109 protein-coding genes, 1 tRNA gene and 1 riboswitch (1 of these 111 running past the window's edge) are annotated in these 115,343 nt (G+C 31.8%); of the genes, 36 read left to right on the forward strand and 74 right to left on the reverse strand.

Going from position 1 to position 115,343, the window contains the following annotated elements; all coding sequences use genetic code 11:
* Positions 1-155: 155 nt before the first annotated feature.
* The 6 genes from nqrF to Q0820_RS14625 all read right to left on the reverse strand — a co-directional run bounded on the left by nqrF (position 156) and on the right by Q0820_RS14625 (position 6,220).
* Positions 156-1,463 (reverse strand): NADH:ubiquinone reductase (Na(+)-transporting) subunit F, encoded by a 1,308-nt coding sequence (gene nqrF / locus Q0820_RS14600; RefSeq protein ID WP_298488646.1) that lies wholly within the window; start codon positions 1,461-1,463, stop codon positions 156-158.
* A 1-nt stretch (position 1,464) separates the two neighbouring features.
* Positions 1,465-2,181: an NADH:ubiquinone reductase (Na(+)-transporting) subunit E gene (nqrE, locus tag Q0820_RS14605; RefSeq protein ID WP_298488648.1), complete on the reverse strand. Its 717-nt coding sequence runs from the start codon at positions 2,179-2,181 to the stop codon at positions 1,465-1,467.
* Between the two features lie 63 nt (positions 2,182-2,244).
* Entirely contained in the window at positions 2,245-2,889 is a 645-nt protein-coding gene (locus tag Q0820_RS14610) for an NADH:ubiquinone reductase (Na(+)-transporting) subunit D (RefSeq protein ID WP_121069025.1), read from the reverse strand.
* 6 nt (positions 2,890-2,895) lie between these two features.
* Positions 2,896-3,639, reverse strand: coding sequence for a Na(+)-translocating NADH-quinone reductase subunit C (locus Q0820_RS14615; RefSeq protein ID WP_298488650.1), 744 nt, complete (start codon positions 3,637-3,639; stop codon positions 2,896-2,898).
* Positions 3,640-3,641: 2 nt separating this feature from the next.
* Positions 3,642-4,868: an NADH:ubiquinone reductase (Na(+)-transporting) subunit B gene (locus tag Q0820_RS14620; protein WP_298488652.1), complete on the reverse strand. Its 1,227-nt coding sequence runs from the start codon at positions 4,866-4,868 to the stop codon at positions 3,642-3,644.
* Entirely contained in the window at positions 4,868-6,220 is a 1,353-nt protein-coding gene (locus tag Q0820_RS14625; protein ID WP_298488654.1) for a Na(+)-translocating NADH-quinone reductase subunit A, read from the reverse strand. Before Q0820_RS14625 ends, Q0820_RS14620 begins: the two co-directional genes overlap by 1 nt.
* A gap of 154 nt (positions 6,221-6,374) precedes the next feature.
* Between Q0820_RS14625 and Q0820_RS14630 the strand changes: the two genes are divergently transcribed.
* The 5 genes from Q0820_RS14630 (at position 6,375) to Q0820_RS14650 (ending at position 12,063) form a co-directional block, all read left to right on the forward strand.
* Positions 6,375-7,619, forward strand: coding sequence for a DUF5103 domain-containing protein (locus Q0820_RS14630; RefSeq protein ID WP_298488656.1), 1,245 nt, complete (start codon positions 6,375-6,377; stop codon positions 7,617-7,619).
* A 371-nt stretch (positions 7,620-7,990) separates the two neighbouring features.
* Positions 7,991-8,377: a Co2+/Mg2+ efflux protein ApaG gene (apaG, locus tag Q0820_RS14635; protein ID WP_121069020.1), complete on the forward strand. Its 387-nt coding sequence runs from the start codon at positions 7,991-7,993 to the stop codon at positions 8,375-8,377.
* 247 nt (positions 8,378-8,624) lie between these two features.
* Positions 8,625-10,253 (forward strand): L-glutamate gamma-semialdehyde dehydrogenase, encoded by a 1,629-nt coding sequence (pruA, locus tag Q0820_RS14640; protein WP_298488659.1) that lies wholly within the window; start codon positions 8,625-8,627, stop codon positions 10,251-10,253.
* A 194-nt stretch (positions 10,254-10,447) separates the two neighbouring features.
* On the forward strand, positions 10,448-11,419 hold the full coding sequence (locus Q0820_RS14645) for a DKNYY domain-containing protein (RefSeq protein ID WP_298488661.1): 972 nt from the start codon (positions 10,448-10,450) through the stop codon (positions 11,417-11,419).
* A 125-nt stretch (positions 11,420-11,544) separates the two neighbouring features.
* The gene (locus Q0820_RS14650) at positions 11,545-12,063 is read left to right on the forward strand and encodes a DinB family protein (protein WP_298488662.1); all 519 of its coding nucleotides are present in this window, start codon (positions 11,545-11,547) and stop codon (positions 12,061-12,063) included.
* 56 nt (positions 12,064-12,119) lie between these two features.
* On the opposite strand, the gene rsmG is transcribed toward Q0820_RS14650, so the two are convergent.
* Positions 12,120-12,755, reverse strand: a complete 636-nt coding sequence (gene rsmG / locus Q0820_RS14655) for a 16S rRNA (guanine(527)-N(7))-methyltransferase RsmG (protein ID WP_298488664.1) — start codon at positions 12,753-12,755, stop codon at positions 12,120-12,122.
* 115 nt (positions 12,756-12,870) lie between these two features.
* Here rsmG and Q0820_RS14660 point away from each other — a divergent pair, with 115 nt between their 5' ends.
* Positions 12,871-13,971, forward strand: coding sequence for an acyl-CoA desaturase (locus Q0820_RS14660; RefSeq protein ID WP_298488666.1), 1,101 nt, complete (start codon positions 12,871-12,873; stop codon positions 13,969-13,971).
* A 15-nt stretch (positions 13,972-13,986) separates the two neighbouring features.
* On the forward strand, positions 13,987-15,177 hold the full coding sequence (locus Q0820_RS14665) for a pyridoxal phosphate-dependent aminotransferase (protein WP_298488668.1): 1,191 nt from the start codon (positions 13,987-13,989) through the stop codon (positions 15,175-15,177).
* A 56-nt stretch (positions 15,178-15,233) separates the two neighbouring features.
* Here Q0820_RS14665 and Q0820_RS14670 read toward each other — a convergent pair whose 3' ends face one another.
* Together Q0820_RS14670 and trkA are read right to left on the reverse strand one after the other, a co-directional pair.
* Positions 15,234-16,724: a potassium transporter TrkG gene (locus Q0820_RS14670; RefSeq protein WP_298488670.1), complete on the reverse strand. Its 1,491-nt coding sequence runs from the start codon at positions 16,722-16,724 to the stop codon at positions 15,234-15,236.
* A 1-nt stretch (position 16,725) separates the two neighbouring features.
* The gene (gene trkA / locus Q0820_RS14675; RefSeq protein WP_121069013.1) at positions 16,726-18,075 is read right to left on the reverse strand and encodes a Trk system potassium transporter TrkA; all 1,350 of its coding nucleotides are present in this window, start codon (positions 18,073-18,075) and stop codon (positions 16,726-16,728) included.
* A gap of 257 nt (positions 18,076-18,332) precedes the next feature.
* On the opposite strand from trkA, the gene ubiE reads away from it, so the two are divergent.
* Positions 18,333-19,061, forward strand: a complete 729-nt coding sequence (gene ubiE, locus Q0820_RS14680) for a bifunctional demethylmenaquinone methyltransferase/2-methoxy-6-polyprenyl-1,4-benzoquinol methylase UbiE (protein ID WP_298488673.1) — start codon at positions 18,333-18,335, stop codon at positions 19,059-19,061.
* A gap of 20 nt (positions 19,062-19,081) precedes the next feature.
* Positions 19,082-19,837: a porin family protein gene (locus tag Q0820_RS14685; RefSeq protein ID WP_298488675.1), complete on the forward strand. Its 756-nt coding sequence runs from the start codon at positions 19,082-19,084 to the stop codon at positions 19,835-19,837.
* A gap of 6 nt (positions 19,838-19,843) precedes the next feature.
* On the opposite strand, the gene Q0820_RS14690 is transcribed toward Q0820_RS14685, so the two are convergent.
* The gene (locus tag Q0820_RS14690) at positions 19,844-20,503 is read right to left on the reverse strand and encodes an RNA methyltransferase (protein WP_366941663.1); all 660 of its coding nucleotides are present in this window, start codon (positions 20,501-20,503) and stop codon (positions 19,844-19,846) included.
* Positions 20,504-20,596: 93 nt separating this feature from the next.
* Here Q0820_RS14690 and Q0820_RS14695 point away from each other — a divergent pair, with 93 nt between their 5' ends.
* The 15 genes from Q0820_RS14695 (at position 20,597) to Q0820_RS14765 (ending at position 37,444) form a co-directional block, all read left to right on the forward strand.
* Positions 20,597-23,176: a BamA/TamA family outer membrane protein gene (locus Q0820_RS14695; RefSeq protein WP_298488911.1), complete on the forward strand. Its 2,580-nt coding sequence runs from the start codon at positions 20,597-20,599 to the stop codon at positions 23,174-23,176.
* A 151-nt stretch (positions 23,177-23,327) separates the two neighbouring features.
* Entirely contained in the window at positions 23,328-24,395 is a 1,068-nt protein-coding gene (gene fbaA / locus Q0820_RS14700) for a class II fructose-bisphosphate aldolase (RefSeq protein WP_298488679.1), read from the forward strand.
* A 36-nt stretch (positions 24,396-24,431) separates the two neighbouring features.
* Positions 24,432-25,295 carry an acetyl-CoA carboxylase, carboxyltransferase subunit beta gene (gene accD / locus Q0820_RS14705; RefSeq protein WP_298488681.1) on the forward strand — a complete coding sequence of 288 codons (864 nt, stop codon included), beginning with the start codon at positions 24,432-24,434 and terminating at the stop codon, positions 25,293-25,295.
* A 154-nt stretch (positions 25,296-25,449) separates the two neighbouring features.
* Positions 25,450-25,719 (forward strand): 30S ribosomal protein S15, encoded by a 270-nt coding sequence (gene rpsO, locus Q0820_RS14710; RefSeq protein WP_298488683.1) that lies wholly within the window; start codon positions 25,450-25,452, stop codon positions 25,717-25,719.
* Positions 25,720-25,928: 209 nt separating this feature from the next.
* Complete coding sequence (locus tag Q0820_RS14715) at positions 25,929-28,175, forward strand: polyribonucleotide nucleotidyltransferase (RefSeq protein ID WP_298488684.1); 2,247 nt, start codon at positions 25,929-25,931, stop codon at positions 28,173-28,175.
* Positions 28,176-28,455: 280 nt separating this feature from the next.
* Positions 28,456-29,826 carry a glycosyltransferase family 2 protein gene (locus Q0820_RS14720; protein WP_298488686.1) on the forward strand — a complete coding sequence of 457 codons (1,371 nt, stop codon included), beginning with the start codon at positions 28,456-28,458 and terminating at the stop codon, positions 29,824-29,826.
* A 311-nt stretch (positions 29,827-30,137) separates the two neighbouring features.
* The gene (locus tag Q0820_RS14725) at positions 30,138-31,001 is read left to right on the forward strand and encodes a sigma-70 family RNA polymerase sigma factor (protein WP_026811703.1); all 864 of its coding nucleotides are present in this window, start codon (positions 30,138-30,140) and stop codon (positions 30,999-31,001) included.
* Between the two features lie 164 nt (positions 31,002-31,165).
* Entirely contained in the window at positions 31,166-31,384 is a 219-nt protein-coding gene (locus tag Q0820_RS14730; RefSeq protein ID WP_298488689.1) for a VF530 family protein, read from the forward strand.
* Positions 31,385-31,386: 2 nt separating this feature from the next.
* Complete coding sequence (locus tag Q0820_RS14735; RefSeq protein ID WP_298488691.1) at positions 31,387-31,839, forward strand: tRNA (cytidine(34)-2'-O)-methyltransferase; 453 nt, start codon at positions 31,387-31,389, stop codon at positions 31,837-31,839.
* Between the two features lie 76 nt (positions 31,840-31,915).
* Positions 31,916-32,575, forward strand: coding sequence for a ribulose-phosphate 3-epimerase (rpe, locus tag Q0820_RS14740; RefSeq protein WP_298488693.1), 660 nt, complete (start codon positions 31,916-31,918; stop codon positions 32,573-32,575).
* Positions 32,575-33,534: a YpdA family putative bacillithiol disulfide reductase gene (locus tag Q0820_RS14745; protein ID WP_298488695.1), complete on the forward strand. Its 960-nt coding sequence runs from the start codon at positions 32,575-32,577 to the stop codon at positions 33,532-33,534. The genes rpe and Q0820_RS14745 overlap by 1 nt, the downstream gene beginning before the upstream one ends.
* A gap of 141 nt (positions 33,535-33,675) precedes the next feature.
* The gene (locus Q0820_RS14750) at positions 33,676-35,643 is read left to right on the forward strand and encodes an ATP-binding protein (RefSeq protein ID WP_298488698.1); all 1,968 of its coding nucleotides are present in this window, start codon (positions 33,676-33,678) and stop codon (positions 35,641-35,643) included.
* Positions 35,630-36,277, forward strand: coding sequence for a response regulator transcription factor (locus Q0820_RS14755; protein ID WP_298488700.1), 648 nt, complete (start codon positions 35,630-35,632; stop codon positions 36,275-36,277). The genes Q0820_RS14750 and Q0820_RS14755 overlap by 14 nt, the downstream gene beginning before the upstream one ends.
* 116 nt (positions 36,278-36,393) lie before the next feature.
* The gene (locus Q0820_RS14760) at positions 36,394-36,780 is read left to right on the forward strand and encodes a hypothetical protein (protein ID WP_298488702.1); all 387 of its coding nucleotides are present in this window, start codon (positions 36,394-36,396) and stop codon (positions 36,778-36,780) included.
* Between the two features lie 58 nt (positions 36,781-36,838).
* Positions 36,839-37,444 (forward strand): hypothetical protein, encoded by a 606-nt coding sequence (locus Q0820_RS14765; protein ID WP_298488704.1) that lies wholly within the window; start codon positions 36,839-36,841, stop codon positions 37,442-37,444.
* 7 nt (positions 37,445-37,451) lie between these two features.
* Here the strand turns inward: Q0820_RS14765 and corA are convergent, their stop codons facing one another.
* From corA to Q0820_RS14845, 16 genes are all read right to left on the reverse strand, one after another.
* Complete coding sequence (gene corA / locus Q0820_RS14770) at positions 37,452-38,507, reverse strand: magnesium/cobalt transporter CorA (protein WP_298488706.1); 1,056 nt, start codon at positions 38,505-38,507, stop codon at positions 37,452-37,454.
* 126 nt (positions 38,508-38,633) lie between these two features.
* Positions 38,634-38,710, reverse strand: a tRNA-Arg gene (locus tag Q0820_RS14775).
* Between the two features lie 10 nt (positions 38,711-38,720).
* On the reverse strand, positions 38,721-39,170 hold the full coding sequence (locus Q0820_RS14780; RefSeq protein WP_298488708.1) for a GatB/YqeY domain-containing protein: 450 nt from the start codon (positions 39,168-39,170) through the stop codon (positions 38,721-38,723).
* An 89-nt stretch (positions 39,171-39,259) separates the two neighbouring features.
* Entirely contained in the window at positions 39,260-41,158 is a 1,899-nt protein-coding gene (ftsZ, locus tag Q0820_RS14785; RefSeq protein ID WP_298488710.1) for a cell division protein FtsZ, read from the reverse strand.
* A 45-nt stretch (positions 41,159-41,203) separates the two neighbouring features.
* The gene (gene ftsA, locus Q0820_RS14790) at positions 41,204-42,556 is read right to left on the reverse strand and encodes a cell division protein FtsA (protein ID WP_298488712.1); all 1,353 of its coding nucleotides are present in this window, start codon (positions 42,554-42,556) and stop codon (positions 41,204-41,206) included.
* A 5-nt stretch (positions 42,557-42,561) separates the two neighbouring features.
* Positions 42,562-43,281 carry a cell division protein FtsQ/DivIB gene (locus tag Q0820_RS14795; protein ID WP_298488714.1) on the reverse strand — a complete coding sequence of 240 codons (720 nt, stop codon included), beginning with the start codon at positions 43,279-43,281 and terminating at the stop codon, positions 42,562-42,564.
* Entirely contained in the window at positions 43,271-44,623 is a 1,353-nt protein-coding gene (gene murC, locus Q0820_RS14800; RefSeq protein ID WP_298488716.1) for a UDP-N-acetylmuramate--L-alanine ligase, read from the reverse strand. The genes Q0820_RS14795 and murC overlap by 11 nt, the downstream gene beginning before the upstream one ends.
* A 1-nt stretch (position 44,624) precedes the next feature.
* Complete coding sequence (gene murG, locus Q0820_RS14805) at positions 44,625-45,716, reverse strand: undecaprenyldiphospho-muramoylpentapeptide beta-N-acetylglucosaminyltransferase (protein ID WP_298488718.1); 1,092 nt, start codon at positions 45,714-45,716, stop codon at positions 44,625-44,627.
* Positions 45,703-46,905 carry an FtsW/RodA/SpoVE family cell cycle protein gene (locus tag Q0820_RS14810; protein ID WP_298488720.1) on the reverse strand — a complete coding sequence of 401 codons (1,203 nt, stop codon included), beginning with the start codon at positions 46,903-46,905 and terminating at the stop codon, positions 45,703-45,705. The genes murG and Q0820_RS14810 overlap by 14 nt, the downstream gene beginning before the upstream one ends.
* A gap of 2 nt (positions 46,906-46,907) precedes the next feature.
* A complete protein-coding gene (gene murD / locus Q0820_RS14815; RefSeq protein ID WP_298488722.1) occupies positions 46,908-48,242 on the reverse strand; it encodes a UDP-N-acetylmuramoyl-L-alanine--D-glutamate ligase in 1,335 nt (444 codons plus the stop codon).
* A gap of 2 nt (positions 48,243-48,244) precedes the next feature.
* A complete protein-coding gene (gene mraY / locus Q0820_RS14820; protein ID WP_298488724.1) occupies positions 48,245-49,465 on the reverse strand; it encodes a phospho-N-acetylmuramoyl-pentapeptide-transferase in 1,221 nt (406 codons plus the stop codon).
* 15 nt (positions 49,466-49,480) lie between these two features.
* A complete protein-coding gene (locus tag Q0820_RS14825; protein ID WP_298488726.1) occupies positions 49,481-50,944 on the reverse strand; it encodes a UDP-N-acetylmuramoyl-L-alanyl-D-glutamate--2,6-diaminopimelate ligase in 1,464 nt (487 codons plus the stop codon).
* The gene (locus Q0820_RS14830; protein WP_298488728.1) at positions 50,941-52,950 is read right to left on the reverse strand and encodes a penicillin-binding protein; all 2,010 of its coding nucleotides are present in this window, start codon (positions 52,948-52,950) and stop codon (positions 50,941-50,943) included. The genes Q0820_RS14825 and Q0820_RS14830 overlap by 4 nt, the downstream gene beginning before the upstream one ends.
* On the reverse strand, positions 52,950-53,285 hold the full coding sequence (locus Q0820_RS14835) for an FtsL-like putative cell division protein (protein WP_298488730.1): 336 nt from the start codon (positions 53,283-53,285) through the stop codon (positions 52,950-52,952). The genes Q0820_RS14830 and Q0820_RS14835 overlap by 1 nt, the downstream gene beginning before the upstream one ends.
* Positions 53,282-54,178, reverse strand: a complete 897-nt coding sequence (rsmH, locus tag Q0820_RS14840) for a 16S rRNA (cytosine(1402)-N(4))-methyltransferase RsmH (protein ID WP_298488732.1) — start codon at positions 54,176-54,178, stop codon at positions 53,282-53,284. Before rsmH ends, Q0820_RS14835 begins: the two co-directional genes overlap by 4 nt.
* The gene (locus Q0820_RS14845) at positions 54,165-54,638 is read right to left on the reverse strand and encodes a division/cell wall cluster transcriptional repressor MraZ (RefSeq protein ID WP_121068981.1); all 474 of its coding nucleotides are present in this window, start codon (positions 54,636-54,638) and stop codon (positions 54,165-54,167) included. The genes rsmH and Q0820_RS14845 overlap by 14 nt, the downstream gene beginning before the upstream one ends.
* A 261-nt stretch (positions 54,639-54,899) precedes the next feature.
* Between Q0820_RS14845 and Q0820_RS14850 the strand changes: the two genes are divergently transcribed.
* Positions 54,900-55,664 (forward strand): alpha/beta hydrolase, encoded by a 765-nt coding sequence (locus Q0820_RS14850; RefSeq protein ID WP_298488734.1) that lies wholly within the window; start codon positions 54,900-54,902, stop codon positions 55,662-55,664.
* A gap of 11 nt (positions 55,665-55,675) precedes the next feature.
* On the forward strand, positions 55,676-56,299 hold the full coding sequence (gene yihA / locus Q0820_RS14855) for a ribosome biogenesis GTP-binding protein YihA/YsxC (protein WP_298488736.1): 624 nt from the start codon (positions 55,676-55,678) through the stop codon (positions 56,297-56,299).
* Here the strand turns inward: yihA and Q0820_RS14860 are convergent.
* The 3 genes from Q0820_RS14860 to gldB form a co-directional block, all read right to left on the reverse strand.
* Positions 56,292-56,648, reverse strand: a complete 357-nt coding sequence (locus tag Q0820_RS14860) for a GTPase (protein WP_298488738.1) — start codon at positions 56,646-56,648, stop codon at positions 56,292-56,294. The two genes, yihA and Q0820_RS14860, sit on opposite strands and share 8 nt — an antisense overlap.
* A gap of 108 nt (positions 56,649-56,756) precedes the next feature.
* On the reverse strand, positions 56,757-57,092 hold the full coding sequence (gldC, locus tag Q0820_RS14865; RefSeq protein WP_298488740.1) for a gliding motility protein GldC: 336 nt from the start codon (positions 57,090-57,092) through the stop codon (positions 56,757-56,759).
* Entirely contained in the window at positions 57,092-58,048 is a 957-nt protein-coding gene (gene gldB, locus Q0820_RS14870) for a gliding motility lipoprotein GldB (protein WP_298488741.1), read from the reverse strand. Before gldB ends, gldC begins: the two co-directional genes overlap by 1 nt.
* 93 nt (positions 58,049-58,141) lie before the next feature.
* Here gldB and nadE point away from each other — a divergent pair, with 93 nt between their 5' ends.
* Together nadE and Q0820_RS14880 are read left to right on the forward strand one after the other, a co-directional pair.
* Positions 58,142-58,930, forward strand: a complete 789-nt coding sequence (gene nadE / locus Q0820_RS14875) for an NAD(+) synthase (protein WP_298488743.1) — start codon at positions 58,142-58,144, stop codon at positions 58,928-58,930.
* 173 nt (positions 58,931-59,103) lie between these two features.
* Complete coding sequence (locus Q0820_RS14880; RefSeq protein WP_298488745.1) at positions 59,104-59,733, forward strand: response regulator transcription factor; 630 nt, start codon at positions 59,104-59,106, stop codon at positions 59,731-59,733.
* 60 nt (positions 59,734-59,793) lie between these two features.
* On the opposite strand, the gene dnaG is transcribed toward Q0820_RS14880, so the two are convergent.
* Positions 59,794-61,773, reverse strand: a complete 1,980-nt coding sequence (dnaG, locus tag Q0820_RS14885) for a DNA primase (protein ID WP_298488747.1) — start codon at positions 61,771-61,773, stop codon at positions 59,794-59,796.
* Positions 61,774-61,943: 170 nt separating this feature from the next.
* Here dnaG and Q0820_RS14890 point away from each other — a divergent pair, with 170 nt between their 5' ends.
* Positions 61,944-62,369 (forward strand): hypothetical protein, encoded by a 426-nt coding sequence (locus tag Q0820_RS14890; RefSeq protein ID WP_298488749.1) that lies wholly within the window; start codon positions 61,944-61,946, stop codon positions 62,367-62,369.
* A 20-nt stretch (positions 62,370-62,389) separates the two neighbouring features.
* Entirely contained in the window at positions 62,390-62,995 is a 606-nt protein-coding gene (locus tag Q0820_RS14895) for an SIMPL domain-containing protein (protein WP_298488751.1), read from the forward strand.
* A 123-nt stretch (positions 62,996-63,118) separates the two neighbouring features.
* Here the strand turns inward: Q0820_RS14895 and Q0820_RS14900 are convergent, their stop codons facing one another.
* From Q0820_RS14900 to Q0820_RS14945, 10 genes are all read right to left on the reverse strand, one after another.
* Positions 63,119-64,096, reverse strand: a complete 978-nt coding sequence (locus tag Q0820_RS14900; RefSeq protein ID WP_298488753.1) for a polyprenyl synthetase family protein — start codon at positions 64,094-64,096, stop codon at positions 63,119-63,121.
* A gap of 136 nt (positions 64,097-64,232) precedes the next feature.
* On the reverse strand, positions 64,233-65,270 hold the full coding sequence (gene rlmN, locus Q0820_RS14905; protein ID WP_298488755.1) for a 23S rRNA (adenine(2503)-C(2))-methyltransferase RlmN: 1,038 nt from the start codon (positions 65,268-65,270) through the stop codon (positions 64,233-64,235).
* Positions 65,271-65,352: 82 nt separating this feature from the next.
* Positions 65,353-66,402 (reverse strand): tRNA preQ1(34) S-adenosylmethionine ribosyltransferase-isomerase QueA, encoded by a 1,050-nt coding sequence (gene queA / locus Q0820_RS14910; protein WP_298488757.1) that lies wholly within the window; start codon positions 66,400-66,402, stop codon positions 65,353-65,355.
* 89 nt (positions 66,403-66,491) lie between these two features.
* A complete protein-coding gene (locus tag Q0820_RS14915) occupies positions 66,492-67,721 on the reverse strand; it encodes a 3-phosphoshikimate 1-carboxyvinyltransferase (protein WP_298488758.1) in 1,230 nt (409 codons plus the stop codon).
* A 37-nt stretch (positions 67,722-67,758) separates the two neighbouring features.
* Positions 67,759-68,085 (reverse strand): nucleotide pyrophosphohydrolase, encoded by a 327-nt coding sequence (locus Q0820_RS14920; protein ID WP_298488759.1) that lies wholly within the window; start codon positions 68,083-68,085, stop codon positions 67,759-67,761.
* A 5-nt stretch (positions 68,086-68,090) separates the two neighbouring features.
* Positions 68,091-70,103 (reverse strand): DUF3857 domain-containing protein, encoded by a 2,013-nt coding sequence (locus Q0820_RS14925; RefSeq protein WP_298488761.1) that lies wholly within the window; start codon positions 70,101-70,103, stop codon positions 68,091-68,093.
* Positions 70,104-70,120: 17 nt separating this feature from the next.
* Positions 70,121-72,016, reverse strand: coding sequence for a DUF3857 domain-containing protein (locus Q0820_RS14930; RefSeq protein WP_298488763.1), 1,896 nt, complete (start codon positions 72,014-72,016; stop codon positions 70,121-70,123).
* 102 nt (positions 72,017-72,118) lie between these two features.
* Positions 72,119-72,571, reverse strand: coding sequence for a D-aminoacyl-tRNA deacylase (gene dtd / locus Q0820_RS14935; RefSeq protein ID WP_298488765.1), 453 nt, complete (start codon positions 72,569-72,571; stop codon positions 72,119-72,121).
* Entirely contained in the window at positions 72,568-73,521 is a 954-nt protein-coding gene (gene rsgA, locus Q0820_RS14940; RefSeq protein ID WP_298488767.1) for a ribosome small subunit-dependent GTPase A, read from the reverse strand. Before rsgA ends, dtd begins: the two co-directional genes overlap by 4 nt.
* Positions 73,522-73,704: 183 nt before the next feature.
* Positions 73,705-74,049 (reverse strand): hypothetical protein, encoded by a 345-nt coding sequence (locus Q0820_RS14945; RefSeq protein ID WP_298488769.1) that lies wholly within the window; start codon positions 74,047-74,049, stop codon positions 73,705-73,707.
* Between the two features lie 229 nt (positions 74,050-74,278).
* On the opposite strand from Q0820_RS14945, the gene Q0820_RS14950 reads away from it, so the two are divergent.
* Positions 74,279-74,719: a hypothetical protein gene (locus tag Q0820_RS14950; protein WP_298488771.1), complete on the forward strand. Its 441-nt coding sequence runs from the start codon at positions 74,279-74,281 to the stop codon at positions 74,717-74,719.
* 37 nt (positions 74,720-74,756) lie between these two features.
* Here Q0820_RS14950 and Q0820_RS14955 read toward each other — a convergent pair whose 3' ends face one another.
* The 19 genes from Q0820_RS14955 to Q0820_RS15045 form a co-directional block, all read right to left on the reverse strand.
* Positions 74,757-75,839, reverse strand: a complete 1,083-nt coding sequence (locus Q0820_RS14955) for a bifunctional 3-deoxy-7-phosphoheptulonate synthase/chorismate mutase type II (protein WP_298488773.1) — start codon at positions 75,837-75,839, stop codon at positions 74,757-74,759.
* A gap of 5 nt (positions 75,840-75,844) precedes the next feature.
* The gene (locus Q0820_RS14960; RefSeq protein ID WP_298488774.1) at positions 75,845-76,711 is read right to left on the reverse strand and encodes a prephenate dehydrogenase; all 867 of its coding nucleotides are present in this window, start codon (positions 76,709-76,711) and stop codon (positions 75,845-75,847) included.
* A 4-nt stretch (positions 76,712-76,715) separates the two neighbouring features.
* A complete protein-coding gene (locus Q0820_RS14965; protein WP_298488775.1) occupies positions 76,716-77,861 on the reverse strand; it encodes an aminotransferase class I/II-fold pyridoxal phosphate-dependent enzyme in 1,146 nt (381 codons plus the stop codon).
* Entirely contained in the window at positions 77,858-78,685 is an 828-nt protein-coding gene (locus Q0820_RS14970; RefSeq protein WP_298488777.1) for a prephenate dehydratase, read from the reverse strand. The genes Q0820_RS14965 and Q0820_RS14970 overlap by 4 nt, the downstream gene beginning before the upstream one ends.
* A 370-nt stretch (positions 78,686-79,055) precedes the next feature.
* On the reverse strand, positions 79,056-80,174 hold the full coding sequence (locus Q0820_RS14975; RefSeq protein WP_298488779.1) for a hypothetical protein: 1,119 nt from the start codon (positions 80,172-80,174) through the stop codon (positions 79,056-79,058).
* A 91-nt stretch (positions 80,175-80,265) separates the two neighbouring features.
* Positions 80,266-81,339 carry a serine hydrolase gene (locus Q0820_RS14980; RefSeq protein ID WP_298488781.1) on the reverse strand — a complete coding sequence of 358 codons (1,074 nt, stop codon included), beginning with the start codon at positions 81,337-81,339 and terminating at the stop codon, positions 80,266-80,268.
* Between the two features lie 6 nt (positions 81,340-81,345).
* Entirely contained in the window at positions 81,346-82,104 is a 759-nt protein-coding gene (locus Q0820_RS14985; protein WP_298488783.1) for a head GIN domain-containing protein, read from the reverse strand.
* Between the two features lie 9 nt (positions 82,105-82,113).
* The gene (locus Q0820_RS14990) at positions 82,114-83,214 is read right to left on the reverse strand and encodes an acyloxyacyl hydrolase (protein WP_298488785.1); all 1,101 of its coding nucleotides are present in this window, start codon (positions 83,212-83,214) and stop codon (positions 82,114-82,116) included.
* A gap of 65 nt (positions 83,215-83,279) precedes the next feature.
* On the reverse strand, positions 83,280-84,233 hold the full coding sequence (gene metF / locus Q0820_RS14995; RefSeq protein WP_298488787.1) for a methylenetetrahydrofolate reductase [NAD(P)H]: 954 nt from the start codon (positions 84,231-84,233) through the stop codon (positions 83,280-83,282).
* A 20-nt stretch (positions 84,234-84,253) separates the two neighbouring features.
* Positions 84,254-84,730 carry a DinB family protein gene (locus Q0820_RS15000; RefSeq protein WP_298488789.1) on the reverse strand — a complete coding sequence of 159 codons (477 nt, stop codon included), beginning with the start codon at positions 84,728-84,730 and terminating at the stop codon, positions 84,254-84,256.
* 20 nt (positions 84,731-84,750) lie between these two features.
* Positions 84,751-84,990 (reverse strand): hypothetical protein, encoded by a 240-nt coding sequence (locus Q0820_RS15005; RefSeq protein WP_298488791.1) that lies wholly within the window; start codon positions 84,988-84,990, stop codon positions 84,751-84,753.
* A gap of 1 nt (position 84,991) precedes the next feature.
* Entirely contained in the window at positions 84,992-87,703 is a 2,712-nt protein-coding gene (metH, locus tag Q0820_RS15010) for a methionine synthase (RefSeq protein ID WP_298488793.1), read from the reverse strand.
* The gene (locus Q0820_RS15015) at positions 87,700-87,975 is read right to left on the reverse strand and encodes a four helix bundle protein (RefSeq protein WP_298488794.1); all 276 of its coding nucleotides are present in this window, start codon (positions 87,973-87,975) and stop codon (positions 87,700-87,702) included. The genes metH and Q0820_RS15015 overlap by 4 nt, the downstream gene beginning before the upstream one ends.
* A 17-nt stretch (positions 87,976-87,992) precedes the next feature.
* Positions 87,993-88,997, reverse strand: a complete 1,005-nt coding sequence (locus tag Q0820_RS15020) for a homocysteine S-methyltransferase family protein (protein ID WP_298488795.1) — start codon at positions 88,995-88,997, stop codon at positions 87,993-87,995.
* A gap of 132 nt (positions 88,998-89,129) precedes the next feature.
* Positions 89,130-90,503, reverse strand: coding sequence for a DUF58 domain-containing protein (locus tag Q0820_RS15025; RefSeq protein ID WP_298488797.1), 1,374 nt, complete (start codon positions 90,501-90,503; stop codon positions 89,130-89,132).
* Positions 90,504-90,512: 9 nt separating this feature from the next.
* Positions 90,513-91,496: a MoxR family ATPase gene (locus Q0820_RS15030; RefSeq protein ID WP_298488799.1), complete on the reverse strand. Its 984-nt coding sequence runs from the start codon at positions 91,494-91,496 to the stop codon at positions 90,513-90,515.
* A gap of 27 nt (positions 91,497-91,523) precedes the next feature.
* Positions 91,524-92,705: a hypothetical protein gene (locus tag Q0820_RS15035; protein WP_298488801.1), complete on the reverse strand. Its 1,182-nt coding sequence runs from the start codon at positions 92,703-92,705 to the stop codon at positions 91,524-91,526.
* Positions 92,698-93,384: a hypothetical protein gene (locus tag Q0820_RS15040; protein ID WP_298488803.1), complete on the reverse strand. Its 687-nt coding sequence runs from the start codon at positions 93,382-93,384 to the stop codon at positions 92,698-92,700. The genes Q0820_RS15035 and Q0820_RS15040 overlap by 8 nt, the downstream gene beginning before the upstream one ends.
* A 25-nt stretch (positions 93,385-93,409) precedes the next feature.
* Positions 93,410-94,387 (reverse strand): stage II sporulation protein M, encoded by a 978-nt coding sequence (locus Q0820_RS15045; protein WP_298488805.1) that lies wholly within the window; start codon positions 94,385-94,387, stop codon positions 93,410-93,412.
* A gap of 22 nt (positions 94,388-94,409) precedes the next feature.
* Here Q0820_RS15045 and Q0820_RS15050 point away from each other — a divergent pair, with 22 nt between their 5' ends.
* On the forward strand, positions 94,410-95,168 hold the full coding sequence (locus tag Q0820_RS15050; protein ID WP_298488807.1) for an RDD family protein: 759 nt from the start codon (positions 94,410-94,412) through the stop codon (positions 95,166-95,168).
* Between the two features lie 11 nt (positions 95,169-95,179).
* On the opposite strand, the gene Q0820_RS15055 is transcribed toward Q0820_RS15050, so the two are convergent.
* The 10 genes from Q0820_RS15055 to Q0820_RS15100 all read right to left on the reverse strand — a co-directional run bounded on the left by Q0820_RS15055 (position 95,180) and on the right by Q0820_RS15100 (position 104,019).
* Positions 95,180-95,578 (reverse strand): DUF805 domain-containing protein, encoded by a 399-nt coding sequence (locus tag Q0820_RS15055; protein ID WP_298488808.1) that lies wholly within the window; start codon positions 95,576-95,578, stop codon positions 95,180-95,182.
* Positions 95,579-95,657: 79 nt separating this feature from the next.
* A complete protein-coding gene (locus tag Q0820_RS15060) occupies positions 95,658-96,026 on the reverse strand; it encodes a DUF805 domain-containing protein (RefSeq protein ID WP_298488810.1) in 369 nt (122 codons plus the stop codon).
* 149 nt (positions 96,027-96,175) lie between these two features.
* Complete coding sequence (locus Q0820_RS15065; protein ID WP_298488812.1) at positions 96,176-97,237, reverse strand: NAD(P)/FAD-dependent oxidoreductase; 1,062 nt, start codon at positions 97,235-97,237, stop codon at positions 96,176-96,178.
* Positions 97,238-97,243: 6 nt separating this feature from the next.
* Positions 97,244-98,026 (reverse strand): uroporphyrinogen-III C-methyltransferase, encoded by a 783-nt coding sequence (gene cobA / locus Q0820_RS15070; RefSeq protein WP_298488814.1) that lies wholly within the window; start codon positions 98,024-98,026, stop codon positions 97,244-97,246.
* A 4-nt stretch (positions 98,027-98,030) separates the two neighbouring features.
* Positions 98,031-100,121, reverse strand: a complete 2,091-nt coding sequence (locus tag Q0820_RS15075) for a nitrite reductase (protein WP_298488817.1) — start codon at positions 100,119-100,121, stop codon at positions 98,031-98,033.
* Between the two features lie 52 nt (positions 100,122-100,173).
* Positions 100,174-101,421 (reverse strand): GTP-binding protein, encoded by a 1,248-nt coding sequence (locus tag Q0820_RS15080; RefSeq protein ID WP_298488818.1) that lies wholly within the window; start codon positions 101,419-101,421, stop codon positions 100,174-100,176.
* A 114-nt stretch (positions 101,422-101,535) separates the two neighbouring features.
* Positions 101,536-102,441, reverse strand: coding sequence for a sulfate adenylyltransferase subunit CysD (gene cysD / locus Q0820_RS15085; protein WP_298488820.1), 906 nt, complete (start codon positions 102,439-102,441; stop codon positions 101,536-101,538).
* A gap of 47 nt (positions 102,442-102,488) precedes the next feature.
* Positions 102,489-103,112, reverse strand: a complete 624-nt coding sequence (locus Q0820_RS15090) for a phosphoadenosine phosphosulfate reductase family protein (protein WP_298488822.1) — start codon at positions 103,110-103,112, stop codon at positions 102,489-102,491.
* Between the two features lie 11 nt (positions 103,113-103,123).
* The gene (locus Q0820_RS15095) at positions 103,124-103,387 is read right to left on the reverse strand and encodes a DUF2061 domain-containing protein (protein ID WP_298488823.1); all 264 of its coding nucleotides are present in this window, start codon (positions 103,385-103,387) and stop codon (positions 103,124-103,126) included.
* 221 nt (positions 103,388-103,608) lie between these two features.
* On the reverse strand, positions 103,609-104,019 hold the full coding sequence (locus tag Q0820_RS15100) for an Rrf2 family transcriptional regulator (RefSeq protein ID WP_121068934.1): 411 nt from the start codon (positions 104,017-104,019) through the stop codon (positions 103,609-103,611).
* A 98-nt stretch (positions 104,020-104,117) separates the two neighbouring features.
* Between Q0820_RS15100 and Q0820_RS15105 the strand changes: the two genes are divergently transcribed.
* Both Q0820_RS15105 and Q0820_RS15110 read left to right on the forward strand, forming a co-directional pair.
* Positions 104,118-104,660 carry a hypothetical protein gene (locus Q0820_RS15105; protein ID WP_298488826.1) on the forward strand — a complete coding sequence of 181 codons (543 nt, stop codon included), beginning with the start codon at positions 104,118-104,120 and terminating at the stop codon, positions 104,658-104,660.
* Between the two features lie 150 nt (positions 104,661-104,810).
* On the forward strand, positions 104,811-104,942 hold the full coding sequence (locus tag Q0820_RS15110) for a hypothetical protein (RefSeq protein ID WP_298488828.1): 132 nt from the start codon (positions 104,811-104,813) through the stop codon (positions 104,940-104,942).
* Between the two features lie 261 nt (positions 104,943-105,203).
* Here Q0820_RS15110 and Q0820_RS15115 read toward each other — a convergent pair whose 3' ends face one another.
* From Q0820_RS15115 to metK, 4 genes are all read right to left on the reverse strand, one after another.
* Positions 105,204-106,364 carry an aminotransferase class I/II-fold pyridoxal phosphate-dependent enzyme gene (locus tag Q0820_RS15115; protein WP_298488830.1) on the reverse strand — a complete coding sequence of 387 codons (1,161 nt, stop codon included), beginning with the start codon at positions 106,362-106,364 and terminating at the stop codon, positions 105,204-105,206.
* An 86-nt stretch (positions 106,365-106,450) separates the two neighbouring features.
* Entirely contained in the window at positions 106,451-109,837 is a 3,387-nt protein-coding gene (gene thrA, locus Q0820_RS15120; protein ID WP_298488832.1) for a bifunctional aspartate kinase/homoserine dehydrogenase I, read from the reverse strand.
* Positions 109,838-109,868: 31 nt separating this feature from the next.
* Positions 109,869-111,140, reverse strand: coding sequence for an O-acetylhomoserine aminocarboxypropyltransferase/cysteine synthase family protein (locus tag Q0820_RS15125; RefSeq protein WP_298488834.1), 1,272 nt, complete (start codon positions 111,138-111,140; stop codon positions 109,869-109,871).
* A 124-nt stretch (positions 111,141-111,264) separates the two neighbouring features.
* Positions 111,265-111,382, reverse strand: a riboswitch (SAM riboswitch).
* A 150-nt stretch (positions 111,383-111,532) separates the two neighbouring features.
* Positions 111,533-112,789, reverse strand: a complete 1,257-nt coding sequence (gene metK / locus Q0820_RS15130) for a methionine adenosyltransferase (protein ID WP_298488836.1) — start codon at positions 112,787-112,789, stop codon at positions 111,533-111,535.
* Positions 112,790-113,120: 331 nt separating this feature from the next.
* Between metK and Q0820_RS15135 the strand changes: the two genes are divergently transcribed.
* Together Q0820_RS15135 and pepE are read left to right on the forward strand one after the other, a co-directional pair.
* The gene (locus Q0820_RS15135) at positions 113,121-113,735 is read left to right on the forward strand and encodes a deoxynucleoside kinase (RefSeq protein ID WP_121068926.1); all 615 of its coding nucleotides are present in this window, start codon (positions 113,121-113,123) and stop codon (positions 113,733-113,735) included.
* On the forward strand, positions 113,736-114,446 hold the full coding sequence (gene pepE, locus Q0820_RS15140) for a dipeptidase PepE (protein ID WP_298488839.1): 711 nt from the start codon (positions 113,736-113,738) through the stop codon (positions 114,444-114,446).
* A gap of 6 nt (positions 114,447-114,452) precedes the next feature.
* Here the strand turns inward: pepE and Q0820_RS15145 are convergent, their stop codons facing one another.
* Positions 114,453-115,343 carry the 3' portion of an App1 family protein gene (locus tag Q0820_RS15145; protein WP_298488841.1) on the reverse strand. 108 nt of this gene lie beyond the right edge of the window, so 891 of the gene's 999 nt are visible here — the last part of the coding sequence; its start codon lies off the right edge, out of view — the gene reads right to left on this strand; the stop codon is at positions 114,453-114,455.

Consider the following 115,343-nt stretch of genomic DNA (forward strand, 5'->3'; position numbering starts at 1 on the left):
TTTTACATAACCAATCTTTACGGGTGTTTTCATTACACTAAAATTTTAGTGTATCGCTATTTCAGGACGGGACATTTTCTTGTAAAAAAAAGCCGATATAAAATATATCGGCTTTTAAAATTTATTTAGAATTTACATTTCTATAGATACTAAAATTATCCACCAAAATCATCAAATCTAATATTCTCATCCGCAAGACCAAAATCTTCGCCCATTTTCTGAACTGCTTTGTTCATTAATGGTGGTCCACAGAAATATAATTCTATATCTTCAGGAGACTCGTGTTTACTTAAATAATTGTCTATAACACAATTATGAATAAAACCAACAAAACCGTCTCCAGGAGCATCAATATCTTCTTTTACCTTCCAATTATCTTCTTCCATTGGTTCAGAAAGAGCTAAATAGAATTTAAAGTTTGGAAATTCTTTTTCTAAGGCATAAAAATGTTCTAAATAAAATAATTCTCTTTTAGAACGCCCACCATACCAATACGTAACTTTTCTATCTGTTTTTAATGTTTTGAATAGATGGTATAAATGTGATCGCATTGGAGCCATACCTGCACCACCACCAACATAAAGCATTTCTGCGTCAGATTCATTTATAAAGAATTCTCCATAAGGGCCAGATATAACAACATCATCTCCTTTTTTCAAATTAAAAATATACGAAGAAGCAACACCAGGATTAACATCCATCCATCCATTTTTAGAACGATCCCATGGCGGCGTAGCAATCCTAACATTAAGCATAATTTCTCTACCTTCCGCTGGGAAAGAAGCCATTGAATAAGCTCTTTCTACAGTCTCTGGGTTCTTCATAACCAAAGGCCAAAGGTTAAATTTATCCCACTCTGCTTTAAATTTATCTGGCGTTTCGTGTTCTTCAGGGTGTGCAGTAATATCTATATCAGCATATTTTACTTCACATTGAGGAATCTCAATTTGAATATACCCACCAGCTTTATAACCCATATCCTCAGGAATTTCTACAACAAATTCCTTTATAAAAGATGCTACATTGTAGTTACGAACTACTTTTGCATTCCACTTTTTAATTCCAAATACCTCTTCAGGAATCGTAATTTCCATGTCTTGCTTAACTTTAACTTGGCAAGCTAAACGAGCACCATGACTTAATTCTTTTCTAGAAAAATGAGGTGTTTCGGTTGGTAAAGCTTCCCCACCACCAGTTAGTACGTGACATTCACATTGAATACATGTTCCACCACCACCACATGCAGATGGTAAAAATACTTTATTACTTCCTAGTGTTGATAGTAAGCTTCCTCCTGAAGCAACTTCAATCTCCTTTTCACCATTGATTGTAATTTTTACTGGACCAGATGGTGATAATTTTTGTTTTACAAATAATAGTAAAGCAACTAACAAAAGCGTAATAATTAAAAAAGCTGTTACTGTTGCTATTATTGTTCCTAATGTACCTGCGGCTAAAATCATTTTACTTATTTGCTTTTATGTTGTTAGCTAACACTTCTTTATTATCTTCCGTAGTATTTTTAATGGTAACTGTTTTTTCTTCCTTAGGAGCTTCTTCATCTCCACCAGTAAGCATACCACCAAAACTCATAAATCCTATTGCCATTAACCCAGTAATTATAAAAGTTATTCCTAACCCTCTTAATGCTGGTGGCACATTAGAATATCTAATTTTTTCACGTATAGCAGCAATTGCTAAAATTGCCAAGAACCATCCAATACCAGAACCAATACCATAAGTGGTAGCTAAACCTAAAGAAGCAATTTCTCTAGATTGCATAAATAACGACCCTCCTAAAATGGCACAGTTTACAGCAATAAGTGGCAAAAATATACCCAATGAATTGTATAAAGAAGGAGAAAATTTCTCTACAACTATTTCTACTAACTGTACCATGGTTGCAATAGTTGCAATAAACATGATAAAGGACAAGAAACTTAAGTCATACTCTGCATACTCAGCACCTAGCCAAGATAGAGCTCCTGGTTGCAAAAGGTATTGATCTAACAACCAGTTTAAAGGTACTGTTATTGCCAATACAAATATTACTGCTGCTCCAAGACCTACAGCTGTTGATACTTTTTTAGATACCGCTAGATAAGAACACATTCCCAAGAAAACCGAGAATACCATATTATCTATGAATATTGATTTAAAAAATAATTCTATATGCTCCATATTTTATTATATTAAATATTGATTTTTAGTGGATAGTTTATAGCCTCTAACGCTTCAATATTTTTAATCTTCTATTAATGCTTTGTTTTTAGTACGTTGTATCCAAATAATTATACCCACAACAATTAAGGCCATTGGTGGCATAATCATAAATCCGTTATTTTCATAACCTATAGCATACAAACCTGTCTTTGCAATTGGATCCCCTAAAACAGGTATTCCAAATAACGTTCCTGAACCAAATAATTCTCTAAAAAAACCAACAATTATTAAAATAACACCATAACCCACAGCATTACCAATACCGTCTAAAAAGGATTTCCATGGCCCATTTCCTAAAGCAAAAGCTTCAAAACGCCCCATAATTATACAGTTAGTAATAATTAATCCCACAAAAACAGAAAGTGTTTTACTTAACTCATAAGCAAAAGCTTTAAGCACTAAATCTACTATAATTACCAGAGCAGCAACTACTATTAATTGTACAATAATTCTAATTTTTGACGGTATTATATTTCGCATTAAAGAAATAACTACGTTACCCAATCCTAATACAAAAAGTACTGAAATTGCCATTACTAGAGATGCTTTTAACTCTGCTGTAATTGCTAATGCAGAACATATACCTAATACTTGTATTGTTATTGGGTTATTATCTGCTAATGGGTCTGTAATTAACTGTGCGTCTTTTTTTGATAAAAGTCCCATAAATTATTAATTTTTTAAAGTTTCAAAATATGGTACATATAATTTCAACTCGCTTTTAAGCATTGCCGAAACACCATTTCCTGTTATAGTAGCACCTGCAATAGCATCTACTTCATTGTCTGATTTATCTTTATTTAATGGATCGGCATTTCCTTTAGCTACATCAATACCTTTAAAAGTTCCATTGTTCTTTAAATCTTCACCAATAAAATCATCCATAAAGAAACGCTTATTAATGTTTGCACCTAAACCAGCAGTTTCTCCTTTGTGGTCAAAGAAAACACCTTGCACTACCATGTTTTTATCCATTGCAACATATGCCCAAATAGCATCCCAAAGACCTTTACCTCTAATTGGTGCTATATAAAATGTTTTATCATCCTTTTTACCAACAAATAAAGGTAGTTTTCTTTCTTTACCTGCTTTAGCATTTGTTTGTTCTTTTTTAACATCTATTAAGTATGCTTCTTTATCTTCAACAACATCTGCTCCTTGAATAACTAATTGTTTTTCTATATACTTCTTAAACAATTCTGGAGCGTCAGCGGTAGAAACAAAATTTGCATTACTCTCATCATTTTCATTAACCCCCATTGCATACAAAATGTTTTGTTGCTTTTCTAGGCGTTTATTCTCATCTATATTTGGTTTTAAAAATGATGCTGCAAATGCTAGTAAAGCACCTACTACAAGCACCATACCTATAGCAAATAGAATTGTATATGAATTTTTATCTGTTCTATTCTCCATCGTTAGGCTGTTTTTGCTTTTAGACGTTTCATTCTTTGTTTTACATTTCCTTGAACCACATAGTGATCAATTGTTGGTGCAAATACATTCATTAATAAAATGGCAAGCATAACACCTTCTGGATAAGCTGGGTTAAATACACGTATTAGTATAGAAATAAACCCTATTAAAAAACCGTATATCCATTTACCCTTATTTGTTTGTGAAGCAGTTACTGGATCCGTTGCCATAAATACAGTACCAAAAGCAAAACCACCAATTAATAAGTGATGCCAAAATTCTGTACTCATAAGTCCATAAAATTTACTGCTTTCAGTAATCCAACCAGAACTTACTACTCCATTAAAAATTAGCCCCATTACCAATGCTCCTATTACAGAGGATAACATAATTCTCCAACTTCCAATTTTAGTGAAAATTAAAAATAAACCTCCTAGTAAAATTAACAAGGTAGATGTTTCGCCTACAGATCCTGGAATAAAACCAAAAAACATATCCATAACATCATAACCAGCTTCTTTATTTTGTGCTAAACTACCTAGTATAGTTTCTCCAGAAATAGCATCTAAATTTTCACCTGCTGCAATAAGCTGATCTTGCTTAACAGCTCCTTCTACCCAAACTTTATCTCCAGACATCCATGTTGGGTATGCAAAGAATAAAAAAGCTCTTATAGTTAAAGCAGGGTTTAGAATATTCATTCCTGTACCTCCAAAAACCTCTTTTCCTATTACAACACCAAATGCTACCGCTACTGCTAACATCCAAAGTGGAATATCTACAGGAACAATAAGCGGTACTAACATACCTGTTACCAAGTACCCTTCTTCTACTTCGTGCTTTTTAATTACCGCGAAAATAAATTCTATTAACAAACCAACCCCATAAGAAACTACTAGTATTGGTAAAATTTTCCAAGCACCAATTAATAAGTTATCCAAAGACCAGAATTCTGCACTAAATAATCCTCCTGAAATAACAGAACCTGTTCCAAAAGCTACATTATGCTGGTAACCTGCATTGAACATACCAAAAATTAAACATGGAACCATTGCCATAATTACGGTATTCATGGTACGCTTTAAATCATCGGCTGCTTTTATATGAGTACCATTATGCGTAGTCTCATTTGGCAAGTATAAAAAAGTATGGATTGCATTAAATGCAGGAGCCATTTTTGTTCCTTTATACTTTTCTTTTAAATTATGTAAATTACTCTTTAAACCCATTATCCTATCTCTTTAAGCATTAAGTCTAAACCTTCTCTTATAATTTTCTGGTGCGGTTGCTTAGACACACAAATAAATTCTGTCAATGCAAAATCTTCTGGTGCAACTTCATACATTCCTAAAGCTTCCATCTCATCTAAATCTTTATACATACAAGCTTTTAGAATTTGCATAGGAAAAATATCTAAAGGAAAAACCTCTTCATAATTTCCTGTTGTTACAAATGCACGATGTTCTCCGTTTGTATTGGTATTTAAATCGAACTTCTTGTTTGGTGTTAACCAAGAAAAAGTCATTGCTCTTGATGTAGAAACCTTATTAAAAACAGGCTTATTCCATCCAAAAAGTTCGTAATCATCTCCTTCAGGAATAACAGAAACTGTATTATTATAATACCCTAAGTTACCGTCTGGGCTACTTTTAACGCCAGTTAAAACATCCCCATTAATAACTCTAAAATTTTCTGAATTTACACCACTAGCATATAAGAAAGTAGAAACCTCTGCCCCTATTGTAGTATTGTAATATTTTGGTGCTTTAACAGAAGAACCTACTAGCGCAACTGTTCTTTCTGGATTAAACTTTCCTGTAAGTAACAAATCTCCTATTACAACTAGATCTTGAGCACTTACTGTCCAAACAACCTCCCCTTTATTAACAGGATCTATTTTATTTATCTGAGTACCTACTAAACCTGCAGGATGAGGGCCCGATACTTTATGCAACTCTATATTATCTAATCCAGATAATGGAGAATTCCCAGAAGCCCCTACAGAAACATGAACTTTTCCTAATGTTAACTTAGATAATGCTGTTAAAGCAGCTTGCAATTGTGCTTCTTTACCTTTTAAAGCATAATCCAAATCTACTGCTAATGGAGCCGTTGCGTATCCCGAAACAAAAATAGCTTTTGGCTTAGTTTCTGGATTTGCAATAACATCATAAGGCCTTTGCTTTACAAATGGCCAACAACCTCCTTTTAACAAATAACCTTTAATTTCTTCTTCGGTAGCAGATGCTAAATTTAAAGAAGAATGTTCAAGTACAGCTTGTTCTTTATCTGCCTGAATCTTTAAAGTTAGAATTCTTCTTCTTGCTCCTCTTACAATTTCCACTAACTCACCACTAACAGGAGACACAAATAACATATCTTCTATACTCTTGTTATAAAACAATGGTTCTCCTGCTTTTACATGAGCCCCTTGCTTTACCAACATTTTAGGTATTATTCCGTGAAAATCATCTAGTTGGATTGCATAAATATTACTTAATACCGCCTTAGAAGTTGTTTCTTCTGCAGCACCTACAAGTTTAATATTTAAGCCTTTTTTAATTCGAATGTCTTTAGACATATTGATGTAGACCTTTGGTTAACAAAATTTGGTGCAAAAGTAATGTTAAATAAAAATAATTCATAATTATTAGACAGAAATTTAAGTCATACATCGATGTTAATTTTTTAGGTATGCTTTTTGCTTACCTTTACCACAAAATAATTTCTTTTTAATGCGATATATAATTACAACAATTACATTATTTTTTTTTAGCACTTTCCTTACTAGTCAAGCCTTAGAAGAAGTAAGCGAACCTTACCATATTAAATCCATTATTTTTAAAGGACCAACGGAAGACCAATTTCCTATAATACAACTAGGAGATCCAATGTATCTTGAGTTTGATGACATTCTAGCAAATGAACAAGATTATTATTACAAAATAATACACTGCAACTATAATTGGGAAAAATCTGATTTATTAAAGTCTCAATATTTAAAAGGTGTAGACAACCAACGTATTACCAATTACGAGAATAGCTACTCTACCCTACAACCTTATTCTAATTATCAATTAACCATTCCTAACGAAAATGTTAAACTAAAAGTAAGCGGAAACTATATTTTAGAAATATACAACAATAGCTATGAACTTCAATTTTCAAGAAGATTTATAGTTTATCAAGATCTTGTTAAGATTGGAGCTACCGTTAAAAGATCTAGAGATTTTAATTTTCTAAATGAGAAACAAGTAGTTCAATTTACTATTAATGCAAGTAACTACCCCTTAGTAAATCCAAAAAAAGAAGTTAAAGTAGCTATACTACAAAATTACCATTGGCCAACAGCCATTAACAACGTCCCTCCTCAATTTACTTTAGGCTCAGAATTAGTATATAAATATGACAAGGAAACTAGTTTTTTTGGCGGCAATGAATTTTTTAATTTTGACACTAAAGACCTAAGAGCTCCTACATCTGCAATAGCCAAAATAGGGCTTACAGACCTATATAATCATTATTTATTTTCTAATATTTATAGGAACGAAAGACCATACACCTATTATCCAGACATTAATGGAGACTTTGTTATTAGAACCCTACAAGGAACAAATTCTTCTAGAGAAGCAGAATACACCAAAGTTCACTTTAGCCTACCTTATAAAGAAGAACTAGCACTTGACGATGTATACATTTATGGAAAACACAATAACTATGCTTTAAATGAAGATAATTTAATGACATATAATGAGGAAAATGGAATGATGGAAGCCACAATCCCACTTAAACAAGGGTTTTACAATTACAAATATGTAATTAAAAGAAAGGATGATACTATTGACCTAAACACTGTATGTGGAAATTTCCATAACACTGAAAACAACTACACAATTATTGTTTATTATCGAGTTTTTGGTGATTTATACGATAGCATCATAGGAATAGGATCCGCTAACTCAAGAAATATTAGTAATTAAAAAAACTTGTAGATCTATAGGTCTTCAAAAATCAAAAAAAACAACTTTCGTTGTTTAAAAACACACTTTAAAAAACCATTCACCGATAATAAAAGAGCTACATCAGAAAAACAAATACTTATAACGATCATACTCTTTTACTTTTTTTTTATACATTAATGTTACTTATCTTGCTCTCCCTTAATCAATTAAAATGATTAATTATTAAAAAAACAACCATAGTATTTTTTTTGTTGAAGTCATAGTATTAACTAAACCTCAACGCTTAAGTACTTAAACAAATATTTATATCTAAATTCTATTTTTTATATTTTAGCATCAAATATGCTTTTTAGACAAATTATAGAAGGTATTTTACACATTGCATGCATATGACAACACAAGTAACTAACGGCATTAAAGTTTCAGTTAACACAAATTTTGAAGGTACTTTTTTTAAAAATTACAAAATGCATTTTGCTTTTGGGTATACCATTACCATTGAAAATCAAAGTAAAGATTCTGTGCAATTAAATTCTAGACATTGGAAAATTTATGATGCATTAAATGACCTTGAATTACTAGATGGCGAAGGTGTAATAGGCAAAAAACCAGTGATTCTTCCAGGAGAATCTCACACCTATAATTCTGGATGCCTATTAGCCTCTCCTATTGGAGCTATGAAAGGACATTACAATATGATTAATTTTGGAACTTCTGAAAAAATAAGAGTATACATTCCCACTTTTAAGTTTAGCGCACCTTTTGCTCTAAACTAACCAAACTAAATATTTTACCAAAAAAAAATCCTAATCTATATAGTTATATAGATTAGGATTTTTTTATTTAATTACACAAAGTATCCTATTAATTACTAGGAATAGTATTATATATTATGTTATTCTGATTAAAATAACATAAAAATTACCATATTCTTAAATCAAATAAATATAGTTTCGAATATCCTAATTAAGTTCTCAATTTAATACCTTTGTTTAATAATTTTTAATTAAAAAAAACGAAAGTATGGGTAAAGGTTTTTTTCAAGTACCTAAAGCTATTAATGAACCTATTAAAAGCTATGCTCCAGGTTCTCCTGAAAGAGCAGAAGTACTGCAACAATATAGTACTTATTTTAACAGTACAGTAGACATTCCAATGTACATTGGTAGCAAAGAAGTAAAAACCAATAATACAAAACCATTATCTCCTCCACACGATCACAAACATATTGTTGGTCAATACCATGTTGCTGAAAAAAAACATATAGATAATGCCATAGCAAATGCTTTGGATTCTAGACAGGAATGGGCTAATTTAAGTTGGGAACAACGTGCAGCCATTTTCCTAAAAGCTGCAGATTTAATTGCTGGGCCATACAGAGCAAAAATAAATGCTGCAACAATGATTGCGCAGTCTAAAACTATACATCAAGCAGAAATTGATGCCGCTTGTGAGTTTATAGATTTTTTACGATTTAACGTAGAGTTTATGTCTCAAATATACACAGAGCAACCAGAATCTGCTGAAGGCATTTGGAATAGAGTAGAATATAGACCATTAGAAGGTTTCATATATGCAGTAACTCCGTTTAATTTTACTGCCATTGCTGGTAATTTACCTGCAAGTGCCGCTATGATGGGTAATGTTGTAGTATGGAAACCAAGTGATAGCCAAATTTTCTCTGCTAAAGTAATTGTAGATATTTTTAAAGAAGCTGGCTTACCAGATGGCGTAATTAATGTAGTATACGGAGACCCCATAATGATCACTAATACCGTATTATCTAGTCCAGACTTTGCTGGACTTCACTTTACAGGTTCTACTTTTATATTTAAGGAATTATGGAAACAAATAGGAAACAACATACACTCCTATAAAACATACCCTAAAATAGTAGGAGAAACTGGCGGTAAAGACTTTATTGTTGCACACCCTTCTGCAAAACCTGCACAAGTAGCAACAGCTATAGTAAGAGGTGCTTTTGAATTTCAAGGGCAAAAATGTAGTGCGGCTTCTAGAGTTTACCTGCCAAAATCTACTTCTAAAGAAATTTTAGATCTAGTAAAAAAGGATGTTGCTTCTTTTAACAAACCTGGTTCTCCTGAAGACATGAGTAATTTTATTACTGCTGTAATCCATGAAGGGTCTTTTGATAAGTTAGCTAAATATATAGATCAAGCTAAAGAAGATAAAGACGCTACTATCTTTACTGGCGGAAACTACGACAAATCTAAAGGATACTTTATAGAACCCACCGTTATTGTTACTACAGACCCAAAATATACCACTATGGAGACCGAATTATTTGGCCCTGTAGTTACTATATACATATACGAAGACAAAGATTGGAGTAAAACTCTAAAATTAGTTGACAATACTTCTGAATATGCACTTACTGGAGCGGTTATTTCTACAGACAGGTACGCTATTGAAGAAGCTACAAAAGCACTAGAAAATTGTGCTGGAAACTTTTATATTAATGATAAACCAACTGGTGCCGTTGTAGGACAACAACCTTTTGGTGGTGCAAGAGCTTCTGGAACTAATGATAAAGCTGGATCTCCACAAAATTTATTACGTTGGGTATCTCCTAGATTAATAAAAGAAACTTTTGTAACTCCAGAGAATTATAGATATCCCTTTTTAGGATAAAATAATTTTAATTTAAAATTTAAAACTCCCATTTTTCTATTACTGAAAAATGGGAGTTTTTATTTAATTACCAACATAGCAAATAACAATCTATCCAGTTAATCTATGTTAGTAAATAACCTCGGAGCATTTAAACGTCAATTATCGAGCAAAATTTGAAACTAACAAACTAAATACCAATGTATCTACCAAAAATGAAAACTATATGTAAAATACTTATAGCACCATTTATATGGCTACTAAATTCATGCAGTCCACTTGGAGAACCTGTAGATGCAAAAAAATCTGACAACCATTATTATAACAAATCTAAATCGGACATTCAATACAGCCCAATGGGAAATTGGTTCGAAATACAGAATACAGCTATGAATGCCGATGTTGAAAGTTTTGAAGTGCTAAGTCGCCATTTAAGCAGAGATAAAAATCATTTTTATTTTGAAGCATACCCTATTACCAACCCTAGTTTTGATATTGGTTCTGTTTACCTAAAAGAAGGGGATTATATGTCCAATACAGCATTCGATAAAAACAATGTCTACACCTTTAATAAAGACTATATTAATAATGACACTATTGGATATATTGGCATAGTTACAATAATTGAAAAAGCAAATCCTTTAAAATTTGAAAGAATAGACTCGGAATGGGCAAAAGACGGTACTTATCATTTTTATTATGACAATTACATAGAAGCAGAATATTCTAGTTTTGAAAAATTAAACTGGAATTTTGCAAAAGATAGCTCTCAAACTTTTGTTAGAATAAACGACAAATTCATTTCTTTCAAAGGGGATTCTAAAACTCTTAAAACTATAGAAGACAGCCACTACACAATAGACCAAGAAAATGTTTATTGGATATCCTATGATGACAATAATAAATCAAAACTCCACACAATTCCATTCACAGAAAAAAACAAAATACTTTACCTAAATAATTTAATGGTGATAGTTGAAAATACTGTTTATTACAATGGAACTATAATAGCAGATGCTGATGCAAAATCTTTTGAAGCTATAGGGCTACATTATAGCAAAGACGCTAAAAATGTATACTATAAAAACAACATTATAAAGAATGCCGACACTAACTCTTTTAAAAAGATAAAAGGGAGCTATGAAGACAAAAACGGAAAATATAAAAACGGAAAATTAGCAAACTAATAGCTCTTTAAATAGATAATAACATTTATAATAAATAAGCACCGTGTTTAATCAGGTGCTTATTTTATTTTACTATTTTTGATAAATACTATTAACGCATTTTTCTAACTTAAATATAACGCAAAATGAAAACATTATTTTTACTAGTGTCTATTTTTACACTAACATTTTTTAGCGCAAATGCGCAAGACAATCTAACACAAACTACCATTCAGGCAGTATTAACAGGTAACCAAGGGCAAGTTATTCAATTAGCAAATGCTTTTTCTGAAGAACAATATGATTGGAGACCTACTGAAGGTGTAGTTTCTGTAGGTGAAGCACTATTACATGTTGCAGGAGGAAACTACTACCTAGCCTCTAAAATGGGATTTGCTCCACCAGAAGATGTAGATATAATGAAGTTAAACAAAATTACTGGTAAAGAAAATATTATAGCTGCTCTAGAAAAATCTAATGCATTTGTTCTTGAAAAAATAACCATGGTTACAACAGCTTCTCTTAATGAAGAAGTTGATTTTGGATTTACAAAAATGAATAAACTTGGAGGGCTTTTAGCTATCATGGAACATAACGGAGAACACAAAGGGCAATTAATTGCCTATGCTCGTTCTAACGGTGTTGTTCCGCCTTGGAGTAAATAATATTATGTTATATAAATAAAAAAATGCACCTAATTAAGGTGCATTTTTTTATGAAACTAGCCCTTATATTTCTGAGGCAAATACACCACTTTTTTTGTTTCAAAAAAGTCTTCCTTAAACAAGGGTTCTAAATCAAAAATCTCTGTATTTCTATAGTCCTTCAACTCTTCAGACAAATCTCCTCCTTTTAGATACAGAATTCCATTCTTCCTTTCATGTAAAGATTCTTTTTTAATTTTACCTTTAACCCAATGCACAAAAGTTGGCATAGCTGCAACTGCCCTACTAACAATAAAATCAAATTTTACATCTAAATCTTCAACTCTAGTATGTATTGCTTTTACATTAGTTATACCTAAACCATCTACAACTTCCTGAACAACTTTAATTTTTTTACCTATTGCATCCACCAAAGTAAATTGCGTTTCAGGAAATAAAATTGCTAAAGGAACCCCAGGAAAACCACCCCCAGTACCAACATCCAAAACAGAACTATTGGGAAGAAATTCTTGTATTTTAGCAATCCCTAAAGAATGTAACACATGCCTAATATATAGCTCATCTATATCTTTTCTTGAAACTACATTAATTTTTTGATTCCAATCTTTGTACAAAAATTCTAGCTCAGAAAATTGTTTTTTTTGTTCTTCCGTTAAATTTGGAAAATAACTATATATTACATTTACATCCATTTATATGGCTTTTTCTGCAAAAATAAGGATTTTAACACCAATTAATTTTCTGATTTAGCAAAGTATTATAACTTCCCAACTCATAATTAAGTTACCTTTGTAAAAAAAATATATTATGGAAAAAACAACAATACGGTTTTCCAGAAAAGATTCTACTGATTTTTTTAAAACTCTTAACAAAAGAGTAAATACATACTTTAAAGAAAATAAAATAAAGAAAACAGGAAACTGGAAATTGCATTTAAAAACTGCAATTATGTTTGCTATTTTCTTAGCTCCATATTTTGCAATTTTAACCTTAGGATTACCCAATTGGGCAAATCTAATTTTAGCAGCTATAATGGGAGTTGGTATGGCTGGTGTTGGCATGAATGTTATGCATGATGGTAACCATGGTTCTTATTCTAACAAAAAATGGGTAAACAAACTTATGGGAGGAAGCATTTATATACTTGCCGGAAATGTTTATAATTGGCAAGTACAACACAATGTATTACACCACACTTATACGAATATCCAAGGCCATGATGAAGATTTAGACGCTGGAAGAATTTTACGTTTCTCTAAGCATGCAGAATGGAGAAAGTACCATAAATTTCAACACTATTATTCTATTTTCCTTTATGGTTTATTAACTTTTAACTGGGCTATTACAACAGATTTTCAGCAAATGTATAGGTATACAAAAAGAAAATTGTCTTACGGAGAATTCCCAAATCCTGTGGCAAATTGGAGCAAGCTAGTTATTTTTAAATTAATATACTTAACACTTTGGATTGTTATTCCTTTTATAATCCTAGATATTTCTTGGTGGAAATTATTACTTGGTTTCTTTGTAATGCATTATGTAGCAGGAGTAATTTTAAGTGTTGTTTTTCAATTAGCACATGTTATAGACGATGCAGAAACTCCTTTACCAGACGACAAAGGAAACATAAAAAATACTTGGGCAATACACCAGTTACTTACAACAGTTAATTTTGGTAATAAAAGTAAAATTATAAATTGGTTTACAGGCGGACTAAACCACCAAGTAGAACACCATATTTTCCCAAATATTAGTCACATACATTACACAAAAATTGGAGAAATTGTTAAACAAACCGCAAAGGAATTTAATTTACCTTATAACGAATATAAAACAACAAGAAAAGCTATAATTTCGCATTTTAAACATTTAAAAGAGTTAGGAAAAAAACCTGCTCTACAGTACTAGAAAATTTTTTATTTTATGAGTAATAATTTATCCGACAGAATTAACAGCTTAGCTCCTTCTGCAACCTTAGAAATGGCTGCAAAAGCTCGTGAATTAAGAGCAGCTGGAAAAGATATTATTGGCCTTAGTTTAGGTGAACCAGATTTTAACACCCCAGATTACATTAAAGAAGCAGCAATTAAAGCTGTTAATGATGATTATAACTCCTACACTCCCGTAGATGGTTATGTGGAGTTAAAAGATGCTATTATTACTAAATTTAAAAGAGACAATAATATTGCTTATGATTATTCTCAGATAGTTGTATCTACAGGAGCAAAACAAGCATTGTATAACGTTGCTCAAGTTTGTCTTAATAAAGGTGATGAAGTTCTTTTACCATGCCCTTACTGGGTAAGTTATAGTGATATTGTAAAGCTAGCGGATGGTGTTCCCGTAGAAATAGAAACTTCTATTGAGAATGATTTTAAAATGACGCCTGCACAATTAGAGGCTGCTATTACACCTAAAACTAAAATGCTTTGGTATAGCTCTCCTTGTAATCCAAGTGGTTCTATTTACAGTAAAGAAGAATTAAGAGCTCTTGCGGATGTTCTTAAAAAACACCCTCAAATTATTGTGGTAAGTGATGAAATTTACGAACACATTAATTACGGAGTTACTGCACATGCTTCTATGGCAGAATTTGAGGATATGTATGACCGTACAGTTACCGTAAATGGTGTAGCAAAAGCATTTGCTATGACAGGATGGAGAATTGGGTATATTGGTGCTCCTACCTATATTGCTAGAGCATGCAACAAACTACAAGGACAAGTTACAAGTGGTGCAAATTGTATAGCTCAAAGAGCTGTTATTACTGCTCTAGAAGAGCCTGTAAGCAGAATACAATACATGGTAGATAAATTTAAAGAGCGTAGAACTTTAATTTTAGGCTTACTAAATGATATAGAAGGTTTTACATGCAATGAGCCAGAAGGCGCATTTTACGTTTATCCAGATGTAACTTTCTTTTTTGGAAAAACTTTAAATGGAACAAAAATTAATAACGCATCGGACTTTTCTATGTACTTATTAGAAAATGCTAATGTTGCTACCGTTACTGGAGATGCTTTTGGCAATGGAAATTCTATAAGAATATCTTATGCCGCTAGTGAAGAACAAATCATAGAAGCTATAAAGAGAATTAAAGCTGCTATTCAGTAATCTTAAAACTCCAATCATAAAAAAAAGTCCTACTCATTGAGGAGGACTTTTTTTTATTACGTTTTTTTCCAGAAATAAGGTGTAAATAATATTAAAACCGTAAAAAGCTCTAACCTACCCACTAGCATTAAAAAACCACACCACCATTTTCCTAAAGCTGGTAGTCCATTAAAATTACTTAAAGGGCTTAAATCTCCTAGTCCAGGCCCCACATTACCTAATGATGTTGCCGCGCCACCTACTGCAGAAACAAAATCTAACCCCATTGCCCCTAACACTAATGCTCCAATAATAAAAAGCAACATATACAAAACAAAAAAGGCAATTATATTATATACAAAATGCTCTTTAATTGTTTTATCATTATAGCGAACAGGTATTATTGCATTTATATGTAGTGTTCTTTTAAACTCTAACAATCCGTTTTTTATAATTAACAAATGTCGCATTACTTTTATTCCTCCTGCCGTAGAACCTGCAGAACCACCTAAAAACATTAATCCAAAAAAGAACACTGTTAAAAAAGGTGTCCAATTAGTAAAATCTGCAGAAACAAATCCTGTAGTGGTTATAACCGCAATAACTTGGAATAAAGAGTGCCTAAAAGAACTTTCTGCTACACCTAAAACTTTTGGATGGTATTCTGAAATTGGAACATTTGCTTGGTAATAAATTACAAGCGCTGCTATGATAGAAAACACCAATATGAAAATAGAATAGAATTTAAATTCTTCATCTTTAAGAACTCGTTGAATTTTCCCTTTAAAAGCAAAATAGCTTAAAACAAAATTACTCCCTGCCAAAAACATAAAGAGAATAACTATATACTGTATTAAAGGAGAATCATTCCAGTATGCCAAACTTGCATTTTTAGTAGAAAAACCTCCTGTAGACAATGTTGATAAAGAATGATTAACAGCATCAAAGAAAGACATTCCTGCCAATTGTAACAATATAGTTTCTGCAACCGTATAACCAACATAAATATACCATAACCTTTTTGCAGTGTCTGTTATTCTAGGGTGTAATTTATCTGCATTAGGCCCAGGAGCTTCTGCAGAAAATAACTGCATACCTCCAATTCCTAATAGAGGTAGTATTGCTATTGCAAGTACTATAATCCCCATACCTCCAATCCAATGGGTTATGCTACGCCAAATTAAAATACCTTCTGGCATTGCTTCAATATCATCCAATATAGAGGCTCCTGTTGTAGTATACCCAGATATTGTTTCAAAAAAAGCATTAGTAACATCTGGAATAGCTCCAGAAAACAAATATGGTAACATACCAGAAATAGACATTACAACCCAACCAAAAGTAACTATAATGTACCCTTCTTTTCTTTTTACTTCTTTTTTATGATCTCTAGTATAGAACATAAAAAAAGTACCAATAAACATACTTGTTATAGATGCCAATGTAATACCCAAGGTGGCTCCATCTTTATATATTCCACTTACTACAGCTGCAACAAGCATAAACAAACCATTGAACAACAATAGCAAACCCATTAAATGGAATATAATTTTTGAGTTTAATTTCATGCTACAAAAACAATCTTTCTATTCTTCCTATTACTTTTGGCAAACAACATACTACTACCCTATCTCCTGCTTTAATTTCAAAACCTCCTAAAGCAATAATACCCTTGCCGTCTCTAACAACACCACCTATGGTGGCCGATTTAGGAAAATCTAATTCTCTTATTATAGTTCCTGTAACTTTAGAATCTGGCTTTACAACAAATTCCAAAATTTCTGCATTTAAATTGTTTAAACGCATCGTAGCAATTACTTCTCCTTTTCTAATATGACGGAAAATATTATTCGCCGCCAATAATTTTTTATTAATAAGTGTATCTATACCTATAGAATGTGACAATTGGAAGTAATCCATATTTTCTACAAGCGCTATAGTCTTTTTTATCTTTTTAGATTTTGCTACTAAACAAGACATTATATTGGTTTCAGAATTACCTGTAACCGCTATAAAAGCATCCATAGATTCTAAACTTTCTTCCTGCAAAACTTCTACATTTCTACCATCGCCATTAATTATAAGAGCGTTTGGTAAATCGTCCGCTAAATCAAAAGCCTTTTCTTTATTTTTCTCTACCAGTTTTACATTAAACCTACTTGCGCATAAATCTCTGGCTGTCTTAAATCCTACTTTACTACCACCAAGAATCATTACATTCTTGATTTCTTCTTTTTTCTTTCCAGTCAACTTATACAATTCATCTACACCCTCACTAGTAGTAATAAAATAAACTTGATCGCCTTCTTTAAAAACCGTATCTCCTCTTGGTATTACAGTAAATTGTGTTCCTAACCTTTTTAAAGCTATTGGCATAAAATGCAGTTCTGGAAATATCTTTGCCGCCTCTTTAACCATTTTACCAACAAATGGCGCAGTTTTTAATAGGGAAACCCCTATCATTATTAGCTTCCCATCTTCAAACTCATAGGTATCATTAAAGGCAGATTTATTAAGAAGTAATTGTATTTCCTCTGCAGCTAAAGCTTCTGGAGAAATAAGTTCATCAATCCCTAATTCAGAAAACTTTAAAATGTCTTTATTTTTAATAAACTCAGTGTTAGAGATTCTCGCAATAGTTCTTTTACAACCTAATTGCTTTGCTAATACACACAAAGTTATGTTTGTTGTTTCTGAAGAGGTTACTCCAATTACTAAATCGGAGTCCTGCACCTGTGCATCTTGCAAAAGAGAAATAGAGGTTGCATCGCCTTTAATTACACGAATATCTAAATGACTATCCGCATACGCTAAGCTATCCTTTCGGGTATCTATTAATGTAATATCTTGGGATTCGTAGGAGAATAATTTTGCCAAATGAAACCCCACTTCACCAGCTCCCGCAATTATTATTTTCATTTAGTACTTATGTAGTTTAGCATAATAAGAACATTTGTCTTTTCTAAACAATTAGAGAACAATACCTTAAATAGTATTTTTATTTCAAGAAGGTTCATTTTACTACAATTTTGCAAAAATGCATTGCAAAATTACATAATTTTATTGGTTGCTATACACTTTAACTCTTTAAAGAACATAAGATTACTTGCTTTTATTGTATAAATAAAGATGTACTTGCTTATTCCTAAATTGTATATTTGCCAAAAATTGAAAAAATGACCAAAAGGGTTACACCATACAAAGATTCAGACCTAGGAAAAAAAGAACAGGTTACTCAAATGTTTAATAACATCTCTAAAAACTATGATGGTTTAAACCGTGTAATTTCTTTTGGAATTGACATAAAATGGAGAAATAGAGTTGTTGCTATTTTAACCAAAAACAAACCAAATTCTATTTTAGATATTGCAACTGGAACCGGTGATTTAGCAATAAACATGGTAAAGACTGGCGCTTCTAAGATAGTTGGATTAGATATTTCCCCTGGAATGTTAGAAGTTGGAAAAGATAAAATTAAAGACAAAAAACTAGCTAACACTATAGAAATGGTGGTTGGTGATAGCGAAAATCTACCTTTTAAGGACAACTCTTTTGATGCTGTTACTGTTGCTTTTGGAGTTCGTAATTTTGAAACTCTAGAAAAAGGGTTAGCTGAAATTTTTAGAGTATTAAAACCTAATGGTTCTTTTGTTGTATTAGAGACTTCAGTTCCCACAAAAACCCCATACAAACAAGGCTACAGTTTTTACACAAAAAGAATATTACCACTTATTGGAAGAATCTTTTCTAAAGACCGTTCTGCTTACGCTTATTTAAGTGAATCTGCCTCTGTTTTTCCTCATGGAGAAAACTTCAACAATATTTTACGCAAAATTGGGTTTATAGATGTAGTTAATAAACCTCAAACTTTTGGTGTTGCAACAATATATGTTGCCACCAAATAGCCAAAAAGGGCAGTAAAATTATGGCAGTAAAAGTATTTTATACTACATTAAAAAATAAATTCTCCTTAAATACAAAAAGAAAGACGTTGTTCTTTTCTTTGCTTTTGGGGTTGCTTTTTATTTCTAATAATTTATCGGCTCAATTTAATGAGAAACCTGTTCTTAATTTAGAAACAGAAGATGAACCATTATTAAATTGGGGCTATTATTTAGGTCTTAATCAATATGATTTTAAGTTTAGCTATATAAACAATGCCCCAGATATTCTTGTAGAAAAAAGCATTGGCTTTAATGTTGGATTAATTGGAGAGCTACGCCTAAACAACCATTTAGACCTTAGATTTGAACCTGGGCTATCCTACACCTCTAGAAACCTTGGATTTACTGGTTTTACTGAAGAAAGAGATGCAATAAGAGAAGTAAAATCTACCTATATTAATTTTCCATTGTTACTAAAAGCTAGTACCAAAAGACTTGGAAACTGGAAACCATATTTGGTTGGTGGTGTTTCTACTTCCATGAATTTAGGAAGTAACGAAACTAGTTTAGACGATAACTCTGCCGGTACCTTTAGAATGAAAAAATCGGTATACAACTATGAAATTGGTTTTGGTATAGATTTTTATTTAGAATATTTTAAATTCTCCCCATCTATACGCGGTGTTTTTGCTTTAACAGATGAACTAGTTAAAGATATAGACCCTAATAGTCCTTGGACTGGGAATATTGACATGATGCAAACTAGAGGGCTTTTTATAAACTTTACTTTTGAATAGTTTCTTTTAAAAACTATTTCTTCGTATTTCATTTAATAAAATAGAGGTTGCAGTTGCTACATTTAAACTTTCGGTGGTAGATGTACCAAACTGCGGAATTGCAATTTTATTAGTACAAAGATTCTCTATATTTTTAGATATGCCGTTAGCTTCATTACCCATTACCAAAACACCTTTCTTAGGCAAAGCTTGGGTGTAAACCACCTCTCCACTCATAAAAGTTCCATAAATAGGCATATTACACTCTCTCAAAAAAGAAGCAATATCCATATAGGTAATATTCACTCTTGTAATAGACCCCATTGTAGCTTGCAAAACTTTAGGATTATAACAATCTACCGTAGTAGCAGAACAAATTAAGTTTTTTATCCCAAACCAATCGCATAACCTAATTATTGTACCCAAATTTCCTGGATCACGAACATCATCTAAAACAACTACCCAATCTTCCTCCTCAATTTTTAAAGATTCTGGAATGTAAAAAACTCCTAAAACAGAACTAGGGTTTTTTAAAGAGCTCATTTGACGTAACTCTTTAACACTTATTAAATCGCATATTTCCCCAATTTCTTTTTTATAACTTTCATCTACACTAAACACTTTATAAGCCCCTATTTTAGAAGCCAATAACTCGTTCACCGTTTTTTTTCCTTCTACAACAAACATTTTATGCTCAATTCGGCATTTTTTTTGCTGTAGACTTCTTATAAGTTTTATTTGGCTTTTAACAACCATACAAATAATGTATTTTTGATTTCTATGAGGATTTTGTGGCGCTTTAAAAAAAACATTGCTAAAATAAGCTTATTATTTTTTGCTATAGCAATTACTTCCTGCAATGCATTAAAAAGAGTTGGAGACAATGATTTGCTGCTTACAAAAAACAATGTTTACGCAAATAATCAAAAAATAAATGATGAAGATGTAGAAAGTCTTATTGTTCAAAAAAAGAACAGCACCATATTGGGCTACCCTCTACGTCTAAACCTATACAATCTGGCAAAAAAAAACCCAGATTCCTCTTTTCAAAGTTGGTTATATAAAAAAGAAAAAAGAGAACAAAGACTGGTTAAACTATTATCCCAAAAACAAGTTAACAGACTTGGAGAATCCTTTATAGTAAAAGGAATGAGTGTTTGGTTAAAAAATATTGGAGAAGCACCTTCTATAATTGACACTTCTAAAACAACAAAAACATTAGAAAGACTAAGCGCTTACTATGACACCAAAGGCTATTTTAACAACAACACTACTTTTGAAATAGATTCTAGCAAAAGAAAAAAAAGAGCTGCTATTAATTATAAAGTAGCTTTAGGAAAGCCTTTCAAATTAGATTCCGTTTCCAAAAAAATTTCTTCTACAGTAATAGATTCTATTTACTTAGCACATAAATCAAATTCTTTTGTCAAATCTGGTCAACAGTTTAATTTAAATAACTTTAATAACGAAAGGGAAAGACTAACCTATATTTTTAGAAATAATGGTATTTACAATTTTCAAGAAAGTTCTATTAGTTATGATATAGCCACCGATACTACCAAAACTGCTAATGACCAATTAATGAATGTAAAATTAGTTATTGCTGGTCTTAAAGTAAGAGGAGACAGTGCCATAACTACATCTAATTATAAAATTTCAAAATTTAAAAAAGTTAATATTTATACAGATTATTTATATGATGGTGAAGAAAACAACCAACAATCTATAGAATATAACAATTATACTATCTATTATAAAGACAAATTAAGATACAAACCCAAAACCCTTGTTAATGCTATTTTCTTTAAAAAAGATAGTATTTATAGAGACATAGACAAAATACGAACGTACAGACAAATTACTAGTTTAAATGTTTTTAAGTACCCAAGTATAAATTTTGACCAAGAAAATAACACCCTAGATGCTAATATATACTTAGCTAGTAGGTCTAAGTACGCTTTAGAAACAAACTTAGAAATAACAAGGTCTAATATAAGAAGATTAGGTGTTGGGTTTGGAAGCTCCTTATTAATGCGTAATATCTTTAATGGGGCAGAAACACTTAGCCTATCTGCTAAAGGAACCTTTGGGTTATTAAGTAACTCTACTCTTTTAGATAATTTTTTCTCTGAAATAGGCGGCGATATTAATCTTAATTTCCCTAGAATTTGGCTTCCGTTTATTAATACGGATAAAATAATCCCCAATTACTTTTTACCACAAACAAGAGCAACAATAGGAACAAGTTTTCAAAAAAATATAGGTTTAGACAAACAAACATTTAATACCATTCTAGGGTACAATTGGACTCCGTCAGATTTTAAACAAAATACTGTGGAACTTCTAAACATACAATATGTAAACAACAAGAATACAAATCGCTTTTTTGAAGTTTACCAAAGCTCCTATGACAACCTTGATAATATAGCTGACAATTACGAAACACTACCTGAACTAAGTAATTTTTTTAGAACTGAAGAAGGAAGCACTAATGCTACGCTAACAATACCTGAAGGTACTAATGGTTTCATAAATGCGGTCCTAAATAATGAAATTGCCACTACTACCGAAGATAAAGACGATGTTAGAAGTATTAAAGAAAGACAAGAAAGGTTAACTGAAAATAATTTAATATTTGCGAGTAATTATACATTCTCTAAAAACAATAAAAAAGGAATTACAGATAATAATTATTATCAATTTAGATTTAAACTAGAAAGTGCTGGTAATTTTTTATCTGGACTATCCTATCTTACCCCATTTAAAGAAAATGATAATAAACAACTTCTTGTTTTTAACGTACCCTACTCTCAATATATTAAAACCGAATTAGATTATATTAAGTATTGGGATCTAAACCAATCTAACGTATTAGCTTTTAGAAGCTTTACAGGAATTGCAATACCCTACGGAAACTCAGACAACATCCCTTTTGTACGCAGTTATTTTGCTGGTGGTTCCAATGACAATAGAGCTTGGTTCCCATACTCCTTGGGCCCAGGAAAAACAGATGCAATTAATGATTTTAACGAGGCTAACTTTAAAATTGCTTTAAATCTTGAATACAGATTCCCTGTATTAGGAAATTTTAACGGAGCAATTTTTGCCGACGCTGGAAACATTTGGAATGTTTTTGATAATGTAGAAGACCCCAATGCCACGTTTAATGGTATAGAATCTTTAAAAGATATTGCTTTAGGAACTGGTTTTGGAGTACGGTATGACGCTACTTATTTTATTTTTAGAGTAGACCTAGGGTTTAAAACCTATAACCCAGCCGAAATATCTTCAAAAAGATGGTTCAGAGACTATAATTTTGGCAATTCTGTACTTCAAATTGGTATTAATTACCCATTTTAAACTCTTATTTGTTTTATTATTAACAAACGCAAACGTTATAGACTATCTATATACAGTAAACTCCTTGTTTACAATCAAAAAGACAACTACCAATGAATAATTTTTAATACTTTTGTCACTCAATTTTTTTTAAACTTTTAACAAATAAAAAATGGCTCACAACATAAAACCAGGAGTTGCTACTGGAGATCAAGTTCAAGAAATTTTTAATTACGCAAAAGAAAAAGGATTTGCTTTACCAGCAGTAAACGTTATTGGATCAGACACTATTAACGGTGTATTAGAAACTGCAGCAAGTTTAAATGCTCCAGTAATTATTCAATTCTCCAATGGAGGAGCTCAATTTAATGCCGGTAAAGGTCTTTCTAACGAAGGTCAAAACGCTGCTATACAAGGAGCTATTGCAGGAGCAAAACATGTTCACCAGTTAGCTGAAGCTTATGGAGCAACAGTTATTTTACATACAGATCACTGTGCTAAAAAATTATTACCATGGATAGATGGTCTTTTAGAAGCTAGTGAAAAGCATTATGCAGAAACTGGAAAATCTCTTTTTAGTTCTCATATGATAGATCTTTCTGAAGAACCTTTAGAAGAAAATATAGAAATATGTAAAGGATATCTTGAGCGCATGAGCAAAATGGATATGACTTTAGAAATAGAATTAGGAATTACAGGTGGCGAAGAAGATGGTGTAGACAATTCTGATGTAGATGATTCTAAATTATATACACAACCAGAAGAAGTTGCTTATGCTTATGAGGAACTTTCTAAAGTAAGCCCTAGATTTACAATTGCTGCTGCATTTGGTAATGTTCATGGTGTTTATAAGCCTGGAAATGTAAAATTAACTCCAAAAATTCTTTTAAACTCTCAAGAATATATTTCTAAAAAATACAATGTAGAGCATAATCACATAGATTTTGTTTTCCATGGTGGATCAGGATCAACTGTTGAAGAAATTCGTGAAGGTATTAGCTACGGAGTAATAAAAATGAATATAGATACCGATTTACAATATGCTTTCTTAGCAGGCGTAAGAGACTATATACAAGACAATAAAGACTACCTACAAGGGCAAATTGGAAACCCAAAAGGATCCGATGAACCTAACAAAAAATTCTATGACCCAAGAGTTTGGTTACGTGAAGGAGAAAAATCTTTTGTAGAAAGATTGAAAAAAGCCTTTGAAGATTTAAACAATGTTAATACATTGTAGCCCCAAAGTAAATCTAACAACACCTAATTTGAAAATATGACGGCTTGGTTTAAAAGAACAGAAAAAGGAATACAGACCTCTACAGAAGAAAAGAAAGACACCCCTAAAGGATTGTGGTATAAATCCCCAACAGGTAAAATTGTAGAGTCTGATGAGTTAGCCAAAAACTTTTACGTGAGTCCAGAAGATGACTACCACGTAAGAATTGGCAGCAAAGAGTACTTTGAAATTCTTTTTGATGAAAACGTATTTGAAGAACTTGATAGTAAGCTTACCTCTAAAGACCCTTTAAAGTTTGAGGACACCAAAAAATATGTGGATCGCTTAAAAGATGCTCAAAAGAAAACCGGATTAAAAGATGCTGTCCGTACAGCCGTAGGTCTTTCTTCTGGTAAAAAACTTGTAATCTGCTGCATGGATTTTGGTTTTATTGGCGGCTCTATGGGTAGTGTTGTAGGAGAAAAAATAGCAAGAGGTATAGATTATTCTATAAAAAATAATATACCATTTTTAATGATATCAAAATCTGGAGGTGCTCGTATGATGGAAGCTGCTCTTTCTTTAATGCAATTAGCAAAAACATCTGCTAAACTAGCACAATTGGCAGAAGCAGGCATACCGTACATTTCTTTATGTACAGATCCAACTACTGGTGGTACCACAGCTTCTTATGCAATGCTTGGAGATATTAATATTTCTGAACCTGGTGCATTAATTGGCTTTGCAGGTCCTAGAATTGTAAAAGATTTTACAGGAAAAGACCTTCCAGAAGGTTTTCAAACCTCAGAATTTTTATTGGAACATGGCTTTTTAGATTTTATTTCGCATAGAAAAGATTTAAAAAAGAACATAAACCTATATATAGATTTAATTCAGAATAATAAAGTAAGACTTAATTAGATCAACTAAGCATTACAAGTAAAAGTGCTACACAAGTTTACACTTGTGTAGCACTTTTTTTATACTTAGTGTAATTTTAATTTAAAAAAAGTTATATTTGCGCCCAGATTGAAAATCAATCTTGTACATAAAAATCATTTAAAATAATATTGGAATGTATTTAACAAAAGAAATAAAAGCCGAAATTTTTGCAAAACACGGCGGAAAAGCAGAGAACACAGGTTCTACTGAAGGTCAAATAGCGTTGTTCACACACCGTATAAACCACCTAACAGGACACCTTAAAAAAAATCATAAAGATTTTAACACAGAGCGTTCTCTTGTAAAATTAGTTGGTAAAAGAAGAAGTCTTTTAGATTATTTAAAGAAAAAAGATATTGTAAAATATCGTGAACTAATTGTAGAATTAGGTATTAGAAAATAATTTTAAAAGGGGAAGCATTGCTTCCCCTTTTTAATATACTCTACTGTTCAAGAGGTAAAACCTAAAATATCATAGGAAGAACAAACACAAAAAGCTACGTATAGTTTTTCATTGGTCCACACAACAACACAACACACAATTTGTCTAACAAGACAAAAGACCATTGTTTAACACTCATGTAAAAAATAAACATGGGTAAAATCGAATTTATGATTCCAAAAGTATTTAAAGAGGTCATAGACCTTGGGGACGGTAGAGAAATTTCTATCGAAACCGGAAAATTGGCAAAACAGGCACACGGTTCTGTTGTTGTTCAATCTGGAAAATGTATGTTATTATGTACAGTTGTTTCCAACTACAAACAAGCAGATGTTGACTTTTTACCATTAACGGTAGATTACAGAGAAAAATTTGCTGCTGCTGGTCGTTACCCTGGCGGTTTCTTCAAAAGAGAAGCAAGACCTAGTGACGGTGAAGTATTAACAATGCGTTTAGTGGATCGTGTATTACGTCCATTATTCCCAAAAGATTACCATTCTGAAACTCAGGTAATGATACAGTTAATGTCTCATGACCCAGATGTTATGCCAGATGCTATGGCAGGTTTAGCTGCTTCTGCTGCTATTCAATTATCAGATTTCCCGTTTGAATGTGCTATCTCTGAAGCTAGAGTTGGTCGTGTAAATGGAGAATTCATTATTAACCCAACTAGAGCACAATTAGAAGAGTCTGACATTGATATGATGATCGGAGCATCTGCAGATTCTGTAATGATGGTGGAAGGTGAGATGGATGAAATTTCTGAAGAAGAAATGACAGAAGCTATTAAGTTTGCGCACGAAGCTATTAAAGTACAGTGTGCTGCCCAAGAAGCTTTAGCAAAAGCATTTGGCAAAAAAGAAACTCGTGAATATGAGCCAGAACGTGAAGATGCCGATTTAGCAAAGAAAATTCATGACATGGCATACGATAAAGTATATGCTGTTGCTCAAGCAGGTTCCGCAAAACATGAGCGTAGCGCTGCGTTTGGTGAAATTAAAGAAGAAATAATCGCTTCTTTTTCCGAAGAAGAAAGAGAAGATTTTGGCGGACTTATTTCTAAATATTACAGTAAAGCTGAAAAAGCTGCTGTACGTGATTTAACTTTAAATGAAGGCTTACGTTTAGATGGTCGTAAGACTGACGAGATTAGACCAATTTGGTGTGAGGTAGATTACTTACCATCTACGCATGGTTCATCCATATTTACACGTGGAGAAACACAAGCGTTAGCTACAGTTACTTTAGGAACATCTAGAGAAGCTAACCAAATAGATATGCCATCTTATGAAGGTGAAGAAACCTTCTATTTACACTATAACTTCCCTCCTTTTTCTACTGGAGAAGCAAGACCAATTCGCGGTACTTCACGTAGAGAAGTAGGTCATGGTAACTTAGCACAAAGAGCATTAAAAGGAATGGTTCCTGCAGATTGCCCTTATACAGTACGTGTAGTTTCTGAGATATTAGAATCTAACGGTTCTTCTTCTATGGCTACAGTATGTGCAGGTACAATGGCAATGATGGATGCTGGTGTTCAATTAAAGAAACCTGTTTCCGGTATTGCAATGGGACTTATTTCTGATGCAGATTCTGGAAAATATGCTGTATTATCTGATATTTTAGGAGATGAAGATCACTTAGGAGATATGGATTTTAAAGTAACAGGTACTGCTGATGGTATTACAGCTTGCCAAATGGATATTAAAGTAAAAGGACTTTCTTATGAAATTCTTGTAAATGCTTTAAAACAAGCTCGTGATGGACGTTTACATATCTTAGGAAAAATTACAGATACTATTTCTTCTCCTAATTCAGATGTTAAGGAGCATGCTCCTACCATGATTACAAGACGTATTCCTAATGAATTTATTGGAGCATTAATTGGTCCTGGTGGAAAAGTAATTCAAGAATTACAAAAAGAAACAGGATGTACAATTGTTATAAATGAAGACCCTGTTACAGAAGAAGGTATTGTTGAAATATTAGGAACTGGTTCTGAAGGTATTTCTGCTGTAGAAGCTAAAATAGATTCTCTACTATTTAAGCCAGAAAAAGGTAGCGTTTACGAAGTTAAAGTAATTAAAATGTTAGACTTTGGTGCTGTTGTAGAGTATACAGATGCTCCTGGAAATGAAGTTTTATTACACGTATCTGAACTAGCTTGGGAACGTACAGAAAATGTAACCGATGTGGTAAACATGGGAGATGTTTTTGATGTTAAGTACTTTGGAGTAGACCCAAGAACTCGTAAAGAAAAAGTTTCTCGTAAAGCTCTTTTACCAAAACCAGAAGGGTATGTAGAAAGACCTCCAAGAGATAACAACAGAGGCAGAGACAATCGTGGACGCGATAATCGTGGACGTGACAATCGTAGAGACGATAGAAAACCAAGAGAAAGTAAAAAAGAAGATTAATTCTTAATTTTCTTAAATTATAAAAGCTCAGTTAGTAAACTAACTGGGCTTTCTTTTTTTAAAAAAAATTCAACAAAAAAACCATCTAGTTCTTAATCCAAAAAATATCAAGAAAACTCCCCAATTATTCAATATTGAATTCTCTCTTTTTTAACAACTTTTTAGATTATAAAACTCAAATGTTAGAATATTCATAAAGTATTCATAAAACGAAAAATTAAAAAATCTAAAAGACCAAAGTCTTCGTAAAAGTAGTAGAACAAAATATATAAAAATATTTATGAAAACTAAAAACACTTTACCATTACAATCCAAAAACACTACCGATCCTTGGGGAATTACAGTATTGGCTAGTACATTCTTATTAATGCTAGGTGCTATTTATCTAGTTTATGTATTTCAAAGTGATTTTGACCAATTTAATAAGGAAAGATCAAGCTCCATCATAGGGTTAACGTTTATGACAATAGCTGGTGTATTGTTTGTACTAAAAGCTGTTTATTTTGCATATATTTTATTTAGATATTTTAAATACAAACCTGTTGCCTCTGTAACTAATGAAGAATTACCAACTTGTACAGTAATAGTACCTGCCTATAATGAAGGTAAACAAGTATATGACACTTTAATTAGTTTAGATAATAGTGATTTTCCTGACCAAAAATTACAAATTATCTCTATAGATGATGGCAGCGCAGATGACACATGGGAATGGATGAAAAAAGCCAAAAACATCTTAGGAGACCGTTTAGAAATATACCAACAACCAGAAAACAAAGGAAAACGCCATGCATTATACCGTGGATTTAACCTTGGAACTGGAGAAGTTTTTGTTACCGTAGATAGTGATTCTATTGTAGACCCAGAAACTCTTAGAAATTTAGTTAGCCCATTTGTAAATAATAAAAAATGTGGAGCCGTTGCAGGTAACATTAGAGTGTTAAACAAAGCAAAAGCATTATTACCAAAAATGTTAGATGTAAGTTTTGTTTTAAGTTTTGAATTTGTTCGTTCTGCAGAAAGTAGTCTAAATTCTGTATTATGTACTCCTGGTGCTTTAGCTGCTTATCGTAGTTCTGCAGTTTTTGCTTGTTTACCAGAATGGATTAACCAAACTTTTATGGGGCAACCATCCGATATTGGAGAAGATAGAGCAATGACAAATATGATATTAAAACAAGGGTTTCATGTTTTATTTCAAAAAAATGCAGTTGCTTATACTAATGTTCCAGAAGAATATACTGGCCTATATAAAATGTTTATTAGATGGGGAAGAAGTAATGTTCGTGAAAACATTCAAATGTCTAAATATGTATTTAAAAATTTTAGAGAAGAAACTAAAATTGGAACTAGAATATTATTTATAAATCAATCTTTAAAAATAATAATGAGTTACCCATTTTTAATTTTCATGTTATTCTTTATACTATCACACCCATTACTATATATAAGCTCTACCTTATTAAGTATACTTATACTATCTTCTTTTCCTGTTATATTCTATGCAAATAAATATGACTTTAAAGAATCTTTCTGGGCATATTCTTATAGTATTTTATATGCTTTTGGATTATTCTGGATTACACCTTATGCTATTGCAACTGCGAGTAGAAGAGGTTGGTTAACAAGAGGGTTGCCAGAAAAAAAATAATATTTTTTCAACAAAAATTGCTGGTTTTTTTATCTCTATGAGGTATTAAAGGCTAGCAATTTTACTTTATAATAAATATTTTAATGCTTCAAGCCTATTTACTTTTTAAAGTAAAATCTCATTAATTATTCCTTTTTTGAAAGCAAAATACACTTTTGCCGACTAATATTTACAGGAAGCAAAACAAAGAAAAAACCTCTTTTTCTTACCGTTTAACTAAAAAAAGCATTTTTTTTAATGCTTTTGTAACATTCGTAGCTTTTTTACGTATAAGTATATGCAGTCTATGCAAATGAACTTAATTTTATTAAATGAGACAGCTTAAGATTACAAAACAGGTTACCAATAGGGAAACCGCATCTTTGGATAAGTACTTACAAGAAATTGGAAAAGTAGACCTTATTACTGCAGATGAAGAAGTAGAATTGGCACAACGCATCAAGGCAGGCGACCAGATCGCTCTTGAAAAACTTACAAAAGCCAATCTAAGATTCGTAGTATCGGTTGCTAAACAGTACCAAAACCAGGGCCTTACTCTGCCAGACTTAATCAATGAAGGAAACTTAGGATTGATAAAAGCGGCACAACGTTTTGATGAAACTCGTGGATTCAAATTTATCTCTTATGCAGTTTGGTGGATTCGTCAATCTATCTTACAAGCATTAGCAGAACAATCTCGTATTGTTCGTTTACCATTGAACAAAATTGGTTCAATAAATAAAATAAATAAAACTTTTGCATTTTTAGAGCAAGCGCATGAGCGCCAGCCTTCACCAGAAGAAATTGCAAAAGAATTAGACATGACAGTTGATGATGTAAAGCAGTCTCTTAAAAATTCTGGTCGTCATGTATCTATGGATGCTCCATTAATTGATGGAGAAGATTCTAACCTTTACGATGTACTTCGTAGTGGAGAATCTCCAAATCCAGATAAAGAATTGTTGCATGAGTCATTACGTACGGAAATAGAACGTGCTTTGGAAACATTAACTCCAAGAGAAGCAGATGTTATCCGTTTATATTTTGGTTTAGCAGGGCAACATTCTATGACCCTAGAAGAAATTGGTGAAACTTTTGACCTTACAAGAGAAAGAGTTCGTCAAATTAAAGAAAAAGCTATTCGTAGATTAAAACATACATCTAGAAGCAAAATATTAAAAACATATCTTGGTTAAACAAGACACTTATTAAAATTATATTGCAAAATTTTAACATATTGGAAATTTGGCATATTAATTGTAATTTGTGAAACGTAACAACAGTTTATCATGACTGTTCGTTTTTTGATTGATGAATAAACTCCGGCTGATTACCGGAGTTTTTTAATTTTAGAATCTATATGGAAACACAACCCAATAATCCACTTCATGGTGTTAAACTCGCAACCATTCTAGAAGAACTAACAAACAAATACAGTTGGGAAGAATTAGCAAACCAAATAAATATAAACTGCTTTAAGAGCAATCCATCCATAAAATCTAGCCTAAAATTTTTAAGAAGAACCCCATGGGCTAGAGAGAAAGTAGAAAAATTATACCTTCATAGTCTTAAAAAATAAATATGGCATTTAATATTGTGCTTATAGAACCAGAGATACCAAACAATACGGGTAATATTGGTAGGTTAAGTTTAGGAACAGGATCTACATTACACCTTGTAAAACCATTTGGCTTTGAACTCAGTGATAAAAGAGTTAAGCGCGCAGGTTTAGATTATTGGCAACACTTAAATGTAATTATTTACGAAAGTGTAGAAGACTTTTTTTTGCAACATAAAGGTAAAGAAATGGCTTTTTTATCTAGCCATGGTGAAAAAAAACACTGGAATATTCCTTTTAAAAAAAATATGTTTCTTGTTTTTGGAAAGGAATCTGTAGGGTTATCAAAACAAATTTTAGAAAACAACAAAGAACACCTTTACAAGATACCATTATATAGTGAACATATACGAAGTTTAAATATTGCCAATGCAGTTAGTATTGTGGTTTATGAAGGTTTACGGCATTTACAGTAAATACTATTCTTAAACACACTACTAAAAAGTATACATTTCCGTATTTTTGTTATTAAACTTACAAAGGTATATTCTAATGAGCAAAACAAAAATTGCCCCTTCCCTATTGGCTGCCGATTTTGGCAACTTACAACAAGATGTTGAAATGGTTAATAACAGTAATGCAGATTGGCACCATATAGATGTTATGGATGGTGTTTTTGTTCCTAACATCTCTTATGGTATGCCTGTTTTAAAAGCTATTCAAAAACACGCTACAAAACCATTAGATGTTCATTTAATGATAGTAGACCCAGATAGATATATTAAAACTTTTGCTGAATTAGGTGCTGCAGTATTAACCGTACATTACGAAGCTTGCACACATTTACACCGTTCTTTGCAAGCAATTAAAGCAGAAGGTATGTTAGCCGGTGTGGCATTAAACCCACATACAAATGTTTCGCTTTTAGAAAATGTTATACAAGATATTGATGTAGTTTGTTTAATGAGTGTTAATCCTGGTTTTGGCGGACAATCTTTTATAGAAAACACATACAATAAAGTAAGAGCACTAAAAGAGCTAATCACCAAAAAAAATGCAAAAACTTTAATAGAGATTGATGGTGGAGTTACATCAAAAAATGCGGCTGCTCTTACAAATGCTGGTGCCGATGTATTAGTTGCTGGTAGTTTTGTTTTTAAAAGCGAAAATCCTACGCAAACAATTGAAGAACTAAAAAATATAGCCGGGTAATGCATTTTGATGTTATCATAATTGGTGGTGGCCCTATAGGGATAGCTTGCGGATTAGAAGCCCAAAAAAAAGGACTCACCTATCTTATTCTAGAAAAAGGACCCGTAGTTAATTCTATTTTTAATTACCCAACCAAAATGCAATTTTTTTCTTCATCTGAAAGATTAGAAATTGATAACATTCCTTTCATATCTACAGAAGTAAAACCAAAAAGGAACGAGGCATTAGAATATTATAGAAGAATAGTTACAAGTAATTCTCTTAACATACATTTATTTGAAGAAGTACTTAACATAGAAAAAAAAGAAAATTTCTCTATTAAAACTACTAAAAACAACTATACTTCTAGTAACATTGTAATTGCCACAGGTTTTTATGACGTTCCTAATTTATTACATATTCCTGGAGAAAACTTACCAAAAGTAACACACTATTATAAAGAACCTCATTATTATTCTAGACAAAAAGTTGCCGTTATTGGTGCTAGTAATTCTTCTGTAGATGCTGCTTTAGAATGTTGGCGTAGTGGTGCAGAGGTTACTTTAATTATTAGAGGAAGTGAAATTGGTTCTAGGGTTAAATATTGGGTACGCCCAGATATACTTAACCGTATTGAAGAAGGCAGTATTAAAGCCTATTATAATACCAATATTACTAAAATAACGGAAAACGATATAGAAATTAATACTAATGGAAAAATACAATATCTAAAGAATGATTTTGTAATTGCATTAACAGGATACAGACCCAACTTTAAGTTATTAGAGCTTTTAGGAGTAAACTTATCTAATGACGAAAAGAAAATACCACAATATAACCCAGATACCATGGAAACTAATATAAAAGGAGCCTATCTTGCTGGTGTAGTTTGTGGTGGTATGGAAACACATAAATGGTTTATAGAAAACTCTAGAATACACGCCAAACAAATAATAAGCAATATATTACAAAATAAATAGTAAATATACCTCCCTAAAAACAGGGGTATATTTTTAACTACTTAAAGCCTATTTTTTAAATAAATAATATCTCAATTTTGTAATTACCAAAAACCTTATTGTTTTAGAAAATAAAACTTAAAAAGGTCTATAGAATAAAAAATGAGGAATATAAAACTTAAAATAGGAAAACGTATATATATAAAAAGACTGCTTTTTATATGTGTATACCTATGTTTTATTACTTTAAGTGGCCAAGATAATACTACTAATAAAAACCAAATGGTTAATTTTTCTTGGTCAAAAAGAGGGCCTGAAAAATCTTTACAACCTTTTTATGAATTACTAAAAAATATAGAATATGGCGCACAACGCTTTTCTGTAATAGAACAATTAATAGAGCATCATACAAAAAAGAGTAACACAGATTCTATTTTACATTATGGAAACTTATATATAAAAGAAATTGGAAATTGGAATGAAACAGAGCATATAAAATTAAGACACTACGCTAAAGCGCATTACTACTTAGGTACTGGAAGCCTTATGAACGGTCTTATAGACAACGCTATAAAATGGCACATTCAAGGCTTACAAGAATCTGAAGAATCTAATTTTAAAGAATATAATTACAAAAATAAATTGGGCTTATCTAAAAGTTACATAAACCAATTAAAACTAGATAAAGCTATAAAAATACTTCACAAATCTTTAAAAGAATTTTCTCCAGAATTTCCTTCATTAAAAATTAGAAATTCTCTTTTACTAGGAAAAGCCTTTAGATTAAAAAAAGAATATGATAAAGCAGAATCTTATTATAAAGAAGGTTTAGAGACTGCTAATTCTTTAAACGATTTAGAAATGCAACTAACTATTAAGTTAGACATAGCTAAACTTTTAGAAGCAAAAGGCGATTTTGAAAAAGCTTTTAATGCCTATGAAAACACTAGAAATAAAGCTAAGGCGAATAATCTAGACGCTATTTATTATGAAGGTTCTTTATTACTGGCAAAATATTATTATAAACATGAGCATTATGATGCTGCTCTTATAGGTTTATCTACGGCTTATATAAATGCAATAGATAGCGAAAACCTAGAGTTTCAAAAAGACTTATTACAAATACAAGCAAGAATCTTTTCCAAACAAAAAGACTATAGTAATGCTTACGCAGTTATGACACAGTTATTTGGAGTAACTAGAAAAATAAACTCCAAACAACAACGTGAAATAATAAAAGAACTTGAAATACAGTACGAAACTTTAGAAAAAGAAAAAGAGATATCTAAACTAGAAGAAAGTCAAATTAAAAGAGAAGCTGAATTAGAAAGACAAAAAACTATTAAATATGCTTTTTTAATAGGGTTCCTAATTATATTAATTCCCGTAATTGCACTACTCTATACCTATTACCAAAAAATACAAACCCAAAGTCTTCTATCAAAAAAACAAGAAGAAATAAACCAACAAAAAGTAACAACCCTAAAGCAAGAACAAGAACTAAATCTCATTAAAGCTACCATGGAAGGACAAGATGAGGAACGTAAACGTATTGCGCAAGAATTACATGACAGTATTGGGGGTAATTTAGCAGGTATAAAACTACAGCTTTCTAGTATAGATAATAAACCCAAAGAATTAAACACCATTACAAATCAATTAGATGAAACATATCAGTTAGTAAGAGACATATCGCACACATTAATTCCAAAGAAGTTTAGACAAAATGTATTCACATCTTTAATTGAAGAATATGCTAAAACTATAACTAACACAGGAAAAATACAGGTAGAATTTTATCCGCATCCAGAAGAATTAATAAACGCAATTCCTGATGAAATTCAATCCGAATTATTTAAAATAATACAAGAGTTAATGACGAATACTTTAAAACATGCAAAAGCAGATAAAGTAGATATTCATTTAAATTATATTGAAGATAAATTATCCTTACTTTTTGAAGATAACGGACAAGGGTTTAACATAACAAAATCTTCAGAAGGAATTGGTTTTAAAAATATAAAAAATAGAATAACAGAGCTTTCGGGTAGTTTACATATAGATTCTACACCAAAAAGAGGCACCATAATAGCAATAGAAATACCTAACACTAACAATGATGAACTATAATCTTATAATTGCAGATGACCATAAAATGTTTATTGATGGTCTTTTAAGTATTCTTAAAGATGCACCAGAATTTAATGTAACTCTTACTGCAAAAAATGGAGCACAAGTTGCTAAATATTTAGATATTAATGGTGTAGACGATTTAGATTTATTAATAACAGATTTAACAATGCCAGAAATGGATGGTATTGCTCTTAACCAATTAGTGAAAGAAAAATATCCAAAACTAAAAACCCTAATTGTTAGTATGCATATTGATGGCGTAATGATTGATAAATTAATACGTAATAATGCAGATGGTTATGTTCCAAAAAATGCAGAAAAAGAAGAATTACTTACTGCAATAAAATCTATTGTTAAAGGAGAAAAATATTTCTCTCCCGAAATTAAAAGGGCATATACAGATGCCATGTTTAAAAATGAAAAAGCGAAAGAAATTAAACTTACAACAAGAGAAAAAGAAGTTTTAAAATTAATTGCGGAAGAAAATACCACTCAAGAAATTGCTGATATTTTATTTCTAAGTAAACATACTATAGAAAGTTACAGAAAAAATTTAATATCAAAATTAAATGTAAAAAACTTGGCTGGCCTAACCAAAAATGCCATTAAAATGGGGCTTTTAGATGAATAAATCTATAAACTGCATATTGCAACACCCTGAAAACAGGGAGGTATTTTTAGCCTTTTAAGGTGTGTTTTACAGCGCTTTATAGCTTGATCTTTGTAGTGTTCTAAAACATTACAATTATGAAATATCAAATATTATTTATTACCATTACCTCATTATTTATTTCTTGTAGCAATGATAAAAAAGCTACCGAAACTACCAAGCAATTTTCTAGCTTAAAATCTAATATTCTTCTAGAAAATAGTATGAATAAACCTTTTAATGCAAAGCTTCATAAGGAACACCATACGCTATTTATTTCTGGGAAAAATATTTTGGAAGGAACCGCTACTTTAAAAGTAACAAATACAAAAGGAGAAGAATTATCTTGTGCATCTTTCCCTGCAAAAAAGTTAATACATCAAGAATATAAAATGGCAAATTCTACCTTACAAGAACAACATCTAAGAGATGTTGTTAAAACCTTCTTTACCAAGGACGAAAACGACTCTATAGCAAACCTTTAAAATTGCACTAATACTACTTTTTATTCGTTAATACTATAACCATTAATATATAACCACCATGATAATATTCGGAAGCAGATCAGCATACATTGGTTCAAAAATGTCTACAAATGCAATTTGCAGTAATTGCCAAACCCAAGGAAAAATTCGTTACAGCGTTTTTAGTAGCCACGCCCATGTTTTTTGGATACCTGTATTCCCAATGGGAAAAACAGGAGTTTCTGAGTGTCAACATTGTAAAAAAACACTTAGAGTAAGAGAAATGCCTGCACAAATGCAAAAGGAATGTAATGCCGTAAAAAAAGAAATGAAAGCTCCTATTTGGCAATTTTCTGGCTTGTTTATAATTGGCGCACTAATAGTTCTTGCCGGTTTTGCAAGTAAAAACGACAAGAAAAATGAAGCCGAATATTTAATAAAGCCTTTAGTAGGAGATATTTATGATTACAAAACAAATACAGATCAATACTCTACTATGAAAGTAGCTAAAGTAACTACTGACTCCGTTTTTGTTCAATTAAATGATTATGAAATAAGCCGAAGCAGTAAAATTTATAAAATAGATAAAGAGAAAAATTATGCAGATGCTATATATGGGTATTCTATTGATGAAATAAAGAGCATGTATGATGAAAGAATAATTATAGATATTGATAGAGATTAAATATACTTTAAAGCCACTTTTTTCTTTTAAAATATAGTAGCATCCCTATAAAAATAACTACCATTACAGTTAGCAGTACAAAATATCCATTTTGATACTTAAGTTCTGGAATATTTACAAAATTCATCCCATAAATACCCGCCAAGAATGTAAGCGGAATAAATATTACAGAAATTAGTGTTAGTAGTTGCATTACTTGGTTCATTTTAAGGCTCATCTCTGAAATAAATAAATCATGAAGGCCATTTAGTATCTCTCTAGTAGCATCTACGGTATCCATTACTTGAATAGTATGCTCATACAAATCTCTAACATACAATTGACTAGAATGTTCTATAAAAGCATTGTCTGTTTTAGAAAACTTACTTATAGCCTCTCTTAATGGAGAAACAGATTTTCTCATAGACATTAGCTCTTTTTTAAGCTGATGAATTTTATTCTTATCTTGAACTTGTTGGTTCTCTATAATCCTTTTTTCTAAACCTTCTATTACTTCTTCTATTTCATCTAGAGCTATGTAATAGTTATCTACTATACTATCTATTAAAGCATAGGCAAGATAATCTGCTCCTCGTTGCCTAATTTTACCTTTACCTGTATTTATTCTTTTTCTAACATACGCAAATAAATCACTATCTGTTTCTTGCACAGTCAACATAAAGCCATTATTAAAATATACGGCTACATGTTCTTTTTTTATTTCTAAAAGCGTACTGTTAAAGCTAATAGAAGAAAGGGTAATAAAAATCCCATTTTCATATTCTTCAAACTTTGGTCTTTGATGAATATCTACTATTGCTTCCTGTATTAGTGGATGTATTTCAAATATTTGTCCTACTTGTGTAATTAAATCCGTATCATGCATTCCGCGAATGTCATACCAATCTATTTTTTCATTAGAAGGTTTTTTTAGTATTGTTTTAGAATGGCTTTCTATTATTTGATCATTACAATAAGTTTCATTATAAGCCAGGTAATGCGTATGCACATTATCTACTTTTTTATTTCCTGTAAATACTACAGAACCAGGAGGTAACCCAATTTTCTTATTGTGTTTTCGCATATATAAATATATAACTCTATTACTAGATTACATATACTATTTTAAAAAGCAATGATTTTTAAAAAGATTTATCTTTTTAGATAAAAAGTATACTAAAAAAGGCAAGCAATTACATACTTGCCTTACTGGTGACCGCGAAGGGATTCAAACCCCCAACCCTCAGAGCCGAAATCTGATGCGCTATTCAGTTGCGCCACGCGGCCTCATTTATTTTTAAGAAAGTAATTTTTTTACAATAGTAGAGATAGTTTTTCCGTCTGCTTGTCCAGATAATTCTTTAGACACCATACCCATAACTTTGCCCATATCTTTCATTCCAGAAGCTCCAGTAGCCTCAATAGTTTGCACCACAACTTTTTCTACTTCTTCCTCGGTTAATTGTTCTGGTAAAAATTGTTCTATTACAGCAACTTCTGCTAATTCTGGTTCTGCTAAATCTGCTCTACCCTGTTCTGTAAAAATAGCGGCACTATCTTTCCTTTGCTTAACAAGTTTTTGCACTAGCTTCACTTCTTCCTCTTCAGATAATACTGTTTTAGAACCACTTTCTGTTTGCGCTAATAATAATGCAGATTTTATTGCTCTTAATGATTGTAATGCAACAGAATCTTTTGCTTTCATAGCAGCTTTCATCTGCTCCATAACCCTAGATTGTAAGCTCATAACTATACATTTTTAGAAGTGCGAAGATAAAAAAATAAACCCGAAAATAGTTTCTATTTTCGGGTTTAATAAACTTGGTACTACATTCCTTAATCTACATTATCATGTAAAAAAGAATTATTAGATCGTAACTGAATTTCATCATTACTATCGGAACCTAAAGTGGTTCTAGAAATTTTTTTTTCAGCGCCACTGTTATTTAAATCAATACCCTTTCTTTTATATGCAGGTTCTTTTTCTATTTCATCTATGCTAGAGCTTCCCTGAAACTTATAATTATAATCTTTTAATTTTCTTCTGCGTTCGTCTGCTCTTTCTTTTAAAAGCTCCTCTATTGGTTTTTCTAATGGGTCTACCTCTTCTTGTATAGCTTCAGGAGAAGGGCTTACTGTTCTTTTTTGAAACACCAACTCATCTTCTACAATCTTTGGCTCAAATTCTTCTGCTTTAGATTTTGCTCCCGTGAGTTTATTCTCCAGCTCCATATAGTCATCTAAACTATATCTTTTTTCTCCATCTTTATTGTACTCTAAAACAGGAATCACTTCTATGTGCTCGTTTACATCTACATCTTTAATATCATCATCTAAACTAAACGTAATTACATTCTCTTGTTCTTCTTTAGTTTCTTTTAATGGCATATCAAAACTCATAGAAAACATATCGTCTTCTTGTTTTGGCTTAACCTCTTGATGATCTATAACGTTCATATTCTTTATAGCATCAGAAGAATCTATTATTACAAAATCATCTTCGCTAACATTTTCTGCTACTACTTCATCATAAAACACATTAAAGTTTTTAATGTAGTTGGTTGTAGGAATTAAATCTAAATCACTATCATCTTCTAAAGTATGTGCTATAGTATTAATAACTTTATCTTCAGAATCATCTATTAATTGATGTACTATATTGTTTTGCATTAAATCTTTTTCGGCTTTTTGACCATCTTCAAGTGTGTGAATAATTTTTTTAGATTCTGTATTCACAATATCATCTTGCTGGTCTACATTAAAACCCGTAGCAATAACCGTTACAGCAATTGCTTCTCCTAAATCTTCATCTTCACCAACACCCATTATTATGTTTGCTCCATAACCAGCCTCTACTTGTATATGGTCATTAATTTCTCCTATCTCGTCAATAGTAATTTCTTGAGAACCAGATACTATAAGTAGTAATACATTTTTAGCACCATTAATTTTATTATCATTTAATAATGGAGAGTCTAATGCTTTCATTATTGCTTCATTAGCTCTTGAAGATCCAGATGCAATTGCAGAACCCATAATTGCTGTTCCACTATTAGAAAGTACTGTTTTAGCATCTCTAAGGTCAATATTCTGAGTGTAGTGATGTGTAATTACTTCTGCAATACCGCGAGCAGCAGTTGCCAACACTTCATCTGCTTTAGAGAAACCAGCTTTAAAACCTAAGTTACCGTATACTTCTCTTAATTTATTATTATTTATTACAATTAAAGAATCTACATTAGCACGTAATTTTTCAATTCCTAATTGTGATTGTTGTCCTCGCATTTTACCTTCAAACTGAAAAGGCATAGTAACAATCCCTACGGTAAGAACATCCATTTCTTTTGCGATTTTGGCTATAATTGGAGCAGCACCAGTTCCTGTTCCACCACCCATACCCGCAGTAATAAAAATCATTTTTGTAGTAGTACCCAACATAGCTTTTATGTCTTCCATACTTTCAATGGCAGCTTGTTCTCCTACTTCTGGGTTAGCACCAGCCCCCAATCCTTCTGTAAGAGAAACACCTAATTGAATTTTATTTGGTACAGGGCTATTATCTAAAGCTTGCGAATCTGTGTTACAAATAATAAAATCTACACCGTTAATTCCGGCTTGGAACATGTGATTAATGGCATTACTACCGCCCCCACCGACTCCAACTACCTTAATAACGTTACTTTGATTCTTAGGTAAATCAAAAGAAATATTTTCAAATTCCGTGTTGTTACTCATGCTATTTAAATTACTGGTTAATATGTGTTCTTTATTCTAATTGTTCTACTCTGCGTTATCTAAAAAGTCTTTCAGCTTATCAGACCATTTATCTAAAACAGATTTTCTAGGGGCTTTACTTTGTTCTTGCGGTGCTTCTAAATTCCCATTTTCTACTAAAACAGGTTCTTCTTCAGTTACCGTAGTATTCTCTTCTTGCTCTAAATTATTTAACTCTTCTATTCTTTTAATTTTAGCGTCGTTCTCTATAGCATTCATTAACAAACCAACACTGGTTGCATATAATGGGCTTACTACTTCTTTATCTGAATCTCCTGCTAAATGCTCATTAGGATACCCTATTCTAGTATCCATTCCTGTAATATATTCTACTAATTGCTTTAAATGTTTTAATTGGCTGCCGCCTCCTGTTAAAACTATACCTGCAATTAATTTTTTCTTTTGCTCTTCATGACCGTAGTTTTTTATCTCTACATATACCTGCTCAATAATTTCTACAACTCTTGCATGAATAATTTTAGAAAGATTTTTAAGTGATATTTCTTTTGGCTCTCTGCCTCTTAAACCAGGTATAGATACTATTTCATTATCCTTATTTTCTCCTGGCCATGCAGAACCAAATTTTATTTTAAGAAGCTCCGCTTGTTTTTCTATAATAGAACAACCTTCTTTTATATCTTCTGTAATTACACCACCTCCAAAAGGGATAACAGCAGTATGTCTTATAATACCATCTTTAAAAATGGCTAAATCTGTAGTACCACCTCCTATATCTATTAATGCTACACCAGCTTCTTTTTCTTCTTGACTTAATACTGCATTAGACGATGCTAATGGCTCTAAAGTTATATTTCCTAGATCTAAACCTGCACTTTTAATGCATCTACCAATATTTTTTATAGAAGTTACTTGACCAACTACTACGTGAAAATTAGCCTCTAACCTACCACCATACATTCCAATAGGCTCTTTAATTTCTGCCTGCCCATCTACTTTATACTCTTGTGGTAATACATGAATAATTTCTTCTCCAGGTAGCATTATTAATTTATATACTTGGTTACAAAGCGTATCCAAATCATTATCATTAATAACCTTTTCAGAATCTTCTCTAGAAATATAATCACTGTGCTGTAAGCTACGTATGTGTTGCCCTGCTATACCAACAACAACAGAACCTATTCGTAAACCAGAATTAGCTTCTGCTTCCTCTACAGCTTGTTGTATAGATTTTATAGTTTGCGTAATATTATTTACGACACCTCTATGTACTCCCAAACTCTTAGATTTACCAATGCCAAGAATTTCGATTTTACCATATTCATTCTCCTTACCAATAATTGCTACAATTTTGGTAGTACCTATGTCTAAACCTACTGAATAATTAGCTTGTTCCATTGTTTCTATATTTTGGTGCACACTACTTGATTATTAAACTCTAGGCTAACCATTGTAAAGTTCTCCAAAGTTTTATCTTTATTAGCCTTGGTATAAAAGGCCTTAAAATTGTTAAATTTTTCTTCCAAATTATCTACTCCACCCAGACTAACAACAAATTGTTCCATTCTAAATTTTAGTTGATAGTTATTTACATCTTCAATATGAATTCCTATTACATTTTTTCTTAGGAACTCATCTTCATTTATGTATTTTAAAATTTCATACACATCTTCTAAACTATCTCCCGATATTTTACCCGTAATAATTGGTACCCTAGCCGAGTGATTTCTGGATAACGGCATGCGTTTTCCTTCATCATCTAGATAACAATTTGTATTCCCCGTAATTCTTGCGATTGGCTTTCGTTGAACAATTCTAGACGTAAGCTCCCCATCTACAGTAAGATACACTTGGGCTTTTTTCACCATGTCATTAGCTTCAATAGCCTTCTCCACAGTATTCAAAGCTAATTTTTCTTTTGAGACGTTTTCAAGGTTCCCGTAATTTTGTATTAACAATTTATTAACCATGCCTTGCGTAAGGTATAAATTGTCATTTCCAACAAATTCTATATTTACTTTTTTTATATTTTTTTCTCCATTTCTATGATTAGAAAACGCGTACAAACCTAATAAAACAAGGCTTAAACCAAAAATCTTAATATAATTCCAATTAATTTTCATAGTATAATTCTTTTTTTATTTTTTCTACCTCTAAACCAATATCTCCTGCTCCCATTGTAATTATTATTTCAGGGTTTTGTTGTTTAATTTCTGAAATAATATTTGCTTTATTAATTAATTTTTTATTAGGGTTTTTTATTTTATCCAACAGCCATTTTGAAGTAACTCCTTCTATAGGTTTTTCTCTTGCCGGATATATATCTAACAACAAAATACTATCAAACTTTGACAGACTTTCTGCAAATTCTTCAATAAAATCTTTAGTCCTTGAAAATAAATGTGGCTGAAAAATAGCTAACACTTTTTTTTCTGGATGCATTTCATAAATTGCATCGCAAACTGCATTAATTTCTGTAGGATGATGCGCATAATCATCTACATAAACTAAATTATTGGTTTTAATTTGATAAGAAAACCTACGTTGCACGCCCTTAAATGTAGCAAGCGCATTAGCAAGGCGATTGGCAGGGGAACCAGCCTGTATCGCCATTGCAAAAGCAACTAAACCATTTAACAAATTATGTCTCCCTGGTTTATTAAAAGTAACTCCCTTTACAACTTCACTAGGAGTTCCCAAATCAAAAATGTAGGCACCATGTTCTATTTTTAAATTTCGAATACAAAAATCCGAATCATCTTCTATTCCATAAGTAATACCATCTATAGGTAAACCTTTACGTACAAACAGCTTCCCATTTGGTTTTATACGTTTTGTAAATTCTTTAAATGAATTTTTTAATTCTTCTTCTGTTCCATAAATATCTAAATGATCTGCATCCATAGAGGTTATGCATGCCATACTCGGAGATAATTGTAAAAAAGAACGATCAAACTCATCGGCCTCTACAACAGAATACTCTGTTCCTTCTAAAAGAAAATTACTATTAAAATCTTCTGATATACCCCCTAAAAAAGCAGTAATGGGTGTTCCCGTTTCTTTTAACAAATGAGCCAAAATACTCGATGTTGTAGTTTTTCCATGGGTACCAGCAACTGCAAAACAAAAAGTATCCTTAGTAATAATTCCCAATACCTCTGAACGTTTTTTTATTGTAAAACCATTATTTAAAAAGTATTGATACTCCCCATGTGTAGTTGGTACAGCAGGAGTATAAACTATAAGTGTTTTTTCTACATCTAGGTATTCTGCAGCAATAGTATTTATAGCATCTTCATAATGTATTGCTATTCCAATTCCCCGAAGCTCTTGTGTTAATGGGGTCTCTGTTTTATCATACCCTGCCACATTTTTATTTATGAATTTAAAATAACGTGCTAGAGCAGACATTCCTATGCCACCTATGCCTATAAAGTAAACGTTATGTATTTGTTTTAAATTCATTTTATTTTTGCAATAATATTTCTATTTGATCCACTATATCTTTGGTAGCATTTGGCAATGCCATATTCTTTATGTTTTTAGCAATTTCTTCTTGCTTTTCTTTTGATGTAATTAACCCTGAAAAAGTAGTATCAAAATCAGCCTCTAAATCTTTTTCCTTTACTAGTACAGCAGCATTTTTATTCACCAAAGCCATTGCATTTTTTGTTTGATGGTCTTCTGCCACATTTGGCGACGGTATAAAAACCACAGGTTTACCAACAATACTTAACTCGGATACAGAACCTGCACCTGCTCTTGAGATAATAACATCTGCACTAGCATAAGCATAATCCATTTTATTTATAAAAGCCATTACTTTTATAGTGTCTGAATTGTATTTTTTAAACTCCTCATAATATAACTTACCACACTGCCATATAATTTGCAAACCTGCTTCTTTAAAAAAATCTAGTTTTTTCTCTATTAATTGGTTTATTCTACGAGCTCCTAAACTACCTCCTAAAACAACTAATGTTTGCTTACTTTCCTTTAACTCAAAAAAACTTAAAGCCTCTTTCTTATCCGTAGCAAGGGTAATTAAATCTTCACGAACAGGGTTTCCTGTTTTTACAATTTTATGTGCTGGAAAAAATTTATCCATACCATCATAAGCAACACAAATCTTAGCTACAGCATCTTTTAAAAGTTTATTTGTAACCCCTGCATAAGAATTTTGCTCCTGCAATAAACAAGGCACTTTTCTCCCTGATGCAATTTTAAGTAACGGTCCACTAGCAAAGCCCCCAGTACCAATTACGGCGTTAGGTTTAAACTGCGATACTATTTTTCTTGCTCTTAACAAACTGCTTATTAGTTTAAAAGGAAACATTAAATTCTTTATAGTCAACTTTCGTTGTAATCCTGTAATCCACAAGCCTTCAATTTTATATCCTGCTTGTGGCACTTTCTCCATCTCCATCCTATCTTTTGCCCCAACAAAAAGAAACTCTGCATTTGGGTATCTTTTCTTTAACTCATTTGCTATGGCAATAGCCGGATAAATATGCCCACCTGTACCTCCTCCAGAAAGAATAAATTTATAATTGTCCACTTAATATCTCTAAAGGGTTAGCTTCATCTATATCTGTACTTATATTCTCTTCTATTTCGGTTTCTTTATTACTAACACTTAATATTATTCCTATGGCCAAACAAATCATCCAACTAGAGGTTCCTCCCATACTAACTAATGGTAAATTTTGCCCAGTGACAGGGAATAATTCTACCGCAACAGCCATGTTAATTAATGCCTGAAAAACAATTGGCAAACCCACTCCTAAAACCAGTAATTTCCCAAATATTGTTGTGCTCCCATTTGCTACTACTATTATTCTAAAAAGCAGTAATAAATAAAAAAACATCAACACAAAACCTCCTATTAAACCATATTCTTCTACTATAATAGCAAAAATGAAATCGGAAGAACTTTGCGGTAAGAAATTTTTCTGTACGCTCTTTCCTGCTCCTTTACCAACTATACCTCCTGTTGCTATAGCTATTTTTGCTCTTTCTATTTGGTAATCTGCATCTGTATCTGCCGGATTTGCAAAGTTATCTACCCTACTCATCCAAGTATCTACTCTATTTGGAAACAAATCTGGAGCTGCCTTCGCTGTAAGAATAAAAATTGCTAAAAAGGCTATTCCTGTACCTATAATTCCTAACAAATATTTAATAGGATACCCTCCTAAAAAACAAAGCATTAAGACCATAGAAAAAATAATAGCTGCAGTAGAAAAGTTTGCCGGTAAAATTAACACAACCGTTAAAAAAACTGGAACCCATAAAGGGAGTATACTCTCTGTAAAAGTGACTACTTTATCTTTTATTTTAGTAAGGTAACGAGCTACATAAATCATTAAAACCACAGCCGCCAAATTGGATGGCTGAAACCCTAAACCTACTAACGGTAAACGAATCCATCTGCTAGCATTTGTTCCTCCACTTGTTGTTCCTTGTGCCAGTGTAAATACCAATAAAATTAAAACTACAGGCATTGCTATTAAGGACAGCCCTTTAAAAAAATGCGTTGGAATTTTATGCACTCCATAAATAATTCCGAAACCTAAAAATAAAAGCAAAGCGTGTTTTACTAAATGCCCCATAGTAGTACCATTACCAACAACATAAACCAAGTTACTACTAGAGCTATATACTGGTAAAAATGAGAATAGAGCCAAAAGAGCAACAACTGCCCAAATAGCTTTATCTCCACCAATATTTTTAAATAATTTAAGCACTTTTATAAATTTTTAATTGCTGCTTTAAATTGATTTCCTCTGTCTTCGTAATTCTTAAACAAATCGAAGCTTGCACATGCAGGAGACAATAACACTGTTTCTCCACGACCAGCTATTTTATATGCCACTTTCACCGCTTCTTCCATAGCATATGTTTCCACCAACAAATCCACAACATTACCAAAGGCATCTATAATTTTAGAATTATCCTCTCCTAAACAAATAATTGCCTTTACTTTTTCTCTTACTAAAGGCATTAGTTCTTTATAATTGTTTCCTTTATCTACACCGCCAACTATCCAAACCGTAGCCGTTTTCATACTATCCAAAGCATAGTAAGTTGCATTTACATTGGTAGCCTTAGAATCATTTATATACTGTACATGATTAATTTTTAACACCTTCTCTAAACGATGTTCTGCACCCTGAAAAGCAGCAATACTATTACGTATAGTCTCTTTTCTTATGCTTACCAATTTTGCAGCAGTAGATGCTGCCATTGTATTTTTAAGATTGTGTTTTCCTTCTAAGGCCAAGGTCTCTGTCGTCATTTCTATAGTGTTATTTTGTGTCTTTATTATTATTTTTTCGTCCTGAATAAATGCTCCTTCTTCTAATTGTTCTTTTATAGAAAAAGGAATTAATTGAGATTTAACTGGGTTATTCTGCAACCATTGTACTATTACTTCATCATCTGCATCATAAATTAAATAGTCTTCTGGTTCTTGATTTTTTGCAATACTAAATTTAGAAGCTATATAGTTTTCAAACTTATAATCATACCTATCTAAATGGTCTGGTGTTATATTCGTTAAAATAGCTATGTGTGGTTTAAAATCCACAATACCATCTAACTGAAAACTACTAATCTCTAAAACATAGTAATCATAGGAATTTTCAGAAACCATTTTGGCGTAACTATCACCAATATTACCTGCCATGCCAACATGTAAACCTGCCTCTTTAAAAATATAGTTTGTAAGCATTGTAGTTGTAGTTTTTCCATTACTACCCGTAATACCAATTATGGTTGCATTGGTATATTTTGATGCAAACTCTATTTCCGAAATAACAGGGATACCACTTGCATGTAGTTTTTGTATTAAAGCAACTTTGTCTGGTATACCAGGGCTTTTCATTACTACATTAGCATTTAATATTTTAGATTCTGTATGGACCTCTTCTTCCCAATTAATCTCAAAATGTTTAAGAACGTTTTTATATTCCTCTTTTATTTTTCCTCTATCGGATACAAAAACTTCATATCCTTCTTTTTTTCCTAGAATTGCAGTTCCAACACCACTTTCTCCTCCTCCTAGTATTACTAACCTTTGCATTATTATCTTACTTTAAGCGTAACTATAGTTATAATAGCTAGCAAGATTCCTATAATCCAAAAGCGAGTTACTATCTTACTCTCGTGATAGCCTTTCTTTTGGTAATGATGATGTAAAGGAGCCATTAAAAAAATACGTTTACCCTCTCCTGTTTTCTTCTTTGTATATTTAAAATATCCTACTTGTAATATGACTGATATATTCTCTGCAAAGAAAATTCCACATAACACTGGTATTAATAATTCTTTACGTATTACAATAGCTATTACCGCAATTACACCTCCTATAGTTAAACTCCCAGTGTCTCCCATAAATACTTGAGCAGGAAATGTATTATACCATAAAAATCCTATTAAAGCCCCCATAAAAGCGGTTACAAAAACCAATAGTTCGCCTGCTCTTGGGATAAACATTATGTCTAGGTATTCTGAAAAAATATAATTACCAGAAACCCATGTAAAAACACCTAACGCAAACACTATTATAGCAGAAGTTCCTGCCGCTAAACCATCTATACCATCCGTAAGGTTAGCACCATTAGAAACTGCTGTAACAATTAAGATTACAATAGGAATGAACAATAACCACGCATATTCTTTAGCCCCGTCTCCCATCCAAGAAATAAAACTACTATAGTCCATTTCATTATTCTTAAAAAAAGGTACTGTTGTCATGGTAGATTTTATGTCTTGCCCACGAATTTCCTCTACTGTAAAATTTTCAGTAATCATCGTTTTATTATGCTCACGCATAGTCACTTCTGGATGAAAATAAAGAGTTGCACCTACTATTAAACCCAAACCAACTTGTCCTAAAATTTTAAAACGTCCTTTTAAACCTTCTTTATCCTTTTTAAAAATCTTTATATAATCATCTATAAAACCAATAATACCCATCCAAACTGTGGTTACTAGCAATAAAATAATATAGATGTTATTTAATTTTGCAAATAACAATACAGGAATAAGAGTTGCCATAATTATTATAAGCCCTCCCATGGTTGGTGTTCCTGCTTTTTGCTTTTGCCCGTCTAAACCTAAATCTCTAACCGTTTCTCCTATTTGCTGTTTTTGCAAAAACACTATTACGCGTTTTCCGTAAACGGTAGCAATAATTAAAGAAAAAAGAATAGCCATTGCAGCACGAAACGTAGTAAACTGGAACAAACTTGCTCCAGGAAATTGGTATTGTTTCTCTAAATATTCAAATAAATAATACAGCATTGCTCTCTTTTTATCTTATTTGTTTAGGTCTGCTAAAAGCTCTTTCACTATTTTAAAATCATCAAAATCTACCCTTTTTCCATTGGTTTCCTGATATGTTTCGTGCCCCTTGCCTGCCACCAAAATAATATCATTAGCTTGTGCAAACTGGCAAGCTGTTTTTATAGCTTGTTTACGATTTTCTATAGAAAGGATTTTTCTGAAATTTTGAGGTTCCACACCTGCTTCCATTTCTTCAATTATAATACTAGCTACTTCTGTTCTAGGATTATCGGATGTAAAAATGGCTTTATTACTCATCTCGGAAGCAATATTACCCATTACCGGACGCTTAGACTTGTCTCTATCGCCACCACACCCCACAACGGTGATGACGTTTTCATTTCCAGTCCTCAATGTATTGATTGTCTCAAGTACATTTTTCAAGGCGTCCGGCGTATGGGCATAATCAACTATTGCCGTAATTTTTTCTTTAGATATATAATATTGAAACCTACCATCTACATTATCTAACTCACTCAATAAGCGTAAGGTCTCCAGATTCTCTAATCCCAACAATTCCGCCGCAGCAAATATTGCAAGCATATTATAGGCATTAAAATGACCTATTAATTTAGTCCACAACTCCTGATCATTTACCTTAAGTAACTGGCCATCAAATCTATTTTCTAATATTTGTGCCCTATAATCTGCATAAGATTTTAAGGCATACGTATATTTTTTTGCTTTGGTATTCTGGAGCATCACCTCCCCATTCTTATCATCTAGATTGGTAAGTGCAAATGCCTTTTTACTTAAGTTATCAAACAATACTTTTTTAGTATCTCTGTACTCTGCAAAAGTTTTATGATAATCTAAGTGATCATGTGAAAGATTGGTAAAAATTGCACCCTCAAAAACAAGCCCTTCTGTTCTTTTTTGATGAATACCGTGCGAACTTACTTCCATAAAACAATACTCCACCCCAGCAATATTCATTAATTTTAGATACTTATTTATAGTTAAAGCATCTGGCGTAGTATGCGTAGCAGGAAACTCTTTATTATCTACAACTATTTTTATAGTAGATATTAAACCCACCTTAAACCCTGCTTTTGTAAATAATTGATATAATAAACTACTAATAGTAGTTTTACCATTTGTTCCTGTAATACCTACTAATTTTAAGTTTTTTGATGGCGTATCATAAAAATTAGAAGCCATAATTGCCAAAGCACTATTTCCGTTACCTACTTCTACATAGGTTACTCCATTTACCAAAACTTCTGGCAATGTTTCACAAACTATAGCTTTAGCACCAGAATTAATAGCAGTTTCTATATACTTATGACCATCTGTAATGGTTCCTTTAATAGCCACAAATACATCATCTAAACTTACATTTCTAGAATCAAAACATACAGCATTAACCAAACAATTAGTGTCTCCACTAACTGCCGATAGGCTTACCCCAAATAATATGTCTTTAAGTAATTTCATGAAAGTACTAGTACTATTTTATTTTTTACTTTACTTATTTCTGTTCCTTTAGATACCGACTGCTTTTTTACTTTTCCGTTTCCTTTTACCTCTACATTAAGTCCTAGGTTTTCAAGTATAGCAATAGCATCCATACCACACATACCTTTTACATTTGGCACTGTTGTTTGTTTTTTTTGCACTTGCGCATAATATTTTTGATAAGAAGAATCTAAATTTTTATTCTTAACATCTTTCATATTAATCTCATCTACCAAAGGAGATGTAGCGTAAACTTTTTGTGCTACAGACTTAAATACTGGCCCAGAAACATCTGCACCATAATAACCTACACTTTTATCTGGTTCATGAATAACTACTATACAAGAATACTTAGGATTATCCGCAGGAAAGTAACCTGCAAAAGTGGATATATACTTTAATTTATCTGGGTCTTTAGAAACATAGTCTTTTTGACAAGTTCCTGTTTTTCCTGCCATAGAAAAATTAGGAGAATACAACCCGTGCCCTGTTCCATGCTTCTTTTCTACTGTATTTTTTAATAACTGCTTAACTTTAGATATAGTCTCTTTAGAACATATTGACGGATTAAGAACTTCTTTATCAAAAACCTCTACAGTTCTATTCCATTCTTTTACTTCTTTTATTAATCTTGGCTTCACCATTTCACCATCATTAGCAATAGCATTATAAAACGCCAAAGTTTGCATTGGTGTTACCGCAACTTCATAACCATAAGCCATTTGCGCCAAAGAAAGACCTGACCAACCTTTATCTCCTGGATAACGTATAACTGGTTTACCCTCTCCTTTTATAGGCATCCCTAATGTTTTATGTAAACCCATATTCATTAACCTATTTACATAGCGTTCTGGATTTTCTTTATAACCGTTATGAATCATTTTAGCAAATGCCGTGTTAGAAGAAACTTCAAAAGCTTTAGACATAGTAATTTTACCATAACCACCATGCTTAGAATCTCTTACTCTATGCTTATAAATTTTCCAATATCCTTTTTCTGTATCTTTTACAGTACTGGTATCTATGATACCGTCTTCTAAAGCAGCAACAATATTCATTAACTTAAAAGTAGAACCAGGTTCATGAGATTCTCCTATTGCATAATTAAGACGCTCGTAATATTTACCCTCTTTGGTTCTTCCTAAATTAGATATTGCTTTTACCTCGCCTGTTTTAGTTTCCATTACAATTACACAACCGTGATCCGCTTTATAATAATCTAGTTGTTTTAATAAAGCATGATGCGCTATATCTTGTATGTTTACATCTATAGTAGAAATAACATCGTACCCATCTTGTGGCTCTACAATATTATCTGTACCAATAGGCTTCCATTGTCCTTTTGCTATTTTTTGTTTTAAACGCTTACCTTCTACTCCTCCTAAATACTGACCAAAAGCTCCTTCTAAACCTACTCTTGTGTAATATCCATTTTCATCTACGCGTTCATAACCTACACTACGCTCTGCTATTTTACCTAAAGGATGCTCTCTAACTGTTTTTTGCTCCACAATTAACCCCCCTTTATATGGACCCATTTTTAATAAAGGAAATTCCTTTATTGCCATATAATCTGAATAATCTAGATTTCTTGCCAATAAAGTGTATCTATTTTTGTTTGCCTTAGCCTTACGGAGTAACTGTTGATAATGTGATGACGTATTTCCTAAAAGTTTTGCCAATGCATTAGATAAAGGTTTTACATTTTCATTAAATGTTTTATCCTTTACAGTAACCGCATCAAAACGAATAGTATATCTAGAAACTGATGTAGCCAATAAACTACCATCATCAGAATACAAATTACCACGATTAGGCGCTATAGTAAACATTTTAGAAGTACGCTTGTCTGCCAAGTCCTTATACTTATCTCCATGCACCATTTGTATACTCACCAGTTTAAACATAACAGCGACAGCAAAAAGGAAAAGCCCTCCTGCTACAAAGTATAATCTTGTTAATATACTTTTATCTGTTACTGGCATTATTGTATTTCTGCATTTAAAGATTTAACCATTATTTTTTTTGGAGGTGTTTCTGAAGGATACAAATCTGCTTCTGCTAACACCTCAGTTATTTTTGATTCCAACTTTAGTCTTTGCACATCAGAACGCACATCCACAAACTCACTTCTTAGCTCACGTACCTGCTCATTTAATGCTGCAATTTTATGCACCTTAGTATCTGCGCTGTGCGAACTACCAATCATTATTGTTGCCAAAAAAGAAGCAAAAATGATAAAGAGCCAATTTTTTGGAGCATCACCACTCACTAAAAACTTACCCTTTAAAATATCCAATATGCCCTTCTTTACTTTCATAGTTTTACCCCTATTCTAAGCTTAGCACTCCTTGCTCTATTATTTTCTTTTACCTCTTCCCTAGACGGAACTATAAGTCCTCCTACTTTTTTAAATGGAACATCTACATTACCGTAAAAATCTTTCTCTGGCTCCCCTTCAAATTGCCCTGCTCTTATAAATCTTTTTACCAATCTATCTTCTAGAGAATGATAACTTATTGCACTTAACCTACCTCCTGCATCTAACAAATCTGGCGTTTGCAACAAAAATTCTTCTATTACCTGCACCTCCTGATTTACCTCTATTCTAATTGCCTGGTATATTTGTGCTAATATTTTATGCTCTTTATGTTGCGGCAAAAATTGTTTTAAAACCTCTTTTAAACCTTCGGTTGTCTTTATTTTAGCCTCTTCTCTTTTTTCTATAATCTTATTTGCCATTGCATTTGCGTTACGCAAATCGCCATATTGAAACAAAACCTTTCTTAAATCATCAAAAGAATACTCATTTACTACACTGTATGCAGAAACCATATTCTTTTTACTCATACGCATATCTAAATCTGCGTTAAAACGAGTAGAAAAACCTCTTTCTGCTTTATCAAATTGATGTGACGAAACTCCAAAATCTGCCAAAATTCCATCTACCTTCCGAACGCCATAGAACTTTAAAAACTGCTTTATATATCTAAAATTCTCATTAATAAGTGTAAACCTATCATCCTCAATTACATTTGCCAAAGCATCTTCATCCTGATCAAAAGCAAACAACTTACCGTTACTTCCTAGCCTTTTTAATATTTCTCTAGAATGCCCTCCTCCTCCAAAAGTCACATCTACATAAACACCATCTTCTTTAATATCTAGCCCATCTACAGACTCTTCTAACAAAACAGGATTATGATAACTCATTATTAGATTTTCCAGTGTTTCTTACTTTTTTTGCTAGACTAACCTTCTCTTCTTTAGATGCAGATATTCTAGCATCATACAGGTCTTTATCCCAAATCTCAATACGTTTTCCTATTGGCGCTAACACAACGTTTTTTGTAATACCTACTGCCGTTATAACATCTTTAGGAATTAACAACCTACCATTAGCATCAATCTCTACTTGTCTTAAACTGGCCGTGTATTTTCTGATAAAATCTATATTTTCTTCCTCGTACCTACTTAATTCATTAAGCTCTCGCATTACTGTATTCCACTCATTCATAGGATACAACTCCAAACAATCTTCATAATAAGAGCGCTTAACTACAAACCCATTATTTAATACAGGCGCAATCTGGTTTCTAAGACTCACAGGCAACATTACCCGACCCTTAGCATCAGCTTTACAATTAAAAACCCCAAAGAAAAATATATCCAAAGCGCTGTATTTACTTTTTACAACTCAAATATATATATTTTATTACCACAATTTACCACAAAATACCACTTTGTTAATAAATTTTAGCTTTTTTGACAAAAAGAGGGTTCAAAAAATCAAAAAAGAGATGTTTTTAAAAAATTAGAGCTAATGTTTTGAAGACCAATTAGATTACAAATTCTACTCCATAACTAAAAAAGGGTGAAAAACTATTCTATATAATTCCCTATATTTGCCGACAAAGACCACAAGCATCCTTGAATGGAAGAAGAAATAATAACGGAAGGAAAATTTAAGTATATAGAGAAAGGAGAAGGTACTTCTATAATTATACTACATGGTCTAATGGGCGGTTTAAGCAATTTTCATGGCGTAACAGAACATTTTCCTAAGAAAGGATATAAAGTTCTAATCCCAGAATTGCCTATCTATGATATGCCTATGATTAAAACCACTGTAAAAAACTTTGCTAAATACCTAGATAGTTTTATAAAATTTAAAAAACTTAACAACGTTATTCTTTTAGGCAATTCTTTAGGAGGCCACATAGGACTTTTATACACAAAACTATACCCACAAAATGTTAAAGCTCTTGTAATTACTGGCAGTTCTGGGCTGTACGAAAGTGCTATGGGAGACGGCTATCCAAGAAGAGGGGATTATGAGTTTATAAAGAAAAAAGCCGAAGGCGTTTTCTATGACCCAGCTGTAGCTACTAAAGAAATAGTTGATGAAGTTTTTGAAACGGTAAACGACCGTATGAAACTTGTAAAGACGTTAGCAATTGCAAAAAGTGCTATTAGACACAACATGTCTAAAGACCTAGCCAAAATGCCTACACCTACTTGTATTATTTGGGGAGAAAACGACAACGTAACACCCCCGAATGTTGCAAATGAATTTCATGAATTGTTACCAGATTCCGATTTATTTTGGATAGAAAAATGTGGTCATGCACCAATGATGGAACATCCAGAAGAATTTAATACAATTTTAGATTCTTGGCTAGAGAAACGTAATTTCTAACACCTATTTTAATGAAAATAAAGTCGGCCGACTTTGTGATAAGCAATACCGAAGTTTCTAGATGCCCTAAAGAACCTTTACCCGAGTACGCATTTATTGGAAGGTCTAATGTTGGAAAATCTTCTTTAATAAATATGCTTACAGAGCGTAGAAGTTTAGCAAAAACATCTGGAAGACCAGGAAAAACGCAACTAATTAATCATTTTAAAATAAATGAAAATTGGTTTTTAGTTGATTTACCAGGCTATGGTTATGCTAGAGTATCTAAAAAAGATAAAAATACGTTTCAAAAATATATTACTAATTATTTTACACAAAGAGAACAACTTGTTTGTTCTTTTGTTTTAGTGGATATTCGCCATACACCACAAAAAATTGATATGGAATTTATGGAATGGATGGGCGAAAACGGAATACCTTTTTGTATCATTTTTACCAAAGCAGACAAGCTTAAACCTAAAGCTATTGAAAAACAAGTACAAGGCTATATAGATGTATTACTTGCTGATATTTGGGAAGAAGCTCCTATGCATTTTGTTACCTCTTCTAGCAAAAGATTAGGAAGGGATGAGGTTTTAAATTTTATAGAAAATATAAACCTTGATTATTTTAAAAGGCAAAAAGATTCTATTTAAAAACACCTTTAATTATTTTTATTAAATCTTGAGGGTTTTTTAACCCATTTACTTCCTCTGATTTTAAAAGCACCTCTAGTTTGTTCCCTTCACTTTTAAAAATAATTGGGAAATCATATTTTTCTTTAGGTTTATACGTTTCTAGAAACTCATTTTTATGTAAAAACTGCAGCTCTATATTTGTTTCTGTTCTAAATTTTTTCCAAACCTCCTTTTCAAAAAATACACCAAAAGTAATAGCACACAAATTACAATCATATGTTTTTGGACTCACAACCTTATGCAAACTATCTATTAAACTATTATGCCAACCAGAGTTTGCATTATACACTAAAATTAATTGCTCCATTCCTTTTATTTTACTTTCTAATTCGTCTTAGAAATAAAGTAAGGCTTACACGAAAACAAAAAAACCGCTTAAAGCGGTTTATAAGAAATAATAACTATTAGTAATTATTTATTTTTTTAATTCTAATTTCTCCGCAAAGTACGCACAAAAATCTTTCATGGTAGCTGTCATTTTTTCATCTTGTGTTGCCTTCATAAACGTATCAGACATCGCAACTAAAGTTTGATGAAAAAAGACTTTCATCTCATCAACCGGCATATCTTTTGTCCATAAATCTATTTTTAAAGATTCTTGATTTTTACTATCCCATACAGAAAGTAACATTGCTTTTATTTCTTGGTTTTCAACTCCGCCATCCTCTGCCGACCAGTTTAATTTTTCAGGTACACGATTTTCATCTAACCCTACTTTCAGTGTAATTTCTGATGTATGTAATTTTGTCATTATTTTTTTGGTTTGTAATTCGATTTTTTGAAAATTTCTTCTGCCGATACTGGCATTAATTGTACAAGAGACAAATCATTTTTCTCCATAAAAGATTTTACAATCTGCCAACCTATATAACGTCCTATACGCCCTGGAGATTCTTTATCTAACTCTAATCCAAATTTTGAAAATGGAGCTGGATCTAAAAAACGCTTCCTTAAATTATTATTTGTACTATACAAGTACTCTTGCTCAACAAAATTTCGCCATATAGGTTCTTCATTTGCTATAGCCCAATTTAACTGCTCTTCTGTATATCCTATTTTTATTGCATCTGCAACATTAGGTAGCAACCTATCTTTTAAATATAATTCTTTACCATAATATATTATTTGCGCCAAAAAAGTACGATCTCTAGGCTTTGGAACTGCTTTATTTGCAAAAGCACTTGCTATGTTACTAACTATATACTTCCTATCCATTCCCTGAGAAATATAGCGTTGAATACTACTATAAAACCTATGATCTTGTGCTAAATAATTATCCAAACCAATAAACAACAAACTATCTGCCAAAATAATTCTATTGTTATAATCCACATCATTTGTTACTGTGATAATGTGTGGGACTTTATATTTTGGAAAGTAATATTTTACATGTTTATAAAAATCTTTTAATTGTAGGGTTTCTTTACTAAAGTCTGAAAACTCAGAACTTACTTCCTGCATTAACTCTTGCTGAATAGTATCTTGCATTTTTTGTATCCAAACACTATCTGGCGCAGGAAATAAATAAGGGTATTTAACTCTTAATTTAGGTAAATCATTAGGATTTGCCTCTGAAAACTCTTTATCAAAACGAGAGATAGATACGTTCACTTCTAGTTTAGCAATCTCTTTTTCAATTTTATCTTCTTCTTTACAGCCAAAAAATAGGATAATTAATGACAATAAGGCAAAAAAGTGTTTTTGCATACAAAGTAATTTAAGATACATTTTAATATTCAAGAACTAGGTCTTAATTTTAGAGGCAAAGTTAGTAGTTTTAAATCAAATAATAATATTTCTATGCAAACAGAAAAAGTAATAGACCACATTGTAGGCTGGCTAAAAGACTACGCAACAAAAGCAAATTTAAAAGGTTTTGTAATAGGTATTTCTGGCGGTATAGATTCCGCTGTAACTTCTACTCTATGTGCCAAAACTGGACTAAAGCTTTTGTGTGTAGAAATGCCAATACACCAAGCTGAAAGCCAAGAAGATAGAGCCTCTAAGCATATAGAATGGTTGCAAAGTAATTTTCCTAATGTTAGCCGCCAACCTGTTAACCTAACCCCTGTTTTTGATAATTTACTAGAGGTACTTCCTGCTGTAGAAAGTGAAGAAGAACGTTTTATGTCTTTAGCTAATACAAGAGCTAGGTTACGCATGACAACTCTATACTATTTTGCAGCATTACATGGCTATTTAGTAGCAGGAACAGGTAATAAAGTAGAAGATTTTGGTGTTGGGTTTTACACAAAATATGGCGATGGCGGAGTAGATTTAAGCCCTATTGCAGATTTACTTAAGACTGAGGTTTATGCCATTGCAAAAGTTTTAAATATAAATAACGACATACAAATAGCCGCACCAACTGATGGTTTATGGGGTGATGATAGAACCGATGAAGATCAGATTGGGGCTTCCTATCCTGAGTTAGAATGGGCTATGAAAATGAATGATGAAGAGAAAAAAGAGTCTGATTTTTCTGGTAGAGAAAAAGAAGTGTTTAAAATATTTAAAAAACTAAATACTGCTAACCAACACAAAATGAAACCAATACCAATTTGTATAATTCCAGATGTGTTAAAATAAGTAGTTAAACTGATTTAAACACAAATAAATCGAATATTCCTACAAAAATTGCGTTACTTAATAAAAATATTTAACCTTTATCTTCATAATTAAATTTTTATGCCTTACATTGCATGTCAGACTTATTGAGCCAGATAATGCCTTGATATAGCTTAATTTAGAAAAAAAAAGAAATGATTAAAGTACTTATCGCGGACAACCACCCCATTATCCGCATGGGCGTTAAAAGTGTATTAGATTCTACTTCAGAATTTGAAGTTATTGCTGATGCATCAACTACAGCTGAGCTTTTTCAAAAGTTAGAAGAAGTTACTCCAGATGTAATTATGTTAGAAATGGATATACCCGAAATAAACGGTATAGCCACGTTAAGAAAAATTAAGAAAGAATACCCTGAAGTTAAAGTATTAATGTACAGCGGACAATCTGAAGATGTCTATGCATTAAGCTCTATTAGAGCTGGTGCATTTGGATATTTATCTAAATCTTCTGATGTAGATTATATAGTCACTGCAGTACGCAAAGTTAGTGAAGGTAGTATGTTTATTACCAATGAACTTGCGCAACGTTTAGCTTTTGATGAAGGCACACAAAAACCAAGAAGGTTCTTTAGAAAATTATCTACAAGAGAAATAGAAGTTCTTAAACTTTTAGCTAGTGGAAAAAGAAATAAAGATGTTGCAATTGGTTTAAATCTTAATGAAAAAACTGTAAGCACCTATAAAGCTCGTTTAATGAAAAAATTAAACGTAGATAATATGGTAGATTTACTACAACAGGCCAAAGCGCTAGAGTTGTATTAAAATATTTTTTTACTTAAAAAAAAGCCTGATGTTCCATCAGGCTTTTTTAATGGTCCTTTTTTAAGAAAAAACCCTATTTAATTTTCTACTTAACAACTTATTTAAATTAAGATAGTTAAGAATTTCTTCTAGAATCTCGCTATTATCCTCTGTATGATCCGCAGTTTTACCCTGCAAAGCTTCCATTCTTTTCTTTATTAAATAACAACGTAGGGTTAAAATAGTTTCACTTACTAATTGCGCTATTTCTGTTTTTTTATCTTTTGGATATATATCTTTTCGCTCCCAATTATGTAGTGTATACTTCTCCTCTTCCATTAAAATAGAAGAAATCTCTGAAACTGTATCTTGTTCTAAATTTGCTACAAAAGTATTTACCGCAAAATCTTCCTTCTCATTAAGTTCCTCGATTAATTTATAATAAATAGCCCTAAAGCCTTCATTTGCTAATTCTATTTCATCATCCTGTAGGTCTAAATATATTTTCTCGTAGACTTTAATTTCTGATAATTCTGGCTCTAATTCTAAATCTCCTGCTTCATTTTCTTTTAAGACCAAATCTTCAAAAGAATGTACTTCATTACCGTATAGCAACAGTTGTTCAATAATTTTTTTTTCAAGTACATATTGCACATCTACTTTTTCTTGTACTTCGGTATTCTTAACAACAGAAAAAGCTTTTTGTTCCTCTTTTTGTTTATTTACCGCTTCTTTCTGGTCTTTTTTTCCAATTTGAGCGAGCGTATTAAATAGTACTGCTTCGGAAACATTCATGATTTGTGCACACTCTTGAATATAAATTTCCTTTTTAATACGGTCTGGAATTTTAGCAATACTATTTATAATATCTCTTACTGTATCTGCTCTTTTTATAGGGTCATTATCTGCCTCTTTCATTAAATGAGAGGCTTTAAATTGTATAAAGTCTTGAGAGTTATCTTTTAAATAAGTAACAACTTCCTCATAAGAATTGTTTTTAGAAAAACTATCAGGATCTTCTCCTTCTGGGAATGTACATACTTTTACATTCATCCCCTGTTCTAAAATTAAATCTATACCTCTAAGAGATGCTCTTAATCCTGCTGCATCTCCATCAAACAAAACTGTAATATTTTTAGTTAATCTATTTACTAAACGTATTTGTTCTGGAGTTAAAGCCGTACCACTAGATGCTACTACATTATGTATTCCTCTTTGGTGAAATTGAATAACATCTGTATACCCTTCTACCAAATAACAATTATCTTCTTTTGCTATGGCTTGCTTTGCATAATAAATACCATAGAGTACTTTACTTTTATGATAAATATCGCTCTCTGGAGAGTTTAAATATTTGGCAGCTTTTTTATCGTTACCAAGAATACGACCACCAAACCCTAACACTCTACCACTCATAGAATGGATAGGAAACATAACTCTACCTTTGAACCTATCAAACTTTTTAGAATTTCCTGGGTTCTGCGTGTCTTCTTTTACAATAGTTAATCCTGTTTTCTCTAAATACTTAAGTTTATACCCTTTATCTAGAGCTGCAAGTGTAAAACCATCCCATTTATCTAAACAATAGCCTAGTTTAAACTTTTTTATAGTTTCCTCTGTAAATCCTCTTTCTTTAAAATAAGATAACCCAATAGCTTTACCCAACTCCGTATCCCAAGCCATTTCTGAAAAATGTTTTTGCGCAAATTCTGAAACCAAATACATACTTTCTCTCTCACTAGCTTCTTCTTTTTGCTCATCTGTACGTTCGGTTTCTTCTATTTCAATATTATACTTTTTAGCTAAGTATTTTATTGCTTCTGGATATGTAAAATGTTCATGCTCCATTAAAAAAGCAACAACATTACCTCCTTTACCACTACTAAAATCTTTCCAAATTTGCTTTACAGGAGATACCATAAAACTTGGCGTACGTTCATCACTAAATGGACTAAGACCTTTAAAGTTAGTTCCTGATTTTTTTAATTGCACAAAATCACCAATAACCTCCTCTAAACGAGCAGTCTCATATACTTTATCTATGGTTATTTTAGAAATCAATCTTAAAAAAGGTTTTATTTTTTGATATTCTGTAAAGATAATTTAAATAACTATACCTGTTTACAGGGAGTACATTTTAGCTAGAACAAGGTAAAAATAAACTTCTTAATCTCCAGATCTTTGTATCAAACAAAATAATACAATTAATAACCTTTTAAAAACAAAAAATTATGATCTGGGGAATTACACTTATTTTACTAAGCCTTATTGCAGTACCTTCTTTAATACTTGCAAAAAAACCAAATGCAAAAGAATTACTAGCAAAAGTAGAGCCATACCAAGGATGGATTGGTTTAGTATTTTGCTTTTGGGGAGTTTGGGGAATTATTACCGCTATTCTAAACTTAGGCTGGCTTACAAGTGCACCAATATGGTGGATTACTTTACTAGCAGGAAACATAGTTTCTGCAGCATTAGGATTTATGCTTGGCTCTGGTTTAATAAACAAATTATTCTTAGGTAAAAATGAAGCAGCACAGGCAAAAGCAGAAGAACTACGTCAAAAAATTGCTCCTAAACAAGGTAAATTAGGTATTCTAGGGCTAATTGTTGGTGGATGGATGATTGCAGCCTCTTTCTTATTTTCCGTTGTTTAAGAACATAAAACTAATATAAAATGAAAAAATTATTTATAGCATTACTCCTAATTATGGCAACCATAAAAGGCTATTCACAAGAAAAAAGAAATACTATTAACGTAAATGGTTTACATACCGTACTAACAAAACCTGTTTTCCATGCAAGGATGATGGTTAGTCTTAATAATGTTTATTACGATTCGCAAACTATGACGTTAGAAGAAATAAAATCTGGCTACTTTGCCAAATTAACAAAAGCCGGTATTTCTAAAACAAACCTAAAAGAAAACCATTTGCATTACGATTTAATGGGGTATGAAAAAGATGGTACTATTTTAGAATTTACCACAACATCTGAAGAAGCTATGCAAAAATTCTTAAATGTACGTTCTCTTGGTGTGTCTAAACTAGAATACACCTATAAAACAGAATTTACAGAAGAACAAGCTGCTGAGTATGCAAAAAAAGCTTTTGATAATGCTAAAGAAAAAGCAAATAAAATTGCATCTAAAATTGGTAAAAAATTAGGGGGTGTAACTTATATTAGTGACAACAATACCTTAAAAAGAAATACAACATGGTATTATACTGTTCCTACAGATTCTTTAGAATACCACATTACAGTAACTTTTGAACTTTTATAATAATACAATTACTTTGGTTGGTTAATTGTAAGAACGCCTTGTAGACTTGGTAATAGTGTCCATGTTTCTAAGAAAACGCAAGGCGTTTCTTTAATAAAACCCTAAAGCATACACTTTAGGGTTTTATTTTTTTCTATCTACAACATAATTTACCATAAGTTGTAGCGCACTTTTATATTCAGATTCTGGGTAACAATCTAATAATTCTAAAGCTTCTTCTTTAAATGCCAACATTTTAGTAACAGCATATTCTAGCCCCCCTTTACTTTTCACAAATGCAATTACTTCTTTTACTCTTTTTTTATCCTTATTATGGTTTTTAACAGAATTAATTACCCATTTTTTTTCGGCTTTAGAACAATTATTTAAAGCATAAATTAACGGAAGTGTCATTTTTTGTTCTTTAATATCTATTCCTGTAGGTTTCCCTATTGCTGTACTACCATAATCAAAAAGGTCGTCTTTTATTTGAAATGCCATACCGCATAACTCTCCAAATTTTCTGAAAATTTCTACATGTTCTGTATTTGGTTGTACCGAGCAAGCTCCTAGACTACAACAAGCCGCAATAAGCGTTGCTGTTTTTTTTCTTATAATATCATAATAGACATCTTCTGTTATATCTAATCTTCTTGCTTTTTCTATTTGGAGCAATTCTCCTTCGCTCATTTCGCGAACGGCTACAGAAATAATTTTAAGTAAATCAAAATCATCATTATCTATAGAAAGTAAAAGTCCTTTAGAAAGTAAATAATCGCCTACCAAAACTGCAATTTTATTTTTCCATAATGCATTTATAGAAAAAAAGTCACGCCTTTTATCACTCTCATCTACCACATCATCATGCACCAGAGTGGCTGTATGTATAAGCTCTATTACAGATGCACCACGGTAGGTACGTTCATTAACAGTACCGTTATTTAATAATTTTGCAGTTAAAAAAACAAACATTGGTCGCATTTGTTTTCCTTTTCTATTAACTATGTAGTATGTTATTCTATTTAGCAACGCAACCTTAGAGGTCATAGAGTCCCGAAACTTTTTTTCAAAAAGTTCCATTTCTTTATTTATTGGCTCTTTAATTTGTGCTACTATTTTCAAGTACTGCGGTTTTCTAATATATTAAATAATACGCCTCTAAATTAACGAAAAATATATGTCTAATAACGGGATAATTAGAATTACAACGAGACAAAAAGAAGTCTATAAGATATTAGCTACAAATACAACTGCTTATTTATGATTTATTTGCTAATTGCCCACAAGCAGCATCTATGTCTTTTCCTCTAGACCTACGAACTGTTACTACAATCCCATTTTTTTCTAAAGTAGATACATACATTTCTATAGCTTTATTTTCTGCTTGCTGAAAAATACCATCATCAATAGGATTATATTCTATTAAGTTCACTTTAGATGGTGCAAATTTGCAAAAAGAAACAAGAGCATCAACATCTTTTTTTGTGTCATTTATACCTTGCCAGACTACATACTCATAGGTAATTCTACTATTTGTTTTAGCATACCAATATTGTAGTGCTTCTCGTAAATCTGCTAACGTAAAAGTAGCATTAAATGGCATTATAGAGGTTCTAATTTCGTCTATAGCAGAGTGTAAAGAAACAGCAAGTTTAAATTTGACTTCTTCATCTGCCATTTTTTTAATCATCTTAGGAACACCAGATGTAGATACCGTAATTCTCTTGGGGGACATTCCTAAGCCTTCTGGAGATGTTATTTTCTGAATTGCCTTAAGAACATTATTGTAGTTCATTAGGGGCTCTCCCATACCCATAAATACAATATTACTTAAAGGCTTGTCAAAGTATAACCTACTCTCATTATCTATTGCAACAACTTGGTCGTAAATCTCATCTGGATTTAAATTTCGCATACGCTTTAACCTAGCTGTTGCACAAAATTTACAATCTAAACTGCAACCTACTTGACTAGAAACACATGCTGTTGTTCTTGTTTTTGTTGGAATAAGAACAGACTCTACTATTAAATCATCATGCAAGCGTACTGCATTTTTTATAGTACCATCGCTACTACGTTGCATTTGGTCTACTTTAATATGATTTATTACAAAGTTTGCCTCTAACATATCTCTCGTTTCTTTAGATATATTAGTCATTACTTCAAAAGAATGGGCAGATTTTTGCCACAACCACTCATAGACCTGGTTACCTCTAAAAGCTTTATCTCCGTTTTTAACAAAGAATTCTCTTAGTTGCTCTTTTGTAAGTGCTCGTATGTCTTTTTTCTTTTCCAACTTTACTAGATAAAAAATCCCTCTTTAAATGTATTTCAATGTAAAGAGGGATTCTGATTATTCCTTTTTAATAGGAATATGATTATAGTATAAGCATAGCATCACCATAAGAATAAAACTTATAGCTTTCTAAAATTGCTTCTTTATATGCTTTTTTCATTAAATCATGACCTGCAAATGCGGATACCATCATCATTAAAGTAGATTTTGGTAAGTGAAAATTAGTAATCATACAGTTTGCGATACTAAAATCATAAGGAGGAAAAATAAACTTATTTGTCCAACCTTCATAAGTATTTAATGTTTGGTTTGATGATACTGCACTTTCTAAACCACGCATTGCAGTTGTTCCTACCGCACAAACTTTTCTCTTGTTAGTTTTAGCGTTATTAACTACTTCTGTAGCTTTTTCATCTATAATTAACTCTTCGCTATCCATTTTATGTTTAGACAAATCTTCTACCTCTACTGGGTTAAAAGTTCCTAAACCAACATGTAATGTTAGTTCTGCAAAGTCTACTCCTTTTATTTCTAAACGTTTTAATAAGTGTTTAGAGAAATGCAAACCAGCTGTTGGTGCAGCAACAGCACCTTCGTGCTTAGCATATATGGTTTGGTATCTTTCTTCATCATTCTCCTCTACTTCTCTTTTAATATATTTAGGAAGTGGTGTTTCTCCTAAATCTCTAAGTTTTCTTCTAAAATCTAAATAAGAACCATCATATAAAAAACGTAATGTTCTTCCTCTAGATGTAGTATTATCTATAACTTCTGCTACTAGAGTTTCATCATCTCCAAAATACAACTTATTACCAATACGTATTTTACGAGCAGGATCTACTAAAACATCCCACAAGCGTTGCTCTTCATTGAGTTCACGTAATAAAAACACTTCTATTCTTGCTCCAGTTTTTTCTTTATTACCATATAATCTAGCAGGAAAAACTTTTGTATTATTAAGCACCATTACATCTCCCTCATCAAAATAATTAATAAGGTCCTTAAACATTTTATGCTCAATTTTACCGGTTTCTCTATGTACTACCATTAGTTTAGATTCGTCTCTATGTTCCGCAGGGTATTCTGCTAATAACTCCTCTGGTAATTCAAAATTGAAGTTTGATAATTTCATTTATAAAATTTTTAGTTGTGTTTTTTCAAGATGGCAAATATACAACCTCAAGAGAGGGGTTGTCAAGTAAAACCGTAATTAAATGGTAATTATGCTTCTTTTACTACTATTCCAAGGTTTTTAAAATCCTCCCAATAGCCTGGGTAAGACTTAGAAACCACTTCCGCATCATTTATAAATAAGCTAGTTTTTAAAGCTAAAGGACCAAATGCCATTGCCATTCTATGGTCATTATACGTATCTATAGCTACATCTGGAACTATATTTTCTGAAGGTTCTAAAGATAATGTTTCATTTGTAACCGTAATATTTGCTCCAAGCTTAGACAACTCTGTATGCAAAGCTTCTAAACGGTCTGTTTCTTTAATTTTTAAGGTATGTAAACCTGTTAAATGGCATGCAACTCCTAATCCAAAACACGTAACTGCTATAGTTTGTGCTATATCTGGTGCATTTGCTAAATCTATAGTAACTTTTGGTAATTGCTCTTTTTGTATTTTTTCTAATACAATCTGATTTTCTTTAAATGTAGTTTGCACACCAAAATCTGTATATATTTTTGCTAACACACTGTCTCCTTGCAAACTATTTTCTTTGTAGGCAGATAAGGTTATTTGCGAACCTACATCACTTAAAGCAATTAAACCATAGTAATAGGATGCCGAGCTCCAATCTGATTCTACAACCAAATTTGTTGGCGCTACTTCTTTTTTAGGCGAAACTGTAATTGTATTACCTACAAAATTACTCTCTACCCCTATTTGACTTAAAAGTGCTAATGTCATTTTTATATAAGGAACAGAAGTTATTTTACCAACTAACTCCAGCTCTATACCGTTTTCTAAACTAGGCGCCGTAAGTAATAAAGAAGAAATATACTGGCTACTAATATTTGCTGGTAAACTAACCTTATTATTTGTTATTTTTTTTCCTTTGATACGTATTGGAGGGTATCCTTCATTTTTTACATAAGAAATATCTGCTCCTAGGCTTTGTAATGCCTCTACCAAGACTTTTATAGGACGCTCCGTCATACGTTGCGAACCCGTTAAGGTAACTTCCTTGCCTTCTTGTGTAGCAAAATAACTAGTTAAAAAACGCATTGCTGTACCTGCATGGTGAATATCTACTTTTCCAGAAGTTATTTGCAATCCTTTTTCCATTACAATTGCATCATCTGAATTAGATAAATTGCTAATATTTATTGTAGAATACAATGCTTTTAATAAAAGAGAACGGTTAGACTCACTTTTAGAGCCTGTAATTTTTATGCTTTCTTTTATTAAATTAGATACTGGTTTGGAGATATGTAATTTCAAAACTAAAGTGTGTTAAAAACGAACATCAAAGATAGTACTATTTAAGCTTTTTATTGTTGTGATGACGGTCATGATCGCGCTTTGTTTTTAATTCTAACTTTTTATCAAAAGCTTGTTGTAAATCTACTCCTGTTTGGTTTGCTAAACAGAGTACTACAAACATAACATCTGCCAACTCTTCCCCTAAATCTTTATTTTTATCCGATTCTTTTTCACTTTGCTCTCCATACCTGCGAGCAATAATACGAGCAACTTCCCCTACTTCCTCCGTAAGTTGCGCCATATTCGTAAGCTCATTAAAATAACGAACACCGTGTTCTTTTATCCAAGTATCTACTTCTTTTTGGGCTGCTGCTATACTCATTTGTCCTATATTTTAGACAAAACTACTTTTTCTGTTTGTTTTTCTACTATTGCTTTATAAAAATCTTTCAACCCTTGATAATCTAAAGCAGAAATTATCGCTTTATTAATTTTTAAATCTGATTTTATTTGGAGACCAAGCGGTGTTTTTGAAATATGTAATTTAAACTGCCCTATACCATCTCCAACTATAATATTACATGGTTCTGGAACCGACTCTACTGCATACCCTTTTGGAGTGTTAATGGTTACAGAATATGTATCTTCCCAAGGATACCCATAATCTATAGGATACTCTCTATTCTCCTTTTTAAAAGGATTTTCTGTTTGTGTCAACCAAAATAATGGAGATAAATACATTTTGTTGCCAATTATTTCCGCAGTATCTTCTGAATTAAAACTAAAGCTTTCTATAACAGGTTTTCCAATTTCTTCTTTATTTTTTATAGAATAATCCGATATTTCAATTCCATTATAATTCTCTTCTAACTTTTCTAGATAATCTTCTTCACTTAAATCTGAATTAATTGCTCTAAAACTATAAGCTATATAATCTTTACATGTTCTTCTTACTTTTCCTTCTACATCACCAGTATTTGAAATGGAAGCCATCATCATAATATTCTCTGAAGATTTATAATCTGGTTGCAATGAAATAGATCCCGACAGCCCCCCTTCTTTAACAATTCTTCCTGCCCAATTAAGAGTCCTTACAGGGAGCATGTTAGGCTTACTATACTTACTTGTTGCGTCTAAAAAAATGTTTTTTCCATCAATCTTAACTAAAGCAACAACATAATTAAAACCGTATCTAGTAGGAAATAATGGGACACCGTTACTTCTTGTACTAACTAATACAGGGTTTGCATTTAATCCTACACTACGTAACATACTTACTAACATTAAATTAATATCTGCTACATTTCCTGTTTTTAAGCTATGTGCTTTTTTTACCCCTTCATCTGTGTAATAACCATAAATTCCATTCCAATTCATCCTAGATTGCACGTAACGAAATACTGCACTTGTTTTTTCTTTTTCAGATACTTTACCTAACAAAATTTTTTCTAAATCATCTTTATAATACCTTTTAAAATTTAACTGATTTCCAAAACCTTCATTTTCATAAATTTTTTTTACTACATCCTCCCAGGTACTTGTATAGCTTTCAATGGTTGAATTTGGAAATTTTACATATTGCAATTCATACTTAATAGCTGCTCTATAATTATTCATGCTATTTACAAATACTTCCTCCTTTAAAGCGGGCACATTTTTCATCTGGACTTCAGAAATATTTATTTTATATTCTAATTTAGAATTTGAAAAATTAGTCTTTGAGACATATCCGGAATTATCTCTATTCCTATTGGTAAAAGTTATGCTTCCCGTTTTACTATTCCTATCTATGTCATAAGCTAAATAACCTTTTGTCATGTTTTTAAATGAAAAATATTCTGGGATTTCAACCTTTATTTCTTGTTCTACAATAGGAATATCATATTGTAATATAATTTCATTAAACGAGGAATAAAAAGGAGAACTTACAGTATACTTATATTCTATTACACTGCCCTCGTTCAAATTTGGCATTGTAAATTTTTCTTTCTTATTATATTTTGATGCTTCTTCTGTAAAAGTGTCTGAATTCTTTAACTTAGTTTTTTCTATTTCGCTTCCTTTTAAATTATAAGTAGAAGCTTTTAAACCTGTAAGACTTTCCTTTGTACTGCTATTCTTATATAAATTTTCTACGACTGTAGCATACTTAAATCCTTTTTTATTATAAATTTTGATACGCTCATGAACTTCTCTTTCTATTACAAAACCAGATTCACTAGAGTATTTAAAAAATACTCTTATCTTCCTATATAAAACAGCAGCATCTGCTGTAGAGTCTCCCTTATATATTTTCTCTTTTAATTCTTCTTTTGAGACTTTACCAAACTTAACATCTTGCGCAAAGGAACTGGGTGTAAAAACAAGTAAAAGAACCATTACTTTTATAAATTTTTTCATGTATTATATTTAAAATATTATGCTTTATTTTTTTTAATTAGCACAACTTGTGCATTATCACTTTTAGAAACTTCTTTTCTAAAATTTCTATAATCATTATATTTTTCTTTTGTGTAAGTTCCAGATTTTAATAAAAATCGATGTTCATATTTTAATGAACCATCATCTAACTTAATTAGCTCTGCTACATATTCTCCAAATTCGGATAATATTTCTTTTTTACTAGGTAAAGACTCGACCATATAACCATTTGGAATTTTTATTTCATAAGAGTCTATATCTAAAAATCCCCGAGAAATTTCAAAAGGCATTTTTCTAGAGCGATACCTTTTAGGAATAAAATTATTCCTATTCAAAATATTTGCACAAAAAAGGATTCTCCCTCCAGAAGGTTTTGAAAAATTTTCTGCGCTAATAGTCACTTCTTCTAAAAACTTTACTTCCGATTTATTATTAGAAAATTTATAATCTTTTAAAACAAGATTATTTATAGTAGACCATTGATCTTGATAATACTCCAAAACCTCTTCTTTATCCTCATTTTCTATATTAAACCTATTATCATATTTAATTCCCGTTGTTTCTATACTAGCTTTTGCTTTTAAAGTTCCGTTATCTAACAATTCTATTTTTCCTTCAATTTTTTGAGTATTTGTATCTTCTTTATAAATAGGAGTTCTAGCTATTACGCCTCCCTCTGGCTTCATTACTAAAGCCATTCTATCGTCTGTAAAGTCTCCTACAAAACCAAAAGGATGAGTTTGCGAAGTACAATCAATCCAGATATAATCATCGCCATTTGGAATTGCTAAAATTGCATGATTCCCTTGCTCTAGTGATGGAAATTCTTCATCAAAGTCGACTTTATTTCTACCTGCTTCAATATGCACATAGTAGTTTTCTACACCAACAGCATCTAATAATGAATGTGTATAATTTGAAAGCCCTTTACAATCTCCATATTTAACCCTATCAACTTCTGAAGCTAAAATTGGTTGTATACCTCCTATTCCAACTTGTACACTTATATACCTAGTAACGCTTTGCATATATTCATAAACTATTTTAGCTTTCTCTAAATCAGTATCAGCATCTTTCACAAGTTCATTAACATGTTGCTTCACAGACTCAGGTAGCTCACCTCTTCCTTTTAGGATATTATTATACATCCAAGATCCTAATTGCTCCCAATTTTCAACATGGGCATTATACCCCTCGTAATGAAAATCGTTTAACCTTACCATTATCTTTGGAGCAAGCTCACTAGAAGGCGGACATAAATTCTCATATCTTACTGCTGGAATATTAGCTACTGAATACGAAATTGAATTTTCATTATTCTCAATTTCAACGTTTAAGTTTTTAAGATTTTTTTCCTTAATCACTGGTTTTAAACCACTAGAACCATAATTTATTGAAAACCTATTTTTCTCTACACTAGACATAAAACCATCAACAAAATACCAACTGGGTATAAATGCTGTGTTTTTTGTTTGTATTTCTTTTTCAAAGATAACTGTATAAGGATATTGGGTTGGTGTGTATTTTAAATACTTAACTCTATAATCAGAATATAAAGTACCTCCTGAAACAGCGCTAACATCAATAAAATCTTTTTCCTTTATCTTTTTTAACTCATTACCAAAAGCATCGTAAACTACAGCCTTAATAAATTTTAATTTCCTAGAATTACTATAACCTCCATAAGCATGGACATGTTTTCTTCCTTTCTTATTTAAAACAGTAACTACCCTTTTTGACTTCATAACCATATGATCTTGAGCCAAAACATCTACAACCATTTCATCTAAACGCACAACAGCGTCTGCATTTTCAGTTAGTTTCTCATCAATTAAAAGGGATTGGTATTTAAAATTTTGGGCAAAAGAAAATGTACTGTATAAAAACAGCATTGTGAATAAAAAAAAGCGCATTTAAATTAGTATAATTAGTTTGGTTTTCCAATTAACGTCAAAATACTACTTTTCTTACTAATTTGAAGGAAAAATTAATTTTTACTCTTTATTCTTTGTGTCCATGATTATAGTAATTGGACCATCATTTAGCAAATCTACTTTCATATCTGCACCAAAAACGCCTGTACCTACTTTTTTTCCTAAGTGTAATTCTATACTACTTATAAAAGCCTCATATATAGGAACCGCTACTTCTGGTTTTGCTGCTTTTATATACGATGGCCTATTTCCTTTTTTTGTTGCAGCGTATAAAGTGAACTGACTAACTACAATTACATCGCCAGATATATCTAGTAACGAATTATTCATTACTCCTACACTATCATTAAAAATTCTAAGATTTGCTATTTTTCTAGATAACCAATCTATATCTTCTTGGGTATCGGAATTCTCTATTCCTAAAAGGACTAACATTCCTTTATCTATAGATGAAATTATTTTTTTCTCTACTGTTACACTAGCCCTAGAAACTCTTTGTACTACTGCTCTCATTTTTTTACAGAATGTATATCTACTCTATAATTCTCATCTTCTCCAGAAACCATTTGCACATAACTTCTATACCTACTCCAAGCAATTTCATCTTCTTCTAACGCGTCTTTTATAGCACATTTAGGCTCATCTATATGTAAGCAATTATTAAATTTACAATTTCCTTTATTCTCAAAAATCTCTGGAAAATAGTCTCCAATTTCTTCTTTTTCCATATCTACAATTCCAAAACCTTTAATACCCGGAGTATCTATTATCTGCGCATCAAAACTTAGATCAAACATTTCTGCAAATGTTGTTGTATGTTGTCCTTGTAAATGTTGTTTAGATATTTCGGTAGTTTTTATAGCAAGGTTAGGTTCTATAACATTAACCAATGTAGATTTACCCACACCAGAATGCCCAGAAAACATAGATATTTTTCCTTGCATTAATGCCTTTACTTTATCAATGTTTTTTTCTTTTTTAGCAGATATACCAATACAAGTGTATCCTATTTTACGATATAAGGCTGCTAAATATTTTACTTCTAAAAGCTCCTCGTCATTATACGTATCTATCTTATTAAATAATAATACCGTAGGAACATCATAAGCTTCTGCAGTTACCAAAAAACGGTCTATAAATGCTGTATGCGTTGGTGGGTTATTTAACGTAATCATTAAAAAAACCTGGTCTAAATTTGCTGCAATTATATGGGTTTGCTTAGACAAATTAACAGATTTTCTGATGATATAGTTTTTACGCTCTTCTATTTCAGAAATTATGCCAATGGTTTCATCTCCTATATTTTCTATTGAAAATTCCACAGAATCGCCAACAGCAACAGGGTTGGTACTTTTTATACCCTTAATTCGGAATTTTCCTTTTATTCTACAGTCATAGAATGCACCATCTGTTGCTTTAACAGTAAACCAGCTTCCTGTAGATTTATAAACAATTCCTTTCATTAACAGTAATTAGAGCTGCAAAGAAACAATATTAGTTTTTAAATTGTTTTACATTCCTAATTTTTCTATTCCTTAAACTATACTAATTTATACAAAAAAGCGACCAATAATCGTTTAGATTATAATTGGTCGCCCTATTATTTCAATTATTAAAAGAGAAAATTACTACCCTTTGTTAGTGTTTTAATTTTCTGTACAATCAATATCATTTAGCTCCTCTTTAGCATCATCAAAGTCTCCATCAAAATCTGCAAGACCACCATAACAATCTTCCACATCTTCTAATGCATTTATATAATTATTAAGAGCGCCTTTATAGCTATTACAATTTTCCACTGTTGGGTTTTCTGCATATCTGTTTGATGCATCTGTCCAAGCTTCTAAATCTGAAGCTACGTCTTGTGCCCAACTTCCGTTTAAACATTTTATTGGGTTCTTAGAACAATTAACAAATAGCATTAAAAAAAGCATGCCTAAGATTGATTTAAAAATTAATTTACTCACAGTTTGGTTGTTTTTTGGTTTCATTTTTGGTTTTTTATTGGCCTACGCCATGTTGTTTATAGCCAACGAAAATATTTATTATAAAGTATTTAAATTCTTAGTATTGTATAACTTGTATGTTTTATTATATAATTGACTGCTTTTTAAGTTTACATTACTCAAAACATACTCCACTTTATTTAAGCACAAATAAAAAATTATTCTAAAAATGCAACCCCTTAGCATTTTATTTGTCTTTAAAATAAACAATACAATGAAAAAAATAATATTAGGTATTGCATTAGGCTTAACATGTTTTATAGAAGCTAATGCGCAGGAGTTTAAAGTAATTACAAGTGTAGAATCTATTGTTCCAAGTGGTATGGGTCGTTCTAGGATTATTGAGGCAAAAGAAGAAAAAGATTATGAAGAATATACTTCTACCCAAACAGAGGAAGATAATACTCGGAATAAATCTAAAAGAAAGGATATTAGAGTTAAGAATTTTGAAGAGACAAAATTGTTAAACTTTTACAATATTACCGGAATACGTTTTCAGAACATTGCTGCTAATGATGCTATTATATCTTCTAAACTAAACAAAATGTCTGAAGAAGGTTGGCAACTAATACATGTAGTTAGTGCTGTTGAGAGTGATGCTGGCGATAAAGATGGGCAAGGCATTTTTATTACCCGTTACATTTTTAAGAAGTAAAAAAAATCCCGACTTAATTAAGTCGGGATTTTTTTATTTAATTATTTACAATCTTCTCTTGATGATTGATAGACTCTTGGTGAATTGCTTTAAACATTCTTAAAACAAACTCTTCACTTAATCCTTTAGATTCTCCTTCTAAAATCATGGCACCTAAAATTTGGTTCCAACGGTTGCTTTGTAATACGGCAACGTTTTTCTCTTTTTTAAGTTTTCCAATACTATCAGAAATTTTCATACGCTTCCCTAAAGATTCTATTAATTGATTATCAATAACATCAATCTGTGCACGTAAGTTTGTTAATTCTTTATTATACTCTGCTTCTGGATCAGACTCTTTTCTAATTTTCAAATCTTTCATTATCTGAACCAGTTTTGTTGGTGTTACCTGCTGTGCAGCATCACTCCAAGCATTATCTGGATCAAAATGAGTTTCAATCATTAAACCATCAAAATTAAGATCCAATGCAGTCTGCGAAACATCAAAAATCATTTCTCTATTACCTGTAATATGCGATGGATCATTTATTAATGGTAAATCTGGAAATTTGTTTTTAAACTCAATAGCTAATTGCCATTCTGGAATGTTTCTATATTTAGTTTTCTCATACGTAGAAAAACCTCTATGTATTGCCCCTAAGTTTTTTATACCAGCAGTATGTAAACGCTCTATACCACCTAACCATAAAGATAAATCTGGGTTAATTGGATTTTTTACTAGAACTATTTTATCTGTACCTGCTAAAGCATCTGCAATTTCTTGCATAATAAATGGACTTACAGAAGTACGAGCACCAATCCACAATAAATCTATATCATGCTCTAAAGCTAGTTCTACGTGTGCTCTATTTGCAACTTCCGTACAGGTTTTCATACCTGTTTCCTCTTTTACTTTTTGTAGCCATTTAAGCCCTAAAATACCCACGCCTTCAAAATTCCCTGGACGAGTTCTTGGCTTCCAGATACCTGCTCTGTAATAACTTACATCGGTATCTTTTAATTCATGAGCAATTTTTAACACTTGCTCTTCTGTTTCAGCACTACATGGCCCTGCTATTACTAGTGGATGATCTAGCTGCATGTCATCCAACCATGTTCTCATTTCTTTTGAATTCTTCATTTTACTTATACTTTATTCTTTGTTTGTGGTATTCCGTTTAATATTTCTTTAATTTTATTGGTACTATTCATTTCATTATAAATGCCTTCATAATCATCTGCAAGCAGCATTTTCTTAAAGGCTGTAAGGTTGTTTATATACCCTTCTAAAGTTTCTACTACATTATCTTTATTTTGCTTAAAGATAGGTGTCCACATAGCTGGTGAGCTTTTTGCTAAACGAACTGTGCTTTCAAATCCACTCCCCGCCATGTCAAAAATATCACGTTCATTTTTTTCTTTCTCAATAACCGTCTTTCCTAACATAAAAGAGCTTATGTGTGACAAATGTGATACGTACGCTATATGCTTATCATGTGCTTCTGGATTCATGTACCTAATACGCATTCCTAAAGCCTGAAAAATTGTTAATGCTTTTTCCTGTAATTTAAATGCTGTTTTTTCTACCTCGCATATTATATTAGTTTTACCTTCATACAAGCTATTAATTGCAGCAGATGGCCCAGAAAATTCTGTTCCAGAAATAGGGTGGCAAGCTAAAAAATTTCTCCTTTTTGGGTGCTCTTCTAACACTTTACATATTTCTAATTTTGTAGAACCTGCATCAAAAACAACACAATCATCATTAACTGCATCTAATATTTTAGGCAATTCTAAGATCATTGCATCTACAGGAATACTTACAATTACTACATCTGCAATTGGCAATTGACTATAATCTGCTTGCTCTTCTATTATTCCTAAAGACAATGCCTCATCTATATGCTCCTGTTTTGCATCAATCCCATAAATAGTAACATTAGGCATTAAGCGCTTAATGTCTTTTACCATGGAACCTCCTATTAATCCTATACCAATTACAAATACATTCATTTTATTAAAATCTTGCTATTGCTTCTTTTATTTTTTCTTCTTTTACACATAATGAAAAACGTATGTACCCTTCCCCATTGCTCCCAAAAATGGTTCCTGGAGCTATAAATATGTTTTTATCATATAATACCTCATCCACAAATTCTTCAGAGATTTTAGCTCCTTCTGGTAATTTTGCCCAAACAAACATACCTACTGCATTTTTATCATATTTACAGTTTAGTTTATCTGCTAATTGAAACATTAAGTCTCTTCTTGAAGTATATACCTCATCTAAAGCATTAAACCATTCTTGTCCACTTTGTAATGCCGCAATTGCCCCTTTTTGTATGCCATAAAACATACCAGAATCCATATTACTTTTTACTTTTAAAATAGCATTTATATGAGAGGCACTCCCTAAAACCATACCTACTCGCCAACCTGCCATGTTAAAGGTTTTACTTAAAGAATTTAATTCTAAAACTACATCTTTAGCATTCTCTAAAGCTAATATACTTGTTGGGTTTTTACTTAAAACAAAACTATATGGATTATCATTAACCAATAAAATAGAATTATCCTTTGCAAAATTTATTAGTTCTTGTAATTTTTCTTTTGATGCTGTTGCTCCTGTTGGCATATGCGGGTAACTAACCCACATGATTTTTACTTTAGATAAATCTTGTTTTCCTAATTCTTCTAAATCTGGAAACCAATTATTTTCTGCCGTAAGATTATACTGCTTAGGTATAGCACCTACTAATTTAGTAACAGATGTATAGGTTGGGTATCCTGGATTTGGAATTAAAGCTTGATCTCCTGGATTTAAAAAAGCCATACTAATATGCATGATACCTTCCTTAGAACCCATTAATGGTAACACCTCATTAGTTGGATTAACAGTTACTTCAAATTTATTTTTATAAAAAGCCACAATAGCCTCTCTTAATTCTGGCAATCCTTGGTAACTTTGGTATTGATGCGCACCGTTATCATTTAAAGAAGTAGCTACTGCTTTTATAACTGCTTCTGAAGGTGCCAAATCTGGGCTACCTATACCCATATTAATAATAGGTTTACCTTCAGATATTAATCCCCGTACCTCTCTTAATTTTTTAGAAAAGTAGTATTCTTCAACTGTTTTTAATCTTTCCGCAGTAGTAATCATGCTCTTGCATTTTTATATTCTCCTAATACTTTAAAATCCTCTGCCATAATCTCTAAGAGCGATTTTGCTTTGTCAAAATTACTATAATTATCAAAAGTAATATCTACAAAAAAAGCATACTTCCATGGTGTTTCTATAATAGGGAGGGATTGTATTTTAGTTAAGTTTAAACTACAATCGCTCATTACATTTAAAACAGCTGCTAGGCTTCCTCTTTTATGGTCTGTTACAAAACGTATAGACGCTTTGTTAATTTCTTCTTTAGGTAATTCTTTATTGATTGTTTTTACTATAATAAATCTGGTAGAATTATTTTTTATAGTTTGTATTTCTGGTGCTATAATATCTAAATTATATAACTCTGCTGCAACATTAGGAGCTATAGCCGCAATATTCTTTAACTTCTTTTCTTGTATTTGTTTTGCGGTTTCTGCTGTATCCACATCTTCTACCATTTTAATATGCGGATACGCTCTAAAAAACTCCTTACATTGCAATAATGCCATAGGGTGCGATCTAACTTCTTCTATATCCTCTATTTTTTGCCCCTTTAACACCATAAGATTATGGTGAATATTAAGATAATGCTCTCCTATTATATGCAAATTATTATGATATACTAACGCATAATTAGGAATAATAGAGCCTGCAATAGAATTTTCTATAGCCATAACCCCTTTATCTGCTTTACCTTGTAATAACTGATCTACAAGAAAATCAAATGATAAACATTCTAACAAATCTACATTATCTCCAAAATAGTCTTTTGCTACTTGGTGGTGGTTAGACCCTTTTATTCCTTGTATGGCTATATTTAATTTCATTTACTCTAAATTACTACGCTTCTATGTAGCTTATTATTCACTTTTCTTCAAAAAAAAAGTTCCGATATGTATCGGAACTTTACTCTATATATGTTTTAAAATATGCTAGAACAGTCCCGTACTTCTTTTAAAAAAGAAATAGAATGTAAAACTGTTAAAGAAATATTTATTTATCATTTTCTTATAAAACTGGGGCTAATGTAATCATTATATTCAAAAACAAAAGCTTTAATCTTTATTTTTACTTATTTTTAAACATATGTAACATATAATAACAATAATTTTATATTTATCAATTATTGTTGCGAATAATTAAAACAAAAAAAGCTCTCCGTTTGGAGAGCTTTTATAGTATAGATATGTGTTTATCTTATTTTTTATTAAAATGATACTCGTATACTTCTTCTTCTCCTTCGAATGTATCTGTTTCTATAACAACTAACTTATCTGCAGAAAGCGTTATTTTTCCATCAAGAATTAAATAACCATCTTCTTCTACTCCTGATTCTATTTCTCCATTATACGTTTCTGTATATTCAAATTCTACCAATGTAAGTTTACTTTCTTCTTCATTATATGCCCAGTTACCTTTAGATGTATACGCATCATTCTCATCTTTATAAACTAACTCGCAAGATTCTCTTGATGCATCCCAATCTAAATTCCTACTTGTATCTTCATAAGTATAAGAGTATGATCCATCACTATTGAAAGTAATTACTAGACTATCTGTAGTATAACAATATTCTATTGTAATTTCTTTATTTTCTCCACTAGCACAATCTAGAGTAGTTTCATAGGTATCATTGTCACAATTTTCCTCTCCTACATTATATGTTTTCCCATCTTCTATTTCTTTTGTCATATTCCAATCTGCAACAAGGTTAGTATTACCACCCCAAGACTCTACAGTTACACAAACTTCTTCTGGCTCACTAATATTTCCTTGACCATCATATACACAAATTACATAACAAAAAGTACCGGCAGTAACTTCTGCTTCAAAATTTACATCTATAGATGTGTCTTCACCTTTTCCTGTAATATTATTTTTAGTCGACTTTTTATTAGCAAAGAAACCTCTTTTAGTGGTTTTTGCTACTTTATCATATACTCCAGAAGTAGCTCCTACAGGAATATCAAAATAAGAATCTGCCATTCCGTTTTCGTCTTTCAATTGCACATAAGCACCTGCAAAACCTTGTGGAGCTTTAAATTGTATATCAAAACCGTTTGTTTGAAAAGCAGTTTGCTTTTCATAGTCTAAACTAAATTCTATATCTCCGTTAGGAACTGGACTTCCTTGTTTCTTTGTAGCTCCTTCTATGATTACACCACTGCTTACCGCATTTACATCTAATAAAACTTCTTCTTTCTTATTAACTCCGTCTGGATCTGGGTTACTATCCAACTTGTTTTCATCATCTTTAGAACATGATAATGCAGCAATTGCTAAACAGCCCATTAAGAATACGTTTACTTTTTTCATACTTTTAATTTTTGTTTTATGGTTGATTCCTTAGCGAAAACGAAGAACCTTCTTACTTTATTGTTATAACTTACAACCTTAAAACGAAATATTATATTTCACCTATAATGAAAGAGATAACCTCATCTAAAACGTCTTGTATTTTAGGGTTGGTACCATTTATTAAAATTGAAAAAACTAACTGCTCTTTAGGGTACACATAAAAGTTAGAATACCCGCCTACTCCATTACCTACGTGTCCATAATAATCTCTACCCATGTTATCTTGGCTAACCTGCCAACCAAGTCCATAATATGTTGGCTTGTTATTTATTATTTCTGAAGTTAAGAACTGACTTAAAATCTCTTTGTTAAGACATTTATTATCTAAAAAAGTTTGTCCAAAATTTGCTATATCTACTGTGGTAGAAAGAAACCCTCCTCCCGCTAACTTATAGAAATTATTTACTGGAATAGCTTCTCTAAAACCTAATCTGTTTTTTACATAAAAAGAAGTCGCATTTGGATATACGTGTTCCTGAATTTCTGCAACCGTATTTTTCATTCTTAAAGGCTTTAACACCTTTTCTGTTACATACTCCTCAAATGGTATTCCACTAGCCTCTTGCATTGCAAGAGAAACTAAAACCCAATCAAAGCTATTATATAAATAATCTGTTCCTGGTTTAAATAGCAAAATATCCTCCTTAAAAATAGCTATACTCTCTTTTATAGTATAGGGTTTATTTAAAGCATACTCCATTCCTTCATAACTTCTTATTCCTGCAGTATGGCTTGCCAGTTGCCTTATGGTAAAATCCCATTTCTTTTTTGGGTAATACGGAACGTATGTATAAAAAGAAGTGTCTAAATCTATAATTCCGTCTGCAACCATATGTGCCAATGCTGTTGCCGCAATGGGCTTAGAAACACTTGCTATTCTAAATTGAGTTGTTATAGGGTCTACTAGAATTTTCTCTTCTAGATTAGCATACCCATATCCTTTTTGAAATTTGACTTTTCCTTTTTCTAAAACAGTAATAGCAAGGCCTGGTATTTTCTTCTCTTCAATTAAATTTTGCAAAAGAACATCTCCCTTTACTAATCCATTTAACTCTTTTTGATCCCCTATTATTCTCTTAGAAAGAAATACTTTTTTTAAATATTGTATGATAGGGTTTTTCATGGCGAATTAATTAACCTCAAAAATTAATTGCCCTGTATATAGCGTTTCTACAGAAACCATAGGCGGTTTATTAAAACTCCTAACATCTCCTGGCCCTCGTAAAACACCATTTAAAGTTTCTTGTGGAGATATAAGTAAATCATTTGAGCCTCTATGATTGAATGTTACATTTTTACTGATAAGGTTTTCTGTTTCTATCCTAGAATCTCCTGCAGCTATAACCACATTTAAATTATTTGTTGTTCCAGAAAGTTTGAAGTAAGAATTTCCATTTACCACTATAGAAATAGTATTTGAATTTAATGCTAAATTAAATTCCCCATCTGTTGTTTCTGCTTCTGGCTCTCCATAACTCTCTGATAATAATGTTAAGCCACTATAAGACAACACGCCATCACTACGAACAGGCCAACTAGTACTGCTTCGTATTTCTGTAATATTAGGTGCTGTAACATAGATTTTTGTTACACCATAGTCTCTAACAAAATTACAATTGTTATTATCTCTTAAAACCAACCTGCCATCTTCTACAATTGCAGTTACTTCTTCTCTTAAAAATTCTCCAGTTTCTATTGCTACGTTTTGCTCTCCCTCTTTAAGAATAAGCTCTATGTTTTCAAAAACTGTAATTTTATTAAAGATAGGTACTGTTACCTCCTCTATACTAATATCTCCTGATGCCTGAAAACAATCTGGAGCATTGGTACTGCTACATGCAAAGTTTATTAATAATACTAAAAAATATATGTGTTTTATTTTTTTCACTTGCTTATTTTAAAACCGAATTCCTACTCCAAATTCAATAGCTTCTGCATTTGCTGCATGAGATTTTAAAGATACTACCGCAAAAACCTTCTCTCCTAAATATCTTTTTAAGCCTAATCTATTATACATTCTCCCCTCAAAATCAAAAGGATAATAAACATAATATCCTAATTGAGTGGTAATAGATAGTTTATTTATAAATAATTCATGCCCTACAAAAATACCAACTCTCTTATAGTCTGTATCCGCAGAAATAGCATCCTCTGGAAAAGATATACTTCTATAACGTATTAACTCCTTTAAAAACCTAGAAAAGAAAATATCGGTTCCTAAATGGAAAGCACTTTTTCTTCCTATACGTTTATCTGCGTATGCAGATATAATATAAAAAGGATATTGGCCCATACCCTCAACATCACTACTATTAATTCCGCCTCGTAAAGCTAGATTATATTTTATAGGCTCTTTAAAATTTTCTTTCTCTACATTTACATTAAAAGGTATTTCTTTACCTCCATCTAAATCATAAACAAGTCCTGCATTAAAAGCTAGTGTATTGGTTGATGTATTTGGCGATTTAAAACTACCATTAGAGTAATGAATTAAAGAAAGTCCAGCTTTAAAACCTAAACCTTTATAAATATTTTCTTTATGGTAATTAAGCATAAAATATACCGATGCCATAATAGAAGTTCCATAGGCATTATTTCTAAAATTAGTTTCCTTATCGTATGGGTTTGTATTGTAAGACACCCCCTGGCCAACTCTTAATTGCAAGTTTCTTTTTAGATAATAAAAATTATAATGAAGAAAAATGCCATAATGCTCCCCAAGGGTACTATTATTCATATTCTGATATATAAAAGAATACCCAAAATCTGGAAAATTATAGGCTTGCTCCCATTCTTCTTGCCCAAAAGTTTTCTCATTTAAGCTTAAAATAAGACCTCCTGGATGTTCCGTAATTAAATGCGATATACTTGGGTTATGTTTAAGTACAGAACCATAAAATTGATTCACATCAATGGTATACTTTTTTGGAACAATATCTTCTTGCGAAAAACAAAAAGAAAACGAGAAAATAATGGCTATAAAAAAAACTAGTCTCATAAACCACAAAAGTAGGAATTTGAGACTAGTCTTATTTCTTTTATTTTTATTAAAAATACTATTCTTTAAAATAAAGCCTTTCCAATAGAAAATACATTATCAGATTTACCCATAGAATAATAATGTAATACCGGCACTCCTGCTTCTTTTAGTTCTTTAGACTGCTGTATTGCCCACTCTATACCTACTTGCCTTACCGCTTTATTATTTTCACAACCATCTACAGCATCAATTAAATCTTGTGGCAAATCTATTTTAAATACTTGTGGCAACAATTGCAAATGTCTTTTTACTGCAATTGGTTTTATTCCTGGAATAATAGGCACATTAATTCCTATTTCCTTTGCTGCTTCTACAAACTGAAAATATTTTTGATTATCAAAAAACATCTGAGTAACTATATAATCTGCACCAGCATCTACCTTTTCTTTTAATCTTTTTAGGTCTGATTGTAAAGAAGGTGCTTCTAAATGTTTTTCTGGATACCCCGCTACACCAATACAAAAATTAGCATTATTCTCCATAGGAGTATCGTCATGCAAATATTTTCCTGTATTTAAATTCTGAATTTGGGAAACTAAACTTGCTGCGTATGGATGACCACCTTTTGTTGGTGTAAAATATTGTTCTTCTCGCATAGCATCTCCACGCAAAGCCATAATATTATCTATTCCCAAATATTGGCAGTCTACTAACATGTATTCTGTTTCTTCTTTTGTAAAGCCGCCACAAAGCACATGTGGTACCGTATCTACATTATATTTATGTTTTAAAGAAGCACAAATACCTACTGTTCCAGGACGCATACGTGTTATTTGCTTATCTAAAAGACCCGATTTTTTAATATAAACATATTCTTCTCTGGAGGTTGTAACATCAATAAAAGGAGGGTTAAATTCCATTAAGGGATCTATATTATCATATAATTGCTGAATATTTTTCCCTTTTACAGGTGGTACTATTTCAAAAGAAAATAGTGTTTCTCCTTTAGCATTTTTAATGTGATCTGTTACTTTCATTACTCTAAACTTATTTCCTTTTACAGGCTATTTAATTGGCTGTTGATTAAGTTAATTTGCCCTAAATGATATACATCATGCTGCAAGACACCGTGTAGCATAAAATCATTTGTATATTCTTTACCAGCGGTTTTTTTACTTAACCAAATTTCCTTTTTTTCTTTTACTAATTTAATAAGTTCCTCTTGTGAAACTTTTAATTCTAATACTATTTTATCTCTTTCTTCTTCCGAAGATACTACTACATTTTCTCTCCAGTCTTCTTTCGTATTTAGTTCTATATCAAAAGAAGCATTTTCTTTTAATTTTTCAATTACAAAATATTTCCAATCTATTACATGACAAACGATACTTGCTATAGAACTAGAGGTGTTTTTAGGTTTTATATTCCAATTTTTAAGAGGAATGTTTTGTAAAGATCCAACTAATGAATTTCCAAACCAAGGTTCTCCATTAAAAACTTCATTAATTGTAGAACAATAATTTTCTATCTTCATAACCTACAGAATAAGACTAGTTACAAACCTAACATTAATTTCACATCATTGTATGCCTCTTTATACTCCCAATAAATCCATCTTCCATCCAAATAATCTGTCAAAATGTATTTTTCACTGACTGATTTTATACGCTCTATTGCTACAATTTTCTTAGAAAAACCTTCTACATGAAAATTTTCCATTACCTCTTTATTATCAGCATCATACCCATGACTAATACTATAACTACCTAAGGAAACTTCTATATACTTTTTCATTCTACTCGTCTGATATATTTGTTGCTAACCATTTAGTTGCTTCTTCTAAAGGCATTCCTTTTCTATTTGCAAAATCTGCAACCTGATCTTCTTTTATTTTTCCTAATCCAAAATAACGAGCTTCTTCATTGGCAAAATAGTAACCACTAACACTAGATGCTGGCCACATTGCCAAACTTTCGGTTAATTTAACTCCAATTTTTTCTTCTACTTGTAAAAGCTCCCAAATAGTTAATTTCTCTAAATGATCTGGGCAAGCAGGATATCCTGGTGCAGGACGTATTCCTTTATAGGTTTCATTTATTAAATCTTCATTTTCTAAAGATTCATTAGCTGCATACCCCCAGTGATTTATACGCACCTCTTTATGTAAATATTCTGCATAAGCCTCAGCTAAACGATCCGCTAATGCTTTTATTAAAATAGAATTATAATCGTCTAAGTCCGCCTTATAAGCATCCGCAATTTCATCTACTCCAAAACCTGTACTCACACAAAAACAACCTATATAATCTTGTTTCCCTGTATCTTTAGGGGCTATAAAATCTGCAAGTGCATAATCTGCTACTCCTTCTCTACGCTTTAATTGTTGCCTTAATGTTCTAAAAAAGTACTCTTTTCCGTTATGATGCAAAGCAATATCATCATCGGTAATTGCATTTGCAGGAAACAAACCAAAAATAGCTTTTGCCGTAAACAGTTTTTCTTTAAAAATTTTCTGAAGCATTTGTTGTGCATCATCAAATAACTCTTTTGCTTGTTTACCAACCACCTCATCTGTAAGAATATCTGGAAATTTACCATGTAATTCCCATCCTCTAAAAAACGGAGACCAATCTATATAAGGTTCTAATTTTTCTAAAGAAACATCTTCTATAACTTGCACTCCCAATTTGTTTGGTTTTACAATTTTTGATGCTTCCCAATTTATCTGAAACTTATTTTTACGCGCTTCTTCTATTGTTTTATATTCTTTCTTTTTAGTTCTGCTTAGAAACTTATCTCGGAAAGATTCATAATCTAACTTTATATTTTTCTTATAATCTAAAGAGGTTTCTTTCTGTAATAAATCGCCAACCACCGTAACTGCTCTAGAGGCGTCATTTACATGCACTACCGCATTGCTATACTGTGTATCTATCTTTACTGCTGTATGCGCTTTACTTGTTGTTGCGCCACCAATTAATAAAGGAACCTTAAAATTCTGGCGTTCCATTTCTTTTGCTAAAAAAACCATCTCATCTAAAGATGGGGTAATTAATCCGCTAAGGCCTATAATATCTACATTGTGCTCTATAGCAGCGTTAATAATTTTCTCTGGAGGAACCATTACTCCTAAATCCACAATCTCGTAATTGTTACAAGCAAGAACAACACTTACAATATTTTTACCAATATCATGAACATCGCCTTTTACAGTTGCCATTAATATTTTCCCATTGTTATCCGAATCTCCTACTTGCGGATTTTTTAGTTTTTCTTCTTCTATATATGGTAATAAATAAGCAACTGCCTTTTTCATTACTCTGGCAGATTTTACTACTTGTGGTAAAAACATTTTTCCGCTACCAAATAAATCCCCAACAACGTTCATCCCAGTCATTAAATTTCCTTCAATAACTTCTATAGGTTTTTCTGCATGTACACGAGCTTCTTCTACATCTTCTACAATATACTTATCTATTCCTTTTACTAAAGCACGAGTAATACGGTTTTGCAAAGGCTCTTCTCTCCAAGATAAATCTACCTTACTTTCTTTTGCGGTACCAACCACGGTTTCTGCAAAATCTAATAATCTTTCGGTAGCATCATCTCTCCTATTTAAAACAACATCTTCTACACGTTCTAACAAATCTTTAGGAATGTCATCATAAACACCTAAAAGACTAGGGTTTACAATTCCCATATTCATACCTGCTTGGATTGCATGGTATAAAAACACCGAGTGCATAGCCTCTCTTACTGGGTTATTTCCTCTAAAACTAAAAGAAACATTACTTACCCCACCACTAACACTACAATGTGGCAAATTGTTTCTTACCCATCTTGTTGCCTCAATAAAATCTATGGCATTAAGCTTATGCTCATCCATACCTGTAGCAACAGGAAAAATATTTAAATCAAAGATTATATCTTCTGGAGCAAAATTTACTTCATTTACCAAAACATCATAAGAACGTTTTGCTATTTCTAATCTACGCTCATAATTATCGGCCTGCCCAACCTCATCAAAAGCCATCACAATTACAGCAGCACCATATCTTTTTATAAGCTTAGCATGCTGTATAAATTGCTCTTTACCTTCCTTTAAACTAATAGAATTTACAACACATTTTCCTTGAACTACTTGTAAGCCTGCCTCAATAATATCCCACTTAGAGCTATCTATCATAATAGGAACCCTAGAAATATCTGGCTCTGCAATAACAAGATTTAAAAACTTAACCATGGCTTCCTTACCATCTATAAGTCCGTCATCCATGTTAACATCTATAATCTGAGCACCACCTTCTACTTGCTCACGAGCCACACTAAGTGCTTCTTCAAAATTTTCTTCTTTTATTAATCGAAGGAATTTTTTTGACCCTGCAACATTGGTTCTTTCGCCTACGTTAACAAAGTTGGTGTTTTCGTTAAGTACTAAAGGCTCCAGGCCACTTAGTTTTAGAAAGCGCTGTTCCTTCTTTGTTATTGGTTCTTGGTTCTTCGTCATATTCGCTTCTGGTAATTAATGAATCCATTTAACAACTTTTCCCTTTCAACTTCATTTAAAATGCTATTCAAATCTGATGAAATATACTCTAAATTGTTTGCTAAAATTAATTGAGTTTCTAACTCAAATTTTGATGCTACAGAAACAGCACATCTTCTTATTTGAGAAAAAAGCTCGTATTGCTCTTGCTTAGTAAAAAAATCTGTTATAACATAAACAGATTTTACCAATTTCCGAACCTGTAACCAAACATCTAATTCTTTATAATCCAATTTATAATTATATAATATTAACGATTAACGTTCAACGACCTTGGTTTAATATCCTTTACAACATTAGCAATTGCTGTAATGTGTTCTGGAGTAGTACCACAACAACCACCTACAATATTTACCAAACTCTTTTCTACATACTCTTTTATTTGCGATGCCATTTGCTCTGGAGTCTCATCATACTCACCAAAGGCGTTTGGTAATCCTGCATTAGGGTGTGCCGATACTGCAAAATTAGTTTTAGCAGACAATACCTCTAGATGAGGTACTAACTGGTTTGCTCCTAATGCGCAATTAAAACCTACTGATAAAATTGGAATGTGAGATACAGAAATTAAAAATGCTTCTGCTGTTTGCCCTGATAATGTTCTACCCGAGGCATCTGTAATAGTTCCGCTTACCATAATTGGAACTTCAATATTACGTTCTTCTTTAACTTCTTCTATAGCAAACAATGCAGCTTTAGCATTTAAGGTATCAAAAATTGTTTCTACTAATAGCATATCCGAACCACCATCTAACAAAGCCTCTACTTGTTGCTTGTAGGCTATACGCAACTCATCAAAAGAAACCGCTCTGTAACCAGGGTCATTTACATCTGGAGACATACTAGCAGTCTTATTGGTTGGCCCAATACTACCAACAACATAACGTGGTTTATGAGGTTCTTTTTCTGTAAACTCATCAGCAACCATTTTTGCTATTCTAGCAGATTCATAATTTAAATCATACACCAACTCTTCCATATCATAATCTGCCATGGCAATTGTTGTACTAGAAAATGTATTTGTTTCTACAATATCTGCTCCTGCAGCAAAATACTTTCTGTGTACTTCTGCAATAGCCTCTGGTTGGGTTAAAGACAATAAATCATTATTTCCTTGTACTGGAGATTTCCAATCCTTAAAGCGTTCTCCTCTAAAATCTTCTTCTGTAAATTTATAGCGTTGTAGCATAGTACCCATAGCGCCATCTAACACTAAAATACGCTCCTGTAATAAATCTTGAATATTCTTTTTCATAGCAAATAAGTCTCCCAAAGTACCTAAAAATTACTTTGCTTTTTAGGAAGTGCAAAGGTAGACTATAGGCTATTCTTTACCAAGTACAGAAACAGGATACCACAGGAATGAAAACAGATGTTAAAAAAAGAACTATAATAATCCTTTTGCCTTAATCTCTAGATATTTATTTATAGTATCTATTGTTAAATTTTGGGGTTCGGTAAGAATGGTTTGTATTCCATATTTATTTAACTCTGCCACTATCAATTTTTTATCATAGCTAAATTTTTCAGCTATAGTTTTGTCAAAAATTTCTTGTGTGTTTTTTGCTTCTTGCCCTTTTAACTGTTCTAGCTCTGTATTTTTAAAGAAAACAACTACTAGCATATGACTTTTATTAATTGCCCTTAAGTAGTTCATTTGCCTATGAACAGCATCTAAACTCCCAAAATTAGTATATAATAATAGTAAACTTCTTGTGGTTATTTTTCTTTTTATATGACCATATAAATTTCCAAAATCCGATTCGCTAAAATCTGTATTTACATTATATAGTGATTCTTGAATTAAATTCATTTGCGCATTTCTACGCTCTGCTACCACAAAATTTTCTGGCTTTTTAGAAAATGAGAACATACCAGCTTTATCATGTTTACGAACAACAACACTACTAATAACCAATGCAGCATTTATTGCATAATCTAGTAAGCTAAGGTTTTCAAAAGGCATTTTCATGACTCTACCTTTATCTATGATAGAATAAATTTGTTGTGATTTTTCGTCCTGAAACTGATTTACCATTAATTGGTTACGCTTTGCTGTTGCTTTCCAGTTAATGTCTTTTATATTATCTCCTTGTACATATTCTTTAATTTGCTCAAATTCAAAAGAATTTCCAATACGTCTTATTTTTTTTATTCCAAATTGTAAACTACTCTGGTTTAAGGAAATTAAATCGTACTTTTTTAATTGTAAAAAACTTGGATAGGTTTTAACCATTTGGGAGTCTCCAAAAGAAAACCTTCGTACAGCTAAACCTATTTTAGTTGCTGTATACACATGCAGTTTCCCAAAATTGTATTCTCCTCTTTCTGTTGGCCTAACCGTATAACTTAATTGCTCTTTTTTATTTGCATTAATACTAGTTGTAATACTAAAATCTCTTTGCTGAAATTGCATTGGAAGCTCATCCAAAATAGTGCAATACGTTTTTAAAGAGTATTTGTTAGTAATGGAAATTGGCACTTTATTCTCATCGCCATTAGAAAATTTTTCTGGTAGTTCTCGCTGCGCCTCTATACCGTTTTTATTTCCAAAAAGAATTAATATATCTACAAGAACAAGTGCTATAACAACAAAGAATAAAAGTTTCGCTAATAGCAATATACTTGGAAAAATAAAACTTACTACAAATAGAACTATGATTCCAAACATCGCATAAAAAAAACGATTGTTTAGAAACAAGTCTTTAAAAAACCGGACTATTGGCATTCTAGAAAATTCTGATGTTTTATTCTCCGACATTAACTTTCCTTATTTAGGAATATCTACACTTTGTAAAATATCATTAATAATCTGTACCGATGTTATTCCTTCCATTTCTCTTTCTGGAGTAATGATAACTCTGTGCTGTAACACAGGAATTGCAATTTGCTTAATATCTTCTGGAGTAACAAAATCCCTACCATTTATAGCTGCAAATGCTTTACTTGCCTTAAGAACAGCAATAGATGCTCTTGGTGAAGCTCCTAAATATAAAAACGGGTTATTACGGGTATTTAAAATAATTTCTGCTATATATTTTATTAAATGCGGCTCTACAATTACTTGCGATATTAAACCTTGGTATTGTACTATTTTCTCTTTACTTAAACTATTGGTTATTTGCGCAAGCTTTGTTGTTTTTAATTGATGCTCTCTGGTAATAATCTCTACCTCATCTTCTAAATTAGGATAATCTATAGTTATTTTAAACAAAAAACGGTCTAATTGCGCTTCTGGCAAACGGTAGGTTCCTTCTTGCTCAATTGGGTTTTGCGTTGCCAAAATCATATAAGGAGCTTCTAATGGATATTTTACACCATCCATTGTTACTTGCCTTTCTTCCATAACCTCAAACAAAGCGGCTTGTGTTTTTGCTGGTGCTCTGTTTATTTCATCGACCAAAATAATGTTAGAAAAAATTGGCCCTTTTTTAAATTCAAAATTGGAAGTTTTTAAATTAAATATAGAAGTTCCTAAAACATCTGACGGCATTAAATCTGGCGTAAACTGCACTCTACTAAAATCTACCTCTAAAGATTTTGCTAATAATTTAGCAGTTATTGTTTTTGCAACACCAGGAACGCCTTCTAATAAAACATGGCCTTCTGCAAGTAGTGCCGTAATTAACAAATTTGCTATATGTTTTTGACCTACAATTACTTTTGCAAGTTCTGTTTTTATCTGAGCTACACTTATTTTAAGCTCTTCTAAATTTAACCTACTACTAAATTCAATATCGTTGTTTTCTTCCATACTATATTGTTTTATCCTACTGGCGGATTATTGTTTATAGAATTTTTCTATTTCTTTATTCAATGCTTTTAATGGTTCTTTTGTACTAAATTGATGCGATTTCATCTTTATAATTAAACTCACTAACTGCTGTATTTCTTCTACAGGTTTACCCGAACGTAATGCTAATTTGGTTACAAAGTCTTCATTTAACTTATCTGTAGACAGATGATATTTACTACGCACATGCTCTAAAAAATGAACAATTACTTTTTGTATAATACCATTATAATCTTGTGCCTCATAGTGTAAATTACTAACCGTTTGCACAAACTCTGTTGTTGTATTTTTTAATGGGTCTTTTAAAGGAATAATACGCTGCCTACGTTTTGCGTTAAAAAGCATAAACAAACCTATAGTAGTTAATAACAAGTACCAACCCCATTTTAAAGGTTCTTTAGATAGTATATAACGCAACGGACTTCTGCTTATTTCTGGGTCTAGCTTAACAGCTTTATCTACTAAAATTGGCAACGTTGGTAAATAAGAAATTACACTACTAACGTACCCCGCATCTTTTGATTCTAACATTTGGTAATTCGTAAAAACCTCTGGTGTAGTATGTATATAAAACACCCCGTCTCCGTATGGGATACCTATAAAATTACAGTGTTTTTTATTTTCCAGTGATTTTACATAGCCTAGTTTTTTTCCTTTTGAAATAGAGTCGGAAAAATAACTAGCACCAAAAGGAACCTTTGGTGTATACTGTAGAGTATCTGTAACATAATTTAAAAACAGTGTCTTTTCTTCTTGTTTTATTTCTACACGATCATATTCCATTTTAAATCCTAAAGTATCTTGTATATATTGAGGAAAATAATAGGCCGATATAAAAGCTTCATTACCATACTCTACATATTCTAATAAAGAATTAAAAGAAGTTTCGTCTATATCATATCTACCAGAAATACTAACATAGTTTTTTAAAGTATCTTTTTCTTGCATTCGCAGATGCTGATCGTACTCATAGAAAGTTGTGTATACTTTTTTAGAAGATTCTCCTTTAAAATAAAATGGTATTTGATCAAAGAATACTTTAGTATCTAGAGGTTTTGTTTGGGTTTCATCAAAAGTAGGAGACCAGTCTATCTCATTACTTTGGTTTGTAACTAATAAAATAAATACTAGCAATACCCCTCCAAGAATAAGTAATTGTTTTTTACGCATTTTTAAATGATTTTAAAATTTGCGAATAAACTGTTGATGCCGTTGTATACTCTTTTTCGTCTATAGAAAACTCCCCGTACCAAATATAGGTAAAGTAATACGTAGCTTTATTAAATCCTGTGGCATAGGAAGTACCTTCTAACGCTACTTGGTAATCATAACTGGTTTTTTGAGAATCATACGTAATTATATTATTCTGGTCTAATTTTTTAAGAAGTAACAAATAATTATAACGTACCGCTAAACGATAATCTTTATTCACTAAGGCTTCTTGAATTAAAACTTCAAAATTTACTTCCTGTATATTCTCTCCTATTTCATAATTAAGCTCGCTAGCCTCTTCTTTTTTCTTTCTAAAAAACCATCGCCCTTCTTTATTTAAAATTACTCTTACAATAATATAGACAACGCCAGCTATTATTAATATAAAAAACAAAAGTTTTAAATTTTCAATTATATTCCTTGCTCCTTCATCTTTTATACTAAACCAGCTCGTAAGCAAATCTGTTAACCAGGCTTTAAACTTATCGATCCAAGAAATAGTTTCTTCATAATCATAATCTGCCCCTTTGTAATCCTCTTTAAAGGTATTGGGTAACGTACGCACCTCTTCTGGTTTGTTTGGAACAATACCTTCTTGTGCCACAACCAAAAATGTGCCTATTATAAAATAGAACACGTACGCAAAAAAGTATGGAATTCTCTTATTTTTTAACACTTCCTGGAATTGTTTTCTTATACACCTTAAAAGGATATATTAAATAGTAATAAGAGATTAAACTAAGGGTTCCTAAAATTATAAATAGCGCCAAATAATTAGGCATAATATTAGAATAGCGGGTAACAAAACCTTCTAAAAAACCTGCTGCAATTGTAAACGGAAATGTACTAATTACGATTTTAATACTATCCCTCATTCCTCTTTTAAAAGAATTTAACCTAGAGAACGTTTTAGGAAACAAAATACTAGCACCCAAAAGAAACCCTGCAGCTCCTTCTATTACAATAGCAAAAATTTCCATTGCGCCATGTATCCAAATTCCTTTAGCACTTTTCCACAAAACACCTTCTTGCTCAAAGAAGTACTGGAAAGCTCCAAGCATAATTCCGTTTTGTAAAAGCACGTATCCTGTTCCTATACCACCAGTTACGCCATAAGCAAAACTCATGAGGCCTACCCTTAAATTATTAAATGTAATTCCTATAAAACTACCCCAATTACTACCACTTTTATATATAGCTACTGGATCGCCGTTTTCTATATTTTGCAATGTTTCGTTAACATAACTGTTTCCTAAAATTAAACGCACAAAAGTGTCATCATTAGCTGCAGAAACTACACCCATTAAAACCGCAATTATGAAAAAAGAGAAAGAATACAGTATATATCTTTTATATTGATACAATAAAAGTGGAACTTCTACTTTAAAGAAATGAAGAAAAATGTTTGTCTCCTCTCTTTTAGTCTGATAAATTTTTTGATAAACCCGAACTGCAAGATTATTAAGATAGGTTACAAGTTTGCTTTTTTTGTAGTAAGTTTGGGCGTATGCTAAATCATTAATTAAATGCATGTATAAATTAGACAAATCATCAGGATTATCAATTTTTTTTTGCGCAATGGCTTTTTCAAATTGTAACCATTTTTCCTTATTTTGTCTAATGAAGGCAATTTCTCTCATGCTTAACAAATAAAATCATATAATGGCAGAAATACAAATTACTACTACTCAAAATGTAACAATAGCTTTTACTGCTGCTGAAGTAGGAGAACGTATTTTAGCTTATTTTATTGACCTGCTTATTAAAATTGCTTACATAAGTGTTGTTGTAGCTATTTTTAGAGCTGTTTCTAATACTGGAGGAATGGGTTTTGAAAATAATTTTGATACAGACCCATTGAGTGTTATGGCTATTATTATTATTTTAGGATCTCCTGTAATTTTTTATACCATAGTTTCAGAATCCTTAATGCTAGGCCAAACTATAGGTAAAAAAATAGCCAAAATTCAAGTGGTAAAAATTGATGGCTACCGTGCTACTTTTTTAGACTTTTTTATACGTTGGGCTATGCGTTTTGTAGATATTAATATTTTCTCTGGTGTAGTTGCTCTAGTGAGTATTGGAAGCTCTAAAAATCATCAAAGATTGGGTGGTATGGCATCTGGAACTGGAGTTATCACCTTAAAAAACAAAGTAAACATTAGCCATACTATACTACAAGAGGTTTCTGATGATTATAAACCCACTTATCTTTCTGTTATTAAACTCTCGGATAACGATATGCGTATTATTAAAGAAAATTTTATTCGCGCTAAAAAAGCGAATGATTTTAAAACCATTCTTATTTTAAAAGAAAAAATTATTGGAGTAATTGAAGAAGAACCACACCCAGATGTTACTGCCGAAAGTTTTATTAAGTGTGTTCTAAAAGATTACAACCATTTTACAAAAAATATGTAATACTGTTATTATTAAACTTGTGTTATACCTATATCGTTTATTTCATTATCTATAGGTTTCTTTGGGTTTAATCCGTATTGGTTAGCGTTATTTTCCCCATCTGTACACATTAAAACTAAAAACCAAATTCCACCAATAAAAGGAATACAACGCACAAAAATATACCAACCACTTTTACCTTGATCATGCAACCTTCTTACGGTTAACGCTAATGAGGGTATCACAATTGCCAACATATACAAACCTACAGGAATCATAACTACATAATCCTCTATTCCTAATGCAGCTATTACACCTACAATACTAATTATAATAATTGCATTAAAAAGATTAAACATCCAATATTCTTTTCTTCTAGATCGTCCAGAAAAATCTGCATACTGTTTCATTGCTTTTAAATACCAATTCATATCTTTTTCTTTAATTGAAACAAAAAAGAGATAAAACGTAATTTACATTTTATCTCTTTTTATACTATTACAAATAGATTTAAGCTTCTGAAACTCCTATTTCATTAAGCTCATTATCTGGATTTTTTGGATCTGGACCATACTCATTTGTTCCTTCATCTCCGTTAGTACACAACAAGTATAAATTGTAAAATGGTATTAATAAAAACCAACCACTCTTACCTACATCATGCATTCTTCTTACACCTACAGCTATTGTTGGTACGAATACTCCTAAACTATATAAAGTATTTATTCCAAAACCTTCTAAGCCTAAAACAGATGCATCAACAATACTTAAAACTACACTGATAATTGTACTAAACAAATAAAACATCCAGTATTCTTTTCTTCTAGATCTTCCTTTAAATTCTGCGTACTTTTTAAGTACCATTGTAAACCATTCCATACTTTTATATTTAGGTTATTGTTAATTATTGAATTTTTAAAACGTATTAAAAATAAAAAAATTACTCCAACTCTTACCTTTTACGAATAAAAAACCTCCCAATCTAAAAGATAAAGGAGGTTTTCCTGACTAATTAAAATAAACTTTTCTTAAGCTATACTTTGTACAACTTCTTTTTTAGCTTCTTTTTTACTTCCATCAAAACCTTCTACACCACCTACGGTAGTATACTTCATAACAAAGCGTTTATTAGGATTTATAATTTGATATGCATATTGGCACATAACTGCTGCTTCATGAAAACCAGAAAGAATAAGTTTTAATTTTCCTTCATAGGTATTAACATCTCCAATTGCAAAAACACCAGGAATGTTTGTTTGGTAATCTTTAGCATTATTTACTTTAATTGCATTTTTCTCTATTTCTAAGCCCCAATCTCCTATAGGTCCTAGTTTTGGAGATAAGCCAAATAAAGGAATAAAATTATCTACTTCTAAAATAGTATCTTCTTTATCGGCATCTTTATGCTTAATAAGAACAGATTCTAATTTATCCTCCCCATTTAATCCTTTTACCTCAGCCTCTGTAAATAATTTAATCTTACCTAATTTCGCTAATTCTGCTGCTTTTTCTACAGAATCTAATGCACCACGAAATTCGTTTCTTCTATGCACTAAAGATACTTCTGAAGCTACATCGGCAAGGAAAATAGACCAATCTAATGCAGAATCTCCTCCTCCAGCTATTACTACTTTTTTATCACGATAAACCTCTGGATCTTTAATTATGTAAGCAACTCCTTTATCTTCAAAGTTTACTATGTTTTCTAAAGGTGGTTTTCTTGGTTCAAAAGACCCCAAACCTCCTGCAATAACTACTACAGGCGCATGGTGTTTTGTTCCTTTGTTTGTTGTAACAATAAAAGAACCATCTTCTTGTTTATCTAATGTTTCTGCACGCTCTCCTAAAGTATAACCAGCTTCAAAAGGCTTTATTTGCTCCATTAAATTATCTACTAATGTTCCTGCTAAAATTTCTGGAAAAGCTGGAATATCGTAAATTGGTTTCTTTGGGTATATTTCCGAACACTGCCCTCCAGTTTGTGGAAGCGCATCTATTAAATGGCATTTTAATTTTAATAATCCCGCTTCAAATACGGTAAACAAACCTGTTGGCCCCGCGCCAATTATTAATATATCAGTTTCTATCATTTTAATCTAACTTAATTCTTTACTATACTTATTTATTGCTTCCTGTAAAGTTGCTCTATGTTTTACAACTTCTCCTATTATTATTATTGCCGGATTTGTTAATCCTTTTTCTTCTACTTGCGCTACTATTGTTTCTATAGTTGCAACTGCCACCTGTTCATTAGTACGTGTACCATTTTGTATAATTGCAATTGGCAAATTAGCTTTCTCTTCTTTCTTAAAAAGAGTAACAATTTCTGCTAATTTACTCATACCCATTAAAACAATAACCGTTGCATTAGATTTTGCCGCTAAAGCAACATCTGAAGATAATTTATGCTCTTTTGTAGTTCCTGTTATTACCCAAAAACTTTCTGCTGAACCTCTCTTAGTAACTGGAATATTTTGAGATGCTGGTACAGCTACCGATGATGATATTCCTGGAACCATTGCCACATTTATGCCATAAGCTGCTGCATATTCCATTTCTTCTGCTCCACGTCCAAAAACAAATGGGTCTCCCCCTTTTAAACGAACCACGTGTTGTGTTTTACCACGACTAACAATTAATTCATTTATTTGTTCTTGCTGATACGCATAACAGCCTTTTCTTTTACCTACAAAAATGAGCTCTGCGTTTTCTGCATAATCTAGCAACACAGGATTTACTAAAGCATCATACAAAACAACATCTGCTGCTTGTAATGCTTTAATAGCTTTTACTGTAATTAAATCTGGATCTCCAGGACCCGCTCCTATTACCGTAAGCAAACCTTCGCTATTATTTATATGTTGCTTTATGCCATTCATAAAATTATGCTTTAGCTAAATCTGCCTCTCTAAAAGCTTGCACTTTATTTAAAAATTCTTTTGTGTCTTTTAAATAGTTTTTAGCAAATTCTTCTGTAGGCTCATTTTTATTTATTTGAAGAATAAACTCTTCAAAACCAGTATTCAAAGATATTCTATTATTTGAAACAAATTTTGCATCAAAATCTTTAATAATTGCAGCGTGTGTATTTGTCTTAACATTTTCTGCCGTTAATATTGCTTTTGCCGTATTAACCATAGAAGAGTAAGAATGATAAATACTAGCAGCCCATTTACCTTCTGCAAATGTAGCTTCTGCTGTTTGTATTTTTTCTTCACTCTCAAATAATAAAGTTGCAATTAAATCTATAACTACACCTGCACATTCACCAACACCAATTGCTTTTACATATTCTTCTGAATTTCCCCAATCTATAAAATCATCTGCAGTTAAGTTATCTACCGCAGTTAAATCTTTTAAGAAATCATAAAAATAGTGTTCTCCTTTTTCTGCATAGTACTCTGGGAAAGATGCTCCATTACCATTTGCATCAAAATCATTTAAGATTAAGCGCAATGCTTCTGGTCCTCTTTTACTTGGTATTTTTACTACTTTATCTGCAAATCTACCCTCTCCATTTCCAATATTACCACCACCTAACAATACTTGTAATGCAGGTGCTACTAATTTGTCTTTTGTACGAACAGACATTCCTTGAAAACCAATATTTGCCATGTTGTGTTGTCCACAAGCATTCATACACCCACTAATTTTAATAACCACATCTGGGTTATTAATATAATCTGGATATTCAATTTTCATTATTCTTTCTAACTCTTCTGCTATACCTGTACTACTTGCTATACCTAAATTACAAGTATCTGTACCCGGACATGCAGTAATATCTATAGCCTTATCATAACCAACTTCTGTAAATCCTAGCTTACTTAACTCTGCATAAAAGAAAGGAAGTAACTCTTCTTTTACATAAGGAATTAATATATTTTGACGCAAGCTAAGTCTAATTTCATCTGCTGCATATTTTTGAACTAAATCTGCTAATGCGCGAGCTTCTTTAAGATAAAAATCTCCTAATAAAACTTTTACTCCTATTGCAACATACCCTTCTTGTTTTTGAGGAATTACATTTACAGCCTTCCAAGCATCAAAAGATTCTTGGTCTTCTATAGTTGTATTTGGCACTGCAACCTCCGCAATTTGTGGTTTTGGATACGCCTCTGCATCAATCGGAAAAGATTTTATTGGCACTGCAATTTGCTCTTCTTCTAATAAAGCTTTAAAACCGTCTAATCCTAAATCTTTTAATAAGAATTTTAAACGTGCTTTTGCTCTACTTTTACGTTCTCCGTATCTATCAAAAACACGAACAACACCTTCCATTAAAGGAATAATTTTATCTGTAGGTAAAAAAGAGTACAATTCATCTGCATGACGAGGTTGTGAACCTAAGCCACCACCAAGCATTACTTTAAAACCTCTTTCTCCGTTTTCTATTTTTGCAATAAAACCTAAATCATGCATGTAAGAAAGACCCGTATCTGCATCGCTAGAAGAAAAAGAAACTTTAAATTTTCTTCCCAATTCTTGACTAATTGGGTTTCTTAAAAAATATTGAAACAATGCATGTGCGTAAGGAGACACATCAAAAGGCTCATCCACATCTATACCCGCAGTTTCACTTGCTGTAACATTACGTACCGTATTACCACAAGCTTCACGCAAAGTAATATCAGACTTTTCTAGCTCTGCCCATAACTCTGGAGTTCTATCTAAATCTACATAGTGAATTTGAATATCTTGACGTGTAGTAATATGCAAACGACCTTTAGAATATTCTTCAGAAACATCACATATTCTTCTTAATTGTTCCGAGGAAACTTTACCATAAGGTAATTTTATACGAATCATTTGTACGCCTTCTTGACGCTGACCGTAAACCCCACGAGCTAAACGAAGACTTCTAAATTTTTCTTCATCAATTTTCCCATTGTGAAACATATCAATTTTATTTGCTAAATCGATAATATCTTTTTCTACAATTGGATTCTCTATTTCTGTTCTAAAACTTTGCATACTTTATATTTTAGTACGTTTTACTATTTACTTTTAACCTTACTACTTTTATTTACTGTATAAACCCAGCTCCTACTGTATTGTTATTCTTTGTATCTATAACTATAAAAGAACCGTTTGTTCTGTGGTTTTTAAAAGCATCAAAGAAAATTGGTTTATTTAATTTAAACGTAACCTTTGCAATATCATTCATCCCTAAACCATCTACATTTTCTTCTATACCTGAATAGTCTGGGTTAATTTTATGATGAATCTTATCTACTTTTGCTAATACTTTATTTACGCCATGCTGTATTACGTATTTAGTACCTGCTTTAAGTTGGTCTGAATCCATCCAAGCAATAGTAGCAGTAAACTGCTTATCTATTGTAGGTAAATCTCCTTCCTTAACAATCATATCTCCTCTACTTACATTAATCTCATCTTCTAAGGTAATTGTCACAGAAGAACGTCTTGATGCTGTTTGGTACTTTTTATCGTACGCATAAATTTCTTTTATCTTAGATTTTGTTTGCGATGGCAAAGCAACAACTGTATCTCCAACATTAAGCTCTCCGCCATAAACCTTACCTGCAAAACCTCTAAAATCATGAAAGTCTTCTGTCTTAGGGCGTATTACATATTGCACTGGAAAACGTGGCGTTCCTACATTGGAAACAGCCGCTAAATCTAAACGCTCTAAATGCTCTAAAATAGTTTCGCCGTTATACCAAGGCATAGCATCGGTTTTATTTACTACGTTATCTCCTTTAAGTGCACTTACAGGTATAAATGTAATGTTCTGGTTTTCATAATCTCTTTTACTCATTAATTCAGAAAAATCTGATTTAATAGCATTGTATGTTTCTTCAGAATAATCTACCAAATCCATTTTATTAATAGCTACAATCACTTCTTTTACACGAAGCAAATTATTGATAAAAAAATGACGATTAGTTTGTTCTATAACTCCTTTACGAGCGTCTATTAATATAATAGCTGCTTGCGATGTAGAAGCCCCTGTTACCATGTTACGTGTGTATTCTACGTGACCTGGAGTATCTGCTATAATGTAACTTTTTTTAGCTGTTGAAAAATATATATGCGCAACATCTATAGTAATACCTTGCTCGCGTTCTGCTACTAAACCATCTGTTGCCAAAGAAAAATCTAAATAATCATATCCTTTTTGCTTACTAGTTTTTTCTATAGCTTCTAACTTATCACTTGTAAGAGATTTTGTATCATATAGTATTCTACCAATTAAGGTACTCTTACCATCATCTACACTACCTGCTGTTGCTATTTTTAGTACTTCCATTTTTATTAGCTGTTGGCTATTTGCTCTTGGCATTTAGCCTTTTTAAATATTATTTTTAAGGTTTGCTAGTGGCTAGGTGCCAAAAGCTAAAGGCAAAATTTTCTTTAGAAAATTTTAAAAATATCCTTGTTGTTTTCTTTTCTCCATTGCTGCCTCGGAACGTTTATCATCTATACGCGCACCTCTTTCAGAAATACTAGAGTCTCTAATTTCGCTTACTACTTTATCTATACTAACTGCGTCTGAAAGAACCGCAGCCGTACAAGACATATCTCCTACGGTACGAAAACGCACTAAACGCTCTTCTACTATTTCTTCTGCATCACGGAAAACTATATCATCTTCAGCAGACCAAATCATACCATCTCTTACAAATGTTTTACGCTTGTGTGCAAAATATATAGAAGGAATCTCTATCTCTTCTTTCTGAATGTAAGACCAAACATCTAATTCTGTCCAGTTAGATATTGGGAACACACGAACATTTTGTCCTAATTCTATATCTCCATTTAGCATATCAAACAATTCTGGACGTTGGCTTTTTTCATCCCACTGACCAAAATCATCACGTACAGAAAAAATACGTTCTTTTGCTCTTGCTTTTTCCTCATCTCTACGAGCGCCTCCAATACAAGCATCAAACTTAAACTCTTCAATAGCATCTAATAATGTTGTGGTTTGCAAAGAATTTCTACTAGCATATCTACCAGATTCTTCTTTTACCTTACCAGCATCAATAGAGTCTTGTACATTACGAACAATAAGCTCTACTCCAAGTTCTTTTGCTAACCTGTCTCTAAATTCTATAGTTTCTGGGAAATTATGCCCAGTATCTATATGCATTAATGGAAAAGGAATTTTTGCAGGCCAAAATGCTTTTTGCGCCAAACGAACTAGGGTAATAGAATCTTTACCTCCCGAAAACAATAACACAGGTTTTTCAAACTGAGCAGCCACTTCTCTCATGATATAGATGGCTTCGTTTTCTAATGGATTTATATGTGATGTATTTGTACTCATCTTATTTTTTTAATTCTTTTTATTTTCTCCTTATATATTTATAAATACTATGTGTGCAACCCACATTCTCTATTTTCTAACACCTTAGTTGGGTCAAAATATTTATGCTCATTAGGTAAATTATTCTCTTGTAAATAGGTATCTAATTGCGCATCTTCCCAGTGGTAAAAAGGACTAACTTTTAAAACGCCATCTTTACTTACACTAAAAATATCTAGACTATTTCGTAATGCAGTTTGCCCCTTTCTAAGATTTGTAAACCATACTTCTGGTTTATGCTCTGCCATTGCTCTTCCAAAAGGTTCTAGTTTTACCTGTTCTGTAAAAATTGCATGATTAGGGTCCTCTATTCCTGGAATTCCCATTACCACATCTCTATGAGAAGAAGTTTGCTTAGGTACATATAAATGAATATTTAACCCCAATTTCTCAATTAATTCTTCTGCGTGTCTATATGTATTTGGTGTATTATAACCCGTATCGCACCAAATAACTTTAATGTCTTTATTTACTGCAGTAACTGCATGTAAAATATTTACTTCGTATGGTCTAAAATTAGTTGTTACAACAGCATTTGTAGTTTGTTGTAATGCCCATTTTATTATTTCAGCAGGAGAAGATTTCTCAAACTTTTTATTCCAATCTGCAATTTTTTCTTCTGTATAGTTCATCGCTCTTTATCTTATTTACCCCATTTTATACCATTCCAAATACGCTCATGGAAAAAATACAACACCATCTTAGTTAAAAAATCTACAGAGGCTATAGATGCCGCCACTGCCATTTTACCAGTTAATATATAAGACACAACTAAAGTATCTAGTGTACCTATTACTCTCCAACTTAATGCCTTTGCTACACTACGAATAGGTTTTTCAGACTTTTTGTCGTCTTCATACTTACTTTTCGTGGCTTTTTTATCTAAAATCAATTGATCAGCAATCATTTGTTATTATTTTTCTATTACCCTATAGATTTAATAGGATATTCAAAAATAGTATATTTATACCACCTAAGACGTTAAAAAATAACTAAAATTACTTTTACCCTATCGATTTAGTAGATTATTAAATATTTAGAAGTTTTATTGAGAATAATGAATCTAATAAGGTGAATTCATAAAAATTTTAAAACCATAAAAACACATAAAATGAGGTAATTGGAGCGTTAAACTAGAATATCTGCCAACGTATTGTTCCTATACACCTGCAAAGTACTGTCTCTTATTTGAAGCATTAACTTGTTTACAGAACAGGTTTTTTCATCTGGACAATCGTCACATTTTTCATAAAAATTAAGGCTCACACAAGGCACCATTGCAATAGGCCCTTCTAATACTCGCATAACATCAGTCATTAAAATATCTTTAGGTTCCTTAATGAGGTAATACCCTCCTCCTTTTCCTTTTTTTGAACCTAAAAAACCTGTTTTACGAAGCGTTAATAAAATACTTTCTAAAAACTTTTGTGATATATTTTCTTGCTTAGCAATTTCTGCTATTTGCACAGGTGCATTTTCTTTTTGTAATGCCAAAAAGGAAAGTGCTTTTAATCCGTATTTAGTTTTCTTGGATAGCATAGCACGAAGATAGGAAAATAAAAAAAACAACTATAAATATACTAATTAAAAACCTGTTTCGTTATTAACCTTCATATATTAACCGTTATTAAAAAACCATGAAAAAACTAAGCTTATTTTTATTTTTATCCGCAACAATTTTATTTACTTCTTGTGAAAAAGATAGCGATGAAAACCAATTAAAAAATTCATTAACTTCTGAATCCGATATTATCGGAGAATGGGATTTAACTGCTTATAAAGTAGAAGATGGAGAAACAGTAACTAAAGTAAATGGCGCATCTGTAACTCAAAAATACTCTTCTATTGGAAAAGATTTTGATATGCAAATAGAATTTAGCAATGACCCTAATACCGCAACTAGCAATGGCTCATTTATATCTGAAACTAGTATTTCTATTTTAGGACAAACCCAAGTAACAGAAATTCCTCTTTACACCGTATTTAACTCTAGTACCTGGGAACTTAGAGATGGTGTTATCTTTTTTATTGATGAAAACAATAAAGAAACCAAAATGACAACTATAGAATCTACAGAAAATAAGTTGGTTCTTTCTTATGACATAAATGAAACTATTGAAGTACAGGAAGGAGCAACTTCTACTACTACTGGTAAATTAACAATAACCATGGAAAGATAAAGTTCTGAAAAAGAAGATACAACAACTTCCTCTCTAATTGTTGGAATTTGGGACCTAACAGAACTAATAACAAAAGATGCCGTTTTAAAATTAAACGAAGTCAATAAAGAATATTAATTCGCTGCTAAAGCAAAGGATTTAGATGCTAGTATGGTATTTTCTAATAACCCAAATTCTTTAAAAACCGAAGGAACTTTTCATTATACTATAACTTATGAAGATGGAGATGTTATTGAAGAGATAAGAGATTTTGATTTTTTTAACAATTCAAGTGGATGGTAACTAGAAAACAATTTAACAGAATTATACAATCACGTTAAGGGGTCTTCTGAAGTAGGCAACAGAGCAACCATTTTAGAAATGACTGAAACTACCTTAAAACTTAAAATACTCTTTTCTAAATTCTACGATTCAAATGAAAATGAACGTAGAAGTTTTATTGCCTTTTTTACTAAAAAAGAATAATTTAAGGTCATTTTTTTGACAAAACCCTAAAAGCCAAATCTAATTAGATTTGGCTTTTATATTTCTGCAAAGTCCCGCTTAATTTAAAGCCTGCTTTATATCTGCAATAATATCCTCTATATGCTCTAAGCCCACAGATACACGTACAGAACCATCTGTTATGCCAGATTCTAAACGCTCTTCTACAGATAACTTACTATGTGTTGTAGATGCTGGATGCGTAACTATACTTCTAGAATCTCCAAGATTTGCAGATAAAGACAACATCTTAATACTATCAAAAAACTTTTTACCAGCTTCAATTCCCCCTTTAACCTCAAAAGCAACAATACTACCTCCTGCTTTCATTTGCTTTTTAGCAACCGCATACATTGGGTGCGATTTTAAGAACGGATATTTTACCCAACTGACTTTAGGGTGCTCTTCTAAAAACTGAGCCAACTTTAATGCATTTTCGCAATGACGATCTAAACGCACTGCCAAAGTCTCTAAACTCTTGGTTAATACCCAAGCATTAAAAGGGGATAATGCTGGGCCAGTAATTCTTGAAAAACGATATACTTTATCCATTAACTCCGTACTACCAACAGTAATACCTGCTAAAACCCTTCCTTGACCATCCATTAATTTGGTTCCAGAATGTATTACCAAATCTGCACCAAATTTAATTGGCTGTTGTATATATGGAGTTGCAAAACAGTTATCTACAATAAATATTAAATTGTGTTTTTTTGCTATTTGTCCTAATCTTTCTAAGTCTAATACATCTACCCCAGGATTTGTTGGGGATTCCGCATAAATAATTTTTGTTTGCGAGGTAATCATTGCCTCAGCAGCATCCAAATCATCAATAGGAAAATAACTAGTTGTAACCCCCCATTTTGGTAAAAATTTGGTAAACAAAGTATGCGTAGAACCAAAAATACTTCTTGCAGAAAGAATATGATCCCCAGTTTTTACCAATGCCGCCAAAGTAGAAAATACGGCTGCCATACCAGATGCAAAAGCAAACCCACTTTCTGCCCCCTCCATTTTACAAACCTTCTCTACGAATTCATTATTTGTAGGATTGGAATATCTAGAATAAATATTACGTTCTTTTTCTTCTGCAAATGAAGCTCGCATATCCTCGGCATCCTCAAATACAAAACTTGAGGTTAAGTAAATTGGTGTAGAATGTTCTAAATATTGGGTACGCTCTGACTGTGTTCTTATCGCTTCCGTTTCAAATTTTTTCATCTTTCTTTTTATTCTTTGGCTTTGAGTGTACTCAGCCAACTATGATTCTGCTCCACTCAATTAATGATAATTGAGCGTAGTTAAAATTAATTTTTTTCTACAATTCTTAATATATCTCCAAAAACACCTCTTGCCGTAACAGCTGCTCCTGCTCCCGCTCCTTGAATTACTAGTGGATTTTCCCCATAAGACTCTGTATATATTTCTATAATAGAATCTGACCCTTTTATTTGCCCTAAAGCGCTTTCTTTTGGTACGGAAACCAGTTTTACATCTAACTTTCCTTTTTCTTCTTGCAAATTTCCATGCAAATCACCTACATAACGCAAAACGTGATTTGGTTTCTGGTTTTTCTTTATCTCATTAAAAGTATCATCTAACATTCCTAAATTATCTAAGAAATGATTTGTATCTCCTTTTTCTAATAAAGCAGGAATCAAATTCTGGATTTCTACATCAGAAAATTCATTGTGCAATTCTAACTCTCTAGCTAGTATTAATAATTTTCGGCCTACATCATTCCCTGACAAATCCTCTCTTGGATCTGGCTCTGTAAAACCTTTTTGCATTGCATCTTTTAAAATAGTAGAAAAAGGCGCATTTACTTCTGAAAATGTATTAAAAATGTAACTTAAAGACCCTGAGAACACACCTTTTATCCTCGTAATATTCTCCCCTGATAAATGTAATAACTTAATAGTGTCTATTAAAGGTAAACCTGCTCCTACATTAGTTTCATATAAGTACTGTTTTTGATTTTTAACCAACTCTTCTCTTAAAAGCTGGTAATAATCAAAACCTAAAGTATTTGCTATTTTATTTGAGGATACTATATCAAAACCATTCTCTATAAAATCAAAATAATGCGCAACAAAATCTTCACTTGCTGTATTATCTACAATAATTAAATTTTCTAAATGATGTCTCTTAGCAAAATCAAAAATAGTACTCAAAGTATAAGGCTCTCCCTTTTTATCTAACAAAGACTCCCAATTCTTAGAAACTCCTTTTTTACTCAATATTACTTTTTTAGAATTTGCAACGGCAAAAACTCTTAAATCTAGACCTTTCCTTTTTTCTATGTTTTTGGCAGATTTTAATATCTGATCAATTAGTGTTCCTCCAACATTACCATGTCCAAAAACAGCTATATTAACCTTTTTACTCATTCCAAAAACTTGCCCATGCATTACATTTACAGCCTTATGTAAATCGGTCTTTTTTACTACCAAGCTCACATTTTTCCCTGTAACTGTATTATTAAAAAGTAATGGTGTTATTTGGTTCTTAATTAAAGAATTGTAAGGCTTATGAAAAGTGCTCAAATCTTGTCCTACAATAGAAATAACAGAAACATCCCCTACGACAGTAATTCTATTAACATCTTTTGATGTATAATCATGTGTAAATTCCCTATCTAAAGCTTGTTTTGCTTTCTGTGCAATATCTGCATCTACCACCAAACCAATTCCACGTTCTGAGGAACCTTGAGAAATAATACTTACACTAATATTACTATCCCCTAAGGCTTTAAAAATACGAGCATCTACCCCTACTTTTCCTAACAATCCCCTACCTTCTAAATTAATTAAAGCAACCTTTTCTATTACAGAAATAGATTTAATACCGTCTTTGCTAGTTTTTGCACTAATTAAAGTTCCTTCATTATCACTATTAAATGTATTTAAAATACGTAAAGGAATATTTTTTTCTAGTAAAGGAATAATTGTTTTGGCATGTAAAATAGTAGCGCCAAAATTTGCCAACTCATTGGCTTCACTATATGAAAGCTCAGAAATACGTTTAGCATCTGCTACAAAATCTGGATTTGCTGTATAAATACCATCTACATGTGTATAATTTTGAAGCTCTGAAGCATCTAGGAAATTAGCCAATAAAGCCGCAGAGTAATTACTCCCATTTCTTCCTAAAGTTGTAGTTTCCCCATCTAAAGTAGAAGCTATAAAACCTGTAAAAACAGGTACGGTTCCTTGCGACAACAAACCAAACTCTCTTAAAACATTTTCTTTAGATACTGTTTCTAAAACACTAGCATCTCCAAAATTATCATCGGTCTTAATAAGACTTCTAGAGTCCATTAACTTTGCCTTTACACCTTTTCCAATTAATAGTTTTGTTATTAATTTTGCAGATATTAACTCTCCATAAGCTAAAACCTGATCTTTAATCTTGGAACTGTAATCCCCTAATAAAGCAACCCCTTCATACAACTGAAACAAACTTGCAAATTCCTCTGATAAATTTACATTTTTATAAGAATGCGTCTGGTATTTTTCAAAAGCTTCAAAGTCTTTTGCATAACTTTTACCAGATGCAGCTTTTTCTAAAATAACCTCTAGTTGGTCTGTAGCTTTTTCTCTTGCAGAAAGTACCACGGCAACTTTTTCTTTAGCCTTTACTTTATCTAAAATAATATCTAAAACATGTTCTAAACCCTCTCCATTACTTAAAGATTTACCTCCAAATTTTAAGACTTTAACTTTAGTAGTCTCTTCTTCTTTATTAAAAATAGGATTCAACAAATTTTGCATTTGATCAAACTCAATCAAAAAAGCATCATGTCCATGTAAAGACTGTACTTCGCCATAGGTAACATTACTATTTGCTTGGGCTATTTGCTTAAATGTTTCTCTATTTTCTTTAGCAGTAAAAAATAAATCAGAATCTACTCCAATAATATGAATATTGGTTTCACTATTCTGCAAGTCTACAAAAGCTGATTCTCTATCTCTAGTAATATCAATAGACTTTAAAAGCTGATTCATTAGTTTATAGGCCGATAATTGAAAACGTTCTTTCAATTTATCTCCATGATGCATTAACCAACTTTCTACATTAAAAACCTGCAACTCTTCATTAGTACTGCGTTTAAAACGCTCATTAAAAGATTCTGGCGTTCTATAACACAACATTGCATGCATACGAGCATCATGTACAGGTTGCTTAGAATTAATTAAAAACTGCTCTTGTATTTGGCAGTTTCCTATTAACCAATCTGTAGACTTCCAGTCTGATGCCACAGGGATTAAATGCTCTGTTAAATTAGGGTTTAGCGCTGCCATTTCCCAAGCAATACCACCTCCCATAGAGCCCCCAATTATTGCAAATAGATTAGAGATTTTTAAATCTTTAAGACCCAATAAAAATATTCTCGCAACATCTCTTGCAATAAAATCTTTATAATTTTCTATTACAAAACTATCGTATCCATTTCCTGGAACGTTAAAAGCCAGAATAGTATACTTATCCGTATCTATACATTTTCCTTGCCCTACTATTGCAGACCACCAACCATCTTTACCAGTAACATTAGAGTTCCCAGTTAAAGCATGATTTACCAGCACTATTGGAGCACTATGCAAGGGTTTTCCAAAAAGTTGATAGGATAGCGAAATATCCTGAGATACCCCGCTATATGTTTTGTATTTATTAATTGTAAGATGATGTAACATCTGGTATTTTTTACTTTATTAAATTTTATGCTTATTGTGCAAAAGCCTGTTCTAAATCGGCTTTTAAATCTGCAATATCTTCTAAACCAACAGATAAACGTATTAAATCTGCTCCTACACCTGCATCTATTTGTTGTTGCGCTGTTAATTGTTGGTGTGTTGTACTCGCTGGGTGAATAATAAGTGATTTTGTATCTCCAATATTTGCTAAAAGAGAAAATACTTTAGTAGCATCTGTTACTTTTTTAGCAGCTTCAAATCCTCCTTTTAATCCAAATGTAACTAATCCACTTTGTCCTTTAGGTAAATATTCTTTTGCTAAATCATAGTACTTGCTACTTTTTAATCCAGGGTAATTTACCCAAGCCACTTCTTCTCTACCTTCTAACCAAGTTGCCAATTCTAATGCGTTAGCACTATGTTGTTTTATTCTTACGTTTAGAGTTTCTAAACCTTGAATAATTTGAAAAGCATTGTAAGGACTTAAAGCTCCTCCAAAATCACGCAATCCTTCTAAAATTAATTTAAAAGTAAATGCTGCAGCTCCTAAAGCTTCGCTATACACCAAACCGTGGTATCCTGCAGATGGCTCTGTAAACTCAGGAAATTTTCCGTTTGTCCAATCAAATGTACCTGCATCAATAATTGCCCCTCCTAAAGATGTTCCTTGACCGCCAATATATTTGGTAAGTGAATGTATTACAAGATTTGCTCCGTGCTCAATTGGATTTAATAATGCTGGTGAAGCAACCGTATTATCTACAATAAAAGGAACTTGTGCTGCTTTTGCTTGTGCAGAAATAGCTTTAAGGTCTAATACATCTAACTTTGGATTTCCTAAAGATTCTACAAAAAATGCTCTTGTATTATCTTGTACTGCTTTTCCAAAGCTTTCTGGGTCAGATGCATCTACAAAAGTGGTTGTAATACCTAACCTTGGTAAGGTAACATTTAACAAAGTAAATGTTCCTCCATATAAACTACTAGAGGCTACTATATGATCTCCCGCTTTTAACAAAGTCATTAATCCCGTTGCAATAGCAGAGGTTCCTGAAGCAAAAACAACAGCACCAATACCACCTTCTACAGCTGCTAAACGATCTTGTAATATTTGATTTGTTGGATTATTTAATCTTGTATAAATAAATCCTAATTCTTTTAATGCAAATAAATTTGCTGCGTGTTCTGTATCCTTAAAAACATAAGAAGAAGTTTGGTAAATAGGTACCGCTCTAGTTCCTCCTGTTTGTGTTGTGTCATGCCCTGCATGTAATGCGTTTGTTGAAAATTTTTGATCACTCATGATTTTTTGATTTTTTTTAGTTAATTGATAAAAAAATTCAAATCTTATAGTACCGACATTGTAAAATAAGTAAAATCAAAAAGTTAAAAAGAAATTGGAAAGTTGCTATGTATCATAGCTTATTTCGTTATCTGCCTTATAAATCATTCTGATTTCTCTGGTAGAATTTAGCACCTTCTTTGCATGGCAAAGGGTTGCTAAGGCTTCACAGGGTCTAATCCCTCCGCCTTTCTTGATAACAATTCAATATGTATTTGAACTTAATATGCTGCAAATATATACTCCAAAAGTTTATTTGCCTACTTTTTATAAATAAAATAACACTTTTATTTATTTATTTTAAAATAACAGCTCTGAATAAGATTCCTTTTCCAGAGCTATACTTTTATAATTTACAAGTTAAAACTAGCTTTTACTTTATCTACCATATCTAGTTTCTCCCAAGTAAATAGTTCTACTTCTTTTTCTACTTTACCATTATAAGGAGATTCAAAGACTTTAGTAATAGTTCTTGGCTCTTTTCCCATATGACCATATGCTGCTGATTCTAAATAAATAGGATTACGTAATTTTAAACGTTCTTCTATAGCAAACGGACGCATATCAAACAATTGCGCTACTTTCTCTGCAATAGCACCATCTGTTACATCTACATTTGCTGTTCCATAAGTATCTACAAAAATAGAAGTTGGTTCTACTACTCCAATCGCATAACTTACTTGTACTAATATTTCATCAGAAACACCAGCCGCCACTAAATTTTTAGCTATATGCCTTGCTGCATAAGCCGCACTACGATCCACCTTACTTGGGTCTTTTCCACTAAAAGCACCGCCACCATGTGCACCCTTACCACCGTAAGTATCTACAATTATTTTACGCCCTGTTAAACCGGTATCTCCATGAGGTCCTCCAATTACAAATTTCCCTGTTGGGTTAACATGGTACGTAATTTCATCATTAAATAAAGCTTGGATATTTTCTGGTAATTGCTCCTTAACTCTAGGTATTAATATTGCTACAATATCTTCCTTAATTTTAGCCAACATAGCTTCATCATCCGTATTAAAAGCATCATGTTGTGTAGATACGACAATAGTATCTATACGTTGTGGTACATTTTCATCGGAATATTCTATAGTTACTTGCGACTTGGCATCTGGTCTTAAATAACTAATTTCTTTATTCTCTCTTCTTAACTCTGCTAATACCTGAAGAATTTTATGAGAAATATCTAATGCCAATGGCATATAGTTTTCTGTTTCTTTAGTTGCATAACCAAACATCATTCCTTGGTCTCCTGCCCCTTGCTCTTCTTTTTCGCCTCTATCTACCCCTTGGTTTATTTCTTTAGATTGCTCGTGAATAAGAGATATAACACCACAAGAATCTCCACTAAATTGATATTCTCCCTTTGTGTAGCCTATTTTATTAATAACTTCTCTTGCTATATTTTGAACATCTAAATAGGTATTACTTTTTACCTCTCCTGCTAAAACTACTTGCCCTGTTGTAACAAGAGTTTCACAAGCAACTTTACTTTCGGGGTCAAAAGCTAAAAAACTATCTAATAATGCATCACTAATTTGATCCGCAACTTTATCTGGGTGTCCTTCACTAACAGATTCTGATGTAAATAAATAAGACATAATTCTTTTTTAAAAAGGAAAGTAGCGCGCAAAATAAAAAAGCAAATAGATAGAATACCCTATATAAGGCGTAGTAATATCTGTTTTAGCATTTTTTAGAGGTTGCAAGCAGTCAAATCTTTCCTCGTAGATTGAAAGTGTAAAAGTAGTGCTATTCAGAAATATGTCAAAATAGAATCTCTTAAAAAATTATACTTTTATCTTATTAATTATCTATCCTGAAAAAAATTCATCGGATATTTACGTAAACATTTTACCATCCTATTGTTATCTTGTATATTGTATCGCAATATTTTTTCTTATTATCATAACTATAAAAAACATCTAAAAAATGCATATTGCTGTAGCAGGAAATATTGGTGCCGGAAAAACCTCTTTAACCAAATTATTAGCCAAGCATTATAAATGGGAACCCCATTTTGAAGAAGTTGCCGATAACCCTTATCTAGATGATTTTTATAATCAAATGGAACGATGGAGTTTTAATTTACAAATCTATTTTTTGAATAATAGATATAGACAAATTCTTGAAATTAGAGAAAGTGGAAAAAGTATTATTCAGGATAGAACTATATATGAAGACGCCCATATTTTTGCACCTAACTTACACGCCATGGGCTTAATGACAAATAGAGATTTTAGCAACTATACTGGTCTCTTTGAACTAATGGAATCCTTAGTACAGCCCCCAGAATTACTTATTTATTTAAGAAGTTCTATACCAAACTTGGTGAAACAAATTCATAAACGTGGTAGAGATTATGAAAATAGTATTTCTATAGATTATTTAAGCAGGCTAAATGAACGTTATGAGGCATGGGCTCATAATTACACTAAAGGTAAATTATTAATTATTGATGTAGATCAATTAGATTTTGTTGACAAGCCCGAAGATTTAGGACAAGTTATTAATAAGATTGATGCCGAAATAAATGGTCTTTTTTAAATGACAAACTGTATTCTTGCTAGCACCTCTACTATTCACAATAGTACTTATTTAGAATATCTTTTTAATGAGTTAAAAGAATTATTCAGTGCTACTGATGAAGTTCTATTTATTCCTTACGCTAGACCAAGTGGCATTTCGCATGAAGAATATACCACGATCGCAAAAAAAGGATTTCAGAAAATAAACAAAAAACTTATAAGCATTCATACTTTTGATGAACCTATAAAAGCTATTCATAATGCTAAAGGAATTTTTACTGGAGGAGGTAATACGTTTGTCTTAGTCTCTAAGTTATACGAGTTACAACTTATAAATCCTTTAAGAAAAAAAATTCTAGAAGGTACTCCTTATTTGGGAACTAGTGCAGGAAGCAACATTGCTGGCGTTAGCATGAAAACCACTAACGACATGCCTATAATTTACCCTCCTAGCTTTTCTACATTACATATTATTCCTTTTAATATTAATGCTCATTATTTAGACCCAGACCCAACATCTACACACAAAGGAGAAACCAGAGAAACTAGGATAAAAGAGTTTCATCAGTTTAACAAAACTCCAGTTATTGGTTTACGTGAAGGCAGCTGGATTCGTCTAAAAAACAATAAATGCACACTTGAAGGAAAAGAACTTTCTGCAAGAATTTTTGAGCAAAACAAAGAACCTGTTGAAGTACCTACAAATACTTCCCTACTTTACTTAGCGTAATTACTTTTAAATAAAGCCTTTCTTTTTTGCATGACCAATTGCTTCTGTAGTATTATAAACTAATAAAACATCAACATCTTTATAGTCCTGAAACAACTTTTTTACACGTAGCATTTTCTTTTTACTTTTTACTGACCTTAAATAAATGGAAGTTATTCTGTTTGGGTTCTTTGCAACAATATCTACATAGATATCTGGATCATGCTCTCCACAATCTCCAATAAGAATAAAAGATAAATCTGGATAGGTATTTAATATATTTTGAATTTCATGATGCTTATGCGATATTTTAACTTTTGGCGTTTTATCAAATAAAAATTTTAGGTTTCGCAACAATATTGCTCCCTTTGGAAAATTATTGCCATTTAAAAAAATCTCTAAATATTTATATAAATTCCAAGGGCTATTACTCACATAAAAAACAGGATTACAATTATTTTTAGATTTCCCTTTATGTAATTGCATATAAAAATCTGCAGCACCTTCTAAAGCTTTTCTGTGTAATACATTAACAAAAAAGGTATTAAAAACTGCTTTCCATTTAAATTTAGAAGCAACACCTGTATGCAAAATAGTATCATCTATATCACTGATAATCCCATATTCAGATTCTGGCAGAACAACTAGCATTTCTCCATAAAAACGATTTTCAGAGACTATCTTTTTAGTATACTCTTCTGGTTTATCATAGGCTACTTTATAAGACACCCAACCATCTTTAGAAACAATTTCTGATAAATTCTCTACGCCCTTATTTAAGATATAGTACCCTTCAGAATCTGCTACTATTTTTTCCTGCTCATTATTCTCTATCTCAATATTTATAGAAGCAAATTTTACCTCATCTGTTTCAAACCTTTTCCATGTGCTAATAAAAACAGGCCATATTCCCTTTTT

The sequence above is a fragment of the uncultured Maribacter sp. genome, from assembly GCF_947495965.1.
GTDB lineage: Bacteria > Bacteroidota > Bacteroidia > Flavobacteriales > Flavobacteriaceae > Maribacter_B.

What these genes read in the sequence shown, in the direction of transcription:
- nqrF (WP_298488646.1), bottom strand. Translation starts at nt 1,463, where the DNA reads ATGATTTTAGCCGCAGGTACATTAGGAACAATAATAGCAACAGTAACA.
- nqrE (WP_298488648.1), bottom strand. Translation starts at nt 2,181, where the DNA reads ATGGAGCATATAGAATTATTTTTTAAATCAATATTCATAGATAATATG.
- Q0820_RS14610 (WP_121069025.1), bottom strand. Translation starts at nt 2,889, where the DNA reads ATGGGACTTTTATCAAAAAAAGACGCACAGTTAATTACAGACCCATTA.
- Q0820_RS14615 (WP_298488650.1), bottom strand. Translation starts at nt 3,639, where the DNA reads ATGGAGAATAGAACAGATAAAAATTCATATACAATTCTATTTGCTATA.
- Q0820_RS14620 (WP_298488652.1), bottom strand. Translation starts at nt 4,868, where the DNA reads ATGGGTTTAAAGAGTAATTTACATAATTTAAAAGAAAAGTATAAAGGA.
- Q0820_RS14625 (WP_298488654.1), bottom strand. Translation starts at nt 6,220, where the DNA reads ATGTCTAAAGACATTCGAATTAAAAAAGGCTTAAATATTAAACTTGTA.
- Q0820_RS14630 (WP_298488656.1), top strand. Translation starts at nt 6,375, where the DNA reads ATGCGATATATAATTACAACAATTACATTATTTTTTTTTAGCACTTTC.
- apaG (WP_121069020.1), top strand. Translation starts at nt 7,991, where the DNA reads ATGACAACACAAGTAACTAACGGCATTAAAGTTTCAGTTAACACAAAT.
- pruA (WP_298488659.1), top strand. Translation starts at nt 8,625, where the DNA reads ATGGGTAAAGGTTTTTTTCAAGTACCTAAAGCTATTAATGAACCTATT.
- Q0820_RS14645 (WP_298488661.1), top strand. Translation starts at nt 10,448, where the DNA reads ATGAAAACTATATGTAAAATACTTATAGCACCATTTATATGGCTACTA.
- Q0820_RS14650 (WP_298488662.1), top strand. Translation starts at nt 11,545, where the DNA reads ATGAAAACATTATTTTTACTAGTGTCTATTTTTACACTAACATTTTTT.
- rsmG (WP_298488664.1), bottom strand. Translation starts at nt 12,755, where the DNA reads ATGGATGTAAATGTAATATATAGTTATTTTCCAAATTTAACGGAAGAA.
- Q0820_RS14660 (WP_298488666.1), top strand. Translation starts at nt 12,871, where the DNA reads ATGGAAAAAACAACAATACGGTTTTCCAGAAAAGATTCTACTGATTTT.
- Q0820_RS14665 (WP_298488668.1), top strand. Translation starts at nt 13,987, where the DNA reads ATGAGTAATAATTTATCCGACAGAATTAACAGCTTAGCTCCTTCTGCA.
- Q0820_RS14670 (WP_298488670.1), bottom strand. Translation starts at nt 16,724, where the DNA reads ATGAAATTAAACTCAAAAATTATATTCCATTTAATGGGTTTGCTATTG.
- trkA (WP_121069013.1), bottom strand. Translation starts at nt 18,075, where the DNA reads ATGAAAATAATAATTGCGGGAGCTGGTGAAGTGGGGTTTCATTTGGCA.
- ubiE (WP_298488673.1), top strand. Translation starts at nt 18,333, where the DNA reads ATGACCAAAAGGGTTACACCATACAAAGATTCAGACCTAGGAAAAAAA.
- Q0820_RS14685 (WP_298488675.1), top strand. Translation starts at nt 19,082, where the DNA reads ATGGCAGTAAAAGTATTTTATACTACATTAAAAAATAAATTCTCCTTA.
- Q0820_RS14690 (WP_366941663.1), bottom strand. Translation starts at nt 20,503, where the DNA reads ATGTTTGTTGTAGAAGGAAAAAAAACGGTGAACGAGTTATTGGCTTCT.
- Q0820_RS14695 (WP_298488911.1), top strand. Translation starts at nt 20,597, where the DNA reads ATGAGGATTTTGTGGCGCTTTAAAAAAAACATTGCTAAAATAAGCTTA.
- fbaA (WP_298488679.1), top strand. Translation starts at nt 23,328, where the DNA reads ATGGCTCACAACATAAAACCAGGAGTTGCTACTGGAGATCAAGTTCAA.
- accD (WP_298488681.1), top strand. Translation starts at nt 24,432, where the DNA reads ATGACGGCTTGGTTTAAAAGAACAGAAAAAGGAATACAGACCTCTACA.
- rpsO (WP_298488683.1), top strand. Translation starts at nt 25,450, where the DNA reads ATGTATTTAACAAAAGAAATAAAAGCCGAAATTTTTGCAAAACACGGC.
- Q0820_RS14715 (WP_298488684.1), top strand. Translation starts at nt 25,929, where the DNA reads ATGATTCCAAAAGTATTTAAAGAGGTCATAGACCTTGGGGACGGTAGA.
- Q0820_RS14720 (WP_298488686.1), top strand. Translation starts at nt 28,456, where the DNA reads ATGAAAACTAAAAACACTTTACCATTACAATCCAAAAACACTACCGAT.
- Q0820_RS14725 (WP_026811703.1), top strand. Translation starts at nt 30,138, where the DNA reads ATGAGACAGCTTAAGATTACAAAACAGGTTACCAATAGGGAAACCGCA.
- Q0820_RS14730 (WP_298488689.1), top strand. Translation starts at nt 31,166, where the DNA reads ATGGAAACACAACCCAATAATCCACTTCATGGTGTTAAACTCGCAACC.
- Q0820_RS14735 (WP_298488691.1), top strand. Translation starts at nt 31,387, where the DNA reads ATGGCATTTAATATTGTGCTTATAGAACCAGAGATACCAAACAATACG.
- rpe (WP_298488693.1), top strand. Translation starts at nt 31,916, where the DNA reads ATGAGCAAAACAAAAATTGCCCCTTCCCTATTGGCTGCCGATTTTGGC.
- Q0820_RS14745 (WP_298488695.1), top strand. Translation starts at nt 32,575, where the DNA reads ATGCATTTTGATGTTATCATAATTGGTGGTGGCCCTATAGGGATAGCT.
- Q0820_RS14750 (WP_298488698.1), top strand. Translation starts at nt 33,676, where the DNA reads ATGAGGAATATAAAACTTAAAATAGGAAAACGTATATATATAAAAAGA.
- Q0820_RS14755 (WP_298488700.1), top strand. Translation starts at nt 35,630, where the DNA reads ATGATGAACTATAATCTTATAATTGCAGATGACCATAAAATGTTTATT.
- Q0820_RS14760 (WP_298488702.1), top strand. Translation starts at nt 36,394, where the DNA reads ATGAAATATCAAATATTATTTATTACCATTACCTCATTATTTATTTCT.
- Q0820_RS14765 (WP_298488704.1), top strand. Translation starts at nt 36,839, where the DNA reads ATGATAATATTCGGAAGCAGATCAGCATACATTGGTTCAAAAATGTCT.
- corA (WP_298488706.1), bottom strand. Translation starts at nt 38,507, where the DNA reads ATGCGAAAACACAATAAGAAAATTGGGTTACCTCCTGGTTCTGTAGTA.
- Q0820_RS14780 (WP_298488708.1), bottom strand. Translation starts at nt 39,170, where the DNA reads ATGAGCTTACAATCTAGGGTTATGGAGCAGATGAAAGCTGCTATGAAA.
- ftsZ (WP_298488710.1), bottom strand. Translation starts at nt 41,158, where the DNA reads ATGAGTAACAACACGGAATTTGAAAATATTTCTTTTGATTTACCTAAG.
- ftsA (WP_298488712.1), bottom strand. Translation starts at nt 42,556, where the DNA reads ATGGAACAAGCTAATTATTCAGTAGGTTTAGACATAGGTACTACCAAA.
- Q0820_RS14795 (WP_298488714.1), bottom strand. Translation starts at nt 43,281, where the DNA reads ATGAAAATTAATTGGAATTATATTAAGATTTTTGGTTTAAGCCTTGTT.
- murC (WP_298488716.1), bottom strand. Translation starts at nt 44,623, where the DNA reads ATGAATTTAAAACAAATACATAACGTTTACTTTATAGGCATAGGTGGC.
- murD (WP_298488722.1), bottom strand. Translation starts at nt 48,242, where the DNA reads ATGCAAAGGTTAGTAATACTAGGAGGAGGAGAAAGTGGTGTTGGAACT.
- mraY (WP_298488724.1), bottom strand. Translation starts at nt 49,465, where the DNA reads ATGCTGTATTATTTATTTGAATATTTAGAGAAACAATACCAATTTCCT.
- Q0820_RS14825 (WP_298488726.1), bottom strand. Translation starts at nt 50,944, where the DNA reads ATGAAATTACTTAAAGACATATTATTTGGGGTAAGCCTATCGGCAGTT.
- Q0820_RS14830 (WP_298488728.1), bottom strand. Translation starts at nt 52,950, where the DNA reads ATGCCAGTAACAGATAAAAGTATATTAACAAGATTATACTTTGTAGCA.
- Q0820_RS14835 (WP_298488730.1), bottom strand. Translation starts at nt 53,285, where the DNA reads ATGAAAGTAAAGAAGGGCATATTGGATATTTTAAAGGGTAAGTTTTTA.
- rsmH (WP_298488732.1), bottom strand. Translation starts at nt 54,178, where the DNA reads ATGAGTTATCATAATCCTGTTTTGTTAGAAGAGTCTGTAGATGGGCTA.
- Q0820_RS14850 (WP_298488734.1), top strand. Translation starts at nt 54,900, where the DNA reads ATGGAAGAAGAAATAATAACGGAAGGAAAATTTAAGTATATAGAGAAA.
- yihA (WP_298488736.1), top strand. Translation starts at nt 55,676, where the DNA reads ATGAAAATAAAGTCGGCCGACTTTGTGATAAGCAATACCGAAGTTTCT.
- Q0820_RS14860 (WP_298488738.1), bottom strand. Translation starts at nt 56,648, where the DNA reads ATGGAGCAATTAATTTTAGTGTATAATGCAAACTCTGGTTGGCATAAT.
- gldC (WP_298488740.1), bottom strand. Translation starts at nt 57,092, where the DNA reads ATGACAAAATTACATACATCAGAAATTACACTGAAAGTAGGGTTAGAT.
- gldB (WP_298488741.1), bottom strand. Translation starts at nt 58,048, where the DNA reads ATGCAAAAACACTTTTTTGCCTTATTGTCATTAATTATCCTATTTTTT.
- nadE (WP_298488743.1), top strand. Translation starts at nt 58,142, where the DNA reads ATGCAAACAGAAAAAGTAATAGACCACATTGTAGGCTGGCTAAAAGAC.
- Q0820_RS14880 (WP_298488745.1), top strand. Translation starts at nt 59,104, where the DNA reads ATGATTAAAGTACTTATCGCGGACAACCACCCCATTATCCGCATGGGC.
- Q0820_RS14890 (WP_298488749.1), top strand. Translation starts at nt 61,944, where the DNA reads ATGATCTGGGGAATTACACTTATTTTACTAAGCCTTATTGCAGTACCT.
- Q0820_RS14895 (WP_298488751.1), top strand. Translation starts at nt 62,390, where the DNA reads ATGAAAAAATTATTTATAGCATTACTCCTAATTATGGCAACCATAAAA.
- queA (WP_298488757.1), bottom strand. Translation starts at nt 66,402, where the DNA reads ATGAAATTATCAAACTTCAATTTTGAATTACCAGAGGAGTTATTAGCA.
- Q0820_RS14920 (WP_298488759.1), bottom strand. Translation starts at nt 68,085, where the DNA reads ATGAGTATAGCAGCAGCCCAAAAAGAAGTAGATACTTGGATAAAAGAA.
- Q0820_RS14925 (WP_298488761.1), bottom strand. Translation starts at nt 70,103, where the DNA reads ATGAAAAAATTTATAAAAGTAATGGTTCTTTTACTTGTTTTTACACCC.
- Q0820_RS14930 (WP_298488763.1), bottom strand. Translation starts at nt 72,016, where the DNA reads ATGCTGTTTTTATACAGTACATTTTCTTTTGCCCAAAATTTTAAATAC.
- dtd (WP_298488765.1), bottom strand. Translation starts at nt 72,571, where the DNA reads ATGAGAGCAGTAGTACAAAGAGTTTCTAGGGCTAGTGTAACAGTAGAG.
- rsgA (WP_298488767.1), bottom strand. Translation starts at nt 73,521, where the DNA reads ATGAAAGGAATTGTTTATAAATCTACAGGAAGCTGGTTTACTGTTAAA.
- Q0820_RS14945 (WP_298488769.1), bottom strand. Translation starts at nt 74,049, where the DNA reads ATGAAACCAAAAAACAACCAAACTGTGAGTAAATTAATTTTTAAATCA.
- Q0820_RS14950 (WP_298488771.1), top strand. Translation starts at nt 74,279, where the DNA reads ATGAAAAAAATAATATTAGGTATTGCATTAGGCTTAACATGTTTTATA.
- Q0820_RS14955 (WP_298488773.1), bottom strand. Translation starts at nt 75,839, where the DNA reads ATGAAGAATTCAAAAGAAATGAGAACATGGTTGGATGACATGCAGCTA.
- Q0820_RS14960 (WP_298488774.1), bottom strand. Translation starts at nt 76,711, where the DNA reads ATGAATGTATTTGTAATTGGTATAGGATTAATAGGAGGTTCCATGGTA.
- Q0820_RS14965 (WP_298488775.1), bottom strand. Translation starts at nt 77,861, where the DNA reads ATGATTACTACTGCGGAAAGATTAAAAACAGTTGAAGAATACTACTTT.
- Q0820_RS14970 (WP_298488777.1), bottom strand. Translation starts at nt 78,685, where the DNA reads ATGAAATTAAATATAGCCATACAAGGAATAAAAGGGTCTAACCACCAC.
- Q0820_RS14975 (WP_298488779.1), bottom strand. Translation starts at nt 80,174, where the DNA reads ATGAAAAAAGTAAACGTATTCTTAATGGGCTGTTTAGCAATTGCTGCA.
- Q0820_RS14980 (WP_298488781.1), bottom strand. Translation starts at nt 81,339, where the DNA reads ATGAAAAACCCTATCATACAATATTTAAAAAAAGTATTTCTTTCTAAG.
- Q0820_RS14990 (WP_298488785.1), bottom strand. Translation starts at nt 83,214, where the DNA reads ATGAGACTAGTTTTTTTTATAGCCATTATTTTCTCGTTTTCTTTTTGT.
- metF (WP_298488787.1), bottom strand. Translation starts at nt 84,233, where the DNA reads ATGAAAGTAACAGATCACATTAAAAATGCTAAAGGAGAAACACTATTT.
- Q0820_RS15000 (WP_298488789.1), bottom strand. Translation starts at nt 84,730, where the DNA reads ATGAAGATAGAAAATTATTGTTCTACAATTAATGAAGTTTTTAATGGA.
- Q0820_RS15005 (WP_298488791.1), bottom strand. Translation starts at nt 84,990, where the DNA reads ATGAAAAAGTATATAGAAGTTTCCTTAGGTAGTTATAGTATTAGTCAT.
- metH (WP_298488793.1), bottom strand. Translation starts at nt 87,703, where the DNA reads ATGACGAAGAACCAAGAACCAATAACAAAGAAGGAACAGCGCTTTCTA.
- Q0820_RS15020 (WP_298488795.1), bottom strand. Translation starts at nt 88,997, where the DNA reads ATGAAAAAGAATATTCAAGATTTATTACAGGAGCGTATTTTAGTGTTA.
- Q0820_RS15025 (WP_298488797.1), bottom strand. Translation starts at nt 90,503, where the DNA reads ATGTCGGAGAATAAAACATCAGAATTTTCTAGAATGCCAATAGTCCGG.
- Q0820_RS15030 (WP_298488799.1), bottom strand. Translation starts at nt 91,496, where the DNA reads ATGGAAGAAAACAACGATATTGAATTTAGTAGTAGGTTAAATTTAGAA.
- Q0820_RS15035 (WP_298488801.1), bottom strand. Translation starts at nt 92,705, where the DNA reads ATGCGTAAAAAACAATTACTTATTCTTGGAGGGGTATTGCTAGTATTT.
- Q0820_RS15045 (WP_298488805.1), bottom strand. Translation starts at nt 94,387, where the DNA reads ATGAGAGAAATTGCCTTCATTAGACAAAATAAGGAAAAATGGTTACAA.
- Q0820_RS15050 (WP_298488807.1), top strand. Translation starts at nt 94,410, where the DNA reads ATGGCAGAAATACAAATTACTACTACTCAAAATGTAACAATAGCTTTT.
- Q0820_RS15055 (WP_298488808.1), bottom strand. Translation starts at nt 95,578, where the DNA reads ATGAATTGGTATTTAAAAGCAATGAAACAGTATGCAGATTTTTCTGGA.
- Q0820_RS15060 (WP_298488810.1), bottom strand. Translation starts at nt 96,026, where the DNA reads ATGGAATGGTTTACAATGGTACTTAAAAAGTACGCAGAATTTAAAGGA.
- Q0820_RS15065 (WP_298488812.1), bottom strand. Translation starts at nt 97,237, where the DNA reads ATGATAGAAACTGATATATTAATAATTGGCGCGGGGCCAACAGGTTTG.
- cobA (WP_298488814.1), bottom strand. Translation starts at nt 98,026, where the DNA reads ATGAATGGCATAAAGCAACATATAAATAATAGCGAAGGTTTGCTTACG.
- Q0820_RS15075 (WP_298488817.1), bottom strand. Translation starts at nt 100,121, where the DNA reads ATGCAAAGTTTTAGAACAGAAATAGAGAATCCAATTGTAGAAAAAGAT.
- Q0820_RS15080 (WP_298488818.1), bottom strand. Translation starts at nt 101,421, where the DNA reads ATGGAAGTACTAAAAATAGCAACAGCAGGTAGTGTAGATGATGGTAAG.
- cysD (WP_298488820.1), bottom strand. Translation starts at nt 102,441, where the DNA reads ATGAGTACAAATACATCACATATAAATCCATTAGAAAACGAAGCCATC.
- Q0820_RS15090 (WP_298488822.1), bottom strand. Translation starts at nt 103,112, where the DNA reads ATGAACTATACAGAAGAAAAAATTGCAGATTGGAATAAAAAGTTTGAG.
- Q0820_RS15095 (WP_298488823.1), bottom strand. Translation starts at nt 103,387, where the DNA reads ATGATTGCTGATCAATTGATTTTAGATAAAAAAGCCACGAAAAGTAAG.
- Q0820_RS15100 (WP_121068934.1), bottom strand. Translation starts at nt 104,019, where the DNA reads ATGCTATCCAAGAAAACTAAATACGGATTAAAAGCACTTTCCTTTTTG.
- Q0820_RS15105 (WP_298488826.1), top strand. Translation starts at nt 104,118, where the DNA reads ATGAAAAAACTAAGCTTATTTTTATTTTTATCCGCAACAATTTTATTT.
- Q0820_RS15110 (WP_298488828.1), top strand. Translation starts at nt 104,811, where the DNA reads ATGGTATTTTCTAATAACCCAAATTCTTTAAAAACCGAAGGAACTTTT.
- Q0820_RS15115 (WP_298488830.1), bottom strand. Translation starts at nt 106,364, where the DNA reads ATGAAAAAATTTGAAACGGAAGCGATAAGAACACAGTCAGAGCGTACC.
- thrA (WP_298488832.1), bottom strand. Translation starts at nt 109,837, where the DNA reads ATGTTACATCATCTTACAATTAATAAATACAAAACATATAGCGGGGTA.
- Q0820_RS15125 (WP_298488834.1), bottom strand. Translation starts at nt 111,140, where the DNA reads ATGAGTGATCAAAAATTTTCAACAAACGCATTACATGCAGGGCATGAC.
- metK (WP_298488836.1), bottom strand. Translation starts at nt 112,789, where the DNA reads ATGTCTTATTTATTTACATCAGAATCTGTTAGTGAAGGACACCCAGAT.
- Q0820_RS15135 (WP_121068926.1), top strand. Translation starts at nt 113,121, where the DNA reads ATGCATATTGCTGTAGCAGGAAATATTGGTGCCGGAAAAACCTCTTTA.
- pepE (WP_298488839.1), top strand. Translation starts at nt 113,736, where the DNA reads ATGACAAACTGTATTCTTGCTAGCACCTCTACTATTCACAATAGTACT.